Here is a 114,162-nt window from a genome sequence, read left to right as displayed (position 1 = left end):
CGGGCGCGGCGGCGGGAGCCTCGACCGTGGTCTTGCGCGCCCGGCGCTTGGTGGAGCTCGCGGCCACGCCGTAACCGACCAGGACCGGCTGCCGGCCCTGCGGCTCGGGCTCCTCGGCCTCGGGCGCCGGAGCGGCCGCGGGAGCCGCGGGCGCCGGAGTCTCGGCCGGACCCGCGCCGCCGACGTTCACCGAGATGATCACCTGGCCGACGTCGACCGTCGTCCCCTCGGGGAAGCGCAGCTCGTGGACCGTGCCGTCGAACGGGATCGGCAGCTCGACGGCCGCCTTCGCCGTCTCGACCTCGCACACGACCTGCCCGTCGGTGACGGTGTCACCGGGCTGGACGTACCACTTGAGGATCTCGGCCTCGGTGAGGCCCTCGCCCACGTCGGGCATCTTGAATTCGCGGATCGTCACGATGCTCTCCTCAGTACGCCAGCGAGCGGTCGACGGCGTCGAGCACGCGGTCCAGGCCCGGCAGGTACTCCTCCTCCAGGCGCGCCGGCGGATACGGCGCGTGGTAGCCGCCGACCCGCAGGACGGGGGCCTCCAGGTGGTAGAAGCAGCGCTCGGTGATCCGGGCGGCGATCTCCGCGCCGGAGCCGTAGAAGACCGGGGCCTCGTGGACCACGACCAGGTGGCGGGTCTTCTCGACCGAGGTCTGGATCGTGTCGAAGTCGATCGGGGACATCGAGCGCAGGTCCAGGACCTCCACCGACTTGCCCTCCTCCTGGGCGGCCGCGGCGGCCTCCAGACAGACCTTCACCATCGGGCCGTACGCGGCGAGCGTGAGGTCGCTGCCCTCGCGCGCCACCCGCGCCTTGTGCAGCTCGCCCGGGATGGCCTCGGTGTCGACCTCGCCCTTGTCCCAGTAGCGGCGCTTGGGCTCGAAGAAGATGACCGGGTCGTCGCTCTGGATGGCCTGCTGGAGCATCCAGTACGCGTCGGAGGAGGTCGAGGGCGAGACCACCTTGAGGCCCGCGACGTGCGCGAAGAGCGCCTCGGGGGACTCGGAGTGGTGCTCCACCGCGCCGATGCCGCCGCCGTAGGGGATACGGACGACGACCGGCAGCTTGATCTTGCCGAGCGCGCGGGCGTGCATCTTGGCGAGCTGGGTGACGATCTGGTCGTACGCGGGGAAGACGAAACCGTCGAACTGGATCTCCACGACGGGCCGGTAGCCGCGCAGGGCCAGACCGATCGCGGTGCCGACGATGCCGGACTCGGCGAGCGGGGTGTCGATGACCCGGTCCTCGCCGAAGTCCTTCTGCAGACCGTCGGTGACCCGGAAGACACCGCCGAGCTTGCCGACGTCCTCGCCCATGATCAGGACCTTGGGGTCGGACTCCAGGGCCTTGCGGAGCGACTCGTTGAGCGCCTTGGCCAGGGGAAGCTTCTGTACAGCCATGGTTACTTGACCTCGCCATCCGCGAACGACGCCTGGTACGCGGCGAACTGCGCGCGCTCCTCGTCGACGAGCGCGTGCCCGTCGGCGTAGACATTCTCGAAGATCGCCATGTGATCCGGGTCGGGCATGGAACGGACGGCCTCGCGGACGCGCTTGCCGAGCGTCTCGCTCTCCTCCTCCAGGGCGTCGAAGAAGGCCGCGTCGGCGTGCCCCTCGCGCTCCAGGTACGCCCTGAGCCGCAGGATCGGGTCCTTCGCCTCCCAGGCCTCGCGCTCCTCGTCGGCGCGGTACTTGGTCGGGTCGTCGGAGGTGGTGTGGGCGCCCATGCGGTAGGTGAACGCCTCGACCAGGGTCGGGCCCTCGCCGCGGCGGGCACGCTCGAGCGCCCACCGGGTCACGGCCAGGCACGCGAGGACGTCGTTGCCGTCGACGCGGACGCCGGGGAAGCCGAAGCCCTGCGCGCGCTGGTAGAGCGGCACGCGCATCTGCTTCTCGGTGGGCTCGGAGATCGCCCACTGGTTGTTCTGGCAGAAGAACACGACCGGGGCGTTGTAGACCGCGGAGAAGGTGAAGGACTCGGCGACATCGCCCTGGCTGGACGCGCCGTCGCCGAAGTACGCGATCACGGCCGAGTCCGCGCCGTCCTTGGCGACGCCCATGGCGTAGCCGGTGGCGTGCAGGGTCTGCGAGCCGATGACGATCGTGTACAGGTGGAAGTTGTTGCTGTTGGGGTCCCAGCCTCCGTGGTTCACACCGCGGAACATGCCCAGCAGGTTCGCCGGGTCGACCCCGCGGCACCAGGCGACGCCGTGCTCCCGGTATGTCGGGAAGACGTAGTCGTCGTCGCGCAGCGCGCGGGCGGAGCCGATCTGCGCGGCCTCCTGGCCGAGCAGCGACGCCCACAGGCCCAGCTCGCCCTGACGCTGCAGGGAGGTGGCCTCGGCGTCGAAGCGGCGGGTGAGAACCATGTCGCGATAGAGGCCGCGCAGCTCGTCGGCGCTCAGATCGATGTCGTAATCGGGGTGCTGGACGCGCTCCCCTTCAGGCGTCAGCAGCTGAACGAGCTCGGGCTCGGAAGTCTGGGACTTCTTGGCGCCCGCGCTGGCGCTGGCAGTGCGCTTGGTGCCGCTGCTGCGTCGCGTCGTCTTGCGCGCGGCAGTGCTCTCCACGGTCACGTGCGTGCTCCTCCGTCGGTCCGGCCCCCGGGGTTGCCGGGAAAGGCCTGGGGTCCCCCCTACCGCTAGGTAAGGGGAGGCTCGCCTTGTCCGTACTCGCGCACGGGGTGGGTGCGACTCGGCCGGGGTCAGGCGTGACAGGTGCCCCGGCGAGCGCCCTGTCATAGGCACGTTACCCAGTGCGCCGCATTCCTGCGAAACCCCAATTGACCTGCGATTTTGCTTGGATTTCCAAGTAAATCGAGTAACGGGGGAACGAAGCTGGTCAGCGCGGTGCAACGGCCACGGGGCCGCCGGAACACCGGCACGTTATCCCGCCACCCCCGGGCACGGGAAGAGCCAATATGTGAGACTGGCCCCGTGCGCGAAGATGGAAAAATCCGTGTATTTCTGTTGGATGACCACGAGGTCGTGCGGCGCGGCGTCCACGAGCTGCTCTCCGTCGAGGACGACATCGAGGTGGTCGGCGAGGCCGGAACAGCGGCGGATGCCCTGGTCAGGATCCCGGCGACCCATCCCGACGTGGCCGTGCTCGACGTCCGGCTGCCGGACGGCAGCGGCGTCGAGGTCTGCCGTGAGGTCCGTTCGCAGAACGAGGACATCAAGTGCCTGATGCTGACCTCGTACGCCGACGACGAGGCGCTCTTCGACGCGATCATGGCCGGGGCCTCGGGATATGTCCTCAAGGCCATCCGCGGCAATGAGCTCCTTTCGGCGGTACGGGACGTGGCCGCCGGCAAATCCCTGCTCGATCCGGTCGCGACCGCCCGCGTTCTGGAACGTCTACGCGACGGAAACAACCCGAAGGGTGACGACAAGCTCGCCAACCTGACGGAACAGGAGCGCAAGATCCTGGATCTGATCGGCGAGGGACTGACCAACCGGGTCATTGGAGAGCGGCTCCACCTCGCGGAGAAGACGATCAAGAACTATGTCTCCAGCCTGCTGTCGAAGCTGGGCATGGAGCGGCGTTCGCAGGCCGCGGCGTACGTGGCCCGCATGCAGGCCGAGCGGCACTGAGCCCGGCCCGGCGGCCCCGATTCAGGACCTACGTCCTCCCCGAACCGGGGCAGGCGCCCCTTTTCCGGCACAGTGCCCGTGGCGGAGAGTGGAAGCCATGTCCACCGAGGAGATCCGCGCCATCGAGCTGCTGAACCGTGTGTCGTACGGCCGGGTGGCGACGAGCATGCGCGCGATGCCGTTCGTCGCGCCCGCCCGGCACATCGTGGACGACGGCCGCGTCCTGCTCCGCATGCACCGGGGCCTCGGATACCACCGGGCCTGCGCGGGCAGCGTCGTCGCCTACGGCGCGGACAACCTCAACTCCGGCGCCGAGAATCTCTGGTCCGTGCAGTTCACCGGGGCCGCGGAGGTCGTCGAGCCGACCGAGGAACAGCTGGCGGCCTTCGGCCCCGCGCCTCAGGTCGTGGACGGGGAGCCCTTCGACCCGGTCTTCATGCGCATCGAGCCCCGGTTCGTGACCGTGCACCAGCTTGACTACACCCTGGACGCCGATGTCGACCACAGCCCGGCTCCCGACCCAGCCCCCGGCGCGGAGCACAGCGGGGAGCACAGCGGGGAGCACAGCGGGGAGCGCACCGGGGAGCGCACCGGGGAGCGACAACTCCCCCACGTAGCGTGATCTAACATCTGGCGAGTGCCGCGCTCATCTGAACCGCTCGCGCTCGCGCCCACCCCGCCCGTCGGCGCCCTGCTGCGCCGCTACCGGCAGGCCGGCGAGCCACTCTCCTGCGAACCCGTCACCCAGGGCCTCCTCAACCGCGGCTACCGCCTCGCCACCACCCGCGGCGCCTACTTCCTCAAGCAGCACCTCGACGCCCCGACCGCCGACCGGGACACCATCAGCCGCCAGCACCGCGCCACCCAGCGCCTGCACGCCCTCGGCCTGCCCGTCGCCCCGCCCCTCGCCGACTCCGCCGGCCGCACCGTCGCCGTGATCGGCGGCCGCTGCTACGCCCTGCACCCCTGGATCGACGGCCGCCACCGCGACGGCGCCCAGCTCTCCGCCGGCGGATCGCGGCGCCTGGGCGCGCTCCTCGGGCACGTCCACACCTGCCTGGAGCAGGTGATGGAGTCCCCGCCCCCCGGCGCGGAGCACGAGAGCGCGCGCCCCGAGGACACCTTTCGCCTCATCGACGAGTTGCTCCGCCTCGCCCGCGCCCGCCGCCCCCGCACCGGCTTCGACGAGCTGGCCGTGCACCGGCTGCTCGAACGCCGGGTGCTCCTCGCCGAGCACGCCCACCGCCGCCCCCCGCCCGCCGCGGCGGCCGGCTGGGTGCACGGCGACTTCCACCCGCTCAACCTGCTCTACCGGGGCGCGGAACCGGCCGCGATCGTCGACTGGGACCGCCTGGGCGTCCAGCCGCGGGCCGAGGAGGCGGTCAGGGCCGCCGCCATCTTCTTCGTACGGCCAGCGGGCGAGTTGGCGCTCGGGAAGGTACGGGCCTACGCGCGCGCCTACCGCCGGGCGGCGGGCGCGGACGGGGCGGAGCTGGCGTCGGCGGTGCACCGGGTGTGGTGGGAGCGGCTCAACGACTTCTGGATACTGCGCTGGCGCTACCAGCTCCACGACCGAAGGGCCGACCCGCAGTTCCCTGCGGCGTCGGCCCTGGCGGTGTGGTGGACCCGCGAATACGAGGCGGTACGCGACGCGTTCGCGGGATGAGGGGACGGGGTGTCAGTTCCCGGTGCCGGTACCGCCGTCGGTGGTACCCGCGGTCGTACCGGTGGACGTGCCCGTCGTCGTGCCCGCGTTGGTGTTGCCCGTCGTCGTGCCCGCGTTGGTGCTGCCCTCAGTGGTGCCCTCGGTGTCCGTACCGCCGTCCGTCGGATCCGTCGGCGGCTGCGACGGCTTCGTCGACGGCGTGGTCGGGCTCGACGGCTTGTCCGACGGGGTCTGCGACGGCGTCTGGGACGGCGTCTGCGAGGGGGTGTACGACGGCGTCGTCCAGGTGTCCTGGTCCCCGCCCGTCGAGGTGTCGGGCTCGTGCGTCTCCTGCGAGGGCGTCTCCTGGGAGGGCGCCGGCGACTCCTGGGACGCGGACGGCGAGTTCGTGACCGCCGGCGGATTCTTCGTCCCGCTGTTGTCGGCGGCCTTGTCGAGCGCGTACGCCACGCCCGCCACGATCGCGATCAGCGCGAGCGCCAGGAACAGCAGCACCTTGCCGCGGCCGCCCCTGCCGCCGCCGCCCTGCCCGTAGCCGTTGTGGCTGCCGTGACCGCCGTAGCCGCCGTCGTACCCGCCGACCCCGCCGGCCGCTCCGTCGTCGGGGTTCCTCGGCGGAAGGATCGGGCCCTGCGCGGTCTCGTGGTGCATCGGATGCCCCATGACCGACGTGGCGCCGACGCCGCCTGCCGGGGTGTGGCCGCCCTCGTGGACCTCCACGGGACCGGTGTTCCACGTGCCCGTGTGGGCGCCCTGCTGCTGCAGCATCTGCAGGCCGTACTGGATCAGCCCGCGCATCTCCTCGGCGCTCTGGAACCGGTCGTCCGGGTCCTTCGCCAGCGAGCGCATCACCAGACCGTCGAGCTCCGGCGGCGCCGCGTGCGCGACCTCGGACGGCGGGACCGGGGCGTCCTGGACATGCTGGTAGACCACCGAGAGCGGGGTCTCACCGGTGAACGGGGGCCGCAGCGCGAGCAGTTCGTACAGCAGGCAGCCCGTGGCGTACAGGTCGGAACGGTGGTCCACGGCCTTGCCGAGCGCCTGTTCGGGGGAGAGGTACTGCGGCGTGCCCATGACCATGCCGGTCTGGGTCATCGTCGACTGCGCGCCGTGCAGGGCGCGCGCGATGCCGAAGTCCATCACCTTCACCGCGCCGGTGTGCGTGATGATGACGTTCGCGGGCTTGATGTCGCGGTGCACGATGCCGTGCTGGTGCGAGTACGCGAGCGCCTCCAGGACGCCCGAGACGATGATCAGGGCCTGCTCCGGGCCCGGCGCCTCCGCGCTGATCAGCAGGTCGCGGATGGTGCGGCCCTCGACCAGCTCCATCACGATGTACGGGACGGAGTGGTCGCCCACGACGTCCTCGCCGGAGTCGTACACCGCCACGATGGCGTGGTGGTTGAGCCCGGCGACCGACTGCGCCTCGCGCGTGAAGCGGGCCTTGGAGACCGGGTCCTCGGCGAGGTCGGAGCGGAGCAGCTTGACGGCGACCGTGCGGCCCAGGCGGACGTCCTCGGCGGCGAACACCTCGGCCATGCCGCCGCGTCCCAGACGGTGCGTCAGCCGGTACCGTCCGTCACCGACCACTCCGCCGACGCCCCAGGACTCCGCAGCGGCGCCCGACAGGCCGCCGCCGCCCGCTTCGGATTCGGGTGCCATCAGTCCTCGCCGTCATGTGTCTATCGTGTGGTGCCGTACCGCCGTCACGCTACAGGCTTCGTCCGACATCACGGTCCGAGATGGACCGGCCATCCAACCCCGACCGCGTACGCCTGTGCAAATTCCAGGCAGTTCCTGTAACGCTTGCGAGACGCTTCTTACGCGGAGGGTCACGGAACGGGCACCTGGCTTGACGTGTCACTGCCCTGGGGCAGACTTGGCCAGGAAATTCCGGAATCAGCGCCGCCACGCGCGCGTAGGGGGAGCACGAATGAGCCAGGACGGCGCACAGGGCCGCTATGCGGGCGGTTCGGTCGCGAACGGCCGGTACCAGCTTCGCGACCTGCTCGGCGAAGGCGGCATGGCCTCCGTCTACCTCGCCTACGACAGCGCGCTCGACCGGCAGGTCGCCATCAAGACGCTGCACACGGAGCTCGGCCGGGAACAGTCGTTCCGCGAGCGGTTCCGGCGCGAGGCGCAGGCGGTCGCGAAGCTGTCGCACACCAACATCGTCTCGGTCTTCGACACCGGCGAGGACACCCTCGACGGCGCCGTCATGCCGTACATCGTCATGGAGTACGTGGAGGGCCAGCCGCTCGGCTCGGTTCTCGCCTCCGACGTACGGCAGTTCGGCGCGATGCCGGCCGACAAGGCGCTGAAGGTGACGGCCGATGTGCTGGCCGCGCTCGAGACCAGCCATGAAATGGGCCTGGTCCACCGGGACATCAAGCCGGGCAACGTGATGATGACCAAGCGCGGCGTGGTCAAGGTCATGGACTTCGGCATCGCGCGCGCCATGCAGTCCGGTGTCACGTCGATGACGCAGACCGGCATGGTCGTCGGCACCCCGCAGTACCTCTCCCCCGAGCAGGCCCTGGGCCGCGCGGTGGACGCCCGCTCCGACCTGTACTCGGTCGGCATCATGCTCTTCCAGCTCCTGACGGGCCGGCTGCCGTTCGACGCGGACTCGCCGCTGGCCATCGCGTACGCACATGTCCAGGAGGAGCCGGTCGCGCCGTCCTCCATCAACCGCTCGGTGACCCCGGGGATGGACGCGCTCGTCGCCCGCGCGCTCAAGAAGAACCCGAACGAGCGTTTTCCGAGCGCGGCCGCGATGCAGGACGAGTGCCTGCGGGTGCTGTCGGCGGGCCAGACGGGCGCGCCGGTGATCGTGTCGGGCGGTCCGGTCAGCAGCGGCTCGGGGGTGGGCTCGGCGGTCTTCCCGCCGGTCGGCCAGACCCCGCCGCCCGCGACGCACGGGGTGCAGCAGCCGTACCAGCCGCACACGCCGCAGCCGGGTCCGTACGGTCCCCCGACGCCGGCCCCTTCCTACGGCTACCCGCAGCAGGCCCCGACCCCGCCTCCGGCGCCGGTCTACCAGACGCCCACGCCCGGTCCGTACACGATGCAGCCGCAGCAGCCGCAGCAGTCGTCGGTGGCGACGACGAGCGGTGGGTCGAAGCGGAACATGCCGGTGGTCGTGGGGGCGATCGTCGTGGTGCTGGTCGCGATCGGCGGTGTGATCACGGCGATCTCGCTCGACAAGGACGAGGACCCGACCGGGGCCGCGGGCGGGTCGGGCCAGACCGAGACGGCGGTCCCGGGTCACAGGGGTCCGGACCTCTCCAAGACCATCGAGACGAAGAAGTGCACCGAGCCGCGGGAGTCGGACGACGACCCGTCGAAGTTCGAGGTCCCGAACTTCACGTACAAGAACATCACCTCGGTGAAGGAGTGCGTCCAGGCCGCGGGCTGGAAGATCACGACGCAGACCCCGGTGGACGAGAACACGTACGGCGAGGGCACCGTCCTGGAGCAGTACCCGCCGGTCGGTGAGGACGTCGACAAGGACGGCGCCGAGTTCACGCTCAAGATCTCGACGGGCAACCCGCCGCAGTAGCACCGGGCGGGACCGGGCCGGTGCGCCCCACTCCCGGCACCGGTGCCCCGGGTGCCGGTGCCCCGGGTGCCGGATATGCCCCGACATGTGACGCTGAGTCCAAGACATCGGCGGCTCGGTTGCTCGGTACGGGAGGGGGTCACCCGGTGACTCCAGGACACCGCTGCGCGCGGACGCGGACGCGGGCGATCGGCCCGGTGTTCGCGTGCTGTCTGGTGGTGGGTGCCGCACCCGTCGCGTACGGGGCCGAGAGAGGGCCGACGGCGAGCCCGACCGCCTCGGCGCCTCCGCCCTCCGCGTCGGCCGCGCCCTCGCCCTCCTCCTCGTCGACCTCCTCGGCGACCTCCTCGGCGACCTCCTCGGCGGGCAGGCCGCCCGCCCCGGCCGAGCCGTCCCCTTCGTCGTCTTCATCGTCTTCGTCGGCTTCGTCGACGAAGGGCGCCGGGAGGGGCTCCCACGGCGCTTCCGGCCACCCCGCGGCCACGGCCTCGGAGGCCGCCGTCCCCAGCCCGTCCGGCTCCCTCGCGGGGCGGCCGGCCGGCGAGGGGCGTGAACGGCCCGGGCGGCCCGCCTCGTCCACGACGCCGAGCAGTTCCGCCGCCTCGCCCGCCCCGTCACGTACCAAAACTGCAACAGCCGACACGCCCTCCGCCGAGGCGGACGCGGACGAGGAGGCGCTCGACGTCGCACCCGAGACGGAGCCCACGGCGACCGGGCCGTCGCCCGCGACCGTGCCCGCCGCCGCTCCCCGGATCAGCCAGCGGGCCGCCGGCACCAGCGCTGACCGGCAGATTCCCGCCCTCACCCTGGGCGCGGGGCTCGCACTGATGGGCCTCGGGATCGGTTTCCTCGGGGTCCGGATGCGGCGCCGCTGACGGCCGCGGCACCCCGCACACCGCCCCGTGTCCCCCTTGAGACGGACGCGGAGGTTCCGACTCAGGTCGCTTGTCGGCGCCGACATACTCGGTATACATACTGAGTATGTCGATCCGCCACGGGCTTCTCGCCCTCCTCGAACGCGGGCCCCGCTACGGCTCGCAGCTCCGTACGGAGTTCGAGTCCCGCACGGGCTCCACCTGGCCCCTCAACGTCGGGCAGGTCTACACGACCCTCAACCGTCTCGAACGGGACGGCATGGTCGCGCAGGGCGGCGAGGACGAGGCGGGCCACGCGCTCTACGCGATCACCGACAGCGGCCGCGCGGAGCTCAGGAACTGGTTCGAGAAGCCCGTGGACCGCACCAGCCCGGCCCGCGACGAGCTCGCCATCAAGCTCGCCATGGCCGTCGGCGCGCCCGGCGTCGACATCCGCGCCGTCATCCAGTCGCAGCGCCGCCACACCGTGAAGGCGATGCAGGACTACACCCGGCTCAAGGCCCAGGCGCTCGCCGCCCTCGAGCGCGGCGAGTCCAGGGAACGCGACGACGTGGCCTGGCTCCTCGTCCTGGAGCAGCTGATCTTCCAGACCGAGGCCGAGGCCCGCTGGCTGGACCACTGCGAAGCCCGGCTGATCCGGCTCTCGGGCACCGCCCCCGCCTCCCCGCCCGCCGCACCGCCTCCCACGAGCGTCGCCCCGGCGACCCAGGAGGACGCGCGCCCCGCGCCGCTGTCCTGACGCCGCGGCCCCACCTACCGCACCACCCGCACCGCACACCACACACACCACCCGCACGACCCGCACGACCAGCACCACTTCTCAACCGCTCCGTACGACACCGCACGTGACCGTCCGTCACGCGACGGTCCATCGGCGTACGCCCAAGGGGGACCCCTCCATGTCCACACAGCAGCCCGTGCTGCAACTGCAGAACCTGACCCGTGTCCACGGCTCCGGCGCCACCGAGGTGCACGCCCTGCGCGGCATCGACCTCGATGTCTTCCCCGGTGAACTCGTCGCCGTCATGGGCCCGTCCGGCTCGGGCAAGTCCACCCTGCTCACCATCGCGGGCGGCCTCGACACCCCCACCTCCGGCCGGGTGATCGTCGAGGGCACCGACATCACCACCGCCGGCCGCAAGGCCCTCGCGGCCCTGCGCCGCCGCAGCATCGGTTACGTCTTCCAGGACTACAACCTCATCCCCGCCCTCACCGCGGCCGAGAACGTGGCCCTGCCCCGCGAGCTGGACGGCACCTCCGCCCGCAAGGCGCGCGGCGAAGCCCTCGCCGCACTGGAGGAGATGGAGCTGGGCCACCTCGCCGACCGCTTCCCCGACGAGATGTCCGGCGGCCAGCAGCAGCGCGTGGCCATAGCCCGCGCCCTCGTCGGCGACCGTCGCCTCGTCCTCGCCGACGAGCCCACCGGCGCCCTGGACTCCGAGACCGGCGAGTCCGTCCTCGCCCTGCTGCGCTCCCGCTGCGACGCCGGCGCCGCAGGCGTCCTGGTCACCCACGAGCCGCGGTTCGCCGCCTGGGCCGACCGCGTCGTCTTCCTGCGGGACGGCGCCGTCGTCGACCAGACCGTACGCAGCGAGGCCGACTCGCTCCTGTCCGGCCAGGCGGCCGAGCGGTGAACAACTGGTTCCACTCCTGGCGCGCCGCGATCCGCATAGCCCGCCGCGACGCCTGGCGCTACAAGGGCCGCAGCTTCCTGGTCCTCGCGATGATCGCCCTGCCCATCCTGGGTGTGAGCGCCGCCGATCTGACCCTGCGCAGCGCCGAGCTCTCCGTCGCGGAGAAGCTCGACCGGACCCTGGGCGCGGCCGACGCCCGCTTCTTCGACGCCTTCGCCGGCGGAGTGCCGATCCTGCAGTCCCCCGACGGCGAGATGCACGCCCCGGCCAAGGACGGCGGCGACATGTCCGGGCCCGGCGGCCCGATCGATCTCACCAAGGCCATCCCGGCCGGCTCCACGGTCCTGTCGGACGCTTCGGGAAGCGCCAAACTGACGACCACGCACGGCCTGCTCCGTACCGACGTCCGTGAGCTCAAGGCCGCCGATCCGATCGCGCGGGGCATCCTCACCCTCCAGGAGGGCCGCTTCCCGCAGAAGCCGGACGAGATCGCCGCCACCACGCACTTCATGGAGTCCAGCGGTCTGACGATCGGCTCCACCCTGAGCGCGCGCGGCTTCGACCGCGCCTACCGGATCGTCGGCACGTACGAGCTGCCCGACGAGCTGAAGGCCGATCAGGTCAACGCGCTTCCCGGCGCCTTCCTGGAGCCGTACGGGAAGGCCGCAGAGAAGGCCGGTCTGCAGAAGCCCGACTTCTCGCCCAGCTACCTGGTGAAGACGCCCAGTGGTTTCACGTGGAACACGGTGCAGGAGATCAACACCAAGGGTGTGGTGGTCACGTCGCGTGCCGTCGCCCTGAACCCGCCCGCCGACTCCGAGGTTCCGCTGTACCAGAAGGAGGGCTGGGGCAACTACGGCACGTCGTCGGCCGCCCGCGCCGCCGAACTCGCCGCGGCCGGCACCGTCGTCGGTCTCGCGATGCTGGAGATCTGCCTCCTGGCCGGGCCCGCGTTCGCCGTGGGCGCCCGGCGCTCGCGCCGTCAGCTGGGCCTCGTCGGCGCCAACGGCGGCGAGCGGCGCCACATCCGGGCCATCGTGCTCAGCGGCGGCCTGGTCATCGGTGTCGCCGCGGCCGTGTCCGGCACGGTCCTCGCCCTCATCCTGACCTTCGCGCTCCAGCCGGTCCTGGAGAACGCCCTGGGGCAACGGTTCGGCAGCTTCGACATCCGCCCCCTGGAACTGCTCGGCATCGCGCTGCTCGCCGTCCTCACCGGCCTGCTGGCCGCGATCGTCCCGGCCATCACCTCGTCCCGCCAGACCGTCCTCGCCTCCCTCACCGGGCGCCGGGGTGTGCGCCGCAGCAGCCGGCTGCTTCCGCTGATCGGCCTGGGTGCCGTGCTCCTCGGCGGTGCGATCGCGCTGTACGGATCGCTCGTCACCGACCAGTTCGTCATCGTCGCGGGCGGCAGCGCCATCGCCGAGCTGGGCGTGGTCGCCCTGACCCCCGCCCTGGTGGGTCTCTTCGGCCGCACCGGCCGCTGGCTGCCGCTGTCGCCGCGCCTCGCGCTGCGGGACGCCGTGCGCAACCGGGGCCGTACGGCACCCGCCGTCGCCGCCGTGCTCGCCGCGGTGGCCGGTACCGTCGCCGTCTCCACGTACGCGGCGAGCCGCGAAGCCCAGGAGGAGGCGAACTACGAGGCCCGGCTCCCGTACGGCGCGGTCTCCGTGCTGGTGATGGAGGAAGGCGGCCGGGACCTCCCGGCGGACCGTGACGCCGTGCAGCGTCTGCTGCCCGTCGAGTCCCGCGCGGATGCCTCGCGCATCGTGGTCGGCAGGCCCACCTGCTCGCCGTACGGCGAGGACGCCCCGGGCTGCGGTGGCTACGAGGTCGTGATCCCGAAGGCCAACGAGTGCCCGCTGTGGGCCGACGCCATCGACGGCGAGGACCCGATGGCGAAGTTCTCCCGGGAGGAGCGGCAGAAACTCGCCAAGGACTGGCGGTGCCAGATGAACGAAAGCGTCGGCATGTACGTCCAGGGCGGAGTCCTCGTCGGTGACGCCTCGCTCCTGAAGATCCTCGGGATCAAGGACGCGGGCGCCGAGAAGGCCCTCGCCGAGGGCCGGATCGTCAGCTTCTCCAAGCCCCAGATCGACGACAAGGGCACGATCTCCCTCAAGCTGATCACGGACATGAACAAGGCGTACCGGGCCCAGGAGGAGGGCAAGCCCACCCCGGGCAAGATCATCAGCCTGCCCGCCTACCTGGCGCCCGCCGAGGAGAACTCGTACGGCCTGCAGGCCCTCATGACCCCGGCCGCCGCCAAGGCCGCCGGGCTGACCACGGCACCGTTCGGCACGTACTTCTCCACCGACCGGATGCCCAGCACCGAGGAGCGCCAGAAGCTCGACGGCGAGCTCGCCTCGATCGCCGGCGACGTCGATCTGCACGTGGAGGAGGGGTACGTCGGCGACAGCAGCGTCGTGCTCCTCGCCCTCGCCGTCTTCGCGGGCCTGGTCACCATCGGCGCGGCCGGAATCGCCACGGGTCTGGCGCAGGCGGACGCCGAGGCCGACCTCAAGACGCTCTCCGCGGTCGGAGCACCGCCCCGGGTCCGCCGTACGCTCAGCGGATTCCAGTGCGGGGTGGTCGCCACGATGGGTGTGCTCCTCGGGTCGGCGGCCGGTGTCCTGCCGGCGGTCGGGCTGCGGCTCACCGAGGAGCGCGAGCAGCTCCGGTGGTACGAGGAGGCGCTGGAGAACGGCTGGGGCGTCAACGAGGCCCCGCCGTACGTACCGATCGTCGTCCCCTGGGAGACGCTGGCGGCGCTCCTGGTGGTCGTACCGCTCGGAGCCGCACTCCTCGCGGCCCTGGTGACCCGCTCGCGCGGAGCCCTGGCCCGCCGCGCCGCGACCTGACCGGTTCGTTGCGTTCCTGTGCCCCTGTACGAGGGTGGATCACCTCCGTACAGGGGCACACCGTGTGGTGAAGCACGTGTGCGAGAGAATGGCGGCATGGAGATGCCGAGGAATGAACGGTCGCAGGAGAGCCCCCAGGTCCTCATCGTGGGACAGGACGGAATGGCGCTCGGCGGCACTCAGGGTGACGACGAATCCCGCGAGGTCCCGGTGACGGAAATGGTCGAGCAGCCTGCGAAGGTCATGCGCATCGGCAGCATGATCAAGCAGCTCCTGGAGGAAGTACGCGCGGCACCTCTCGACGAGGCCAGCCGCGTCAGGCTCAAGGACATCCACGCCAGCTCGGTGAAGGAGCTGGAGGACGGGCTCGCGCCGGAACTGGTCGAGGAACTGGAGCGTCTGTCCCTGCCGTTCACGGACGAGGCGATCCCCTCCGAGGCGGAACTGCGTATCGCCCAGGCTCAGTTGGTGGGCTGGCTCGAAGGCCTCTTCCACGGCATCCAGACGGCGCTGTTCGCCCAGCAGATGGCGGCCCGCGCCCAACTGGAGCAGATGCGCCGGGCGCTGCCGCCGGGCGCTCCGCACGACGATGACGACGACGACCACGGTCGCGGGCACGCGGTCCGCTCGGGCCCGTACCTGTAGGCCTCTGTCGTACGTGAGAGGGCCCGGCACACGAGGGTGTGCCGGGCTCTTTCGCGTACGGGGGTCTTTCGGGGCGCTGGGGTCTTTCGGGTGCCGGCGTACGGGCACTGCCGTACGGGCGCCGGCGTACAGGCTGCCGTACGGGCGCCGGCGTACGGGCTGTCGTACGGGCGCCGGCGTACGGGCTGTCGTACGGGCGCCGGCGTACGGGCTGGCGTACGGGCGCTGGTGGGGTCAGGCGCTCGGGGCGAGCAGCAGGACCTTGCCGACGTGCGTCCCCGAGTCCAGGGCCCGGTGGGCCTCGGCGGCGTCCCGCATCGGCACCGTACGGTCGACGACCGGGCGTACCGTGCCCGCGCCGATCAGCGGCCACACGTGCTCCCGCACCGCGGCGACGATGGCCGCCTTCTCGTGCAGCGGGCGGGCGCGCAGCGTGGTCGCCGTGATCGCCGCACGCTTGGCGAGGAGGGCGCCGATGTTCAACTCCCCCTTCACCCCGCCCTGCATGCCGATGACGGCCAGGCGCCCGTTGACCGCGAGCGCCTTCACATTGCGGTCGAGGTACTTCGCTCCGACGATGTCGAGGATCACGTCCGCGCCGGCCCCGTCCGTGGCTTTGCGCAGCTCCTCGACGAAGTCCTGCTCGCGGTAGTCGATCAGGATGTCCGCGCCCAGTTCGGCGCAGCGCGCGAGCTTCTCCGGGCCACCGGCGGTGACCGCGACCCGTGCGCCGACCGCCTTGGCCAGCTGGATCGCCATCGTGCCGATGCCGCTCGCGCCGCCGTGCACCAGCAGCGTCTCGCCGGGGCGCAGATGGGCGATCATGAAGACGTTCGACCAGACCGTGCTGGTGACCTCGGGCAGCGCCGCGGCCGTGACGAGGTCCACCCCGTCGGGCACGGGCAGCAGTTGGCCGACGGGCACGGCGACCTTCTCCGCGTAACCGCCGCCCACGAGCAGCGCACAGACCTCGTCGCCGACGGACCAGCCGGAGACCCCCGGGCCGAGCGCGGCGATCCGTCCCGAGCATTCGAGACCCGGGTAGGGAGAGGTGCCCGGCGGCGGGTCGTAGTAGCCCTGGCGCTGGAGCAGATCGGCACGGTTGACGGCGCTCGCCACCACCTCGACGAGGACCTCGCCCTCGGCGGGCACGGGATCGGGCACCTCGGCCCAGACGAGGGCTTCGGGGCCGCCGGGTTCCGGAATCGTGATCGCATGCATGGCGGCGAGGCTACTCGGGCGGGTGCGTCAGCGGAGAGACGGGCGCCGCACGCACGATCGTGATCAGACGGTCCGTCAACTGCAGGGGGCTGGCGGCGGGATCGTCGTATCCGAGCAGCCGGTGCCCGCGCAGCACGCTCACGACCAGGTCCTTGATCTCCCGTACGTTCTTGCCCACCTCGGCCTTGATGACCGGCCGCTCCACCAGGTCGAGACCCGAACCCTGCTGGATCAGGTCCTCCATCACCGTGCCGGCGCTCGGGCTGAGCACCGAGAGTCCGAGCAGCCGGCCGGCCGCACTGGCGCTGGTGATCACGGCATCGGCGCCGGACTGGCGCAGCAGCGGCGCGTTCTCCTCCTCGCGCACGGCGGCGACGATCTTCGCGCCCTTGTTGAGCTGGCGGGCGGTCAGCGTGACCAGGACGGCAGTGTCGTCACGCTGGGTGGCGATGACGATCTGGCGGGCCCTCTGCACCTCGGCGCGGAGCAGCACGTCACTGCGCGTCGCATCGCCGACGACGCCGACGAACCCGTCCGCGTTCGCCGTCTCGATCACCTTGGTGGAGGGGTCGACGATGACGATCCGGTCCTTGCGCAGCCCCGTCGCGCAGAGCGTCTGGATCGCGGAGCGGCCCTTGGTGCCGAAGCCGACGATGACGGTGTGGTCGCGCAAGGTGGACCTCCAGCGGTTCAGCCGCCACTCCTCCCGGGTCCGTTCGGTGAGGACCTCGAGAGTGGTACCGACCAGGATGATCAGAAACAGCACGCGCAGCGGTGTGACCAGCAGGATGTTGACCAGCCGGGTCGAGTCGCTGTGCGGGACGATGTCGCCGTACCCCGTGGTGGAGAGGGTCACCGTCGCGTAATACGCGCTGTCGAGGAAGTCGAGCGTGCCGTCGGCGCTGTCGTGATAGCCCCCGCGATCCAGGTAGACGATGGCGGTCGTGGCGGCCAGCACACCCAAGGCCATCAACAGCCGCTTGGCCACCTGCCGCAAGGGCTTCTCGACGATGCGGCGGGGTATCCGGACCTGGGAGGCGGACACCTTCTCGTCCGCCTGGCGGGCCATGACGTCACGGCTGGGAAGTTTCACGTGAAACACGCTCCGTGAGCGGACCCTTGAGCCGTTGCCTGCCCCGGGGACACCGGCCAGGGAAGGTCGAGGATCTCCAGCGCGTCGCCGGGTCGTGCGCCTCCGGGCGGGACCACGGCCATCCCGTCCGCCGCGGCGATGCCCCGGAGCATCGCCGGACCGTTGTAGTGCAGGGGGACGGCCTGATCGCCGTGGTGGACGATCGGGACGAGCCGGGTGTCGTGCGGATGGCCGTGCACCTCGTCCCGTACAGGCACCTGGTACGGCGGCGGGGCCGGGGCGCCGGCCAGGGAGCGGAGCAGCGGTTCGGCGAGGGTGAGCAGGCCGGAGACCGCGGCGAGCGGGTTGCCGGGCAGCCCGACAAGGAGCCGGTCCCGGTCGAGGCGCGCGAGCAGCATCGGATGGCCGGGGCGGACCTTCACCCCGTCGACCAGGAGCGTGGCTCCCGCCTTGGCGAGGACGGGGTGGACATGGTCGACGGGTCCCGCGGCCGTCCCTCCGGTGGTGATCACCAGATCCGCGGGGGAGTCGGCGACGGCCGCGGCGAGGGCGTCGGCGTCGTCGCCGATCCGTCGGGTGGCGAGCACCTCGGCTCCGAGGGCGTTCAGCCAGGGCCCGAGCATGGGGCCGAGGGCGTCGCGGATCAGCCCGTCGTGGGGGAGTCCGGCGGTCAGGAGCTCGTCGCCGAGGACGAGGATCTCCACGCGGGGGCGGGGCAGCGTCGGCAGCTCGTCGTACCCGGCGGCCGCGGCGAGGCCGAGGACGGCGGGGGTCACCGCGGTTCCGGCGGGCAGCAGGCGGTCGCCGGAGCGGCATTCCTGGCCCCGGAGGCGGATGTCCTGGCCGTGCACGACCTCGCGCCGAGCGTGGAGATGACCGGCGGCGTCGGTACGGGAGTGCTCGCTGCGGATGACCGCGGTGGTCCCGCGCGGGACGCGGGCGCCGGTGGCGATCCGTACGGCCGTGCCGTCGGCCAGCGCGGCGTCGGGTGCGTGGCCGGCGAGGACGGCCCCCTCCTCGTGGATCTCCCAGGGGCCGGGTCCCGCGACCGCCCAGCCGTCCATGGCCGAGGTGTCGAACGAGGGCAGGTCGGTGAGCGCGCGGAGCGGCTCGGCGAGCACATGGCCCAGCGCCTGCCCGAGGGGGGTGGGGCGGGGCTCGCGGGCGGCCCCGGCGCGGGCTGCGACCACCCGCGCGGCGGCCCAGGGGGTGGCCCGGTGGGCTTCGGCGGCGCGGGGCGCGGCGACGGGCGCGGCGACGAGGGCGAGCGCCTCGTCCACGCCGTCGCTGTCGGTGTCGGTGTCGCTGTCGGGTGTCATTCCGTGGCGTCCTGCTGATCGGCTTCGGCGGCCCAGCGGTTGGCGAGGGCGGCGGCCTTGCGGGCGGCCTCCGCGACGGCCTCGGGGCCGCCGTCGGCACCGGCCTTCGCCGCCGCGTACCCGACCAGGAACGTGGTCAGCGGGGCGGCGGGGCGGGCGACCCCGTGGGCGGCGTCACGGGCCAGGTCGAGCAGCACGCCGGTGTCGACGTCGATCTCGATGCCCAGCTCGGCCTTGACTGCGGTGATCCATTCGTCCAGCACGTTCCCATGCTCCCTGATACGGGCCCGGGCCGCGGCGATGTCCTCCCAGGTGTCGCAGTCGAAGGACGCCAGGGGGTCCGCGGCGACCCGGACGAGCCGCAGGCCCTGGGGGAGCAGACGCAACGGAAGGCCGGAAAGGGTGCCGTGCTCGGCGGCGATGTGCGCCAGCTCACGGCGGACGGCCTCGGCGCGGTAGGCGGCGACGAGCGGCTGGTCCCGCCCGCCTGCGTCGACCAGAAGCGCGGCCTCGGCGCCGGGCGCGGCGTCCAGGGCGTCGAGGAGCTGCCGCCCGGTCGCCTCGTCGAGGAAGGGCAGGTCGGCGGAGAGCACGAGCACGGTCCCGGCCCGGACCTCCCGCACCCCGGCATCGAGCGCGGCGAGCGGCCCCCCACCGGCCGGCTCCTCCCGGGCCCACACCACGTCCCGCACGGTCGCCCTGGATTCACCGACCACAACGGTCCGCCCGGCCCCCCGACACCCCCCCAACACCCGATCAAGCAACGCCCGCCCCCCGACGCGCACCCCAGGCTTGTCCACACCCCCGAGCCGCTTCGCGGCACCCCCGGCGAGCACGATGGCGTCATACGCGGTCGTCATCCCAGCAGTATGGTCCGCCCTCACCGCGACCGACCCCGAAGCCCCCTTCCGTCTCACGTACGGAGACAGAGGTGGGAACGGACCGCGGCCACGGGCGGTGGGGCCGCCCGACCCTGGCGGCGGGGCGCCGGCCAGGACAAACCGACGCCCGAAGACTGCGCGGTACGGAGACGCCGGGGAACAGATCGGGGCCGCAGCCGGGCCGTGTGGCAGACACCCGGAAGCCGGGCAGCCCCACCAGGGCGCCGGGGCACCCGCCGGAACAAACCGACGGCCGAAAACCGGACGGCACGGAAACGCCGGGGGGGGACGGACCGGAGCCGCGGCCGGCCGGGCCGTGTGGCAGACACCCGGAGACCGGGCCGCCCGACCCGGGCGCCGGGGCGCCGACCGGGACGAACCGACGCCCAGAGACCGGACGGTACGGAAACGCCGGGAGGAACGGACCAGGGCCGCGGCTGGCCGATCCGTGCGCCAGACGGCCGGAGACCGGGCGCTCGGGCGCCCGAGCGCCCGAGCCGGGAATCGGCGGGCCCCGCCCGGGCCTCTCGGCCATAGGCCGGAGGCCGGGGTGCTCGGGGGCTACGCCGGACGGGCTCCCCCGGCCCCGCCCGGGCGGGCGTGGCCCGCCGCCGTCGTCAGAGCGTGCGGAGCAGGACCGCGGGGTGTTCGACGCAGTCCGCGACGTAGCGGAGGAAGCCGCCCGCCGTGCCGCCGTCGCAGACCCGGTGGTCGAAGGTCAGCGACAGCTGGACGACCTGGCGGACGGCCAGTTCGCCCTCGTGGACCCACGGCTTGGGGATGATCCGGCCCACCCCGAGCATCGCCGCCTCCGGGTGGTTGATGATCGGCGTGGAGCCGTCGACCCCGAACACCCCGTAGTTGTTCAGCGTGAACGTCCCGCCGGTCAGGTCCGCCGGTGTCAGCGTGCCCTGCCGGGCGGACTCCGTCAGGCGCGCGAACTCCGCCGTCAGCGACTCCGCGGTCCGCGCACCCGCGTCCCGGACCACCGGGACGACCAGGCCGCGCTCGGTCTGGGCCGCGAACCCGAGGTGCACGGACGGCAGGCGGACGATCTCCCGGGCGGCCGTGTCCACCGTGGAGTTGAGCTCCGGGTAGCGGGCGAGCGCATGCGTGCAGATCCGGGCGAGCAGCGCGAGCAGCGAGATCTTCGTCCCGCCGGCCGCATTCATCGCGGCGCGTGCCGCCATGAGTTCGGTCGCGTCGGCGTCGACCCAGCAGGTCGCGTCCGGGATCTCCGTACGGCTGCGCGAGAGCTTGTCGGCCACGGCACCGCGGACCCCGCGCAGCGGAATCCTCTCGCCGGCGCCGGCGCCGGAGACGGCCACAGGCGCGGGCGCGACGGCTACGGCCGGGCGCTCGGCGGCGGCCACGGCCCGTTCCACGTCGACCCGCAGGATCAGCCCGTCCGGCCCCGACCCCCGCACCTCGCGCAGATCGAGCCCCTTGTCCCGGGCCAGCCTCCGCACGAGCGGCGAGATCACCGGCACCGGGCCCTCGAGGGCCACCGGCTTCACGGGCGCCGCCACCACCGGAGCCGGGGTGGCCTGGGCCTTCACCGGCGCCGCCGCCGAGGCCGGCGCGCGGCCCGCCCCCGCGGCGGGGTTGTCGTGGCGCACCCGCCGGCGGCGCGCCGCCGGTCCGGCCGTGCCGTACCCGACGAGCACGTTGCCGGAGTGCTCCGACGACTCGGCCGCCTCGGCGTTCGCGGCGGCGGCGGTTGCGGCGGTGACGGTGGCGGCGGGGACTGCCGCGGACGGATCCGCTCCCCCCACCGCGACCGTCAGCAGCGGCGCCCCGACGGGCAGTTCGGTCCCCTCCTCGCCGAAGCGGGCGGTCACCACACCCCCGTAAGGGCACGGCACCTCCACCATCGCCTTGGCGGTCTCGACCTCGACGACCGGCTGGTCGATGGCGACGACGTCGCCGACGTTCACCAGCCAGCGCACGATCTCCGCCTCGGTCAGCCCCTCGCCGAGGTCCGGCAGCTTGAACTCGAGCACCTGGGCCATCAGCTCCCCGCCTCCCACTGCAGCCGCGCCACCGCGTCGAGCACCCGGTCCACGCCCGGCAGATGGTGCCGCTCCAGCATCGGCGGCGGGTACGGGATGTCGAACCCGGCGACCCGAAGCACCGGCGCCTCCAGGTGATGGAAGCAGCGCTCGGTCACGCGCGCGGCGATCTCCCCGCCCGGCCCGCCGAACCCGGTCGACTCGTGCACGACGACCGCCCGCCCAGTGCGCCGCACCGACGCGCAGACCGTCTCGTCGTCGAACGGCACCAGCGAGCGCAGATCGACCACCTCCAGGTCCCAGCCCTCGGCCTGGGCGGCCTCGGCCGCCTCCATGCAGACCGGAACGGACGGCCCGTACGTGATCAGCGTGGCGCTGCGGCCACTGCGCCGCACCACGGCCTTGCCGATCGGCTCCACCGCCGCCGGCGCCTCCGGCGACCAGTCGGACTTCGACCAGTACAGCCGCTTGGGCTCCAGGAAGACGACCGGGTCGTCCGAGGCGATCGCCGCCCGCAGCAGCCCGTACGCGTCCTCGACCGTCGCCGGGGCGACGACATGGAGACCCGGCGTCGCCATGTAGTACGCCTCGGAGGAGTCGCTGTGGTGCTCGACACCGCCGATCCCGCCGCCGTACGGCACCCGGATCACCAGCGGCATCGGCATCGCGCCGCGCGTGCGGTTCCGCATCCGCGACACATGGCTGATCAGCTGCTCGAACGCCGGGTAGGCGAAGGCGTCGAACTGCATCTCGACGACCGGCCGCAGCCCGTACATCGCCATGCCGACGGCCGTGCCGAGGATGCCCGCCTCGGCCAGCGGCGTGTCCGTGCAGCGGTCCTCGCCGAACTCCTTGGCGAGGCCGTCCGTGACCCGGAAGACCCCGCCGAGCGTGCCGACGTCCTCGCCCATGACATGGACGGTCGGGTCCTCGGCCATCGCGTCGCGCATGGCGCGCTGCAGCGCCTGCGCCATCGTGGCGGGCTTGGCTGCGGTCCTGGTCGGCATCTTCGTCGTCATCACGCCTCGCTCTCGGCGTCGAGCTCGGCCCGCAGCTGCGCCGCCTGCTCACGCAGTTGCGTGGTCTGCTCGGCGTAGACGTGCGCGAACAGGTCCATGGGGTCGAGCGCCGGGTCGGCGTTCATCCGCTCCCGCAGCGCCGCCGCCATCGTCTCGGCGGCCTCGGCCGCCTCCCGCTTGGTGTCCTCGTCGAGCATCCCGCGCTCCGTCAGCTCCCGCTCCAGGATCAGGATCGGGTCGTGCGCCCGCCACGTCTCGACCTCGCTGTCGCCGCGGTAGCGGGTGGCGTCGTCGGCGTTGGTGTGGGCGTCGATGCGGTACGTGACGGCCTCGACCAGCGTCGGTCCGCCGCCCCGCCGCGCGCGTGCCACGGCCTCGGTCAGCACCTGGTGGACGGCGACGGCGTCGTTTCCGTCCACGAGCCGGCCGGGCATGCCGTAGCCGACGGCCTTGTGGGCCAGGGACGGGGCCGCGGTCTGCTTGGCGAGCGGTACGGAGATCGCGAAGCCGTTGTTCTGCACGAGGAAGACCACGGGGGCCTGCCAGACGGCCGCGAAGTTCAGCGCCTCGTGGAAGTCGCCCTCGCTCGTGCCGCCGTCGCCGACCATGGCGAGCGCGACCACGTCGTCGCCCTTGAGCCGGGCAGCGTGGGCCAGGCCCACCGCGTGCGGCAGCTGGGTGGCGAGCGGGGTGCACAGCGGCGCGATGCGGTGCTCACGCGGGTCGTACCCGGTGTGCCAGTCCCCGCGCAGCAGCGTCAGCGCCTGGACCGGGTCCAGGCCGCGGGCGACGGCCGCGAGGGTGTCCCGGTACGAGGGGAACAGCCAGTCCCGGTCCTCCAGAGCGAGCGCGGCCGCGACCTCGCAGGCCTCCTGCCCGGTGGTCGACGGGTAGACGGCGAGACGGCCCTGCTTGGTGAGGGCGGTGGCCTGCGCGTTGTACCGCCGGCCGCGCACCAGCTCCGCGTAGAGCCGCCGCAGCAGCCCGGGGTCGGCGGCGGCCACCGCGTCCGTGCCGAGGACACGGAACGGCTCGGCGTCGGGCAGCAGCGGGGCGGGGTCCGTACGCGGCTTCCACGCCGGGGGCGGGGTGGGCCGGTAGGCGGTAGCGGCACCGGGGGGCTCTTGGACTGTCGAACTGCGCTGTTGCAACGAGTCCACCTCCTCGTGGGAGCGGGCATAAGACCCGAAGGCGGGTGGCGCGGATGTGGCGCGCCTCACCTACCGATTGTTCGGTCGTGGAGGCATTTTGGCTACAGGCACCCTCAGCCTGTGGACAATCGGTTCTCCACAGCCTGGGATAGGAGCATGTCGTCCATGGGAGAGAGGCGGGGGGACATGACGGATGAACAAATGGCCGACGACTGGGAGCGGGCCCTTGCCCCGGGTGCGCCCCCCGGCGGGGCTCCCCAGGGGCCCGCGGCCCGCCCACTGGACGCCATCGACCGCGACATCCTGCGCATTCTGCAGACGGACGGACGCGCCTCGATACGCTCCGTGGCCGAGCGGGTGCATGTCTCGCGGGCCAATGCCTACGCGCGGATCAACCGGCTCATCGACGACGGGGTGATCCGCGGCTTCAGCGCCCGGGTCAACCACGAGCGCGCGGGCCAGGGCGCCTCCGCCTACATCACGCTCAAGATCGTCCAGAACTCCTGGCGTACCGTGCGCAAGCAGCTCCAGGCCCTGCCCGGAGCCGCCCACATCGCACTGGTCAGCGGAGACTTCGACGTCCTGCTCCTGGTCCACACCCCCGACAACCGGACGCTGCGCGAGCTGGTGCTCACCAAGCTCCAGGCGATCCCCGAGGTGCTCTCCACCCGCACGCTTCTGGTCTTCGAGGAGACGGACCTCGATCCGGACCACTGAGGCCCGTCAGCGGGCGGTGCGCAGCCCGTCGAAGGCGAGGTGGACGACGGTGTCGGCGACCTGCTCACGCTCGGCGTCGGCACCGGGGTGCGGCCGGTACCACTCCACCAACGAGTTGATCATGCCGAAGAGCAGCCGGGTGGCCAGCTTGATGTCCACATCGGCCCGCAGGTCCCCGTCGGCCACGGCCGCCTTCAGCAGCTCGGCCACCTTCTGGTCGAACTCCCGGCGGCGTTCCAGCGCCCATCGCTCGGTGTCCGTGTTCCCCCGGACCCGCAGCAGCAGCGTCACGTACGGCAGCTCCGCCGTCAGCACCTCGACGGTGCGCCGGGTCACGTACTCGACCCGCTCGATGGCCCGGCCGCGCCCCGCGCCCGGCTCGTCGAGGATCGCGAAGAGCTTGTCGAGGGCCCGGCTGACGGCCCGCCGCAGCAGCTCCTCCTTGCCCGCGACATGGTGGTAGATCGAGGACTTGGAGATCCCGGCCGCCTTGGAGAGGTGCTCCATGGACGTGCCGTCGTAGCCGCGCTCGTTGAAGACCCGGACGGCCACGGAGAGCAGCGTCTCGGGGGTGTACGTGTCGCGTTTCGCGGTGGTCATGCAGAGGCCTCCTCACCGGCGGCGGCCTGCTCGGCGGCGACGCGGCGACGCAGCGCCTGTGAGGGGGCGTAGCGGCCCGTCGGGTACTCCTCGTGGAGGTTGGAGAGCGTCTCCAGCACCCAGCCGGCGCCCAGCTCCTCGCCCCAGGCCAGCGGCCCGCGCGGGTAGTTCACGCCGAGCCGCATCGCGGTGTCGATGTCATCGGCGTCCGCCACCGCGCGCGAGGCGGCGTCGAACGCGAAGTCGGCGAGCATCGCGACCGTACGGGCGACGATCATGCCGGGGATGTCGCGGATGACGCTGACCTTCTTGCCGGCCGCCTGGAAGAGCCCGATCGCCTCCCGCAGGGAGCGCTCGTCCACTGTCGCGGCCGGGGCCAGCACGATCCGCTCGCAGGTGGCGAAGTCCAGCGCGAGATCGAAGTGGATCACGGGCATCTCGGCGTCGTCCGCGGCCGTCCCGTCCGCGAGGAAGAGCCGGGTCCCGCTCGGCAGCTCGATCCAGCCCGGGTAGCCGGGGACCGCGTCCTCCTCGTACGTGACCGGGACGCCGGACTCCTCGAAGAGCCGGGCCAGGGGCGCGGCCTGGTACAGCTCGCCCTGCACCACCACCGACGCCGGCGGCGCGGTGTGCGGCGCGGTGTGCGGCGCGGTGTGCGGCGCGGGGGCCGCCGCGCCCTCCCCGTACGGGAACCAGCCGTGTCCCGACTTGCGGCCCAGGCGCGCCGACTCCACCAGGCGCCGCTGGGCGAGGGACGGGGTGAACTTGGGGTCCTGGTGGAAGGAGTCCCAGACGGACCGGGTGACGGCCTCGTTCACGTCCTGGCCGATGAGGTCGGTCAGCTCGAAGGGGCCCATGCGGAAGCCGCCGCACTCGCGCAGGGCGGCGTCGATGGTGGCGGGGTCGGCCGCGCCCTCCTCGTACACCCGCAGCGCCTCCGCGTAGAAGGGCCGCGCGATGCGGTTGACGATGAAGCCGGGGGTGTCGGCGCAGCGCACCGGCGTCTTGCCCCAGCGCTTCGCGGTCTCGTACGCGCGCGTGGCGGCCGGGGCGTCGGTGGCGAAGCCGCTGACGACCTCGACGAGCGGCAGCAGCGGGGCCGGGTTGAAGAAGTGCAGGCCGACGAAGCGGCCGGGCAGCCGCAGACCGCCGGCTATCGCGGTGACGGAGAGGGAGGAGGTGTTGGTGGCGAGGAGGGTGTCGTCGCTGACGATCTTCTCCAGCTCGGCGAACAGCTGCTGCTTGACCGGGAGATGTTCGACGATCGCCTCGACGACGAGGGCCGCGTCGGCGAGCTCGGTCAGATCGGCCGCGGCGTGCAGCCGGGCCGCTGCCGCGTCGCGTTCCGTCCGGTCCATCCGCCCCTTCTCCACCAGGCGGTCCAGGCGGGCGGCGAGGGCGGCCACGGCCTCCTCGGCCCGGCCGGGGGCGCTGTCGTAGAGCCGTACGGGATGGCCCGCGACCAGGGCCACCTGCGCGATTCCCTGGCCCATGGTCCCCGTGCCGACGACGGCGACGGTGCGGCTCGGATCGATGGCGTGCACGTCGTCCACGATGTCGTCCGTGGTCACGTTGGCGGTCATACGACTGATCCTCCCCGATGGGTTGTCCACAGCTTCGACAGACCCCCTTGTCCCGACCGATCGTTCGGTTACTCTAACTCTGTCCGCCTGTCCCTGCCCAGCTCGACGAGGAGTTGGTCCTGCAATGGCCGCCGCTCAGCTGACCACCGACGCCCTGGCCGAGAAGCACCGGTCCACACTCGACCAGGCTCTCGACACCATCCGCACCCGTGCCTACTGGTCGCCCCACCCGGAGCACCCCAAGGCCTACGGCGAGAACGGCTCGCTGGACGCCGCCGCCGGCCTCGACGCGTACAAGGCACTGCTCGACACACGCTTCGAACTGGACCAGCCCGGCACGGACGGCTGGACCGGCGGCGAGGTCTCGCCGTACGGCCCCGCGCTGGGCATCGAGTACCCGCACGCCGACATCGACGTCCTGCTGCCCGCGATGCGCGCCGGCATGGGCGCCTGGCGCGACGCCGGCGCCGAGGTCCGCGCCCTGGTCTGTCTGGAGATCCTCGCCCGGATCTCCGCCCGCACCCACGAGTTCGCGCACGCGGTGATGCACACCAGCGGCCAGGCCTTCATGATGGCGTTCCAGGCCGGCGGCCCGCACGCCCAGGACCGCGGCATGGAAGCGGTGGCGTACGCGTACGCGGAGCAGACCCGCACCCCCGCGGCCGCCGACTGGTCCAAGCCGCAGGGCAAGCGGGACCCGCTGGAGCTGACCAAGGAGTTCACCCCGGTCGGCCGCGGCATCGCGCTCGTCATCGGCTGCAACACCTTCCCCACCTGGAACGGCTACTCCGGCCTGTTCGCCTCCCTCGCCACCGGCAACCCGGTCCTGGTCAAGCCGCACCCCCGGGCCGTCCTGCCGCTGGCGCTCACGGTCCGCGTCGCCCGCGAGGTCCTCGCCGAGGCCGGCTTCGACCCGAACCTGGTCGCGCTGGCCGCCGAGCGTCCCGGCGAGGGCATCGCCAAGACCCTGGCGGTCCGCCCCGAGATCCGCGTCATCGACTACACCGGCTCCACCGCCTTCGGCGACTGGCTGGAGACGCACGCCCGCCAGGCGCAGGTCTACACGGAGAAGGCGGGCGTCAACACCGTCGTCGTCGACTCCACCGACGACTACAAGGGCATGCTCTCCAACCTGGCGTTCTCGCTCTCGCTGTACAGCGGCCAGATGTGCACGACCCCGCAGAACCTGCTGATCCCCCGCGACGGCATCACCACCGACGCAGGACCCAAGTCGTACGACGAGGTGGTCGCCGATCTCGCCGCGTCGGTCGGCGGCCTGCTCGGCGACGACGCCCGGGCGAACGCGCTGCTCGGCGCCCTGGTCAACCCGGACGTGAAGGCACGCCTGGAGGCCGCGGCGGACCTGGGCGAGGTGGCACTGCCCTCCCGCGAGGTGGCGAACCCGGACTTCCCGGACGCCGTCGTCCGTACGCCGGTGATCGTCAAGCTGGACGGCTCACGCAAGCACTGGGAAGGGGCCGACACGGAGGCCGCGTACTTCTCCGAGTGCTTCGGCCCGGTCTCCTTCGCCGTCTCGGTCGACTCGACCGCCGACGCCCTGGAGCTGCTGCGGCGCACGGTCCGCGAGAAGGGCGCGATGACGGTCGGCGCGTACACCACCTCGGCGGAGACCGAGCGCGCCGTCGAGGAGGTCTGCCTGGAGGAGTCCGCCCAGCTCTCGCTGAACCTGACGGGCGGCGTGTACGTCAACCAGACGGCGGCGTTCTCCGACTTCCACGGCTCCGGCGGCAACCCGGCCGCGAACGCGGCGCTGTGCGACGGAGCGTTCGTCTCCAACCGCTTCCGGGTGGTGGAGGTCCGCCGCCAGGCGTGATCCCACGGGCGCGCGGGGGCCCTGCGGGGCCTTCGCGCGCCGGCCGGTCAGCCGCCCGGGGTGATCTCGGCGTACCGCTGCACCCACGCGTGCATCGCGATCGCCGCCGCCGCGCCCGCGTTGATCGACCGGGTCGAACCGAACTGGGCGATCGAGCAGACCATCTCCGCGTGCGTGCGGGCCTCCTCGGTCAGGCCCGGCCCCTCCTGGCCGAAGAGCAGCACACAGCGCCGCGGCAGCACGGTCCGCTCCAGCGGCACCGCGCCCGGCAGATTGTCGATCCCGATGATCGGCAGACCCTCGGCCGCCGCCCACGCGGTCAGCGACTCGGTGTCCGGGTGGTGGCGCACATGCTGGTAGCGGTCGGTGACCATCGCCCCGCGCCGGTTCCAGCGCCGCCGCCCCACGATGTGGATCTCCTTCGCCAGGAAGGCGTTGGCGGTCCGTACCACCGACCCGATGTTGAAGTCGTGGCCCCAGTTCTCCACCGCGACATGGAAGTCGTGGCGCCGGGTGTCCAGGTCGGCGACGATCGCCTCCCGCGTCCAGTACCGGTACCGGTCGACGACATTGCGCCGGTCCCCGCCGGCCAGCAGCTCGGGGTCGTACCGCTCGCCCTCCGGCCAGGGCAGCGGATGCGGCCCGACACCCACCTCGGGCGCGTACCCCTCGTCGTACTGGATCGGCTCGGACGGTGCCGGCTGGACGTCCGGCTCTTCGGTGGTGCTCACCCGACGAGGGTACGGGGGACGGGTTCCTCACCCGTACGGTCCTGCTCCGGGACCGCGCCGGACCGCCGGCGACGCAGCAGCCGGTCCCGCCCGCGCCCCACGCGCACGCCGAGCCACACCAGGAACGCCGTCGGCAGGAACACCGCGTCCGCGGAGATCATCGCGAGCGAGAACAGGGGGAGGCCGAGGATCACCGCGATCCCGGCGTGCTCCAGCATCATCGCGACCAGCAGGACGTTCTTGACCTTGCGGTTGAACAGGGCGAAGGGGAACGCGACCTGGACCAGCACCGTGCCGTAGGTCAGCAGCATCACCATCACGCCGCTGGAGCCGAGGAGATCGGACAGGGCGGGCCAGGGCGTGAAGTAGTCCAGCTTGAGCGGGTAGTACAGCGCGGTGCCGTCCTGCCAGCGCGAACCCTGGATCTTGTACCAGCCGGCCGTCGCGTAGATCAGACAGACCTCGGCCATGATCACGACGAGCGTCGCGTTGTGGGCGAGGTTGGCGAGAACGTCGAGGAGCGTGCGCGGCTCGCCTGGGGCGTAGCGGCACACCAGCCACCACAGCGCCTGCCCCAGCCACAGCACCCACATCAGCACCAGCAGCCACGCCGAGCCGGTCACGTCGGCGAAGGAGGTGGCGGCGAGCAGGAAACCGCCGAGCACGGTCCACAGCAGCGGTCCGACCACATCGCGGCGGTGCGGCAGCCCGGCACCGGCCTCACCGGCCTCACCGGCCTCACCGGCCTCAGCGGCCTCGCGCTCCTCACGGGCGGCCCGGCGGGCGTCCAGGGACCAGACCTGCGCGCAGCGGGTCAGGACGAGGTAGATCGCGGCGAGGTGGATGACGTTGTCGCCGCCGTCGCCCATGAAGACGGAGCGATTCTGCAGCGACAGCACGCCGACCATGAAGACGACCGACATGGCACGGGTGCGCCAGCCCACCAGCAGCAGGGCGGAGGAGAGCACGGCGAGGCCGTAGACGATCTCGAACCAGAGCCCGCTGTCCGACCACATCAGCGCGGTGAACGCGCTGTTCTCGGAGATCAGCTGCCGGCCCATCTCCCACGACCAGGGCCCGTCGGGGCCGTACAGCTCGTGGCGGTGGGGCAGCTCGCGCAGCAGGAACAGCAGCCAGGTGAGCGAGAAGCCGATCCGGATGATCGCGGTCTGGTACGGGCCGAGAGCCGAGGCCGTGACCCGCTGGACCGCGCGGGCGAGCCGCCGGTCGAACGGCTCTCTGGGGGCCGTCCGCTCGGGAACCGACCGCTCGGCGACGGGCTGCTCGGGGACCTCGGGGATCTCGCCGTCGGGGGCGTGGTTCGCGGTTGATCGGTTCACCGGCCGGCCTCCGTACGGTCGTCCCGCGCCGCGCCGGGCAGATCGGCGGCGGTCACCTTCCACCAGGGGAGCTCCCGGTGGACGGGCTGGGTGTCGGTCTTCTCGGTGCTCCACGGCGGGGCCTGGACGGCGCGGACGGCCGAGCGGAGCTGTATCCGCTCCACCGTGCCGCCGAGGCGCTGCTCGTCGAGCCGGAGCATGACGATCCGGCGGACGTAGTTCTCGGAGAGCCGGCCGCGCAGACCGTTGGGCCGGTGGTCGTCGGTGTGGGAGTTCAGATAGAAGTCCCACGCCCGGCGGAGTTCGTTCTGCTGGGCGTGGCTGGGCAGCACGCTGCCGCGGATCGCCCGGATGTCCTGGGCCGTCAGATCGATCCAGTGGGTCGTGCGCCGGGCGCCGTCGGCGCTCGCGACCTCGGCGCGGACCTGGACGGCGATGTTCTGCTGGAGCGGGTTGGGAGCGAAGAGCTTCCAGTTCTGTTCGAACTCGGGATAGACCCAGTCGTCGACGGCCTCGCCGTGCTGCTTGGTCAGCGTGTTCGACGGCGCGACGTGCAGAAACACCATGGCGAGATGGATGCAGGCGAAGACCGCGACGATCGCGAGCCCGACGGCCGCGACGACCTGGTACGGGAACGAGAGCGCGGCGATCCCGGCGCCGGAGTGGGCCCCCGATCCGGGGTCAGGGCGCCCCTCACGAGCGCCCACGTCGTCATACGCGTCCATCCCGCCCCGATCCCGATCGTCCACCTCGGTTATCCACAGGGTTGACACCATACGGGCCGTCGACCGACCATTGAAGTCATTCAACCGAACGATCGGTCGGTAGGGGGTCTGATGACCGCAGGGACGGCAGCGACAGCAGTGACCGCGAACATGCAGGACACGCAGGCCGCGCAGGACACGGCCACAGCGGCGGCCCAGGCTGCCTACGAGACGGTGTTCGACGCCGCCGTCGCCGCCGACGAGCGCATCGAACCGCGCGACTGGATGCCCGACGCGTACCGGGCCTCCCTCGTCCGCCAGATAGCGCAACACGCCCACTCCGAGATCATCGGCATGCAGCCCGAGGCCAACTGGATCACCCGCGCGCCCTCACTGCGCCGCAAGGCGATCCTCATGGCCAAGGTCCAGGACGAAGCCGGCCACGGGCTGTACCTCTACAGCGCGGCGGAGACCCTCGGCACCAGCCGCGACGAGCTCCTCGACAAGCTCCACGCCGGCCGCCAGAAGTACTCCTCGATCTTCAACTACCCCACCCTGACCTGGGCCGACGTCGGCGCCATCGGCTGGCTCGTCGACGGCGCCGCCATCACCAACCAGGTCCCCCTCTGCCGCTGCTCCTACGGCCCGTACGCCCGCGCGATGGTCCGCATCTGCAAGGAGGAGTCCTTCCACCAGCGACAGGGATACGAGGCCCTGCTCGCCCTCTCCCGCGGCACCGAGGCCCAGCACGCCATGGCCCAGGACGCCGTGAACCGCTGGTGGTGGCCCTCGCTGATGATGTTCGGCCCGCCGGACGACGAGTCGGCACACTCCGCCCAGTCCATGGCCTGGAAGATCAAGCGCCACTCCAACGACGAGCTGCGCCAGCGCTTCGTCGACATCGCCGTCCCCCAGGCCGAAGCCCTCGGACTCACCCTCCCGGACCCGGACCTGCGGTGGAACGAGGAGCGCGGACACTACGACTTCGGCCCCATCGACTGGGCCGAGTTCTGGGACGTCCTCAAGGGCAACGGCCCCTGCAACGAACAACGGCTCGACCGCCGGCGCCAGGCCCACGAGGACGGCGCCTGGGTCAGGGAAGCAGCCGCGGCATACGCCGACAAGCACACACAGCAGCACAAGCACGGGGAGGCACGGGCATGACCACCGACGGATGGCCCCTGTGGGAGGTGTTCGTGCGCTCGCGCCGCGGACTGTCCCACACCCACGCCGGCAGCCTGCACGCGCCGGACGCCGAAATGGCCCTGCGCAACGCCCGCGACCTGTACACCCGCCGCAACGAAGGCGTCTCGATCTGGGTGGTCCCCTCCACCGCGATCACCGCCTCCTCGCCCGACGAGAAGGACCCGTTCTTCGAACCGTCGGCGGACAAGCCCTACCGCCACCCGACCTTCTACGAGATCCCCGAGGGGGTGAAGCACCTGTGAGCGAGACCACCGACACCACGGCCACCACGGCCACCACCGGCACGGCGATCGCCCAGGCCGCCCTCGCCCTCGGAGACGACGCCCTCGTGCTCTCCCACCGGCTGGGGGAGTGGGCGGGCAACGCCCCCGTCCTGGAGGAGGAGGTCGCCCTCGCCAACATCGCGCTCGACCTGCTCGGCCAGGCACGCGTGCTGCTCTCCCTCGTCGGCGACGAGGACGAACTGGCCTACCTCCGCGAGGAGCGGGACTTCCGCAACATCCAGCTCGTCGAGCAGCCGAACGGCGACTTCGCCCACACCATCGCCCGCCAGCTCTACTTCTCCACCTACCAGCGACTCCTCTACGGCCAGCTGGCCACGGGCGACGGACCGCTGAGCGGGCTCGCCGCCAAGGCCGTCAAGGAAGTCGCCTACCACCAGGACCACGCCGAGCACTGGACCCTGCGCCTCGGCGACGGCACCACCGAGAGCCACACCCGCATGCAGCGGGCCTGCGACGCCCTCTGGCGCTACACCGGCGAGCTGTTCCAGCCCGTCGAAGGCCTCGACGTCGACCACGACGCCCTGCAGACCGCCTGGCTGGACTCGATCACCTCCGTCCTCGAACAGGCCACGCTCACCGTCCCCAGCGGCCCCCGCACCGGCGCCTGGCGCGCGGGAGCCGGCCGCCAGGGCCTGCACACCGAGCCCTTCGGACGGATGCTCGCCGAGATGCAGCACCTGCACCGCAGCCACCCGGGGGCGACATGGTGACCATGACGGCCCTCGAAGAGGAACTGAGCCGGATCGCCGGCGCCGTTCCCGACCCCGAGCTGCCCGTCCTCACCCTCGAAGAGCTCGGCGTCCTGCGCGGCGTCCAGGTCCTCGGCCCCGGCCGCGTCGAGGTCGAGCTGACCCCGACGTACACCGGCTGCCCCGCCATCGAGGCGATGTCCTCGGACATCGAGCACGCCCTGCACGAGCACGGCGTCCCCGAGGTCTCCGTCGTCACCGTCCTCGCCCCGGCCTGGTCGACCGACGACATCACCGACGAAGGACGCCGCAAGCTCGCCGAGTTCGGCATCGCCCCGCCCCGCCCGCAGGGCCCGGCCGGCGGCCCCGTCCCCCTCACCCTGGCGATCCGCTGCCCGCACTGCGGCTCCACCGAGACCGAGCTGCTCAGCCGGTTCTCCTCCACGGCCTGCAAGGCGCTGCGCCGCTGCACGGCCTGCCGCGAACCGTTCGACCACTTCAAGGAGTTGTAGATGCAGTCCTCACGCTCCGGACGGGCTGAGTTCCATCCGCTCCGGGTGAGCGAGGTCGAGCAGCTCACGGACGACTCGGTGGCCGTCACCTTCGCGGTCCCGCCCGAGCTGCGCGACGCCTACCGCCACACCCCGGGCCAGCACCTCGCCCTGCGCCGCACCGCGCGGGACGGCGAGGAGATCCGCCGTACGTACTCGATCTGCACCCCGGCGGCGCCGGCCGGCCAGGAGCCCGTCCTGCGCGTCGGCATCCGGCTGGTCGACGGCGGCGAGTTCTCCACGTACGCCCTCAAGGAACTGACCGTCGGCGACACCGTCGAGGTCATGGAGCCGATGGGCCGCTTCACCCTCACCCCCCGCCCCGGGCACTTCGCCGCCGTGGTCGGTGGCAGCGGCATCACCCCGGTCCTGTCGATGGCGGCCACGCTCCTCGCCCAGGAACCGGACGCCAAGTTCTGCCTCATACGCAGCGACCGCACCGCCTCCTCCACGATGTTCCTGGACGACGTCGCCGACCTCAAGGACCGCTTCCCCGACCGCTTCCAGCTCGTCACCGTGCTCTCCCGCGAGGAGCAGCAGGCGGGCCTCCCCTCCGGGCGGCTCGACCAGGAGCGGCTGACCGGCCTGCTCCCCTCCCTGCTGCCCGTCGGCGACATCGACGGCTGGTTCCTGTGCGGCCCGTTCGGCCTCGTACAGAGCGCCGAACGCGCCCTGCGCGGACTCGGCGTCGACCGCGGCCGGATCCACCAGGAGATCTTCCACGTCGACGACGGCTCCGCACCTGCCCCGGCCCCCACGGCCGGCGCACCCGTCCACGCCACGCTGACGGCGACCCTGCACGGCCGGTCCGGCAACTGGCCCGTCCAGGAGGGCGAGACCCTGCTCGAAACCGTGCTCCGCGCCCGCGCCGACGCCCCGTACGCCTGCAAGGGCGGCGTGTGCGGCACCTGCCGCGCCTTCCTCGTCGACGGCGAGGTACGGATGGACCGCAACTTCGCGCTGGAACCGGAGGAGACCGAGGCCGGATACGTCCTGGCCTGCCAGTCCCACCCGGCCACCGCGGAAGTGGAGCTCGACTTCGACCGCTGACCGCCCCCGCGGCCATTCCCTTCACCTAGAACCTGTTCTATCTTGACGATCCGTCAGATCGGCAACGGGAGGGCATGGCCGTGGACTTCACCTTCACCGAGGAACAGCAGGCGGCCGTCGAGGCGGCCAAGGCGGTCTTCTCCGGCGTCACACCCGACGGCGTACCGAGCCCCGCGCTCACCCCACGCGCCGTCGCCGACGACTTCGACCGCCCGCTCTGGTCCCGCCTCGCCGCCGCCGACCTCCTCGGCCTCGTCCTCGCCCCCGAACACGGCGGCGCCGGCCTCGACACCATCGCCCTCTGCCTCGTCCTGCGCGAATCCGCCCGCGTCCTCGCCCGCGTCCCCCTCCTGGAGACCAGCGCGGTCGCCATGACCATCCAGCGCTACGCCGACGCACGCACAGCCGCCGACCTCCTCCCCCGCGTCAGCCGCGGCGAACTCACCCTCACCGCCGCCTCCAACGGCCGCACCGGCCACGACCCCGCCGAACTCGCCGTCACCGCCCACCGCGACGGCACCGACTGGATCCTCGACGGCCTCCAGAGCGCCGTCCCCTGGGCCCACGGCGCCGACCGCATCGCCGTCCCCGCCCACACCGCCGAAGGACACACCGTCCTCGCCCTGATCCCCCGCGCCCACCACGGCCTCACCCTGGCCGAGCAGTTCTCCACCAGCGGCGAACTCCTCGCCGAACTCCGCCTCGACTCCGTACGCCTCGACAGCGCCCACGTCATCGACACCCACGGCGCCTGGGAATGGCTACGCGGCGTCCTCGCCACCGGAACCTGCGCCCTCGCCCTCGGCCTCGGTGAGCAGGTGCTCACCATGACGAGCCACTACACCGGCAAACGCGAACAGTTCGGCCACCCCGTGGCCACGTTCCAGGCCGTCGCCGTCCAGGCCGCCGACCGCTACATCGACCTGCGCGCCATGGAAGTCACCCTCTGGCAGGCAGCCTGGCGCATCAGCACCGAAGTCGGCGGCCCCCTGCCCGCCGCCGCGGACATCGCCGTCGCCAAGATCTGGGCCTCGGAAGGCGTACGCCGCGTGGTGCAGACCGCCCAGCATCTCCACGGCGGCTTCGGCGCCGACACCGACTACCCGCTGCACCGCTACCATGCCTGGGCCAAACAGCTCGAACTCGCCCTCGGCCCCGCCGCGGCCCACGAAGAGGCCCTGGGCGACCTGCTGGCCGCCCACCCGCTGGGCTGAGACCGACTACAGGACGAAGCCAGGGGTGCCGTCGTCCGTCACGACCGGCCGCCCGGCACCGTCCCAGGCGAGCATGCCGCCGTCGACGTTCACCGCGTCGATCCCCTGCTGCACCAGATACTGCGTGACCTGCGCCGAACGGCCACCGACCCGGCACATCACATACGCGCGGCCACCCTCGGCGACAGCCTCGGTCACCTCACCGAAACGCGCCACGAAGTCGCTCATCGGAACGTGCACCGCGTCCTTGACGTGACCGGCCGCCCACTCGTTGTCCTCCCGGACATCCAGCACCAGGGCATCGGCCGGCACGGAGGCCGCTTCCACCGAGGGCAGCGGGGCGAAGTTCATGGGACAGGCCTTCTCTCGTCGGACTCGAAGCTCTTCCAAAAAACCTACTGCACCAGCGTGGCCAGCTCCGCCTCACGCTCGGAGACCTGCGCGAGCAGCTGCTCGGCGATCTCCTCGAGCAGCTGGTCGGGGTCGTCGGGCGCCATCCGCAGCATCGCGCCGATCGCGCTCTCCTCCAGCTCCCGCGCCACCAGGGTCAGCAGCTCCTTGCGCTGCGACAGCCACTCGAGGCGCGCGTACAGCTCCTCGCTCTCGCTGAGCCGCTCCTGCTCCGGCACGGGGCCGGCCGCCCACTCCGCGGACAGCTCGCGCAGCTTCGCCGCGTCACCACGGGCGTAGGCCGCGTTCACCCGCGTGATGAACTCCTCGCGCCGCTTGCGCTCGTCCTCCTCACGCGCCAGATCCGGGTGGGCCTGGCGGACCAGCTCGCGGTACAGCTTCCGGGCCTCCTCGCCGGGCCGGACCCGCTTGGGCGGCTGCACCGGCTGCTCGGTGAGCATCGCGGCGGCCTCGGGGGACAGGCCGTCGGAGTCGATCCAGTCGTGGAAGAGCTCTTCGACGCCGGGCATCGGCATCACGATCGCCCGCGCCTCCTGCGCCCGCCGCAGATCCTCCGGATCCCCGGTCCGGGCCGCCCGGGCCTCGGCGATCAGCGCGTCGAGCTCGTCGAGCCGCGTGTACATCGGGCCGAGCTTCTGGTGGTGCAGCCGGGAGAAGTTGTCGACCTCGACGCGGAAGGTCTCCACGGCGATCTCGAACTCGATCAGCGCCTGCTCGGCGACCCGCACGGCCTTCTCCAGCCGCGCCTCGGGCCGCTCCGCACCCGCGCCCGGGTCCACGTCCTGGTCCACGCCCACGTCCTCGCTCCGGTCCGTCACCCCACCAGCCTACGGTCCCCCGGGCGGGGCCCCCTCCCCCTCCCTCCCCCGCCCCGCCCCCATCCCCCCGTGGCCGTCGGCCGCCCGTGGTTCAGGCAGGCGTCGGCCGTCACACTCCGAGCTCGGCCGCTGTCCGGCCGTTGTTCACCGCCGTCACCAGGTCGGCGTGGTCCGCCGTGGTGCGGTCCGCGTACGCGACGGCGAAGGCCGCGATGGCCTCGTCGAGCTCCTCGTTCTTTCCGCAGTAGCCGGCTATCAGGCGCGGGTCGGCGCTGTGGGCGTGCGCGCGGGCCAGCAGGGCGCCGGTCATGCGGCCGTAGTCGTCGACCTGGTCCGGGACGAGGGCGGCCGGGTCGACGCTGCCCTTGCGGTTGCGGAACTGGCGCACCTGGAACGGGCGCCCCTGCACCGTGGTCCAGCCGAGCAGGATGTCGCTGACGACCTGCATCCGCTTCTGGCCGAGCACCACGCGCCGTCCCTCGTGTCCCGGGTCCTGGACGGTGAAGCCGACGGCCGGGAGGTGGGGGAGCAGGGCCGAGGGCCGTGCCTCCTTGACCTGGAGGACCAGGGCCTCGCCCCGGTGGTCGAGCAGCAGCACGACGTAGGAGCGGGTGCCGACGCTGCCGGTTCCGACGACGCGGAAGGCGACGTCGTGGACGGCGTAGCGGGCGAGCAGCGGCAGCCGGTCCTCCGAGACGGTGGCCAGGTAGGGGCCGAGCGAGGCGGCGACCGCCGCCGCTTCTTCGTCCGGGACCCGGCGCAGCACCGGCGGCGCGTCGACGAACCGCCGTCCTGTGCCGTCGGCGTCGGTCACGGATTCGGTGGATCTGGCGGCGAACCGTGCGCTGGTGTTGTTCCGGGCCTTGGCCGAGACCCGTTCGAGGGTGCCGAGCAGGTCGCGGGAGTCGGTGTGGGAGACGAGTTCCTCGTCGGCGATGGCGTTCCAGGCGTCGAGGGCGGGGAGCCGGGCGAGCAGCCGCATCGTGCGCCGGTAGGCGCCGACGGTGTCGAACGCGGCGGCGCGGCAGGTGTCCTCGTCGGCGCCCGCTTCCCGTCCGGCGAGCACCAGGGAGGTGGCCAGCCGCTTGAGGTCCCATTCCCAGGGGCCGACGACGGTCTCGTCGAAGTCGTTGAGGTCGATGACGAGGCGGCCGCGGGCGTCGCCGTAGAGGCCGAAGTTCGCGGCGTGCGCGTCGCCGCATATCTGGGCGGCGACGCCGGTGACGGGGGAGCCGACGAGGTCGTGGGCCATGAGTCCGGCGGAGCCGCGCAGGAACGCGAAGGGGCTGGCGGCCATTCTCCCGACCCGTATGGGGGCGAGTTCCGGTACGCGGTCGCGGCTGGACTCCTCGACGGCCCGGACCGCGTCGGGCCGGTCCGCGCTGAGGGTCAGGGTGGCGTGGGTGGAGCGCGGGACGCGCTGCCGCAGGGCCTTGCCGTGGTCCTTGGGGGAGTGCGTCGCTCCCGCGGCGGCCCGCGGGGCGAATCCGGGCACGTGCGGAACGCGTCCGCTGTCCGTGCCTCGCTGTCCCGGTACCGCTGCCCGGATCTCGCCCATGGGACGTCCTCCCCCGACTTCGTACGACGTTCGCACGACGTTCGTACGACGCTGTCCAACATCAACTGGGCATGAAGGTACAGCCGGGTTCAGTGGGCCGTCTCCCCCTGTGGACAACCGCCTGTGGACAACCGCCCCTGGTGGGTCGCCGCGTGCCTGGTCCGCTGCGACGCCGCCGGCGCCGCCGACGCCGCCGGCGCCGCCGACACCGCCGGCACCGCCGGCACCGCCGGCACCGCCGGGCTCCACGACCGAGCGTCACAGCCCCGCGTCGCGTGCGAGCAGCGCCGCCTGTACCCGGTTCTCGCATCCCAGCTTCGCCAGGATCCGGCTGACGTACGTCTTCACGGTGGCCTCGCTCATGTGCAGGCGCCGCCCCGCGTCCGCGTTGGACAGCCCCTCCCCGAGCAGCGCGAGGACCCCGCGCTCCTTCTCGCTCAGCGCCGCCACGCGCCCCCTGGCCTGCTCCGCGCGCGTCGCCTCCCGCCCCGATGCCAGCTGCTCCACCACGTGCCGGGTGGCGGCGGGCGAGAGGTACGCGTCTCCCGCCGCCGCGGCCCGTACCGCCCGGATCAGTTCGGCCGGAGCCGTGTCCTTGAGCAGGAACCCTGCACCCCCGTGCTCCAGGGCCCGCAGCACGTTCTCCCGCTCACCGAAGGTCGTCAGCACGATCACCCGCGTCGAGGGCGCCGCCCGGCGCAGCTCGGGCAGCGCGGAGAGCCCGTCGAGCACCGGCATCTGGATGTCGAGCAGCACGACGTCGGCGGCGTGTGCCCGCGCCTGCTCGACCGCCTCCCGGCCGTTCGCCGCCTCCGCCACCACCTCGATGTCCTGGTCGGAGGTGAGGATCATCCGGATCCCGGCCCTGATCAGCGGCTCGTCATCGGCGATCACGACCCTGATGCGCTGCCCTGCCACAGCTACTCCCCCACGGCTACCGATTCGGGCGGGTCAGCGCTAGCGCGTGACCTCGTACGACTTCTTCTCGATCAGCTTGCCGTCCTTGAAGCAGAACCGGAAAACCGGCTCGGACTCCAGGCTGCTCCCGAGCTCCGAGGACATCAGCACCAGGCACTTCGACCCCTCGGGCTCCTTGGGTCCCTTGCCGTGCAGCCCGGTGGTGGCGATCGTGTCGCCGGAGGGCAGCCGGTCGCGGACCTCCTGCTCGGCCGTGCCGACCTTCACGGCGTCGTACTCACCGGGGTCGATCATCCCCTTCTGCATCGAGCCCATCAGGAAGTAGATACCGAAGCCCCCCGCCACAAGCAGCAGCACGAGGGCCGCGAAGGCGATCCCACATCCCAGCGCGATCCCGCCGCCCTTGCTCCTGCCCCCGCGCATCGCCATCGCCAGCTCCCGTTCGGTGAAGGTCCAGTCGGCCGGTCCGACCGTGACCGGACCAAGGTCGCCCACCACGGGCTTCGTCGACTGCTGCCGGAAGTCGTCGGCCGCATCGACCAAAGGCGCGGCTTCCACCACCCCGTAGGGGAGCACCCCGGCGACCCGGAACCCTCCGCCGTCCGCCGGACCCGCGTGGACCATGCCGCCGACGAGCCGGGCCCGCTCGTACAGTCCGGTCAGGCCCTGCCCGCCGCTGACCACGTCCCGTGGCGGGTGCGCGGCCTCCTCGTTGACGATCTCCACGACGAAGGCGTCAGGCTCGTACCGCACCTCGACGCCGATCAGCGCGCCCGGCGCGTGCTTGTAGGCGTTGGTGAGCGCCTCCTGGACGATCCTGTACGCGGCGTGGTCGGCGGCCGGCGGCAGCGGCTGGTACTCCCCGCGCCGCCGCAGCTCCACCCGGTTCCCCGCCGCCCGCGCCGCCTCGACGAGCCCTTCGATACCGGCGGTCCCCCGCGCCGCCCGTCCCGATGCGTCGCCGGCCCGTACCGGCAGGCCCGTCGCCCCCACCGTCCCCATCCCCGTCCCCGCCCCGGCCCCCGTCACCGCGGGCGGGGCGTCGGCCGGTGCCTCGACGCCGTCGCGCAGGATGCCGACGACCTCGCGCAGCTCGTGCATCGCGGTCACCGAGGCGTTGCGCAGCACCGCCACCGCCTCGCGCTGCCGGCCGGTCAGCTCCCGGTCGACCTCCAGGGCTCCGGTGTGCACCGATATCAGCGCCAGCTGGTGTCCGAGGCTGTCGTGCATGTCCTGCGCGATCCGCTGCCGCTCCCGCAGGCGGGCCTGTCCCGCCACCATCACGCGTTCTCGCAGCAGCTGTGCGTTGCGCTCCTGCAGCGCGTGCAGCAGGGTCCTGCGCTGGGTCCAGTACCGGTTGGCGAGGCCGGGTGCCAGCGTCGTCCCCAGGTAGTAGAGCGTGGACATGAACACGATGGTCAGAGCCCGCTGCAGGTCCCAGGTCTCCACCAGGCTCGCGGCTGTGTTCAGGACGTACGCGACGGTGTAGGCGATCAGTGCCCGCCCGGCGCCGGCGATGTACCGGCCCGATGACCAGCCCACGAGGATCAGCAGCACGAAGAAGCCGGGGATCAGGGGCGCGAGTCCCCCGGTGACGATGAGGATGCTCGCCGGCAGCCGGCGGCGCAGCAGCGACAGCACGGCGGCGGCCAGGGCCACCGCGGCGAGCCACCATCCTTCGCCGCCCAGGAGTTCCTCGGTGCCGGCGGCCAGAAGCGCCATGACGACGGCGAGCACTGCCTCGCCGGCGGTCCTGCGCCGCGACCACATCCCGGGCGCCGCGAACCATGTCCATCCGGCGCCGATCCCGGCCCTGATCTTCGAAGACGCGTCCACGCTCGCACCCTAGGCAGCGCCGCGCCCCGCCCGCGGCTCTCTTTCGTCTCGCCCCACCGCGACGAACGTCTCGTCTAAGACTGTGACTGTGACTGTGACTGTGACTGTGAGCCAGATAACGCGGAAGCCCCGTAGGTCGATGACCTACGGGGCTTCCGTCTGGTGCGCGAGGGGGGAGTTGAACCCCCACGCCCTTGCGGGCACTGGAACCTGAATCCAGCGCGTCTGCCTATTCCGCCACCCGCGCATTGGGTGTGCTCCGGGCTTCCTCACCTTTCGGTGCGATCGCCTGGCGACATCTGAAGATTAGCACGTCGCAGACCGTGGATTCACATCCGTTTGTTTGGCCCCCTGTCCCAGCGAACAGGGACAGACGGAGAGCACACGAGGCCCAGACGGAGAGCGGACGGAGAGGAGACGGAGAGGGGAGCGGCCGGGTAACGGGAGGAACGGGACGGACCGCCCCCGCCGTCGCGCCCCACTCCTCCTGCTCGCTCCCCGGGTGCGGGACACTGTCCAGGGGCCGCCTCTACGATCCATGGGGAAGGTCTGTGAGAGGTGACACTCGTCCACAGGGCAGAGAAGGGGAACCAGCCGATTTCCCGACGCGTGGATACGATCAGTAAGCAGTACCAGGACGGCAACGACGGAGGAGGTGCCCCATGGGAGTCCTGAAGCGTTTCGAACAGCGGCTCGAAGGCCTGGTCAACGGCACCTTCGCCAAGGTCTTCAAGTCCGAGGTCCAGCCCGTCGAGATCGCGGGCGCTCTCCAGCGCGAGTGCGACAACAACGCGACGATCTGGAACCGCGAGCGGACCGTCGTCCCCAACGACTTCATCGTGGAGCTGAGCGCGCCGGACTACGACCGCCTCAGCCCGTACTCGGGCCAGCTCGGCGACGAGCTCGCCGGCCTGGTCAGGGACTACGCCAAGCAGCAGCGCTACACCTTCATGGGCCCGATCAAGGTCCACCTGGAGAAGGCCGCCGACCTGGACACGGGTCTGTACCGCGTACGCAGCCGCACGCTCGCGTCGAGTTCGTCACAGCAGCAGGCTCCCGCCGCCGGCCCCCAGCAGGGCCGCGCACCGGGCGGCTACGGCTACCCGCCGGCCGCTGTCCCGCCGATGCCCGCGGCCCCGCCGCCGGGCGCGGCCGGCATGCAGCGGCCCGGCCAGGCACCCACCGCAGGCCGTCCCACGGCCGGCGGGCCCGGCCCCATGCCCGCCGCCGGCGCCCAGGTGCGCCGGTGGATCGAGATCAACGGCACCCGCCATCAGATCTCCCGCCCGACCCTGGTCCTTGGCCGCAGCACCGACGCGGACGTGAGGATCGACGATCCCGGCGTCTCCCGCCGGCACTGCGAGATCCGGACCGGAACGCCCTCGACGATCCAGGATCTCGGATCCACCAACGGCATCGTGGTGGACGGGCAGCACACCACCCGCGCTACGCTCCGCGACGGCTCGCGGATCGTCGTGGGCAGCACCACCATCGTTTACCGGCAAGCCGAAGGGTGAAGCGGGGGCAATGTCAGAGCTGACCCTGACGGTCATGCGGCTGGGTTTCCTGGCCGTTCTGTGGCTGTTCGTGATCGTGGCCGTCCAGGTCATCCGCAGCGACCTGTTCGGCACGCGTGTCACGCAGCGCGGTTCGCGCCGCCAGGACGCCCGTCCGCAGCAGAACGCACGCCAGGCGGCCACGCCGCCGCAGCAGCGCGGACAGCAGAACGCGGGCGGAGGCCGCCAGCGCCGCGGCGCCCCGACGAAGCTGGTCGTCTCCGAAGGCACGCTCACCGGCACGACGGTCGCCCTGCAGGGGCAGACCATCACGCTGGGCCGTGCCCACGACTCGACGATCGTGCTGGACGACGACTACGCCTCCAGCAGGCATGCCAGGATCTACCCGGACCGGGACGGCCAGTGGATCGTCGAGGATCTCGGGTCCACCAACGGCACGTATCTCGACCGGACCCGACTCACCACCGCCACACCGATTCCGCTGGGCGCGCCGATCCGCATCGGCAAGACCGTCATCGAGCTGCGGAAGTAGTGCTACGTCATGTATGAGTGCGAGCGGAGCGAGCGGGCCGAGGCGGTCCCCACGACGGGCCGCGCGGCGGATCGTCGGGTCCGGACCGCGGACCGGCACCGGCTCCCGACCGGAGGGTGGGCAGTGTGGCTCGAGACCGGCTGTACCCCGAGGCGGCGTCGACAGGGCAGGTGCGCATGAGTCTGTCACTGCGCTTCGCCGCCGGGTCGCACAAGGGCATGATCCGGGAGGGCAACGAGGACTCCGGCTACGCCGGACCCCGGCTGCTCGCCATCGCCGACGGCATGGGCGGCCAGGCCGCCGGTGAGGTCGCCTCCTCCGAGGTGATCTCCACCCTCGTCACCCTCGACGACGACGTCCCCAGCTCCGACATCCTCACGTCGCTCGGCGCCGCGGTGCAGCGCGCCAACGACCAGCTGCGGATGATGGTCGAGGAGGACCCGCAGCTGGAGGGCATGGGCACCACGCTCACCGCCCTGCTGTGGACGGGTCAGCGCCTGGGCCTGGTGCACGTCGGCGACTCGCGGGCGTACCTGCTGCGCGACGGTGTGCTGACGCAGATCACGCAGGACCACACCTGGGTGCAGCGGCTCGTCGACGAGGGCCGGATCACCGAGGAAGAGGCCACCACCCACCCGCAGAGGTCCCTCCTCATGCGCGCGCTGGGCAGCGGCGACCATGTCGAGCCCGATCTCTCCATCCGTGAGGTCCGGGCCGGCGACCGGTATCTGATCTGCTCCGACGGTCTGTCCGGCGTCGTCTCGCACCAGACGATGGAGGACACCCTCGCCAGCTACCAGGGTCCGCAGGAGACCGTGCAGGAGCTGATCCAGCTCGCGCTGCGCGGCGGCGGCCCCGACAACATCACGGTGATCGTCGCCGACGTCCTCGACGTCGACGGCGGCGACACGCTCGCCGGGCAGCTCAGCGACACCCCGGTCATCGTCGGCGCGGTCGCCGAGAACCAGGCGCAGCCGAACGACGGCGGGGCGATGCAGACCCCGGCCGGCCGCGCCTCCGGGCTCGGCCGCCCCGCGCCGCACCAGCAGCCCCCTGCGGGCGGCTTCGGCCCGCCCGGCAGCGGCGACGACCACGGCTACGGCGGCATGCCGCCGCAGGGTTCGTTCGGCGCCTACACGGACGAGGACTTCGACAAGTACGCCAAGCCGCGCACCGGCCGGAAGTGGCTGAAGCGGAGCTTCTTCCTGCTCCTCGCGCTCGGTGTGCTCGGCGGCGGCGCGTACGGCGGCTACCGCTGGACGCAGACGCAGTACTACGTCGGCTCCAAGGACGAGCACGTCGCGCTGTACCGGGGTATCAGCCAGGACCTGGCCTGGGTCTCGCTCTCGGACGTGGAGAAGGATCACCCCGAGATCGAACTCAAGTACCTGCCGCCCTACCAGCGCAAGCAGGTCGAGGACACGATCGCCGGCGGCAGCCTCGGCAAGGCACAGACGAAGATCGCGGAGCTGGCGGCGCAGGCTTCGGCCTGCAAGAAGGCCGAGCAGCGCCGTGAGGCCGCCGAGAAGGCCGCGGACCAGGCGAGCCAGCCGCCCGCGGACGGCTCGACCCCGCCCGATTCCAAGCCCACCACAGCCGCTCCCTCCCCGGGCCCCACCCTCACGGAGGACGAGCAGAAGCTGGCCTCGAACTGCGGCAAGCAGTAAGCACCCGTAGGGGGCCTTTCACCACCATGAGCGTTGTCACCAACACGACCACGATCGGCGCCATCGAGGCGCCGAGCCGCCGCAACACCGAGCTGGCGCTGCTCGCGTTCGCCGTCGCCATCCCGGTGTTCGCGTACCTCAACGTCGGCCTGGCGATCGACGGCGAGGTGCCCGCGGGCATGCTCGGGTACGGGCTCGGGCTCGGCCTGCTCGCGAGCGTCGCCCACCTCGTGGTGCGCAAGTTCGCGCCGTACGCGGACCCACTGCTGCTGCCGCTGGCGACCCTGCTGAACGGGATGGGCCTGGTACTGATCTGGCGCCTGGACCAGTCGCCGCGCATCATCAACCGGTACAAGACGTTCAGCCCCGACGCCCCCAGCCAGATGCTGTACTCGGCGATCGCCGTCGCCATGTTCGTGGGCGTCCTGCTGCTCCTGAAGGACCACCGGGTCCTCCAGCGCTACACGTACATCTCGATGGTGGCGGCCCTCGTCCTGCTGCTGCTGCCGTTGGTACCGGGCCTCGGTGCCGACGTCCTCGGTGCCAAGATCTGGATCAGCGTCGCCGGATTCTCCATCCAGCCCGGCGAGTTCGCCAAGATCATCCTGGCGGTCTTCTTCTCCGGCTATCTGATGGTGAAACGGGACGCACTGGCCCTGGCCAGCCGCCGCTTCATGGGCCTCTACCTGCCGCGTGGCCGTGACCTCGGCCCGATCCTCACCATCTGGGCCGTCAGCCTCCTCATCCTGGTCTTCGAGAACGACCTCGGTACCTCGCTCCTCTTCTTCGGCATGTTCGTGATCATGCTGTACGTGGCGACGGAGCGGACCAGCTGGGTCGTCATGGGTCTGCTGATGTCGACCGCCGGTGCCGTGGTGGTCGGCTCCACCGCCACCCACGTCAAGTCCCGCGTGGCCGCCTGGCTCGACCCGTTCGAGTGCCTGAAGACGGCGCCCGAGGGCTCCAACATGGCCGCCGCCTGTGACCAGATGACCCAGGTGCTGATGTCCTTCGGTTCCGGCGGCATCCTCGGCACCGGCCTCGGCCAGGGCAACTCGGACCTCATCGGCTTCGCGGCCAACTCCGACTTCATCTTCGCCACCGTCGGCGAGGAGCTCGGCCTGGCCGGCGTCATGGTCTTCCTGCTCCTGTACGGGCTGATCATCGAGCGTGGTGTCCGCACGGCCCTGGCGGCCCGCGACCCGTTCGGCAAGCTGCTCGCGATGGGCCTGTCCGGCGCCTTCGCGCTCCAGGTCTTCGTCGTCGCCGGCGGTGTGATGGGCCTCATCCCGCTGACCGGTATGACCATGCCGTTCCTCGCGTACGGCGGTTCCTCCGTGATCGCCAACTGGGCCCTGATCGGCATCCTGATCCGGATCAGCGACACCGCGCGCCGCCCGGCGCCCGCCCCCGCCCCGTCCCCCGACGCCGAAATGACCCAGGTGGTCCGTCCGTGAACAAGCCCCTGCGCCGGGTCGCGATCTTCTGCGGCCTGCTGGTCCTCGCCCTGCTGATCCGGGACAACTGGCTCCAGTACGTCCGCGCCGACGAGCTGAACGCCCACCCGAAGAACCGGCGCGTCACGATCGAGCGGTACGCCAACGTCCGAGGCAACATCATCGTGGACGGCAAGCCCATCACCGGCTCCGTGGACTCCAAGGACCCGTACTACCGGTTCAAGCGGACCTACGTCGACGGCCCGATGTGGGCGCCGGTGACCGGCTACGCCTCGCAGGCCTACGACGCCAACCAGATCGAGAAGATCGAGGACGGCATCCTCACCGGCAACGACGACCGGCTCTTCTTCGACCGCACCCTGTCGATGTTCACGGGCGAGGAGAAGAAGGGCGGCGACGTCGTCACGACGCTGAGCGGCGCCGCGCAGAAGGCCGCCTTCGAGGGCCTGGGCAGCAATACGGGCGCGGTCGTGGCCATCGAGCCGAAGACCGGCAAGATCCTCGCGCTGGCGTCCACCCCCTCGTACGACCCCTCCTCCTTCGCGGGCTACTCGGCGAAGGACGAGAAGGCGTGGATCGCGCTGGAGAACGACAAGAACAAGCCGAAGCTCAACCGCGCGCTGCGCGAGATCTACCCGCCCGGCTCCGTCTTCAAGGTCGTCACGGCGGCCGCAGCGCTGGAGCACGGCAAGATCACGGACATCGACGCGCCGACCGACACCCCTGAGCCGTACAACATCCCGCTCTCCAGGGTGCCGATGAAGAACCACGCGAGCGGCTGCAAGAACGCCAGCCTGAACGAGGCGCTGCGGGTCTCCTGCAACTCGGTCTTCGCCAAGCTCGGTGACGAGGTCGGCCGCGACGCGATGATCGAGACGGCCGAGAAGTTCGGCTTCAACGCCGAGCAGTTCACCCCGGTCCGCTCGGCGGCCTCCGTCTACGACAAGAAGATGGACCGCGGCGGCAACGCGCTCTCCTCGATCGGCCAGTTCAACACCGCGACCACGCCCCTCCAGATGGCCATGGTCACGGCGGCCATCGCCAACGACGGCAAGCTCATGCAGCCGTACATGGTCGAGGAGCTGCGCGCCCCGAACCTCGACGTGATCAAGCGGAACGAGCCCGAGGAGATGAGCCGTCCGCTGTCGCAGCAGAACGCCCAGCTGATCCAGACGATGATGGAGAACGTGGTCGAGAACGGCACGGGCGGCAACGCCGACCTCGACATGGACGGCGTGAAGATCGGCGGCAAGACCGGCACGGCCCAGCACGGCGAGAAGAACGCCAAGCGCCCCTACGCCTGGTTCATCTCCTACGCCAAGACCGCCGAGGGCTCCCCGGTCGCGGTCGCCGTGATCGTCGAGGACTCCGCGGGCACGGACCGTGAGGACATCAGCGGTGGCGGTCTCGCCGCCCCGATCGCCAAGGCTGTGATGAAGGCGGTATTGAAGAGCCGGAGCTGACCTTGCGCCCGGGCACCGGCGGGCAGCGGCCAGGTACCGGTCCTGTATCAGGTGCCGGTCGCGGGCGGAACGCCTTCCTGTGGCCGGTAGCCTTTGCGCGAACAGCACACCGCCGGACCACACACGGGTGCGGTCGGGACAGACGGAGAGGGCTGGATTAGCTATGGAAGAGCCGCGTCGCCTCGGCGGCCGGTACGAGCTGGGCTCGGTGCTCGGCCGTGGTGGCATGGCAGAGGTCTACCTCGCCCACGACACCCGGCTCGGCCGCACCGTCGCCGTGAAGACGCTGCGGGCCGACCTCGCCCGCGACCCGTCCTTCCAGGCCCGGTTCCGCCGTGAGGCCCAGTCGGCCGCCTCGCTCAACCACCCGGCGATCGTCGCGGTCTACGACACCGGCGAGGACTACGTCGACGGGGTCTCCATCCCGTACATCGTGATGGAGTACGTCGACGGCTCGACCCTGCGTGAGCTGCTGCACTCCGGGCGCAAGCTGCTGCCCGAGCGCACGCTCGAGATGACGGTCGGCATCCTCCAGGCGCTGGAGTACTCGCACCGCGCCGGCATCGTGCACCGTGACATCAAGCCGGCGAACGTCATGCTGACGCGGACCGGTCAGGTCAAGGTCATGGACTTCGGCATCGCGCGCGCCATGGGCGACGCGGGCATGACCATGACGCAGACCGCGGCCGTCATCGGCACGGCCCAGTACCTCTCCCCCGAGCAGGCCAAGGGCGAGCAGGTCGACGCCCGCTCCGACCTGTACTCCACCGGCTGCCTGCTGTACGAGCTGCTGACCGTCCGGCCGCCGTTCGTCGGCGACTCCCCGGTCGCGGTCGCCTATCAGCACGTACGGGAGGAGCCGCAGCCCCCGTCGAACTTCGACCCCGAGATCACGCCCTCGATGGACGCCATCGTCCTGAAGGCGCTGGTCAAGGACCCCGACTACCGCTACCAGTCCGCGGACGAGATGCGCGCCGACATCGAGGCCTGCCTCGACGGCCAGCCGGTCGCGGCGGCCGCGGCGATGGGTGCGGCGGGGTACGGCGGCGGTTACGGCAACGGCTACGGCGGCTACGCGCCGGACGACCAGCCGACGACGGCCCTGCGCCAGACCGACCCGGCCGGCCAGACCTCCATGCTCCCGCCGATGAACCCGGACGACGGCGGCTACGGCTACGACGACCGCCCGGACCGTCGCCGCCGCGAGAAGAAGTCGAACACCTCGACGATCCTGCTGGTGCTCGCGGGCATCCTGGTGCTGGTCGGAGCGATCCTGATCGGCCAATCGATCTTCGACGGCAAGGAGGGCACGGACCAGGTGCCCGTGCCGCAGCTGGTCGGCAAGACCTTGAAGGAGGCCGAGGGCCTCGCGGCCAACGCCCAGGTCAAGGTCACGCAGTCGGGCGCGGAGCGCTGCGAGCAGCCCAAGGGCACGATCTGCAGCCAGGTCCCGGTCGCGGACGGCGTCGCGAAGATGGACGTCAACGAGACGATCTCGGTCGTCGTCTCCGAGGGCGCGCCGCAGGTCGAGGTCCCGGACGTGACGGAGAAGTCCCAGGAGAGCGCGGAGCAGCTCCTCAAGGACAAGGGCTTCAAGGTCGAGGTCAAGCAGGAGGAGTCGGACGAGGACCCGGGCCAGGTCCTGCGGCAGAACCCTGCGGGCAACACCAACGCGGAGAAGAACTCCACGGTCACGATCACGGTGGCGAAGAAGGAGAAGTCGCAGCTGCCCGACGTCACGGGCCGCCTCTTCGACCAGGCCGTCCAGGACCTCAAGACGCTCGGCTTCGAGAACGTCGCCAGGCAGGAGGTCGACTCCGAGCAGCCCGCGAACACGGTCGTCGGCATGAACCCGCAGGGCAACACGGACCAGCCCAAGGACGTCCAGATCACGCTGAAGGTCTCCAAGGGCCCGCAGCAGAACACGCAGCCGGTGCCCTTCATCATCGGCCAGACCCTCGACGAGGCCCGCACGACGCTGGCCGCGAGCGGCTACCAGCTCGGCAGCATCGACGGTTCCGACGCGGGTGACGCCCGGATCCGGCAGCAGGATCCCCTGCCCGGCGCACAGGGCCAGCCGAACCAGCCGGTCAACGTGAAGACCGAGAAGAGGGACGGCGGCGGCTTCTTCGACTAGCCGCACCGGCACGTCCCACAGGAAGAGCCCCGGCATCCATGAGGATGCCGGGGCTCTTCCTGTGAGGGGCAGTCGCGGCTAGCGCAGCTCCGCCGGTGGTGTCCGGTTCGCGTCCACCTTCTCCGTGCGGGACAGCTCGCCCCACACGATGTAGCGGTAGTCCGAGGTGTACATCGGCGTGCACGTCGTCAGCGTGATGTAGCGGCCCGGCTGCTTCTTCCCCGATTCCTTCGGGACCGGCTGGAGGACGTCCACGTTGTACTTCGTCGTCTCCGGCAGGGTCTTGTAGACCTTGTAGACGAACCACGTGTCCTTGGACTCGAAGACGATCGGGTCGCCGCTCTTCAGCTTGTGGATGTTGTGGAACTTCGCCCCGTGCCCGTCCCGGTGCGCGGCCAGTGTGAAGTTGCCCTGCTTGTCCTGCGGGAGGGCCGACTTGATCGGGGCCGTGTAGTAGCCGGCGACGCCGTTGTTCAGCGTCTCGCTGTCGGTGCCCTTCTTGACGAGTATCTCGTCGTCACCCATCGCCGGTACGTGCAGGAAGCCGATGCCGTCCTTCGTGTCCAGCGCGCCCGGGCCCTGGGCCGCCCAGTTGTCGCGGACCTGGTTGCCGTCGCGGCCGGCGGCGCGGTCGGCCAGGACGTTGGTCCACCACAGGGAGTAGGCGACGAAGAGACCGAGCACCAGGCCCGCGGTGATGAGGAGTTCGCCGAAGACACTGATGACTCCGGCGATCCGGTTGCGCGCACGTGCCACTACGTCGTCCCGTCTGGAAGTGTGGAGGTGTCGGGGTGGTCGGGTCTCAGCCTACGAGCGCGTCCGGCTTTCCCTTGCTGCGCGGGCGTTCCTCGACCAGCTTTCCCCACACGATCATGCGGTACGTGCTGGTGAATTCGGGGGTGCACGTGGTCAGCGTGATGTACCGGCCCGGACCCTGGAAGCCCGATCCCTTCGGCACCGGGTCGATCACCGCGATGTTCGACGGCGAGGTCTGGGGCAGGATGCTCGCCATCTCGTACGTGTAGTACGCGTCCTGGGTCTCGACCACGATCGGGTCGCCGCTCTTCAGCTGGTTGATGTACCGGAACGGCTCGCCGTGCGTGTTGCGGTGGCCGGCCACCGCGAAGTTGCCCTGCTTGTCGGAGGGCATCGCGGTCTTCAGCTTGCCCTCGCCGTAGTGGCCGACCATGCCCCGGTCCAGGACCTTCGGCTTGCTGATGCCCTCGGCGACCGGGACGACCACGTCCAGCTTGGGGATGTACATGATGGCGAAGCCCTGACCCGGCTCGAAGGCGCCCGGTGCGCGGCCCTGGGACCAGGCCTCCTCGATCTGTTCCTTGGCCTTGTCGGTCTGCTGGCCGGCCCGGACGTTCGTCCACCACAGCTGGTACGTGACGAACAGCAGCATGACCACGCCGAAGGTGATGAACAGCTCGCCGACCACCCGGCTGGCGACGACCCCGACGCTCTCCTTCGCGGCGCGCGCCGCGCGGCGGGCCTCGACGCGGGACAGCGGGGCCGCGGGCGTCTCCGCGGCCGGCGCGGACGCGGCAGCCGCCGCGCCTCGGCGGCCCTTCCCCTTGGCGGCGCGCCGGCGCTCGGCCCTGCCGGGGCCGGGAGGCGGCGTCACGGCCTGTTCCACGGTCCGCAGGGGCATCGTCTCGTCCCGCGGCTCGGGGAGCTCGTAGACGGGCTCGTAGACGGGCTCGTAGGCGGTCTCGTACGGCTCGTACGGCTCGTACGGCGCCTCGGGGACCGTCGCCTCAGGGAACGCCGGCTCGGGGTCCGCTATCGGCTCGTACGCCGGGCTCTCGTACGCCGTTGTCGGCTCTGGCTCCGGTTCCGGCAGGTTCGTCGCCCGGAACCACGGCGACCCCGCCGTCACGCGACGGCCTTGCCCACCACCGGCGCGAGCCCCGCCGACCGGCCGATCGCCCCCTTGTCGCCGCACTGCTCCAACCAGTTGGCGAGCATCAGGTGACCGTGCTCGGTGAGCACCGACTCGGGGTGGAACTGCACTCCCTCGACGGCCAGATCACGGTGGCGCAGCCCCATGATGATGCCGTCGTCCGTCCGGGCCGTGACCTCCAGCTCGTCCGGCAGGGTCGCGGGCTCGGCGGCCAGCGAGTGGTAGCGGGTCGCGGTGAACGGCGACGGCAGGCCCGCGAAGACGCCCTTGCCCTCGTGCGTGACCAGCGAGGTCTTGCCGTGCAGCAGCTCGGGGGCGCGGTCCACGACGCCGCCGTACGCCACCGCCATCGACTGCATGCCCAGGCAGACGCCGAAGACCGGCACACCGGTCGCGGCGCAGTGGCGGACCATGTCGATGCAGACACCCGCCTGTTCGGGCGCTCCCGGCCCGGGCGAGAGCAGGACGCCGTCGAAGCCGTCCTGTGCGTGGCCGAGCTCGACCTCGTCGTTGCGCAGCACCTCGCACTCGGCACCGAGCTGGTAGAGGTACTGAACGAGGTTGAAGACGAAGCTGTCGTAGTTGTCGACGACGAGAATCCGCGCGCTCACTGGCCGTCCACCGTCACATCGTTGAACGGAAGCAGTGGCTCCGCCCAGGGGAACACGTACTGGAAGAGCGCGTAGACCACGCCGAGGACGAGTACGAGCGAGATGATCGCCCGGACCCACGCGTTGCCCGGCAGATGCCGCCAGATCCAGCCGTACATGACGTCCGCTGCCCCTTCCGTTCGTTACGGGCACCAGAGTACGGGGCATCGGCGCCATGAGGGGTCAGCCGGTCAAAGCCGGTGGCTTGCCCTGCGTCACAGGGCGGGTGGCGTCCAGGTGGGCCCAGGCGATCAGCCGGTGGCTGCTGCCCCACTCCGGCTCGCAGGTGGTGAGGGTGAGATAGCGGCCCGGCCCGTCGAAGCCGGACTTGGGGGGTACGGGGTCGATCACGCCGATGTCGGTGGGGACGGTCCGGTACGGCTTCCGCGCGATCGTGTACGTGTACCAGGTCGTGCCGTCGGTGAGGACGACCGCGTCACCCGGGCGCAGCCGGGGGAAGTCCTTGAACGGATCTCCGTACGTGCGCCGGTGGCCGGCGACGGCGAAGTTGCCGGTCCCGCCGAGGCGGGCGGTGGCGGGGTAGTGGCCGAGGCCCTTCTTCAGGGTGGCGGTGGCGGTGCCCTCCAGGACGGGCCATTCCCAGTCCTTGCCGAGGCGGGGGATGTACATGACGGCGATGCCCCGGCCGGGCGTGTACGCCTTCGGGGGCGGCGGTGCCGCGGCGGCGTCGGGGACGGGCTGCTCGACCCACTCCCGTTCCAGGGTGTCGATCTGGCCGGCCGTGGCCCCCTCGGCCCGGACGCCGGTCCAGAACATCACGTACACGACGAAGAGGACGATCAGGGTGCCGATGGTGATGCAGAGCTCGCTGAACGTTCTGACGAGCAGTCGCATCGGCTCTCCCAGGCGTCAGCTCACCGGCTTCGCGTAGTGGAGATCCACTGTGCCGGAGTAGCCGGGAAGAGTCACCGCCTTGTGCTCGTCGACTTTCCAGCCGAGCCCGTAGGCCTTCACGTACAGCTGGTAGTTCTGGACGGCGGGCGAGTCGGCGAGCGCCTTGTTCAGCTTTCCCCGGTCGCCCACGGCGGTGATCTTGTACGGGGGCGAGTAGACGCGGCCCTGGAGGATCAGCGTGTTGCCGACGCAGCGCACGGCGCTGGTCGAGATGAGCCGCTGGTCCATGACCTTGATGCCCTGGGCGCCGCCCTTCCACAGGGCGTTCACGACGGCCTGGAGGTCCTGCTGGTGGATGACGAGGTCGTTGGCCTGGGGTTCGGGGTAGCCGGGGGCGGCCTGGGCGTTCGGCGGGGCGTCGTTGAGGGTGACGGTCAGCCCGGGCCCGGAGGTCTCGGTGGTCCCGGCGGCCGCCTCCAGGGCGCGCAGGCGCGCGTCCTCCGCCTCGGTGGAGCCGTCGTCGCGGGCGGCGAGGCCGTCGACCTGGGCGCGCAGGGCGGCCGTGGACTCGTCGAGGCCGGCGTTCTTGTGGCTGCGCTCCTCGATCAGGTCGGAGAGCCGCAGCAGCGAGGCGTCCGTGCGGATGTTGGTGCCCTTGGCGGTGTTGAAGCTGGTGACGAAGATCAGCCCGGCGAGGGCGAAAACGGCAGCCGTCAGCACCCGGACGGGCCGCCACCTCGGGGGTCGGCCCGGCCCGCTGGAAGAGTCGGCGGAATTGATCAACGTACCCTGATCCCCTTCGGTGCCGCGGAACCACTACGCTAACGGACGCCCGGGGGACGCAGTGGTCCTCCTACGTCACCCAGCCGTCCCACCCCGGCGCCAGCCACAGTTCCCTGCGCGGTCACGCAGCGCATCGACAGGAGAGTCCCTCGTGCCGAAGTCACGTATCCGCAAGAAGGCCGACTTCACGCCCCCGCCCGCCAAGCAGGCCACCAACATCAAGCTGACCAACCGCAGCTGGGTGGCACCGGTGATGCTGGCGCTGTTCCTGATCGGGCTGGTGTGGATCGTCGTCTTCTACGTCACCGACGGCACGCTGCCGGTGAAGTCCATCAACAACTGGAACATCGTCGTGGGCTTCGGCTTCATCGCGGCGGGGTTCGGCGTCTCGACGCAGTGGAAGTAGCGTCGGGCCACCCTGCTCGTCAAGCTCTGCCCCTCACTTATCCACAGCGTTGTGCACAGCACTGGATAACTTACGAAGATCTGTGGATAACTCAGCGGTAGGTTGACGCCGGTGTGACTGGGGCGCTCTCGTCGCGAGAGCGCCCCTTGCCATACCTCCGGAGGAAAAGCCCAGCTCAGAGGCGCTGGGCACTGGTGTTCTCCACGGGGTGCACAGGATCCGCCACGCGCTGTGGATAACTCTGGGGAAAGCTTTGCGAGAAGCTCGTCCACAGCCCCCGTCGCTCAGGTGAGCGCGGCGGTGCGGGCGAGGACCATGCCCAGGTCGATCAGGAGCACCAGTCCACAGGCTGTGTACTGCACGAGGTTCCGTCGGGCGCGCGGCGCGTGCAGCAGGGCGTAGGCCACCAGGGCGCCGCCGACGAGGCCGCCGACGTGCGCCTCCCAGGAGATGCCGGGGCGGGTGAACGTCAGCAGCAGCGACAGGCCCACGAAGAGGACGACGGGTCCCATCTCGGACCGGCGGCGGCGGGCGAGCACCGCCCAGGCGCCGATCAGGCCGTAGACGATGCCCGAGGCGCCGAGCGAGGGCTGGTTCGGTGCGGCGATCAGATAGACGAGCGCGGATCCGGAGAGACCGGAGAGCAGACAGAGCAGGGTGTAGCGGATCCGGCCGAGCTCCGGTTCGAGGATGCCGCCGATGAACCACAGGCCCAGCATGTTGAACGCGAAGTGCGGGATCTCCTGGTGGAGGAAGGCGGAGGTCAGCAGCCGGTACCACTCGCCGTCGGCGACGCCCACCACCTCGCCGAGCCCCGGGCTGAACGCGAGGCCGATCAGCGACAGCTCGTCCACGAGACGGTCGCCGGCCACCTGGACGGCGATGAAGACGGCCAGGTTGATCGCGATGAGGATCTTGGTGACGAAGCGGCCGTCCGCCGCCACCCGCCCGCCGGCGAGCGTACGGGGCTGGTTCGCGTCGGGCGCGTGGCCCGTGCCGGAGCCGTTGCGCACACAGTCCGGGCACTGGAAGCCGACGGACGCGGAGACCATGCACTGCGGGCAGATCGGCTTGTCGCAGCGCGTGCAGCGGATGCCAGTCTCGACGTCCGGATGGCGGTAACAGCGCGGCAGGCCGGACTGCGGCTCCATGGAGGTCCCTCCCGAGGAGATGGGGGCGGCGAGGCAGCACCCCGCCCTCCTGATACGGACGGGCGGGGCGGAAAGGTTCCCTGGCGGGACCGGCCGACGGCCAAGCGGGTCAGCGGGGCGGCCGGTCCGCCGGTCCGCCGGTCCGCCGGTCCGCGGGTCCGCGGGTCAGCGGGTCAGCGGGTCTCGATCACCACGGACTCGAGGACCACGTCGTCGAGGGGGCGCTTGGTGTTCGCGTTGACCGGCGTCGCGGCGATCGCGTCGACGACCTTCTTGCTCTCCGCGCCGACGACCTCGCCGAAGATCGTGTGCTTGCGGTTCAGCCAGGTCGTGGCCCCGACCGTGATGAAGAACTGCGAGCCGTTCGTGCCCGGACCGGCGTTGGCCATGGCGAGCAGGTAGGGGCGGTCGAAGAAGAGCTCCGGGTGGAACTCGTCGGCGAACTCGTAGCCCGGACCGCCGGTGCCGTTCCCCAGCGGGTCCCCGCCCTGGATCATGAAGCCCTCGATGACCCGGTGGAAGACGGTGCCGTCGTACAGCCGGTCCGCGGCGACCTTGCCGGTGGCCGGATGCGTCCACTCACGCTCGCCCTGGGCGAGTTCGGTGAAGTTTCTGACCGTCTTCGGGGCGTGGTTCGGCAGGAGCCGGATCTCGATGTCGCCCCGGTTGGTCCTGAGAGTGGCGTAGAGCTGCTCGGCCACGGTCCGCCTTCCGTAAGTCTCCACTGACGCGCATCGCATCCTCGCACGGAAGAGACAGGGCCATGCCCCGTATGCCCGCCCCGCATGCCGGACCACGATCGGACAGGCATGATTTCGAAAAGGGTGGAAAGGCGAAAAACCGACACCGCCACCGAGTAGGAGGATCCCGTGACCCGGATGGACAGCGTGCGCGCCGCGACCGATTCGGCCAAGGACAGCGTGCTGCACGCCGCGGAAGTGGTGGCGCCCTATGCCGGCACGGCCAAGGACCAGGCCGTGCAGTACGCCGGTACGGCCAAGGACCAGGCCGCGCACTATGCGCACGAGGCACGCGTCCGGCTCGCGCCGAAAGTCTCGAAGGCCGCCAAGCGGGCCCGTAAGCAAGCTCGTGTGCAGTACGACTGCTATGTCGCACCGCATGTACCGCCGCGGGTCGACGAGGCCGCGCATCGCGCCGCGGTCGTCACCCGTAAGGCCGCCCGTCAGGCGGCCGACTACACCGTTCCTCGCGTGGAGAACGCGGTCGCCGCGACCGGTCCCGTTCTCGACGAGGCCGGAGCGCGTTCGGTGGCCGCCTGGGCCGCGCTGCGCGGGCAGGTGACACCGAAGGAGATCAGGAAGATCGTGAGGAAACACGAGCGTCGGGCCAGGGCCGGACGCCTCGCCAAGGGACTCGCGGGCCTTGGTCTTCTGGTCGGCGCCGCCTTCTTCGCGTGGAAGTGGTGGGACAAGCAGGCCAACCCGGACTGGCTGGTCGAACCGCCCGCTCCTACCGAGGTCGACGAGGAGTCGGAACCGTCGTCCCTGACGTCGCCGCCGACGGGGGCTCTCGATCCTGAGGTGGAGGCCAAGGAGGCCAAGGAAGCCAAGGAGGCTGAGGCCGAGGCTGGGGAGGCTGGGGCCGATGCGGAGGGCGACGAGCGTCGCTGACCGCGGGTTTCCTGGGGCGCGGGGAGCGCATCGACTCCCTGCGCCCTACGCGGCCGCGGCGAGCGCACGGCCCGACAACTCCGTCTGGTCCGCGAGAGCGGTCTCGACCGGGGAGCCGGCGGGCAGGTGGCGTACGGAGGGCGAGGAGTTGTGCGCCTCGGCACGGATGCGCTGCTTGATGGTGGGCGGCAGAGAACGGTCGCGGGCCGCGGGCCACTGATGCGCCGGTCGCTGCGCCGGTACGGCGGCGAGGGTGCGCGCGCCGGTGGTGGCGGCGGACGAGGCCGGCTCCTCCGGCTGCTGGACGGAGGGAGCCTGCGCGGCGGCGGCGGTGCTCGCCAGGCCGACGGAGGCGAGCAGGGCGAAGAGTACGGAGATGAAGGCGGTCCAGAACTGCTTGACCTTGGCGGTGGCCATGGCCCCTCGCTTTCGTTGTCGCTTTCGCTTGAGTGACGTTCTCGGATGGTTCATTTCGAATTGCGCGCTTTTCGTACCTTCCTCATGATGTGGACGGGCGCCGGGATTCCATGGAGCGACGCCGCCACCGCGCAGTTCTTCCGATGAACACCACTCGTACGGCTCACTGGCCGGCTCAGTGGGCGCCGACGAGCTCTGCCGTGGCAGGGGTGGGCGCCTGGGCGCGGGACCGCTCGGCCCAGCGGACCGCGGGCTTCGTCAGCAGCCCCGTGACCAGGAAGATCGCACCGAGGAGCAGCCAGCCGGGCACGCCCCAGGTCACCAGGAGCGCCGTGACCAGGAGCGGGCCGAGGGTCCTGGCGACAGGGACACCGGTGCCGTAGAAGCCCTGGTACTGCCCGATCCGGCCGGCCGGCGCGAGGGAGAAGCCGATCTGCCAGGAGCCGGCGGAGTGGCGCATCTCCGCGATCACCTGGAGCACCGCCCCGAGGGCGAGGACCGCGACGGTCGCCCACGGCCCGAAGCCGGCGGCCGTCACCGCGAACACGGCGCAGGAGGCGAGCATGACGGCCCCGGCCCGGCCCACCGCGCGCGTGGCCTCGGGCAGCCCGGTCACCGCCTTGGCCGTACGCACCTGGAAGAGCATCACGACACCCGTGTTGAGGACGAAGAGCGCCGAGACGACCCAGCCAGGGGCGGAGGTCCGCTGCACGATCCACAGCGGCAGGGCGAGGCTGAGCAGCGGCAGCCGAAGGAGCATCAGCGCGTTGAGGAAGGTGAGCAGCGCGTACGGGCGGTCGCGGAGCACGGCCAGGCGGGGTTCGCCCCCGGCCGCCGCCGGGGCGCCGGCCACGACCGGCAGGCCGCGCAGCACCAGGGCGCAGAGCAGGAAGCCCATGGCGTCGAGCGCGAAGACGGACAGGTAGGCCGTGCGGGTGCCGGCGTGCAGGGCGAGTCCGCCGATTCCGGCGCCGACGGCGAGGCCGGCGTTGAGGGTGGACTGCAGCCTGGCCAGTACCTCCGTACGGGCCGAGGGCTCGACCAGTCCGGCGAGCAGGGCCTGGCGGGCGGCGGCGAGACCGCTCTGGGCGGTGGCGTACACCGCGGCCGCGATCAGGAACGGCACGAAGGAGCGGATGAAGAGGAACGAGCCGACGGCGGCCGCGGTGGCGAGGGCGAGCAGGACGGCGGTCCCGCGCGGGCCGCGCCGGTCGGCGAGGTGTCCGAGCCAGACGCCGGCGACCGAGCCGACGGCCCAGGCGAGCGTGAGCCCGATCCCGATCTGTGCGGCGGACAGGCCGACGATCTGGCTGAAGTAGAGGGCCGAGGTGACGTAGAAGGCGCCGTCGCCGATCGAGTTGCTCAGCTGGGCGAGGAGGAGAGCTCGGGGGGCCCGGGAGGCCTGCGGGGCCGGGGAGGAGGTGTGCGCCATGTCTCTGACGGTAGGGGGCTGTGGCCCAGGCTGACAGGTCCATTAAGTGCCGGGAAATGTGGGCCACTTGGCGGCGGGCGGGTGGTGGTGGGGAGGGACGGGGAGGGGACGGGGAGGGGACGGGGAGGGCTCCAGTGGGAGTCCAGGGGACCTCCAGACGCCGCGGCGACGCTGTCCAGGCCGGGGGTCCGCCCGGCGCTGCGCATGTGCGAGACGACGGCGGTGAGAGGCATGGCTTTGGGGCCCGAGGCATTCCGCGACTTCTTCGGATCCGTACCGGCGGCCGTCGCGGTGGTGACCACGGCCGGCCCCGACGGCAGACCGCTCGGGTTCACCTGCACCGCGTTCAGCGCGGTGTCCCTGGACCCGGCCCTGCTGCTGGTCTGTGTGGACGAGGGGTCCCGCACGCTGCCCGCGGTGCTCGGCTCGGAGGTCTTCACGCTGCATCTGCTGGCCGCCGAAGGCGGCGAGGAGCTCGCGCGTACCTTCGCGGGACGCTCGGACCGCAAGTTCGACGGGGTGGCGTGGCGGCGCGCCGAGTCCGTGCCCGCGTGCCCGGTCCTGCTCGACGGGGTGCTGGGGCACGCGGAGTGCACGCTGGAGCGGAGCGTGGCCGCCGGTGACCACCGGCTGCTGATCGGACGCATGGAGCGGGTGCTGATACGCGAGGAGGCCCGCCCGCTGCTGTACCGGCGGGGGGCCTTCGCCGCGTGGGACTCCGCGTGGGACGCCGCGCCGGCGCAGATCGCCGCGGGCGCGTGAACGGGCGGCGGCGGCTTCTTCGCCCGGGCGAGGCGGGTGGAGGGCGGTCTGACGGGCGCTCAGGCGTGGCAGGCGGGCAGGCCTCCGTGGTACTCGACCATGCGGGCGAAGAGGTCGCTCATGTCCACACGGGAACCGCGGGGCTCGCCCTGTTCCTCGGCGTACGCCCGGAAGAGGTTGGGGACGAGCCGCTCGGCGTCGAGCCAGCGCGCGTACCCGCCCAGGTCGGTACGGCGGGCCAGCTCGACCGGGTCGAGCCCCTCGGCGAGACCCTGCTGGGCGAGGTCCTGCAGCAGGCGCAGATAGCCCTCGGTCTCGTCGAACACCCCGGGGCCCGCGACCGGGCCGTGGCCGGTGACGACCACCTCCGGGGCGAGGGCGCGCATCGTGTCCAGGGCTTCGAGGGAGCCGGCGACCGAGCCCATGGGGCAGAACGGCGTCACCCCGTTCATCACCAGGTCGCCGGTGAACAGCACCCGCGCGGCCGGCAGCCAGAGCACCGTGTCGTTGCTCGTGTGCGCCGGGCCCAGGTGCAGCAGCTCGGCGGTCTTCTCGCCGATGTGGAGGGTGAGCCGGTCGCGGAAGGTCAGTGCGGGCGGGACGAGTTCGAGGTCGCCCCACTCGACGTCCGGCCACAGGCCCGTCAGGTGCAGGCCCGCTTCGGTCATCTCCGTACGGGCCCGTTCGTGACCGACGACCAGGGACTCCGGGAAGACGAAGTTGCCGAAGGTGTGGTCGCCGTGGAAGTGGGTGTTGACCAGGACCTGGGGGGCGGCCGGGGCGACCGAGAGCACCGCCTCGCGCAGTGCCCGGGCGCGCGCCTCGGTGGCCGCGGTGTCCACGAGCGCGGCGCGGTCGCCCGACACGACGAGACCGGCGTTGTTCAGGCACCAGCCCCCGTCCGGCTGGACGTAGGAGAACACGCCGTCGGCGACCTCCGTCAGCTCGGGCGGGACGGTGCTGCGGGTGCCGGTTCGAGCGCCTGTTCGGTCGCCGGTTCGAGCATCGGCGGTGACTCCGGCGGTGACTCCGGTCATGTGGGGCTCCTCCTCGACATCATGGATCTGACCCATCGTCGGCTCAGCGGCTGGAGCCCTGCTCGAACGCGACCACGCTGACCACCGTCCCCTCGGGCAGCGTGTGCGTGGCGGTGCTCAGGGCGCCGGTGCTCAGGGCGCCGGTGCTCAGGGCGCCGGGCAGGGAGGGCCGTCCGGCCGGGTCCGCGGGGTCGAGGCCGAAGGTGCGGGGCGGGTGGCGCAGCCCGGTGCCCAGGGCCTTTGCGTACGCCTCCTTGAGCGTCCACAGGCGCAGCAGCTCCGCGTCGCGCGCGGTGCCGCGCAGCCCGCGCGCGTCGAGCCCGGCGCGTTCGTGGGGCGTGCACATCCGGTGCTCCAGTACGGACATGGGGCGGCCGGGGCGTTCCGCGTCCACGCCGACACGGCCGCCGCGGACGACCGCGACGGCCAGCAGGGAGCCGGTGTGGCTGAGGCTGAAGTCCAGGTCGGGCAGGCCGGGGGCGTACGGGCGGCCCAGCCCGGTGCGGGCGAGCGGGATCCGGTCCGGGTCGCGGCCCGCGAGCGCGCCGAGGGTGGTGCGCAGTAGCAGCCGGGAGGCCAGGAAGCGGCGGCGCAGCCGGTCGTCGCGCAGGGCGCGCAGGCGGGCGGCGTCACCGGGGTGCGGCGGGCCCCCGCGGGACTCGGCGGCCCGCGCCCAGTCCTCGACGGTGCCGTACACCAGCAACGGCCGCCCGGGGGCCGTACTCGGCGGTGTCCGCACGGCGGCGGGCGGTCAGGCCAGCTGGTCGTGGGTGACCAGGCGCGAGCGGGTCAGGACACCCTCGTCGGTGACCTCCAGGACGTCGTGGACGACGCAGCTGGGCGCGATCTCGGGCTTCCCGCCGGGCCGGACGGTGACGACCAGGGCGTACACGGTGGAACGCAGCGAGCCGTCGGCCTGCGGCTCCAGGGCGATGTGGTTGAACCAGTGGCGGCGCTGGACCGGGTCGCCGTCGAAGCGCTTGTGGAACTCCACCAGTTCGGCGACGATCCCGGCCCGGCCGACCGCCGGCTCGGCGGCGGGGGAGTGCTGGAAGGTGCCGTCCTCGGTGAAGGTGGCCGCGTAGTCGGTGAAGCGGCCCCCGTCGAGGGCCTGCATCTGGTGGGCGTAGAAGTGCTGGACCTGGGCGTAGACGTCGGTACGGACAGCGGTGGCGGTCACCGGTTCCTCCAGAGCGCGAGACGGTCGATGGCGCCACCCTCGCCGGGCGGGCTCGAAGGGGCCTCCACTGCGGCTTGAGCCGGGCCGCGGAACCTCGGTCCACCACGCCACCGAGCCGACGCAGGAGTTGGGCATGCTGTTCGAGGACGACTTCCACGAGGACTGGGCCGCGCCGGGGCGGGCGGCCCGCTGGCGGCTGCGGCCGCTGCCGTGGCTCGCGCAGGGCGACGCCCGGGTGACCACGCCCGGCAACGGCGACGGGCTGTGGGTGGAGTCCGGGTACGGCACGGGGCAGGGGGAACAGCCCGCGTTCAGCAGGGAGCCTGCGGGTCAGGAGGGGGCGGCGCACCTGCGGTGGGCCGCGTTCGCGGAGCCCGAGGCGCGTGGGCCGGGGCTGTTCCGGGCGGAGGCGGAGCTGTCGGCGCGGGTCCTCGCCGCGGACCGGCACCCGGACGGGGACGGGCCGGCGTGCGCCATGGCCGCGCTGATCTGCGTGGACATGGCCTCGGGCCTTGCGTTCGACTTCGCGCTGACGAACGGGTTCGTGTGGGCGCTGTACGAGCGGCTGCCGCGCCCCGGTGCGGCGCACGGCTCCTTCGCGTACGCCGTGCCGGTGGCGCCCCGCACCCCGGAGGCGTGGCATCGCTGCGCGGTCGAGGTGGACGCGTCGGCGGGGCGGGCCCGCTGGCTGCTCGCGGGCGAGGAGGTGTTCGCCGTGGACCGCACGGGCCTGGAGCTCGACGCCCGCCGGTACGGCCGTCACCTGGAGCGTTCCACGCCGGGGCCGCGCTCCGAGGTGGTCCCTGACCGGCTGGCGCTCGGCCTGGGGCTGCTCGCGACGAGGGCGTACGGCCAGGGGGTGCGGCTGCGGGCCCGCCGCGTGGCACTGGCCGAGGGCGCCGGTTATTGCTCGCCCTGACCCCGGGCGCCGCGGGTCAGCCTTCAGCAGCCTGGGCCGCGTCGGCTGCCTGGGCCGCGTCGGCCGCCCCGACTGCCCCGGCCGCGTGGCGCAGGGTGGCGAGGCTGTTGCGGCCGAGGGCTTCGCGGAGGTAGGTGCGGGCGTCGGCGAGGGTGGCGTCGGGGCCGAGGACCTCGGTGATGCCCGTCGGGTCGACGGCGACCGTGTGGCGTGCGGTCGCCACCGGACCCTCGGGGGTCTGCGCGAACGTCCACTCGCCGCTGTGCCCGGACAGCAGCCGGGGGGTGCGCTGCTGCTTGTACGCGATCCACTCCGGCGCCCGGCAGATCCGCGCCGAGCGCGTGGTGTGGGCCGAGCCGTCGGCCGTCACGGTGTCCATCTCCAGCCACTGCACGCCCGGTTCGGGCTCGGTCAGGGTCACGCGGGCGACGTGCGGCAGCAGCTCCGCCCAGCGTTCGGCGCGCTCGACGAAGGTGTAGGCGTCGCGGGCGGCGCCGGTGAGCGGGATCGTGTCCGTGAACGAGAAGACCAGGTCGTCCACCGGATGCCCGGTCTCGGCGAGCGCCGCGAGGGCGCCAAGTTCGCGGGCGCTGTTGCGGTCGAGGGCCTCCTCGATCCGGGCCACGGCCGCCGGGTCGTCGCCGGCGACGGTGAACCGGTGGCGCAGCACGATCTCGGTGCGGCCGTCGGCCAGCCGCCGGAAGAGCCAGCCGCCGGACATCGACGTCACGGGCGGGCGGCTGTGCTCCTGGCGGAAGGACACGTACAGCCGTCGCGGGTCGAGGACGCGGCGCGAGCGCCAGTGCGCGATCTCGCCGTTCACCTCGGCCCAGATCTCGAACCGTTCGGTCCGCCCCTCCCGGGCCAGGTGCCGCACATGCACGGTCGGCTCGAACACGGCGGGCCACCGCGTCACGTCGGCGACGAGGGCGTACAGCGCCTCGGCCGGCGCCGCCACCGTCACGGTGTGCTCGCTGCGGTGGAGGGTCGGGGTGGAGGTGGGCGGAGCGGAGGTGGGCAGGGTGGAAGTGGGTGTGGCGGCGGTGCGGGCCATGGTGCGTACTCCTTGGGCGGGGAACTCGTACGGGGGACGCGTACGGAGGGATGCCACGGGTCATGCCTCGGGGGCACGCACGAGCGAACGGTGCGTGCCCCCGGGTCGGCCGGTCGGTGGTGAGGCCGTGTCAGGCGGCCTGTGCCTCGGAGCCGTTGACGAGGTCGAGCAGGAGGCGCGGGGTGAGCGCCTCGTTGACGTCGTCGTCGTCGAGGGTGATGCCGAACTCGCGCTCGATCCGTGCGGCGCTCTCCATGAGGGCGAGGGAGTCGTAGCCGAGGTCCTCGAAGGTGGTGTCGAGGATGTCGCCGGAGAGGTCGGCGCTGTCGTCCTCGCCCGCGCACGCGACGAGGATGGTGCGCAGGGCGTCGAGGGTCAGCCGTGCCATGTCGGGTCTCCTTGGGTTCAGGGTCGGTGGGTGGTGAGGACGACGGCCGAGTTGAAGCCGTGGCGGCCGCGGGCCAGGACCAGGGCGGTGCTCAGGGCTGCCTCGCGGGGCTGCCCGGTCACCAGGTCGAGCCGGTAGGCGTCGGGCACGCGCGCGGTGCGGCCCGTCGCCGGGATCACCTGGTCGCGCAGGGCGAGCAGGGCGGCCGCGAGATCGGCGGGGCCGCCGCCGGCGCACAGGCGCCCGGTGAGGGCCTTGGGCGCGGTCACGGGCACGCCGTACGGGCCGAAGAGCCGGCCGAGCGCCTCGGCCTCGGCCCGGTCGAGCTCGGGGACGCCCGCGCCGTCGGCGAACACCACGTCGATGTCACCGGGCGTCAGGCCCGCCTGGGCGAGAGCGAGTTCGGCGGCCCGGCCGAGGGCGGGCGGCCGGCCGGAGCCGGGCGCCGGGTCGAAGGTCGCGGCGTAGCCGGCGATCTCGCCGTAGATCCGCTCGGCCCCGCGCTCGCGCGCCGAGTCGGCGTCCTCGACGATGAGGACCGCGCCGCCCTCGCCGGGAACATGGCCGGAGGCGTCGGCGTCGAAGGGCAGATAGGCGCGCTCCGGGTCGGCGACCGTGCTGACCAGGCCGCCGGCGAGCTGCGAGGCGTACCCCCAGGGGTCGAGCGCGGAGTCGACGCCGCCGCTGAGCACCAGCCGGGTGCCGCGGCGGATCGTGCGCCGGGCGTGGCCGATCGCGTCGAGGCCGCCGGCCTGCTCCCCGACCAGCGCGGCGCTGGGGCCACGCATGCTGTTGCGGATGGAGATCTGGCCGGTGTTGACGGCGTAGAACCAGGCGAACGACTCGTACACGCTGACGTACTCGGGCCCCTGGTTCCACAGCTTGTGGAACTCCCGGTGGGTGAAGTCGAAGCCGCCCTGCGCGGTGGAGGTGACGACGCCCAGGTCGTAGTCCTCGAACCCCGCCTCGGGGCCCACGCCCGCGTCGGCCAGCGCCCAGTCGGCGGCGGCGAGCGCGTAGCGGGTGGAGACGTCGGTCTGGGGCAGCAGCCTGCCGGGCAGGTGGTCGGAGGCCTCGAAGTCGTCGATCTGTCCGGCCAGCCGGGACGGGTAGCGCGAGGCGTCGAAGCGGGACAGCTCGCCGATGGCGTTCTCGCCGGTCAGCAGCGCCTTCCAGAAGCGCTCGGTGCCGATGCCGCCGGGCGCGGCGACGCCGAGACCGGTGACGACGACCGGTCGATCGCGGTCAGGGGTGTGCGACGGGGTGCTCATGCGGCCACCTCCGGGCGGTGCAGGACCATGGCGCTCTGGAACCCGCCGAAGCCGCTGCCCACGGTGAGCACGGTGTCGACGCGCTGCTCGCGCGCGGTGAGCGGCACGTAGTCCAGGTCGCACTCGGGGTCGGGCGTGTGCAGATTCGCCGTCGGCGGGACCACGTTGTGCTCGATGGCCAGGATCGACGCGGCGATCTCGATGGAGCCGATCGCGCCGAGCGAGTGGCCCACCATCGACTTGATGGAGCTGACGGGCACCGCGTACGCGTGGTCGCCGAGGCTGCGCTTGAACGCGGCCGTCTCGTGGCGGTCGTTCTGCTTGGTGCCGGAGCCGTGCGCGTTGACGTAGTCGACGGCCGTGCGGTCGAGGCGGGCCTCGTCGAGGGCCGCCCGGATGGACTCCGCCATCTCGCGGCCGTCCTTCTTCAGACCTGTCATGTGGTACGCGTTGCAGCGCGTGGCGTAGCCCCCGACCTCGGCGTAGACGTGCGCGCCGCGCCGCTTGGCGGCCTCGTACTCCTCCAGGACGAACATGGCGGCGCCCTCGGCGAGGACGAAGCCGTTGCGGGTGCCGTCGAAGGGCCGGGAGGCGTGGGCGGGGTCGTCGTTGCGGGGCGTCGTCGCCTTGATGGCGTCGAAGCAGGCGACGACGATCGGGGAGACGGGGGTGTCGGCCGCGCCCGCGACGACCACGTCGGCGCTGCCCTCGCGGATCAGCTGGACGGCGTAGCCGACCGAGTCCAGACCCGAGGTGCAGCCGTCGGACACCATGGTGACCGGGCCCTCGGCGCCGGCCGCCCAGGCGACCTCGGCGGGCATGACCCCCGGGCTGAGGTAGTCGAACATGTACGGGGACAGGTGCGCCGGGTCCACCAGCCACTCGCGGCCGGCGTCCGACATCACGAGGTACTCGTTCTCCAGGCTGGTCGCGGAGGCGACCGCGCTGCCCAGGGCGACGCCGATCCGGGACGGGTCGAGCGCGCCCGTGTCCAGGCCGCTGTCGGCGAGCGCGTCCCGGGTGCAGGCGACGGCGAACTGGGTGGCGCGGTCCATGCGCCGGACCTCGCGCGGGGAGAAGCCCTCCGCCCGCGCGTCGAAGTCGACCTCGCCCGCGATCCGGGAGCGGAAGGGCGCGGCGTCGAAGAAGCTGATGGGCCGGGTGGCCGTACGGCCCGCGGTGAGCAGGTCCCAGAACTCTTTCGTCCCCGAGCCGCCAGGGGCGCGCACCCCGACCCCGGTGATCACTACGCGTCGGGTCACCGTCGTCCTCCTGTGCTGCTGGGCATCGCGTGGGGCTCCTTTCGCCCGCCGTACCTCTCTGACACAGCCGCACACTCCCCCGCCCGGCTCGAGGGCGGCTCGCGGGCCGATGGGGCGCCCTCGGACGCGCTCGGACGCACTCCGGCGCGCTCGCGAGCCGCCTTCCAGCCCCGCTCGAGGGGCGGTGGCCACGCTCTCGGGTGGCACGGCGGGACGCCCCCTCCACCCCGTCCCGCACCGCACCCACCCGCACCCACCCGCACCCGCCCAAGGGAGACGAGCAGCAATGACGACGCAGACAGCGACGGACACGGCGACGGACACGGCAGCCAAGCCGGTGGCGCTGGTGACCGGAGCCACCAGCGGCATCGGTCTGGCGATCGCCCGGCGGCTGGCCTCGCTCGGCGCGCGCACCTTCCTGTGCGCCAGGGACGAGGCGCGGCTCGCGGAGACGGTGAAGGAGCTCCAGGCCGAGGGCTTCGACGTGGACGGCACGGTGTGCGACGTGGCGGACCCGGAGCAGATCCGCGCCTACGTGGCGGCGGCGGTGCAGCGGTACGGGACGGTCGACATCCTGGTGAACAACGCCGGCCGCAGCGGGGGCGGCGCCACCGCCGAGATCCCCGACGAGCTCTGGCTCGACGTCATCACCACCAACCTGACGAGCGTCTTCCTGATGACGAAGGAGGTGCTCAACGCCGGTGGAATGCTGGCCAAGAAGCGCGGCCGGATCATCAACATCGCCTCCACGGGCGGCAAGCAGGGCGTCGTGCACGCGGTGCCGTACTCGGCGTCAAAGCACGGTGTCGTCGGTCTGACCAAGGCCCTCGGACTCGAGCTGGCCCGTACCGGCATCACCGTGAACGCCGTGTGCCCGGGCTTCGTGGAGACCCCGATGGCCGAGCGGGTGCGCGAGCACTACGCCGGCATCTGGCAGGTGTCCGAGCAGGAGACCTTCGACCGCATCACCGCCCGTGTGCCGATGGGCCGGTACGTGGAGACCCGCGAGGTCGCCGCGATGGTCGAGTACCTGGTGGCGGACGACGCGGCCGCGGTCACCGCGCAGGCGCTCAACGTCTGCGGCGGGCTGGGCAACTACTGATGGCCGCCGACGCACCCAAGACGCCGACCGCACCGACCGCGCCGGTCGCGGTGACCTCGCCTGTCGCGGCGGCCGCGGCGACCGCCCCCGTCGCCCTGGTCACCGGCTCCTCCTCCGGCATCGGGCGGACCGTCGCGCAGCGGCTGGCCGCCGAGGGGTACCGGATCGTCGTCAACTCCGCCCGCTCCGTGGAGGACGGCGAGAAGACGGCCGCCTCGCTGCCGGACGCGCTCTACGTCCGGGCGGACGTCTCCGACGAGGCGGACGCGCGCCGCCTGGTGGACACCGCCGTCGCGCACTACGGCCGGCTCGACGTCCTGGTCAACAACGCCGGGCGGACCCGCGCCATCGCGCACGCCGACCTGGCCGCCGCCACGCCCGAGGTGTGGCGGGAGATCCTCGGCCTGAACGTCATCGGGACCTGGCAGACCACCGTCGCCGCGATGCCCCATCTGACCCGCGCGGGCGGCGGCAGCGTGGTCAACGTGTCCTCGATCGCGGGCAGCCGGCCGGCCGGCAGCTCGATCCCGTACGCGGTGAGCAAGGCGGCCATCGAGCACATGACCCGGCTCCTCGCGAACACGGTCGGCCCGGCCGTACGGGTCAACGCGGTCGCACCCGGGCTGATCGAGACGCCCTGGACGCAGAACAGCGACTTCTTCGCTCCGATCGCCGAACACGTGCGACAGACCACGCCGCTGCGCCGCACGGGCCGGCCGGAGGACGTCGCGGAAGCCGTCCTGGGGCTGGTCCGCGCCACGTACACCACCGGGCAGGTCCTGCTGGTGGACGGCGGCGCCCACCTGCTCTGAACCATCCACCCCCGTCCTCCGAGGAGTTCCACCGTGCGGCTCGCCGTGAACCTCGTCCATCAGGGTGCCGGCGAACTCGCCCGCGCCGCCGAACGGCTGGGCTACGCCGCCGCGCTGGCCCCGGAGGGCTACCGCTCCGACGCGGCCAGTGTGCTGGGCCTCGTGGCGGGGGTGACCGACCGCATCGCGCTGATCTCCGGCGTGATGCAGATCCCCGGCCGCCCGCCGGCCATGGCCGCGCTGACCGCCGCCACGCTCGACTCGCTGAGCGGCGGCCGGTTCCGGCTCGGCCTCGGAGTGTCCAACCCCGATGTGTCGGTGGGCTGGTACGGGGTCGCCTTCAGCCGTCCGCTGGAACGCACCCGGGAGTACGTCGACATCGTGCGCCGCGCCCTGGACGGCGAACCGGTCACCCACCAGGGCGCGCACTTCGAGGTCGGCGGGCCCGCCCCGCTGCACCTGCTGACCGAACGGCCACCGGGCCGGCTGCCGGTGCTGCTCGCGGCGGTCGGGCCGCGGAATCTGCGGCTCGCGGGGGAGATCGCGGACGGCTGGCTCGGCGTCTTCACCTCGCCGGAGGCCGTCGCCGAGGCCGTCGCGGAGATCCGCACGGGCCGGGGCACGGACGACCTGAGCGGGTTCGACGTGCTGCCCAGCCTGCCGACGGCCGTCGCCGACACCGCGCAGGAGGCGGCGGACGCGCTGCGCGGCCAGTACGTGTACCTCATGGGCATCGGGGACCCCGAGCGCAACTTCTACTGCGCGATGGCCCGTTCGATGGGGTACGAGGCCGAGGTGGCCGCCTTCCTCGACCGGCTCGCGGCGGGCGACCGCGCGGGCGCGGGCGCGGCGCTCCCGCTCGGTTTCATCGACCGTACGGCGCTCATCGGCCCGGTCGACCGGATCGCGGACCGGATGCGGGCCTACGCGGAGGCGGGCGTGACCACCCTCGGGGTCATGGTCTCGGCCGCCGCGACCGGCCTGGAGGGCCGCCTGTCCATCCTCGAAGCGGCCGCCCACGCCTGGGAACGCTCCGGCACGGCCACCGGCTGACTCCCCGCGGTTTCACGTGAAACAGGACCGATGCGGGCCCGCCCTGTTTCACGTGAAACATCACCTCCCTTTCCCCGCCCCCGCCCCTGCCCCGCCCCGCCCCGCCTCGCTCACCGCACGGAGAACGCCATGACGCTCCTCTTCCACGACGACTTCGCCACAGGGCTGCGGGTGCGCGACCCGGAAGCGCGGCCCGACGGCCCCTGGTCACTGCGGCCCGCAGGCGCTCTGACGGCCGGGGACGGCATCGCGCGCGCCACGGCCGCCGGCCTGGTGGTGGAGCCCACCGGCACCGACCCCGGCACCGGGCGCCCGGCGTTCGTGGTGCCGCCCGGGGGCGAGAGCCCCGACCATCTGCGCTGGGCGGCCTTCGGGCCCGCGTGCCCGGCCCGCGGTGCCACGGTGACCGTGTCCGCGACGCTCTCGGCCGAGCCGCTGGGGGAAGGGGCGGACGACATACGTGACGGCGCGGGCGCGCTCGTCGTCCTCGACCGTGACGCCGGTCTGATCCTGGACTTCGCGCTGACCGGCGGCCGGGTGTGGGCGCTGTACGGCCGCGTGCCCGGCCCTGACGGCAGCCGGGGCGGCTTCTCGTACAGCGTGCCGCTCGCCCCGCGCGGCCCCCTGGACAGGCACCGCTGCGCGCTCGTGGTGGACACGGCGGCGGCCGTGGCCCGCTGGTTCCTCGACGGCACCGAGGTGTTCTCCGTGGAGCGCCTCGGCCAGGGTCTGCCGGAGCGGGTACGGCCGGACTCCGTGACCCCGGGGCCGCTCGGCCTCGTGCGGCCCGCCGCGGTCGTGCCCGGCCTGGCGCTGATCTCCGACCGCCCGCACGGGCAGGGCGTGCGCCTCACCGTGGGCGCGCTGTCGGTCGTCGAGGGGGCGGCGGCGCTGTGACCCGTATCAAGGACGCGGCAGGCTTCCACGCCTGGTTCGCCGAGCGCGGCACCGCCCACCGGTACCGCATCACCCCGGCCCCGCTGCACGACCTGGACGGCTGGTACACCGACCCGGCCACGGGCGATGTCCGGCACCGCAGCGGCGGGTTCTTCTCGATCGAGGGTCTGCGGTTCGAGCCGTCGGACCCGGGCGTGCCCGCGTGGACGCAGCCGATCATCCGGCAGCCCGAGACCGGCATCCTGGGTGTGCTGATCAAGCGGTTCGACGGGGTTCCGCACCTGCTGATGCAGGCCAAGATGGAGCCGGGCAACATCACCACGCTCCAGCTCTCGCCGACCGTGCAGGCCACGTTCAGCAACTACACGCGGGTGCACCGGGGCTCCGCCGTGCGCTACATCGACCACTTCCTGACTCCCGGCGCCGGTGACCGGGTGCACTACGACGCGCTGCAGAGCGAGCAGGGCTCGTGGTTCCTGGGCAAGCGCAACCGCAACATCGTCGTCGAGACGACCGCCGACGTGCCGGTCCACGAGGACTTCTGCTGGGTGCCGCGCCCGGTGATGGCCGAGCTGCTGCGGGTCGAGAACCTCGTCAACATGGACTCGCGGACCGTGCTCGCCGGCCTGCCCGACGACAACGGCGAGACCGACGAGACCTACGAGACCGGCGACACCGATGACACCGGCGACACCGGCGACCTCGGCGAGCGCCCGGCGCCGGGGCGGGCGGCGGAGAAGCCGCTGCACGACACCGCGGCGCTGCTGCACTGGTTCACCGGGGCCAAGGTGCGCCACCGCCCCGAGCGCCGGACGATCCCGCTGAGCCGGGTCGGCGGCTGGCGCCGCGACGGCGACCGGGGCGAGATCGTCCACGAGGAGGGCCGGTACTTCCGGATCATCGGCGTCGACGTCGAGGCCGACAGCCGCGAGGTGCCCTCCTGGTCCCAGCCGATGCTGGCTCCGGTGGGCCGCGGGGTCATCGCCTTCGTGAGCAAGGAGATCCACGGGGAGCGCCATCTGCTGGTGCAGGCCCGCGCGGAGGCGGGCACCTTCGACGCCGTCGAGCTCGGGCCCAGTGTCCAGTGCAACCCGGGCAATCTCGCCGAGGGCGCGCGGCGGCCGCCGTATCTGGACGCCGTGCTGGGCGCGCGGCCCGAGCAGGTGCTGTTCGACACCGTGCACTCCGAGGAGGGCGGCCGGTTCTACCACGCGGAGAACCGCTATCTGGTGGTCGACGGGACCGACATCCCCCTCGACGTCCCCGAGGACTACACGTGGATGACGGTCCGCCAGCTCACCCGCGCCGGCCGGATCGGCAACCTCGTCGACGTCGAGGCGCGCACCCTCCTGGCGTGCGTCCGCACCCTGCCCGGCCACGGGGCTTCCCGGTGAGCGCGCTGAGGATCGGCGTCGCGGGCTGCGCCGACATCGCCCTGCGCCGCATGCTGCCCGCCTTCGCGGCCTCCCCTCACACGCACGTGACGGCGATCGCCAGCCGTACCGCCGACAAGGCCCGGGCCGCCGCCGACACCTTCGGCTGCGCGGCCGTCGAGGGGTACGACGCACTCCTCGAACGCGCCGACGTGGACGCCGTGTACGTACCGCTGCCGGTCGCCCTGCACGCCCGGTGGACCGAACGCGCGCTGCGCGCGGGCAAGCACGTCCTGGCCGAGAAGCCGCTCACCGCGCGGGCCGCCGACACCGCCCGGCTGCTCCGCCTCGCCCGTGAGCGCGGCCTCGTCCTCGCCGAGAACTATCTGTTCGTCCACCACGGCGCGTACACGGCGGTACGGGAGCTGGTGGCCGAGGGCGCGATCGGCGACGTACGGGCGCTGCACGCCTCGTTCACGATCCCGCCGCGGCCCGCCGACGACATCCGCTACCGCGCCGACCTGGACGGCGGGGCCCTTCTCGACATCGGCGTGTACCCGGTCCGGCTGGCCTCCCTGCTGCTCGGCCCGGAGCTGCGGGTGCACGGCGCCGTCCTGCGCCACGACACCGCGCGCGGTGTCGACCTCGGCGGCAGCGCGCTGCTCGGCGACCCGGCGACCGGGGCGAGTGCCCAGCTGGTCTTCGGCATGGAGCACACGTACACGGCGGGCTGGCGGCTGCTCGGCAGCGAGGGCTGCCTCGCCCTGGACCGGGCGTACTCCCCGCCGGCCGGTCACCGCCCGGTGCTGCGGATCGAGCGTGCCGACGGCGTCGAGGAGCGGGTCCTGCCCACGCACGACCAGGCGGCCGCCGCTGTCGCCGCCTTCGCCGAGACCGTGCGCCGGGGTGTCGGCGACGACGCGGGAGACGCGGCCGTACTGCGCCAGGCCGGGCTGGTCGACGACATCCGCAGGGCCGCCCATGTCGTGAAGATCTGAACGGAGCACCGAGGTATGGACATCCGAGAGATCCGCGAGGTCCCGGGCGCGTACGTGATCACCCCGCACCAGTGGCCCGACCCGCGCGGCGCGTTCTTCGAGTCGCTCCGCACCGACCTGGTGAGCGAGGCGGTCGGGCGCCCCTTCGAGGTGCGGCAGATCAACTACTCGACCTCGCGCCGCAACACCCTGCGCGGCGTCCACGGCGTGCTCATCCCGCCCGGCCAGGCGAAGTACGTCACCTGCGTGCGCGGCGCGCTGCGCGACATGGTGGTGGACCTCAGGGTCGGCTCGCCGACGTTCGGGCAGAGCGCGAGCACCCTGCTCACCCCGGAGAACGGGGTGGCCGTGCACGTCACCGAAGGGCTCGGCCACGGCTTCCTCGCCCTCACCGACGACACCTGCATCTCCTACGCCCTGTCCACCGCGCACGTGCCGGGGACCCAGTTCGAGATCGACCCGCTCGACCCCGAACTGGCGCTGCCCTGGGGCTACGAGGAGCCTCCGCTGCTGTCCGAGAAGGACGCCCGGGCGCCGTCGCTGCGCACGGCGCTGGAGCGCGGCATCCTCCCGCGCTGGCCCGCCACCGCGCCCCAGGACACCCCCACCCCCACCCCCCACGGGAAGAACGGGACACCATGAAGCTGCTGTTCCTCGCGCCGGTCGTCGGCACCCACGGCGAGGTCACCACCGGTCTGGGCCTGGCCCGGCTCCTGGCCCCCGCCGGCATCACCGCCCACTTCGTCGTGGACACCCACAACGCGCCGCAGCTCACGGCCGCCGGCGTGCCCGGCACCGTCATCGACGCGTCGATGGGCGCCGGTGTCCGCACGGTGATCGAGGACGCCGTACGGGCCGAGCGGCCCGACGTGATCGTGCTCAGCGACTACCTCTCGTACTGGCTGATGATGCACCGCGTCTACCGCACCGACCCCTGGTTCGTGGAACGGCTCGGCGTCCCGGTGATCCCGCTCGACCTGTACGAGTGGGAGAACACCGACTTCCGCATCGACCACTTCGGGCTCGGCCTGGAGGTGGACCGGCGGATCCTCGGCATGCCCGTCGCGCTGCGGCCCGCGCCCTGGGCCCGCCCCGACCCGGGGCCCGGCAGCCGAGGCCTGGTCTACCCGTTCATGCGGCCGCTGCCCCGCCCCACCACCGCGGCGCGCCGCGCCGTACGGGCCTCCCTGGGAGTGCGCGACGAGGACCGGCTGCTCTCGCTGTCCGTCTCGGGCTGGCAGCGCCACGCCCAGTCGGTCGAGGACCCGGTGACGCGCGGCCTCGCCCGGCGAGTGCCCGAGCACGTCACGGCCGCGCTGCGCCGACTGCCCGCCACCACCCGCTTCCTGGTCGTCGGACCCGACCTCGACGGTCTCGAGGGGCTGCCCGCCGACCGCACCCACCGGGTGCCGTCCTGCCCGCCCGACCGCTACCGGGACCTCCTCGACGCCTCGGACGCCGTCCTCTCCCTGCATGTGCCCGCCTCGGCACTCGTACGCTCGGTCTTCTCGGACCTGCCCGCGGTGTACGTCGGCCACAGCGGCCCGCACGCGGAGGGACCGGACGCCCTCGCCCCGTACAGCATGTGGCCCCTGCGCTGGAACTCCGTCGTCCGGCCGCTGCTCACGGACAACCCGCTGACCGAGACCTTCCGGCAGGCCGAACTCCTCGACACCGAGGGCACGGTGACGGCCCTCGACGCCGTCCTGAACGATCCCGGGGAGCGAGCCCGGCTCGCGGAGGGGCGCGCCCGCTACCTGGCGGCGCTCGACGCGCTGCCCGCCGTCCCGGAGATCTTCGCGGAGGCGGTCCGCCGGCTGGGCTGACGCCGGAGCTCGCGGCCTCGGGGCGAGGGGTCGGCTCAGCGGCGCGCCGCGGCGGCGAACTCGCGGATGCTGCCCGACACATGGTCGATCATCGCGTCCGTCAGGCTCGGATGGACGCCCACCCACAGGGTGTGCTCGGTGATGACGTCGGAGTTGGTCAGCTCGCCCACCACCCGGAACTCGCGGCCGTGGTAGGCGGGGTGGCGGGTCAGATTGCCGCCGAACAGCCGCCGGGTGCCGATGGCGCGGGAGGCCAGGAACTCCTCAAGGCCGCGCCGGGTGAAGGGCGCGTCGGGCCGCACGGTGAGCACGAAACCGAACCAGCTGGGGTCGCTGTGCTCCGTCGCCCGGGGCAGCAGCAGCCCCGGGACCTCCGCCAGGCCCTCGTACATCCGCTGCCAGTTGGCCCGCCGGGCCTTGCCGAAGGCGTCCAGCCTGGCCAGCTGGCTGACGCCGAGCGCCGCCTGGATGTCGGTGGCCTTCAGGTTGTAGCCGAGGTGCGTGAAGATGTACTTGTGGTCGTAGCCGTGCGGCAGCGTCCCCAGCTGGTAGTCGAAGCGTTTGAAGCAGGTGTTGTCCTTGCCCGGCTCGCACCAGCAGTCCCGGCCCCAGTCCCGCAGCTGCTCCACGATCCGCGCCAGCGCCAGGTTCCGGGTGAGGACGCAGCCGCCCTCGCCCGTGGTGATGTGGTGCGCCGGGTAGAAGCTGGTCGTCGTCAGGTCTCCGAAGGTGCCGGTCAGCCGGCCCCGGTGGTACGAGCCGACCGCGTCGCAGTTGTCCTCGATGAGGTACAGGCCGTGCTCCTCGGCGATCGCGGCGATGTCGGCCACCGGGTACGGGTTGCCCAGCGCGTGCGCGATCATGATCGCCTTCGTCCTCGGGCCGACCGCGGCGAGGACCCGCTCCGCGGTCGTGTTGTACGTACCGAGCTCGACGTCGACGAAGACGGGGACCAGGCCGTTCTGGATGATCGGGTTGACCGTCGTCGGGAACCCGGCCGCCACGGTGATCACCTCGTCGCCGGGGCGCAGCCTGCGCTCACCCAGCGTGTGGGAGGTCAGCGCGGTCAGGGCGAGGAGGTTCGCCGACGAGCCGGAGTTGGTCATGTGTGCCTTGCGCAGCCCGAAGTAGCGGGCGAACTCCCGCTCGAAGCGCCGGCTGCTCGGGCCGGCCGCGATCCGCAGGTCGAGCGCCGCCTCGACGAGCGCCACCCGGTCGTTCGCGTCGAGCGTCGCGCCCGCGGGCTGCACCGGCGTCACTCCCGGCACGAACTCCCGGTCCTCCGTGGCCTGGTGGTACGCGCGCACCCTCGCCAGGATCTGCGTCTTCTCCGCGTCCATCGGAATCGTTGGCCTTTCGCTGGGCCGGCTGGGCCGACTGGGCTGACCGGCTGAGTGACTGACCGGCTGAGTGACTGAGTGACTGACAGAAGCGGGGGCGCGGACGTGCCGCCGCGGACCCCGTCACCCTGGGGCCGCCCACTAGCCGCCCACTAGCCGGTCGCTCGCCCGCCGCTCGCCGACCGCTCGCCCGCCGCTCGAGGCCCGCTGGAAGCCCCGGCCACCGCCTCCCACAGCCCTCGCAGCGACTCCTCGGGCCCGCGCACCGCGCGCCAGCCCAGCAGCTCCCCCGCCACCTCGTGGGACGGGCCCCGGCCCAGCCCGGACAGGCCGCCGGGCGGCGTCCGCCCCGGCTCCGGGAGGCGCTCCTCGACGCGCGCGGGAACGCCGCTGAGCCGGATGAGCGTGTCGAGCAGCTCCCGTACGCCGACGGGGCGGCCCGTTCCCAGATCCAGGGCCCGGCCGCGTACCCGCGGGGCGGCGGGCGGCCCGGCGGCGGCGAGCACCGCGTCGGCCGCGTCCCGTACGTCGAGGAACTCGCGGCGTTCGCGCCGCGCGAGCGCCGTCACGGTCACGGTCACGGTCACGGGTTCGCCGGTGCGGGCGGCCCGGGCGAGCCGCGCGGCGACCCCGCCCAGGAAGCTGCCCTCGGGCATGCCGGGGCCGAGCAGGTTCGGCAGCCGCAGCACCGTGCCGCCCGCCTCCGTCACGCACGCGGTGGCCGCCGCCTTCGTACGGCCGTAGACGGTCGCCGCCGCGTGCTCGTGGACGCTGCCGAGCTGCACGAGCCGGGGCGCCGGCGCACCCGGAGCCGGTACGGCCCGCACGGCCGCCACGAACCGCGCCACCGCGTCCTCGTTGGCGTCCGCCATCTCCGCGTCACTCGCGCCCCACACCGCGCCCGCGGCGTTGACCACGACCTGCGGCGCGAGCGCGGCCAGCTCGTCCGCGAGCCGTCCGGGCGCGGCCCGCACGAGGTCGACGGCGCGCGCCGTGACCCCCGCGGCCCCCTGGGCGCGCCGGGACCAGCCGTGCACCTCCCAGCCGCGGGCCAGGAACGCGGCGGACACATGCCGTCCGACGAAGCCGCTGCCGCCGAGGACGAGCACGCGCGGCGCGGGGGTGGAACGGGCCATGTCGAGGTCTCCTTCAGGGCTGCGGCCGGGCCCGGCAGCCTTCCAGGGCGGCCTGTAGTCCCGCTCGAGCGGCCCGCGTGAGGCTGACGCGGAGAGCACCCGACGCAGGCACTGTCACAAGGAGCAGACCAGGATGCCGACTGAGCAGTTGACGGCACGGCGGACGACGTCCCGCATCGACATCGACTCCGCCGCCGTGGTGGTCGCGGCCGCCGATGTCGCGAAGATCGCCGCGGAGCACGCGGGGGCCGCCGAGCGCGATCGCAGGCTCGCCCCGGAGGTGGTGCGGTCCATGCTGGACGCCGGTTTCGCGCGCCACTTCGTACCGCGCCGGCACGGCGGTGAGGCCGGGACCTTCGAGGAGATCGTGCGGGCGGTGTCCGTGGTCGGCGAGGGGTGCACCTCTGCCGCCTGGGCCGCGTCGCTGACCGCCTCCCTCGGCCGGATGGCCGCCTACCTCCCCGAGGAGGGGCAGCGGCGGATCTGGGCGGGCGGCCCGGACACCCTGATCGTGGGCGCGCTCATGCCGCTGGGCCGGGCCCGCCGCGAGGAGGGCGGCTGGCGGATCAACGGCACCTGGCCCTACGTCAGCGTCGTGGACCACGCGGACTGGGCGCTGGTCTGCGCGATGACGACCGAGGACCGGCCGACCGCCCGCTTCTTCGCCGTGCCGCGCGGAGACTGGCGCACCGAGGACACGTGGTCGTCGGTCGGCATGCGCGGCACCGGCAGCAACACGCTGTCGGTGGACGGGGTGTTCGTGCCCGACGAGCTCACGTTCACCCGTGACGCCGTGGCCACCGGCCTCGCCGAGGGTACGGAGGGTGCCGAGGCCCCCTGCCACCGCGTGCCCCTCAAGGCCGTCAACGGGCTGTGTTTCGCCGCTCCCGTCCTGGGCGCCGCGCGGGCCGCCCTGGCCGCCTGGCGGGAGGGCACGGCGCCCCGCCACACCTCGGCCTCCGGCGGCCTGGAGAGCGCGGCGGCCGTCGTCCTCGGCCGCGCGGCGGGCGAGGCGGACACAGCGGCGCTGCTCCTGGAGGCGGCGGCCCGTACCGCCGACACCGGCCAGGTCACCGCCATGGACGTGGCCCGCAACAGCCGGGACTGCGCGCTCGCGGCCGAACTCGCCACGGCCGCCGTGGACCGCCTGTTCGCCTCCGCGGGCACCCGCGCCCATCAGGACGCGGCGCCGCTCCAGCGCCACTGGCGGGACGCCCACACCGCGGCCGGCCACATCGTCCTGGGTTTCACCCCGGCCGCCGAGGCCTACGCCCGCGAACTCCACGCCCCGCGCCCGCCGCACGGCGAGAACTGACCACACCGAGCGAGGCGTACGAGGCGAGGGCATCCCCCGCCTCGTACGCCTCACTCCGTCGTACCGTCCCGGCAGCTCGTGCTCACGCCGCCGCACGGCTCCGGCGCGGGCGCGGGCACGGGCGCGGGCGCGGATGCGGGGCGCTGTCTGCCGCGGGCCGCCGCGCCCGTGGGCTCCCGCAGGAGCCTGCGCGGCCCGGGCCCCTCCTCGCCGAGCTCGTCGTACGGGTTGGTCAGCGGGCAGTCCCGTACCGACAGACAGCCGCAGCCGATGCAGTCCTCCAGCCCGTCGCGCAACGCGAGCAGCTGCTCGATGCGCGCGTTGAGATCCGCGCGCCAGCGCTGCGAGAGCCGCGCCCAGTCGTCCCGGTTGGGCGTGCGCTCCTCGGGCAGTTCGGCCAGCGCGTCGCGGACCGTGCTCAGCGGGATGCCCATGCGCTGCGCCACCCGGATCACCGAGATGCGGCGCAGCGTGTCCCGGGTGTAGCGGCGCTGGTTGCCGGGCGTACGGCGGCTCTTGATGAGCCCCTTGGACTCGTAGAAGTGCAGGGCCGTGACCGCGACGCCGCTGCGCGCCGACAGTTGTCCGACGGTGAGTTCGGTGACGTGGTACGCGGGCCGGGCGACGGTCATGTCAGCCGGCCTCCACCAGGGCCCGGTGCAGCTGCTCCACGGACGGAACGCCGGTGGTGACCCGTACGCCGTCGACGAAGACGCTCGGGACGCCCGTCACCCCGCGCCGGGCCGCGGCACGCTCGTCCTCGCGGACGTCCTCGGCGTAGGCGTCGCCCGCCAGGACCGCCGCGACGCGGCCGGCGTCGAGCCCGGTACCGGTCGCGGTGCGCAGCAGGACCTCGTGGTCGGCGACGTTCTGCTGCTCCGTCAGATACGTGCGGAACAGCTCGCTCTTCATCCGGTGCGCGAGTCCGTCCTCGGCGGCCAGGTGCACCAGGCGCTGCGCGTCGAAGGAGTTCACGGGGCGTACGCCGGTGAGCCGGATGTCCAGGCCCTCGGCCTCGCCCAGGACGCGGATCTTCTCGAACAGCTCGACGGTCTCGCCGGGTTGGAGTCCGAGCTTCTCCCGCATCATCTCGCCGAGCGTGGCACCGGGCGTTCGGGGCTGGTCGGGACGGAGTTCGAAGCTTCGCCACACCACCTCGACGTCACGACCGCCGTCACGACCGCCGTCACGACCGCCGTCACGACCGCCGTCACGACCGCCGTCACGACCGCCGTCACGACCGCCGTCACAACCCTCCAGGCGTTCGATCGCCTTGTCGAGGCGCGCCTTGCCGATGTAGCACCACGGGCACATGATGTCGGACCAGATCTCGATCTTCACGGACGCTCTCTCCCCACTTCCGGATCTACCTCCACAGGCTGCAACCTCGAGTGCGCTGGAGGTCAAGCGCACGGAAAACGCGCCGGCCGGCCCCGCTCGGGGGCCGGCCGGCGCGCGGCGGCCGCGCGGGGCGGCTACTTGACGAGCGTCTTGGTCAGCGCGATCGGCTGGTCGGGCCAGCAGGCGAGCTGGGCCTCGCCCGTCCAGTTCGGGGAGATGAAGGTCCAGCTGAAGCCCGGGTCGTCGTGCGACGTACCGCCGAAGCGGGTCTCCAGGGTGGCCCGGGTGTTGGGGGCCTTCAGCTTGATGGTGACCTTCGGGAGGTCGAACGGGGTGTTGGCGACGTACGGGCCGGCGGCGCGCAGCACGGCCTTCGTCCCGTCTATCTGCAGCTCCGGGGTGCCCGCGGCGCCGCCGTCGGCGACCTCGTAGGAGACGACCGTCGCGCCGGCCGGCAGCTTGAACTGCAGGGCGACGTTCTTGACCTCCTTGTTGTAGGCGGGGTTCGGGGTGATCGGGGCCGGGTCGAGCGTGACGTCGAAGGTCGCCCCGGGCCGGACGGTCGCGGGGGCCACGGCGTCCACGTAGGTGGAGTACGCGAGACCGGTCACGGTGCCGACCCGGCAGTCGAAGTAGGTCTTCACCGGAGCGGCCTGGGCGCCGGACGTGGTGGCCGCGACACCGGCCAGGGCCAGCGGGACGGCGATCGCGGCGGTGCGGGCACGGCTGCGCAGTGCGGACATGGTGATGGGTTTCCGTTCTCGTCGACAGCTGTCCGCCGGCGGGTGCCGGCGGAGGAATGGGGTGACGCGGACGCACGGGTGACGGCCGGACGACGGTGATGACAAACGGTCGTCAGGAGGCCGGGGTGCGCCAGAAGTCGGGGTGGTCGCGGTACCAGTCCACGACCGCCCCCAGTCCGCTCTCGATCGACCAGCGGGGCGCGTAGCCCAGCTCCTCGCGGATCTTGGAGTCGTCGATCGCGTAGCGGAAGTCGTGTCCGAGCCGGTCCTCGACATGGCGCACCATGTCCCAGTCCGCGCCCAGGAGGTCCAGCAGGCGGGCGGTCATCTCGCGGTTGCTCATGCCGCTGCCGCCGCCGATGTTGTAGATCTCGCCCGCCCTGCCCTTGGTGAGCACCAGCTGCAGGGCCCGGCAGTGGTCGTCCACGTGCAGCCACTCGCGCACGTTGCGGCCGTCGCCGTACAGCGGGACCTTCCGGCCGGTCAGCAGCCGGGTGACGAAGTTCGGGATGAGCTTCTCGGGGTGCTGGCGGGGCCCGTAGTTGTTGGAGCAGCGGGTGATGCGGACGTCGAGCCCGTGCGTACGGTGGTAGGCGCGGGCGATCAGGTCGCTGGAGGCCTTGGACGCGGCGTAGGGCGAGTTGGGCAGGAGCGGGCTCTCCTCGGTCCAGGTGCCGCTGTCCACCGAGCCGTACACCTCGTCGGTGGAGACGTGCAGGACCCGGTCCACCCCGGCGTGCAGGGCGGCGTCGAGGAGCTGCTGGGTGCCCATGACGTTCGTACGGACGAACTCGCCGGGGCCGGTGAGGGAGCGGTCCACGTGGGACTCGGCCGCGAAGTGCACGATCGCGTCGTGGCCCGGGACGACGCGGTCCAGGAGGGCGCGGTCGCAGATGTCGCCGTGGACGAAGTCGAGCCGGTCGTGGCTCTCGGGCAGGTTGTCGCGGCGGCCCGCGTAGGTGAGCCGGTCGACGACCGTGACGTGGACGTCCTCGGACTCGGGGTAGGTGCCCGCGAGGATCTCGCGAACGTAGTGCGAGCCGATGAACCCGGCGGCGCCGGTGACCAGGATCTTCATGCCGCCGATGCTCACGCCGTCGGCGCTCATGCCGCCACCTCCGCCTGCGTGTGGTCGCCGATGATGAGCCGGCGTCCGGCGGCCTCGCCGGTGCGCACGGCGGCCGAGCGGCCGATGAGCGAGCCGGACAGGCCGTGCACGCCGTGGATGGACACCCCGTCGAGCACGATCGAGTCCCGGATACCGGCGTCCTCCAGGACGCAGTCGCGGCCGAGGGCGGTGTACGGGCCGAGCTCGCTGTCGCGCACGACGCTGCCGGCGCCCACCACGAGCGGCCCGACGAGGTGCGAGCGCTCCACGACGGCCCCGGCCTCGACCACCACGGGCCCCTCGAGCGTGCTGGCCGCGTCGACCTCGCCCCGTACGGCGGAGTGGATCTCGCGGAGCAGCACCCGGTTGCAGTCCAGGAGGTCGTCGGGGCTGCCGGTGTCCTTCCAGTAGCCGGTGTACTCGTCGGCGACGACACGGTCCCCGCGTGCCACCAGGTACTGGATCGCGTCGGTGATCTCCAGCTCGCCGCGGGCGCTGGGCTCGATGGCCCGGACCGCTTCGTGCACGGCGGCGGTGAAGAAGTACACGCCGATCACGGCGAGGTCGCTGCGCGGCTGCCGCGGCTTCTCGACGAGCGCACGGACCCGGCCGGCCGCGTCGACCTCGGCGACACCGTAGGCGCGCGGGTCGGCCACCTTGGTGAGCAGCAGCCGGGCGGCGGGGCGTTCGGCCCGGAACGCGCGGGCGGACTCGGCGATGCCCTCGGCGAGGACGTTGTCGCCCAGGTACATCACGAAGTCCTCCTCGCCGAGGAACTCCTCGGCGATGGCGACGGCGTGCGCGAGGCCGAGCGGCGCCTCCTGCTGGAGATAGGTGACGTTCAGTCCGTAGGCCGAACCGTCCCCGACGACCGCGCGGATGTCCTCGGCGCGGTCACCGACGACGACGGCGACGTCCTCGACACCGATGGCGCGGACGTTCTCCAGGCAGTGCACCAGGATCGGCTTGTTGGCGACGGGCACCAGCTGTTTGGGCATGGAATAGGTGAAGGGACGCAATCTGGTCCCCATCCCTCCGGACAGAATCAGCGCCTTCATGGCAACCCTTCACTCCCACCTTCGGCCCTGGCCTTGGTTACGGGATCGATTCTGGGAAGCCGACCTAGAGGGCCGGTCCAATCCAGCTGGATCCGGCTTGATGTCCCCGTACAGGGCTTGATGTCCCCGTACGGGAACGTGGAGAAGGGGGCCGGCACGGGCCGGCCCCCTTCGAGGACGCGTACACGGGGGAAGGAGCACGCGTCCGTACGGGGGCGTGCTCGCCCGCCGGTGGGGCGGGCGGCACACCAGTGGTGGGCGGGTCGGTAGTGGTGGGCGGGTCGGTAGTGGTGGGCGGGTCAGTTCTTGCCCGCGGGCTGCTTCCCCGGGTCCTTGGCGCCGCCCGGCGCCCCTGCGGCCGGCTCGCGGCGCTTCTCCTTCGGTACGGCCGCGAGGACCAGGGCGATCAGGAGCATGACCCCGCTGATCACGAAGACGGTCTGCATCGCCTCGGCCATGCCCTCCAGGAACGGCTTGGCGAGCCGCGGGTCGGCGTGGTCGAGGAAGGAGCTGTCGTCCATCGGCACGGCGCCGTCCCGGGCGCCGAGCAGCACCTTGTTGGCGGCCTGCCCGGTCACGGCCGGGTCGTTCGCGGCCGCCGTGAAGGCCGGGTCGGAGGCGGCGCCGCGGTAGGCGGCGGCCACCTTCTCGCCGACCGCGCCGAAGAACATCGACAGGAAGACGGCGATGCCCGCGGTGCCGCCGATCTGGCGGAAGAAGGTGAAGGAGCCCATGCCGGCGCCCATGTACTGCGGCGCGACACCCGTCTGGATGGCGATGAGCATGACCTGCCAGCACAGGCCGATGCCGAAGCCCATCACCCCGGCGGCGACGCCCGTCAGCCACAGCGCGGTGTCCACGGTGAGCGTGCCGAACCAGAAGGTCGCGGCGACCATCAGCACCACTCCGGTCAGCAGCACCACCTTGTAGCGGCCCGACTTGGTGACGTACGGGCCCGCGATCCGGCCCGCGGCGACGATGCCGAGCGTCTGCGGCAGCATCATCAGGCCGGCCTGGGTGGGGGACAGGCCCTTGACCATCTGGAGGTACAGCGGCAGGACGGACAGCGCGCCGAACACGGCGGCGCCGACGAGGACGTTGACCCCGTTGTAGACGGAGAAGAGCGGGTTGCGGAACATCGGCGTGGGCAGCAGGGCCGCGTCGGCCGCCCGCTTCTGCGCCAGCAGGAAGAGCACCAGGCCGACCGCTCCGAGGCCGAACAGGAGCAACGTCCCGGTGTCGGTCCAGCCCCACTTCGGGCCCTGTTCGACCGCGAAGAGCAGCGGCAGGAGGCAGGCGATCAGCGCGAGCAGGCCCGCGATGTCGAACTTGTGCCGGGTGCGGTTCGGCTGGGTGCGCACCAGTGCGGCGATGAGGAGCGCGGCGGCCACGCCGATCGGGACGTTGACGAAGAAGGCCCAGCGCCAGCCGGACGCGCCGAGGAAGGAGTCGAGCCCGGCGAAGAAGCCGCCCGCGACGGGACCGATGACGGCCGAGACGCCGAAGACCGCGCCGAACCAGGCCTGGTAGCGGCTGCGTTCGGCCAGCGGCACCAGGTCGGTGAGGATCGCGAAGGCGAGGCTCATCAGACCGCCCGCGCCGATGCCCTGGATGCCGCGGAACACCGCGAGCGTCGTCATCGACTGGGCGAGGCCGCAGAGCACGGAGCCGAGGACGAAGACGCCGACGGCGGTGCAGTAGACGGGCCGGCGGCCGTAGATGTCGGAGAGCTTGCCGTAGAGCGCCGTCGTGATCACCGAGGTGATCATGTACGAGGTGTTGGCCCAGGCCTGCTCCGAGAGGCCGCCCAGGTCATCGGCGATGGTACGCAGCGCCGCGGAGATGATCGTCTGATCGAGCGCGGCCATGAACAGGCCGAGCAGCAGGCCCGTCATGATCAGCCGGATCCTGCGCTTGTCCACCGCGTCGGCACCGGAATCGGGCGCGGGGGAGCCCGGCTTCGCTGTGTCTGTCATCGGGAGTTTCTTCCTTCGGATTCGGAAGGGACGTCGGGGGGGAGGTCGGGCCGCTGCGTCCGGACCAGGATGAAACCTCTAGTGCGCTGGAGGTCAAGCGTCATCGTGCGGCGCCCCGCTAGGGCCCGGCTCAAGAGCCCCTCGCGCTCCCGCTCGTACGGCTTCCCGCACCGCTCGTACCGCTTCCAGCGACCCCTCGCACCGCCTCCAGCCCGCCTCGTACCGCTTCCAACCGCCCTCGTACCGCTTCCAGCAGCGCTCCAGGAACACTCGACCCCCGCTTCCTAGCGTCCGCGGCCATGAGATTCCTTTTTGTGTCCGGAGGAAGCGCGGGGGCGGTCTTCCCCATCACCCCGCTGGCGCTGGCGGCGCGCAACGCCGGCCACGAGGTGATCGTCGGGGCCACGGAGAACGTGATGCCGCTGGTCGCCGCGACGGGCCTGCCCGGCGCCCCGATCACCTCGCGCACCATGTTCGACTTCATGCAGCGCGACCGGCACGGCAATCCGCTGGAGATCCCCAAGGACCCGCACGAGCGGAACCTGTTCAACGGCCGCGGCATGGCCCGTCTCGCCCTCGGCAGCATGGAGGGCCTGCTCCCGCTGGTCGAGCGCTGGCAGCCGGACGTCCTGGTCGCCGGAGCGCTCTCGTACGCCGCCCCGCTGGTGGCCCACCGCTTCGGCCTGCCCTGGGTACGGCACGCGCTCAACATGGGCGAGCCGTCCATCATCGACCTGTCCGCCGCCGCCGAACTGGCGCCGGAGCTGGAGGAGATGGGCCTCGCCGCGATCCCCGAGCCGGACATGTACGTGGAGATCTGCCCGCCCGGCGCCCGCCGCCCGGACGCGGGGCCCGCGCAGTTCATGCGGTACGTGCCCTTCAACACCCAGCGGGCGCTGGAGCCCTGGATGTACTCCAAGGGCGACCGCCCGCGCGTCCTCGTCTCGGCCGGCAGCCGGGTCACCGCCGACTACGAGGCGGACGCCCTGTCCGCCCTGGTGGAGAAGGTCGCCGGGCTCGACGTCGAGCTGCTCATCGCGGCGCCGCAGGAGATCGCGGACGCCCTGGGCGATCTGCCGGACAACGTACGCGCGGGCTGGCTGCCGCTCGACGTCGTGCTGCGCACCTGCGACCTGCTGGTGCACCGGGCCGGCGGCAACACGATGCTGCACGCGATCGTGTGCGGCGTCCCCCAGCTGGTGATCCCGGCGATGCCGAAGCAGGTGGGGATGTCCGCCCGGCTCGCGGAGTACGGCGCCGCGATCATGCTCACCGCGGGGCAGGACGACTCCCCGGAGAACGTGGCCAAGGCCTGCCGGGAGCTGCTCGAGGACCCGGCGTACAAGGCCAGGACCGAGGAGCTGAGCAGGGAGATCGCGGGCCTGCCCGCGCCGCACGACGTGACGCTCGCCATCGCCGACATGGTCCGTGCCCGCGCCCGGGTGTGAATCCGTCACATCCGATTCGTGACGGGATCACTGGTCGGCGATCACCGGGTGTTCGCACAATCCAGCCAGGCGCTGCGTCACGGCACCTTCAGCCGTACGTCCTCTTGGAAGACTCCTGGAAGGAACCCCCATGAACCACGTCCTCGCCGAGAACCCCGCCTGGGCCGCGGTCCTCAGCCCGGCCCCCGGGCAGGCCTCGGCCGCGCTGACCATCGAGGACCTGGACACGGTCCCCGCCGACGCCACGGCGCTGTTCACCCTCTGCGTCCTGGCTCCCGAGCCGGCCGAGGCCGTCGCGGCCTGACGTCCCGGTGCACGAGCAGGGGGGACCGGTGTCCGGGGACGGCGGACCGCGGATCGGCTGGCGCAGCCATCTGCGCAGCCTCGTCGTGACGGGCGAGGCGGTCTACCTGGTCTCCGGGAGGGGGGTCCGCGCCGTGCGCGGCGCCCCCGCCGAGGCGCTGGCCCCCCTGCTCGACGGCACCCGCACCCCCGACCAGGTGCTGCGGGAGGCCGCCGCCACCGGCACCCCTGGGGCCGGCCCGCAGGAGCTGCGCCGCGCCCTCGCCGAACTCTGGTCCGCGAACCTGCTCCGCGCCCACGCCACCCCGGCCTCGAGCCGGGCGCCCGACCTCTCCGCCGAGGCCTTCTGGGATCTGGCCGCTACAGCCTCACCCGCCGATTCACCGGCCGATTCACCCGCCGATTCACCCGCCGAAAAGGCCGTACGGATCCTCGTTCTCGACGGCCCGGTCTCCCCCGAGGAGGCGCGGGCCGCCTGCGCCTCCTCCGGACTCGGCGTCGCGCCGCCCGGCGCGCGGGCGGAGGACGCCGACGTCACCCTGGTCCTCTGCGCCGACTACCTGGACCCCCGGCTCGCCGAGGTCGACGCCCGGCAGCGCGCCGCCGGCCGGCCCTGGATCCTCGCCAAGCCCGGCGGCCCCGAGGCGTGGACCGGCCCGGTCCTGCGCCCCGGCGACGGCCCCTGCTGGCACTGCCTCGCCGAGCGCCTGCGCCTCCAGCGCGGCTCCGAGGCGCCCCTGCATCGCGCTCTGGGCAGTACGGACCCGGTCGCACGGCCCGACGCCTCGCTCGCCGCGAGCCGCGCGGCCGGCCTGCACACCGCCGTCCTGGAGACCGCCAAGTGGCTGGCCGGCGTGCCCGGCCCGACCCGCGACGCCCTCCACACCCTGGACGCCCTCACTCTCGACTCCGCCCGCCACCCGGTGACCCGCCGGCCCCAGTGCCCGGCCTGCGGCGACCCCGGGCTCGTGGCCGCGCAGGTGCGCGCCCCGTTCGTCCCGCGGTCCCGCCCCAAGGCGGCGGACGGCGGCAACGGCCACCGCGCCCTGTCCCCCCGTCAGATGCTGGAGCGGTACGGGCATCTGGTGGGCCCGGTCACCGGCGTCGTACGCGAGGTGCGGCGCGACCCGCGCAGCCCCGCCTTCACCCACAGCTTTCTCTCCGGTCACAACCTGGCGATGCGGGCGTCGACCCTGGCCGGACACAGCGCCGGGCTGCGCGCGCTCAGCGGCGGCAAGGGCCTGACGCCCGAGGAGGCCACGATCAGCGCCCTGTGCGAGGCCGTCGAGCGCTACAGCGGCTCCCGGCACGGCGACGAGCCCGTGGTCCGCGACAGCTTCCGCGCGCTCGGCCCCGCCGCCGTCCACCCGGACACGGTGCGGCTGTACGACCCACGTCAGCTGCGCGAGCGGGACACCTGGAACGCGGCCGGTTCCCCGTTCCAGTACGTCGGCCGTCCCTTCCACGAGGACGCGCTCCTCGACTGGACTCCCGTGTGGTCTCTGACCTCCCGCACCCAGCGGCTGCTGCCCACCTCCCTCCTCTACTTCGACGCCGACCCCGCGGCCCCGCTGCGCGCGGACTCCAACGGCAACGCCGCCGGTTCCAGCCGCGAGGACGCCTTCGTGCAGGGCTTCCTGGAACTCGTGGAACGCGACGCGGTCGCCCTGTGGTGGTACAACCGCACCCTCGCCCCCGCCTGCGATCTCGACGCCTTCGCCGCGGCCGGCGACACATGGATCGAGCCGCTGCGCGCGGGCTACCGCTCCCTCGGCCGCGAGGTCTGGGCGCTGGACCTGACCTCCGACTTCGGCATCCCGGTGGTGGCCGCCCTGTCCCGGCGCACCGACCGCCCGTCCGAGGACGTGCTGTTCGGCTTCGGCGCCCATCTCGACCCGCGCATCGCGGTGCGCCGCGCGCTCACCGAGATGAGCCAGCTGCTGCCCGCGGTCCTCGACGCGCGCCCGGACGGCTCGGGCTACACCGTGGACGATCCCCAGGCGCTCGCCTGGTGGCGTACGGCCACCGTCGCCGGCCAACCCCATCTGCTGCCCGACCCGCACCACGCGCCGAGCGGCCCCGGCAGCTGGACGTACACCCCGCGGGCTGACCTCGCCGACGACGTGGCGGCGCTCACCGCGCTCGCCGGGGAACGGGGTCTCGACGTCCTGGTCCTGGACCAGACCCGACCGGACATCGGGCTCCCTGTGATGAAGGTCATCGTTCCCGGTATGCGCCCGTTCTGGCCACGTTTCGCGCCGGGCCGTCTCTTCGACGTGCCGGTCGCGCTGGGCCGGCTCGCCGCCCCCACCCCGTACGAACTCCTCAATCCCCAACCGCTGTTCGTCTGATCCCCGGGCGGCGGGGAATCCGCCCCGCTTCGGGGGCTGTTCACCGAGGTCGGAGCCGACCTCGGCACCGGACAGCGTGGTCCGATGCCCTTGATCGGCACTGCGATACCTTCCGGTATGTTTTTACCCCCACAGAGAAGTCGTCACGCCTGATGAACTCAACGGAACAGCAGTCAGACGATCTGAACGGCACCGCCCCGAACCTCATCCACGAGGGCTCCGCCGTGCCGGCTCCCCGACTGGCCCGCACGGTCCTGCTGGCCACCATGGCCGGATATTCCCTGGTCACCGCCGTGAACATCCTCGACGCCGGCATGTCACCCGCCGAGAGCGGCGTCGGACTCCTCGCCCTGCTCGCGGTGTTCGGCCTCCAGCTCGTGCACTCCAGGCCCCACGCCCGGCAGAGCCCGTACCGATGCCGCGTCACCACCCTCGTCCTGCAGGCCGCGTTCTGTTTCCTACCGCTCGCGCTGTTTCATCTCGCCTGGGGAGCGATGTGCGGCTTCCTGGCCGGTTCCGTCCTCCTGCTCCTCCCGAGCCGGGTGGCGTGGCCGCTGTACGGGGCGATCGGGCTGTCCCTGTTCGGGTACTCGGCCTTCGTCGTCGACCGGAGCGTGCTCGACAGCGTCTACACGCTGGAGGCCACCCTCGTCACCGGGCTCGTGGTGTTCGGGCTGAGCAGCCTCACCGGTCTGGTGACCCGCCTGCACGCACAGCGTTCCGACCTGGCCCGGCTGGCGGTGGCCGGCGAGCGGCTCCGCTTCTCCCGGGACCTGCACGACCTACTCGGCTACAACCTGTCCGCGATCACCCTGAAGACCGAACTGGTCCGCCGCCTGGTGCCGGACATGCCGGAGCGCGCCCTGGCCGAGACCGACTCCATCCTCGCCCTGTCCCGCCAGTCGCTCGCCGACGTACGCAAGGTCGCCACCGGCTACCGCGACATGTCGCTGCGCGAGGAGGCGGCCGCCACCCGCTCGATGCTGGAGGCGGCCGGCATCGAGGTGGTGACGGCCATCGACATAGGCCCGCTGCCGCCGCAGATCGACACGGTGCTCGCCACCGTGCTGCGCGAGGGCGTCACCAACGCGCTGCGGCACAGCCGCGTCCACCAGTGCACGATCCGGTGCTGGGAGAAGGACGGCGTGGTCACCCTCAGCCTCGGCAACGACGGCGTGGAGCCCGGAGACGGGGGCGGCCCCCAGGGGCCGGAGCGCACGCCCCGTCAGGCGGACGAACCCGGCGGCACCGGCCTGGACAACCTCACCCACCGCCTCAGCCGCGTCAGCGGCAGCCTCACCACGGAGCTGAGCGACGACGGCTGGTTCCGGATGACCGCCCGCGCACCCCTGCACTTGACAGAGTCGGCCATAACCGGAAGGAAACAGCACAGAAGTAAACAAGTGTAGTGTGCATACGGTCGAACCTGGGGGGATTCACCACAGTGATACGCATATTGCTGGCTGAGGACATGGGGATGGTCCGCGGCGCTCTGGTGGCGCTGCTGGGCCTGGAGGACGACCTCGAGGTCGTCGCGCAGGTCGAGCGCGGCGACAGAATCCTGCCCACCGCCCTGGAGCACCGGCCCGACGTGGCGATCATCGACATCGGGCTCCCCGGCATCGACGGCGTGACGGCAGCGGCGCTCCTCGCCGAGGAACTCCCCTCCTGCCGCACCCTCATCCTGACCAGCCTCAGCCGCCCCGGCGTCCTGCGCCGGGCGCTGGACGCCAAGGTGGCCGGCTTCCTGCCGAAGGACGCCTCCCCCCAAGACCTCGCCGAGGCCGTACGCCGGATCGCGGCCGGCCATCGCGCCATCGACCCCCAGCTCGCCCTCGCGGCCTGGGACAGCGCCGAAAGCCCGCTCACCGACCGCGAGCTGGAGGTGCTGCGCCTCACCGCCGAGGGCGACGAGGCCCCCGAGATCGCCGCCCGGCTGCACCTGTCCACGGGGACCGTCCGCAACTATCTGACCTCGGTGGTCACCAAGCTCAACGCCCGCAACCGAGTGGACGCCGTGCGCATCGCGCACGAGTCCGGCTGGCTGGTCTGAGCGGCGCCTCAGCCTCCGGCACGCATCAGACGGAGCCCGGCGTACCGCGTCTCCAGCTCCAGGTCCAGGTCGAGCTCCGGCTCACCGGAGAGCACCGCCTGGTGCAGCCGCTGCAACCGGTGCGAGGGCTCCACCCCCAGCTCCTCGATGAGCGTCCTGCGCAGCTCCTGGAACACCTCCAGCGCCCGCCACACCCCGCCCGAGCGGTACAGCGCGGTCATCAGCTGGGCGGCCAGGTTCTCGTTCATCGGATGCCGGGCGACCAGCATCCGCAGCTCGGCCAGGAGCGAGGCGTGCCGCCCCAGCAGCAGATCGGCCTCGATCCGCTGCTCGAGCACGCGGGTGCGCTGCTCCTCCATCCCGAGCACCTCGACCCCGAGCACCCGCCCGACCGGCACATCCACCAGCGCCGGCCCCCGCCACAGCCCGAGCGCCCGCTCCAGCGTCACGGACGCGGCCCGCGCGTCCCCCGCCTCCAGCGCGACCGACCCACGGCTCGCCAGCGACTGGAACTCCCGCAGATCGCTGTCCTCGGGACGCACGGCGAGCCGGTACCCCCCGAAGCACGTGGTGAGCACCTCCTTGGCGTCCCCACCCCGCAGTGCCGCGGTCACCTTCCGGCGCAGATGAAGGATGTACGTCTGCAGTGTGGTGGCCGCGCTCTTGGGGATCGCGTCCCCCCAGATCTCCTCCATCAGCGTCGGCACGGTCACCACGCGCTCGGCTCTGATGGCCAGCAGCGCGAGCAGTTGGCGGGGCTTACCCGCACTGGGCACGATCGACTGCCCGTTCAGACGGACGGCGAGCGGCCCGAGAATCCCCACATCCATGACACTCCCCCAGAGCGATTCGGCGTTGCAAGGGACTGACCCGCGGTGTCGGTATCGACGATCGCACGCCTTGTCCGTGTCACCCAGTGCCATGGTCATGGAGTGGAATGTGACCAGCTCACGCGAGCAGGCCCCAGCACCGGTTCGGTCAGTGAGCGCCGGTCTCCGGCTCGGGCCGGGGCAGCTCGTCCAGGTCGAGGGTGAAGGTCCGTCCGTCGGCCAGCTCGATGGGAAGCTTGCCCGTGCCGTACTTGTGGGTGCGGGCCGTGATGTAGCCGGTCCCGGTGGGCTCGGTGTGGACGACGACCTCGGAGAATACGGCCGACGGATTCGCATCGGCCGCAGATCCAACCGGCCGGCCACTCTCCCGACAGGGCGGGGCGCGACCTCTGGACGCTGTCTCATCTGCACGTACGACGTGAGCGGCCGGTCCTGCCTCCGTCGGAGCGGCCCCTTGGCGCGCCCTGCTCCAGACAGGCCGAACGCGATCATCGCTGTGCGTGCGGAGCGGTGCGGCCGGCGGTAGTACGGGTAGGGCGAAGGTGACAGCGCGTGGCCATGGGTGTCGGCCCCGGGTGATCGGCAGGGCCGGCCGGCGGGGCGGGCGGTCTCCCGCGCCGCGGGCGTATCCGCCGACGGCCTCGGAGGGGTCCGGGCCCACAGCACAGCCGACCGCATTGAGATGGTCCGGCGGAGTGACTATCTTCGGGGGGTGAGTGAACGCGCGATGCAAGAGCCGACCCTGTTGGTGCTGACAGCCCTCGCGGACGCACCCCGGCACGGGTACGCCATCGCGCAGGAGGTCAAGGCGATGACCGGCGGTCGCGTCGTGCTGCGTACGGGTGCGCTGTACGGGGCTCTGGACCGCCTGCTGGCCGAGGGCCTGATCGACGTCGCACGTGAGGAGGTCGTCGACGGCCGGGCCCGGAGGATCTTCACCTTGTCCCCGTCGGGTCGGGAGCGGCTGGCGGTGGAGGCCGAGCGCCTGGCCGCGACGGCGCGGGAGGCCACTCGTCGCCTGTCCGACACACGGCCGTCGGCGGCCGCCACGTGATCGAGCATGTGCTGAGGCTGTATCCCGCCGGCTACCGCCGAGCCCATGGCCCGGAGATCGCCGCGACCTTTTCCGAGATGACCGCGGGCGAGCCGCTGGGCTCACGGCTGCGAGAGGGCGCGGCGCTGGCCGCGCACGCGTTGAGGATCCGGATGGGGGTGGGGTCGGACGCTCCCGTCGCGCGGGTTCTCGCTCTGGCGTATCCCTTCGCTCTGGCCGCCTCGGCTGCCGCTTGCGGCCTTCACCTGCTGCGCTGGTACATCGCCCTGGTCTCCTCGCCCGCCCCGGTGGGGGTGCAGCTCCGAGCCGAGCTGTCGGGGGCGTGGGGGGTGCTGCTCGTCTCTTCGCTGATCGTGTGCGTGGGCGCGGTGTCGGCGTTGGCGGGCCGATGGCGTGGGGGAGTGCCGTGCACGGTGGCCGGGCTGTTCTCCTTCGCGGTGGCCGCGGTGGTCAGCGGGCCGGCGTTCGGCGACCCGGTCGTTACCCCGGCCGCGATGGGACTGGCGGCGGCCGTGGTGCTCGCGTGCCCGCCGGACCGGCGCCTGGAGAGCGTCTCGGCGGGGCGGGCGGGCACGGCCGGCGCCGTGATCGCGCTGGCGGTCGTGCCGCGGGCGGCCGTCGACGCGCACGCGGTGCCCTGGGTCAGCACCGACTACGGTTGCTGGCCGCTGCTCGTCCTCGCCGCGGCCGGTGTCGCGCTGACCTGGCGCAGTGGATCACGAGGCGGCCTTGAACTGGGGGCGATGCTCCTGGCTTCCCCGCCGCTGCTCGCCCACGCCTCCACCGTCGTACGGGGCGACGCCACCGCTGTCGCGTTTCTGGCAGCCCTTCTGTCGGCCACTGCGGCGATCGCCCCTCTCGTCGGTCGTCTGGGGCGGACCGGGCGCACCCTCCGCTGAGCCCGCCCACCGAGGCCGAACACCCGAACACCAAGCACAGCGGCGCCTGAAGCCACAACAGTCCGTTTGACGTATCATTCCGCTCAACGGACTATTGGTCCCGTGTGAAGAGGACGCCACTCATGCCGTTCACCCTGTCCCACCCCGCTGCCGTGCTGCCTCTGATGCGACGGCCCTTCAGCCGGACCGCACTGGTCGCCGGAGCCGTCGCACCGGACATGCCCTACTTCGTCGGCACCGCCGGCCTGCCCGTCAGCGCTCAGTCGTGGTACGAACCGTTCCTCAACGCCACGACCACGCACACCGCCCTCGGCGCCATCACCGTCACCCTGCCGTACGCCCTCGCGCTGTGGGGCCTGTTCCACGTCGGTCGGCTCCCCCTGGCGTCCCTGCTGAGGACTTCCCTCCCCCCATCGACGCCCCGCGCGGTCCCCACGCTGACACGCCGAGCCTGGTGGCTCGTACTGTCCGCCCTCATCGGCATCGCCACCCATCTGGTCTGGGACGCCTTCACCCACCACAACGGCTTCGTGGTCACCCATGTGCCCTGGCTCTCCTCCACTCTGGTGGGCGGCTTCACCTGGGCACGGACGTTGCAGCACATGAGCACCGTCGGCGGCCTGGTCGCCCTCTCCCTGTACGCGTGGCGCCGGCGAGCCCACCTCCGCGCGGACGACGGCCACACCGGGCACGGCAGCGCGACGCGGCGCCGTGTCCTGCTCGCCATGGCTCTGTTCACGCTCGCCGGAGCCGTCGCCCACGCCGGGTGGTGGCTCGCCGGCCCGGACGCGGCGACAACCGGGCTGCCGCTGAGCGTCGCCGTCGAAGGCGTGGTCTCCGACGCGGCGAAAGGCGCGGGCGCCGGCCTGATCTGCGCCCTGGCCCTGTACGTCATCGCGTGGTGGATCCGGCGCGCCGTGACGACGACCCGCCTCCGCGGGAGTGGAGCCGGCCGGCCTGGCCCGCCGGGACGAGTCGCCAGAGCTGGCCCTGGTCGGCGAGGTCCCGGCGCCACACGCCGAGCGCCGCGCCCTGCGCGTCGGCGGTGAGGCACGCGGCGCCCTCGTCGGGACGGGCGTTACGGAGGAGGACCCGGCCGTTTCCGGCGTCCGCCGGCTGCCGGCGCTGGTTGTTCCCGCCGTGCGGCCAGCCGGCCACGGCCGAAGCGGAGGATGTCCGGCAGCACGGTACGCAGGGGGAGTAAACCCTCCCCCACCCCCGAAAACACGGGCCCGATCCACCGCCCGTCAGCACCACCGCGCTGACACGTCAGCACGAAAAACACCCCCCTGACAGCGTTTCCGCAGGTCAGAGGGGCGTAAGGGAGTGGAGCCTAGGGGAGTCGAACCCCTGACATCTGCCATGCAAAGACAGCGCTCTACCAACTGAGCTAAGGCCCCGGAACGAGAACAGAGTACCGGGTCACCCCCTCTTTTCCGCAAAAGGATTGGGACTCCCGGTCGGAGACCACGCTCCGTAAGATGCTGACGAGGTTCGCAGTGGCGAACCGCAGGGATGGGGAGAAGTAATGGACGCAGTGCAGCAGGAAGCCACGGCAAGAGCCCGGGAGCTTCAGCGCAGTTGGTACGGAGAGCCGCTGGGGGCGCTCTTCCGTCGCCTGATCGACGATCTTGGGCTGAATCAGGCGAGGCTCGCGGCTGTGCTCGGACTCTCGGCACCCATGCTCTCCCAGCTGATGAGCGGCCAGCGGGCCAAGATCGGCAACCCGGCCGTCGTCCAGCGCGTCCAGGCCCTGCAGGAGCTCGCCTCTCAGGTCGCCGACGGCAGCGTCAGCGCGGCCGAGGCCACGGACCGGATGGACGAGATCAAGAAGTCCCAGGGCGGCTCCGTACTGACCGGCACCAGCCAGACCACCACCAGCTCGGGCGCGCCGACCGTGCGCCGCGTCGTCCGCGAGATCCAGTCGCTGCTGCGCTCGGTCGCGGCCGCCGGCGACATCATCGATGCGGCCGACTCCCTCGCACCGGCCCACCCGGAGCTGGCAGAGTTCCTCCGGGTGTACGGCGCCGGGCGCACCGCGGACGCGGTCGCGCACTACGAGTCGCACCAGAACTGACACAGAGCAGCCGGTCCGCAGCGGCGGGCCCGGAACGACGGGGAGCGGGCGCAGCGCAATGGGTGAGGTCTTCGCTGGTCGGTACGAGCTGATCGACCCGATCGGACGCGGTGGTGTCGGCGCGGTCTGGCGTGCCTGGGATCACCGGCGCCGCCGCTATGTGGCGGCGAAGGTGCTGCAGCAGAGCGACGCCCACACGCTGCTCCGCTTCGTCCGGGAGCAGGCGCTCAGGATCGACCACCCCCATGTCCTCGCCCCGGCCAGCTGGGCCGCCGACGACGACAAGGTCCTGTTCACCATGGATCTGGTGGCGGGTGGTTCCCTGGCACATGTCATCGGCGACTACGGACCGCTGCCGCCGCGCTTCGTGTGCACGCTGCTGGACCAGCTGCTCTCCGGTCTGGCGGCGGTGCACGCCGAGGGGGTCGTGCACCGCGACATCAAGCCGGCGAACATCCTGCTCGACGTGACCGGGACCGGGCGGCCGCATCTGCGGCTGTCCGACTTCGGCATCTCGATGCGCAAGGGCGAGCCCCGGCTGACCGAGACCAACTATGTGGTGGGTACGCCCGGTTACTTCGCGCCCGAGCAGATGATGGGCGCGGAGCCGGACTTCCCGGCCGACCTCTTCGCGGTCGGCCTGGTCGCGCTCTATCTGCTCCAGGGCCAGAAGCCCGACTCCCGTGCCCTGATCGAATACTTCATGGCGCACGGGACGCCGGGAGCGCCGCAGGGCATTCCGGAGCCGCTGTGGCAGGTCCTCGCCGGCCTGCTGCAGCCCGACCCGCAGGCCCGCTTCAAGACGGCCACGGGCGTGCGCAAGGCGCTGACCTCCGCGGTCGAGATGCTGCCCGAGGCCGACCCGAACGAGGATCCGGTCGAGGTCTTCGACCAGATCGGCCCGCTGCCCGCCGGCTTCGGCCCGAACGGCCCCGAGGCCCCGGCCCCGGCCCCGACGCCCACCGCGACTCCGGCACCGACTCCCGTACCGACCACCCCCGCACACGGAGAGCCACAGCCACAGCCCCACCCCCAGCCCCAGCCCCAGCCCCAACCGCAGCAGCATCAGCAACTGCTGCCGAACCCCTCCGAGACCGGCAGTTTCCATCTCCCCCCACCCCCACAGCCGGTTCCCATGTCCTCCGCGCACACGGCCTCCCCCCATCCCGCCGCCGCGCCGGACTTCGCCCAGGCCCCGACGGCCGCGGTGTCGTACCCACAACCCTCTACTCGTCAATACACCGCTCACGCCGGACAGGTTCCCGCCCAGGCGACACCGACCGCCCCCGCGAAGCGCCCGGGACCGCCCCCGAAGGTGGCGGTCCCGGTCCTGGTCGTCGCGCTGATCTGCTTCGCGGTCGGCATCTGGGCGCTCACCCAGAGCTGACCCGCCGGCCTACCAGGCCGTCGGCGGCCCGTACTGCGGCGGGCCGTCCTGCGGTCCCCGCGCCGCCCGGCGCCGCCCCACGAGCGTCCACAGCCCGAGGCCGACGATCAGGACGGTTCCGGCGCCGATCCCGGCCGCCGCGACGAGCACCATGCCGCCGCTCTTCTGCGCCTCGGACCCGCTCGCGCCGCTGGCCGCCGCGTCCCGGTCGTTCTCGGTGACCTTGAAGGGGCCGGCGTCCCCGTCGTACGCGGGCCCGGCCTTCGCCGTGCCCGTGACGTTCACCCGCAGGGTCAGCGGCACCGGCTTGTCCCCGTACTCCTTGGCGACCTCCGGGCTGAGCGTGGCCGACAGGTAGTACCAGCCCGCGAACCGCATGGCGTTCGTGTAGCTGTTGGAGGAGTAACGGTTCTCGAAGGCGACCGGCCGGTGCGGATCGAGCGCCAGCGTCGCCGGCTTGCCGTCGTAGCTGACGGTGTCCTGGTCGACATGGCCGCGGGCCGGGTTGTCGAGCGACAGCACCAGCGCGTTGCTCACGTACTCGGTGGCGCCGGAGGGGCTGCTGCCGAGCTCCGCGGTGGCGAAGATCTGCTGCCCCCAGTCGACGGGCACCCGGTAGAAGAGCGTCTGCCCGGGCTTGATGTCGGCGCGCCACTCGCCCTGCTTCAGCGAGGTGGCGTCGTGGAACCCCGCACCGCCCAGCCGCTTCTGCGGGCCGCCTGCGGGCGGCGGGGGCGAGGAGGAGGGCCAGTTCTCGGGCAGCGCGGTGGGACCGGTCTGCTTCACCCCCGGCTCGGAGAGGTACCGGATCTCCAGCTCCCAGTCGTCGGGCGTGGAGACCGCCTTCGACGTCCGCTCGACCAGCACGTAGTAGGCGCCCGCCCGCTGGCAGGTCGAGCGGTCCGCCTCGATCGTGCGGTGCGCGTAGGCGGTGATGGGCCGGGTGAACCCGGCGGACTCGAACGCCGCGTCCTGGTAGCCGCACTGCGAGCCCGAGCCGTCCTGCAGGCTGACCTTGATGCCGTCGCCGTACTCGGCCTTGCCGCCGGGCTTCGGTACGGCGACCACCGACACGTACGCGTTCCGCTTCGCGTCGAGATCGACCCGGTAGTAGAGCTTGCCGTCCTTCGTGATGCTGTCCCGGTAGCTCTGACCGACCTTCAACTGCTGGGCGTCCAGGCTGGATGCGGCGCCCTTGACCCGCGAGGCCGCACCGTCGAAGGCGTACGGGCTCTCCCCGGCCGCCCACGCCTGCCCCGGCAGCGACGCCGCCGCGCACACGGCCGCCACCAGCGCCCCGGCCATCCGTCCTCCGCCGAACACGCTCCGCCCGCGCTGCGTCCTCACGCGCCCCTCCTCGTCGTCTCCGTGGCCGCCCTGCGCCGAACGAGGACGATCACCACTGCCGCAACCAGCACGGCCGCAGCACCCGCCACCGCGGCGGCCATGACCGCGGACCATCCTGCCCCGCCCGTCCCGTCGTTGTCTGCGCGCGCGGTCGATTCGCCCGGCTTGTCGGCCTGGCCGGCGTCCACGACGGCGGCACGGTGCTCCGGCCCCGCCCGCTCCTCGCCGAGCACGGCCACCCGCAGCACCACCGCGATCCGCGGGTTCTCGGCGATCTCGGCGGCCTCGGCGCCGAGCGTCACGGCGATGTAGAAACCGCCCGGAGCGTGCACCGGGATCACCTGGGAACGGTGCTCGTACCGGTTGGTCCAGGCGACCGGCACCGTGCCCATCTTCAGCGCGGTGGGGCGCCCGTTGTAGCTCTTCGCGGAGTTGAACAGGCCCGTTCCGCCGCCGACCGGATGCCTGGCCGGGGTGTAGACCTGGGTGGCTCCGTACGAGTACACCGACGAAGCGCCGTCGATCGTGGGCTCGTTGGCGAACTCGACGTCGTAGCGCAGCTGCTGGCCCCAGCCCACCGGCACGCGGTACCAGAGCGTCTGGGAGGGCAGCAGCCGGTCGCGCCACACGCCGGAGCCGAGCTCCCGCGCGTCGTTGAACCCCGTCCCGCCGCGTACGTCCTTCGGATCGCCGACGGGCAGCACGGCCTCGGGGCCGCCCTCCCCGTACTCCGGCTGGGACTGCGCCGGCGTGACTCCGGCGCGCAGCGGGGTCTCGACGCCGAGGACCAGCTCCAGCGGCCAGCGGGCCGCGTCCGACGCGGGCTTGCTCCTGCGCTCGACGACGAACCAGTAGCGGTTCGCCTTGTCGCAGGTCGAGTACCGCTTCTCGGTCGGGATACGGGCGACGGCCGAGGTCAGCGGTACGGCGCCCTCGTCCTGGTGGAAGATCTCGCTGTTGGTGGCGCAGGTGCCCTCGCCGCTGACGGAGGCGTAGACGAGGCTCGTGGCCAGCGCGTCGACGGTGTCCACGGCCGCCCCGGGCTGCGGCACGGCCGTCGCCGAGAAGTTCACCGTGGAGACGTCGTCCAGCTCGGCCGCGTAGTACCGCTTCTCACCGGGCCCGATGGTGTCCAGGTACTGCCCCGGTACGAGTCCGGGCGCCCGGTCGCTCGTCGCGGTGCCCGCGATCCGCTTGCCCCGCAGCCGGTAGCCGTCCGCGGAGAGCCGCGAGGCCCGCTGGAGCTGCCGGGCGAGCGCGTCGGCGTCCGGCGCGTCGTAGTACCGGCCGTTGCCCGCCTCGGCGATGCACTCCAGCTGCTTGCGCGCCGCGCCCTTCACCTGGAAGCCGACGGTGTCGATCCGCAGTCCGATGCCGTCCTTGGCGAGCTGGGCCGCGACCTCGCAGGGCTTGGGGCTGCCGCAGGTGTCCTCGCCGTCGGAGATCAGCAGGATCGTGCGCGTCCCGATGGTCCCGGGAGCGGGCTCGGGAAGGTCCTGGGCGGCGTTCCGCAGGGAGAGCCCGATGGGGGTGTCCCCCGTGGGCCGCAGGGCCGCGACGGCCGCCTTGATCCCGGCCCGGTCCAGCGGTGCGACCGGCCGGACGAGCCGGGTGTCCGTGCATCCCCTGGGCTGGTCGGCCCCGTAGACCCGAAGGCCGGTGGGGTGCCCGTCGGGCAGCCCGTCGACGACGGTGCCGACGGCGGTGCGGGCCGCTTCCATCCTCGTACGCCCCGAGCCGTCGTCGTCGCCCATGGAACCGGACGAGTCCAGCACCATCACCAGACTTCCGGCGCCGCCCTCTTGGCCCTCTCCGCCCGCTGCGCGCTCGGCCGCGAGCGCCCCCTGCACCGGCGTGAGCAACAGGGCGAGCAACGCCCCCGCCACCCATCCGACCGCTGTCCGTCGTGCTCTCACTCCGCTGCCCCCTTGACCGCGATCACTCAACTTTGCTCTCGCAAGCTAATCATTTGCTGGGGTGAACTCAAGAGGAGTGGTGTCACGGTCCTGAAACAGCGCGAAGCCCCGGCCGATCGAACACGGCCGGGGCTTCGCCCTACACAATCTGCGTCTCAGACACCCGAACCTGCGGGCACGGAGTCGGTCGCCTCCGTCCACAGATCCTGCTCGGCGCGATCCGCCTGGATCTGGCGGTACACGAGGAGCCCGCCGATGGCGGCCAGTGCGACCAGGAGAAGCTTCTTCACCGCGCGACCTCGTCTTTCGTTGACGTAGGAGACTTCTGACGCCCACTCTACACACCGACCGATACCGATCGGTGACCTACCTCAGGGCCAAAGTGATCGGCCCGGACGGAGAATCCGTCCGGGCCGATCGTCACTGTGGGGCTAACAGGATTTGAACCTGTGGCCTCATCCTTATCAGGGATGCGCTCTAACCAACTGAGCTATAGCCCCGCCGCGCTCTGCGGTGTGTGTCCCGCGCGCTGACCTCTGAAGATTAGCGCACGTGGGGGCCAGTCCCAAAATCGGTTCCCGGGAGGCCCCCACCCGACGCTACTCGTCCTCGGCGAGCGTGAGCTCGACACCGCCCACGAAACCGGCCGACAGGTTGTAGATGAACGCCCCCAGCGTCGCCAGCGCGGTCATCAGGACCACGTCGATCACGGCGATCACCGAGGTGAACATCAGCACCCGCGGCAGCGAAAGGAACGACTGCAGATCGAAGCCGTTGGACTCGTTCGAGCCCGTCGCCTCGCTGATCGTGCCGCCGACGGTCGAGAAGACGCCCATGGCGTCCATGACCATCCACAGCACCGACGCGGCCACGACCGTGCAGATGCCCAGCGCGATGGAGAGCAGGAAGCTCACCTTCATCACCGACCACGGATCGGCCTTGGCGACCCGCAGCCGCGCTTTGCGCGTACGGGGCGTCGTCCGTGCCCCGGTACGCGGCCGGCGCACCGCGCCCGTGTTGCCACCGCCACCGCCACCGCCCGCGCCCGGCGCCTGAGCGCCGTACGCCTGCGGCGGGTGGTACGGCCCGCCCGACTGGCGCGCGTCCGCGCGCTCGCCGGGCAGCGGCCCGTTGTACGTCTCGTACGAGGGCCCCGGCCCTCGGGTGTCCGTCACCGCAACCCCCTGGGAGTCCGTGGCGGAACCACGGGCGCCGTCCGCTCCAGCACCGCCAGAAGCTCCGGCAGCCGCCGATCCGGCACCCGTGGTTCCACTCACGCTCTACTCCTCGTGCTCCCCGGCCGAGGGCTGGCTGCCCTCAGCTGCCTCGGCCGCGGTCGCGGCCTCGACGCCTTCCGTGCTCTCGACACCGTCGGCGTCCACGGCACCTTCGACCTCTTCGGCCTCGCTGCCCGCCTCGGCGTTCCGCGCGATGCCGACGACGGCATCCCGCTTGCCCAGGTTGATCAGCTGGACGCCCATGGTGTCACGGCCGGTCTCCCTGACTTCGTTGACTCGCGTACGAATCACACCGCCGGACAGCGTGATGGCGAGGATCTCGTCCGTCTCCTCGACCACCAGCGCGCCCACGAGCGAGCCGCGGTCCTCCACGATCTTGGCGGCCTTGATTCCGAGGCCACCGCGACCCTGGACGCGGTACTCGTCGACGTTGGTCCGCTTCGCGTACCCACCGTCGGTGGCGGTGAAGACGAACGTACCCGGCCGGACGACATTCATCGAGAGCAGCTCGTCGCCCTCGCGGAAACTCATCCCCTTGACGCCCGACGTGGCACGCCCCATGGGGCGCAGCGCGTCGTCCGTCGCGGTGAACCGGATCGACTGCGCCTTCTTGCTGATGAGCAGCAGATCGTCCTCCGCCGAGACCAGCTCGGCGCCGATCAGCTCGTCGGCGGTGCCTTCGGCGCCGTTGTCCGTCTCCCGGAGGTTGATCGCGATGACACCGCCCGAACGCGGGGAGTCGTAGTCCTTCAGCGCGGTCTTCTTCACCAGACCGGCCTTCGTGGCGAGCACCAGGTACGGCGCGGCCTCGTAGTCGCGGATCGCCAGGATCTCGGCGATCTGCTCGTCCGGCTGGAAGGCCAGCAGGTTGGCCACGTGCTGGCCGCGCGCGTCCCGGCCGGCGTCCGGCAGCTCGTACGCCTTGGCCCGGTAGACCCGGCCCTTGTTGGTGAAGAACAGCAGCCAGTGGTGGGTCGTGGACACGAAGAAGTGGTCGACGATGTCGTCCTGCTTCAGCTTCGTGCCGCGCACACCCTTGCCGCCGCGCTTCTGCGAGCGGTAGTCCTCGGTCTTCGTACGCTTCACATAGCCGCCACGCGTGATCGTGACGACGATGTCCTCCTCGGCGATCAGGTCCTCGATGGACATGTCACCGTCGAAGGGCACCAGCTTGGAGCGGCGGTCGTCGCCGAACTTCTCGACGAGCGTCGCGAGCTCCTCGCTGACGATGCCGCGCTGACGCTCCTCGGAGGCGAGGATCGCGTTGTACTCGTTGATCTTCGCCTGGAGCTCGTCGTGCTCGGCGACGATCTTCTGGCGCTCCAGGGCGGCGAGCCGGCGCAGCTGCATCTCGAGGATGGCGTTGGCCTGGATCTCGTCGATCTGCAGCAGGCCCATCAGGCCCTCGCGCGCGACCTCGACCGTGTCGCTGCGCCGGATGAGCGCGATGACCTCGTCGATCGCGTCCAGCGCCTTGAGCAGACCGCGCAGGATGTGGGCGCGCTCCTCGGCCTTGCGCAGCCGGAAGCGGGTCCGGCGCACGATGACCTCGATCTGGTGCGTCACCCAGTGGCGGATGAACGCGTCCAGCGAGAGCGTGCGCGGCACACCGTCGACGAGCGCCAGCATGTTCGCGCCGAAGTTCGTCTGCAGGTCGGTGTGCTTGTACAGGTTGTTGAGCACGACCTTGGCGACGGCATCGCGCTTGAGCACGATGACCAGCCGCTGGCCGGTACGGGACGAGGTCTCGTCGCGGACGTCGGCGATGCCGCCGATCTTGCCGTCCTTCACCAGGTCGGCGATCTTCTGCGCGAGGTTGTCCGGGTTGACCTGGTAGGGCAGCTCCGTGACCACCAGGCACTGGCGGTTCTGGATCTCCTCCACCTCGACGACCGCGCGCATCGTGATCGAGCCACGGCCGGTGCGGTACGCCTCCTCGATGCCCTTGCGGCCCACGACCAGCGCGCCGGTCGGGAAGTCAGGGCCCTTGATCCGCTCGATCAGCGCGTCGAGGAGCTCCTCGTGCGTGGCCTCCGGGTGCTCCAGCGCCCACTGGGCACCGGCCGCGACCTCGCGCAGGTTGTGCGGCGGGATGTTGGTCGCCATACCGACCGCGATACCGGCCGAGCCGTTGACCAGCAGGTTCGGGAAGCGCGCCGGCAGAACCGTCGGCTCCTGGTTACGCCCGTCGTAGTTGTCCTGGAAGTCGACGGTCTCCTCGTCGATGTCCCGGAGCATCTCCATCGACAGCGGCATCATCTTGCACTCGGTGTACCGCATGGCGGCGGCCGGGTCGTTGCCCGGGGAACCGAAGTTGCCGTTGGAGTCGACCAGCGGCATCCGCATCGACCACGGCTGGGCGAGGCGGACGAGCGCGTCGTAGATCGACGAGTCACCGTGCGGGTGGTACGTACCCATGACGTCACCGACGACACGGGCGCACTTGTAGAAGCCCTTCTCGGGCCGGTAGCCGCCGTCGTACATCGCGTACAGCACACGACGGTGGACCGGCTTGAGGCCGTCCCGTACGTCGGGCAGCGCGCGGGACACGATGACGGACATCGCGTAGTCGAGATACGAGCGCTGCATCTCGGTCTCGAGCCCGACGGGCTCGACACGCAGGGCGACAGGCTCTTCTTCTTCGGTGGTGGCAGGGGTGTTTTCGTCGGCCATTGCTGGTCGCGAGTCCTTTCGTACGGTCAGCTGAGGCCGACTCAGATGTCGAGGAAGCGAACGTCCTTGGCGTTGCGCTGGATGAACGAGCGCCGCGCCTCGACGTCCTCACCCATCAGCACCGAGAACAGGTCGTCGGCCTGCGCCGCGTCGTCCAGGGTCACCTGGCCGAGCACACGGTGGTCCTGGTCCATGGTGGTGATACGCAGCTCCTCGGCGTTCATCTCACCCAGACCCTTGAAGCGCTGGATCGAGTCCTCGCGGATCCGCTTGCCGTTCTGCTTGCCCAGCTCGACGAGCGCGTCGCGCTCACGGTCCGAGTACGCGTACTCGAAGTCGTCCCGGCCCCACTTGATCTTGTAGAGCGGGGGACGGGAGAGGTAGACGTGGCCGGCCTCGACCAGCGGACGCATGAAGCGGAAGAGGAAGGTCAGCAGCAGGGTGTTGATGTGCTGGCCGTCGACGTCGGCGTCCGCCATCAGGATGATCTTGTGATAGCGGAGCTTCTCGATGTCGAAGTCCTCGTGGACTCCGGTGCCGAACGCCGAGATCAGCGCCTGGACCTCGGTGTTCTGCAGGATCTTGTCGATCCGCGCCTTCTCGACGTTCAGGATCTTGCCGCGGATCGGCAGGATGGCCTGGTACATCGGGTTACGGCCGGACTTGGCCGAGCCGCCGGCGGAGTCACCCTCGACGATGAAGATCTCGCACTTGGTGGGGTCGTTCGACTGGCAGTCGCTCAGCTTGCCGGGCAGGGACGCCGACTCCAGCAGGCCCTTGCGCCGGGTCAGGTCACGGGCCTTGCGGGCCGCCACGCGCGCGGTGGCCGCCTGGATCGACTTGCGGACGATGTCCGCGGCCTCGAGCGGGTTACGGTCGAACCAGTCGGTCAGGTGCTCGTGGACGACCTTCTGCACGAAGGTCTTCGCCTCCGTGTTGCCCAGCTTGGTCTTCGTCTGGCCCTCGAACTGGGGCTCGCCCAGCTTGACCGAGATGATCGCCGTCAGACCCTCGCGGATGTCCTCGCCCGAGAGGTTCTCGTCCTTCTCGCGCAGCAGCTTCTTCTCGCGGGCGTAGCGGTTGACCAGGCCCGTCAGCGCGGCGCGGAAGCCCTCCTCGTGCGTACCGCCCTCATGCGTGTGGATCGTGTTCGCGAAGGAGTACACACCCTCGCTGTACTGCGAGTTCCACTGCATGGCGATCTCGACCGAGAGCATCCGCTCCTTGTCCTCGGCCTCGACGTCGATCACGGTCGGGTGGATGAGGTCACCCTTGCGCGAGTTGAGGTACTTCACGAAGTCGACGATGCCGCCCTCGTAGTGGTACTTCACCGTGCGCGCGACCGGCTCGGCGGCGGCCTCGGCGTCCGGGTCGTCGGCGCCGACCGTGGCCTTCGCGGACTCGCGCTCGTCGGTGAGCGAGATGGTGAGGCCCTTGTTGAGGAAGGCCATCTCCTGGAAACGGCGCGAGAGCGTCTCGAAGGAGTACTCGGTCGTCTCGAAGATGTCCGGGTCGGACCAGAACGTGACCGAGGTGCCGGTCTCGTCGGTCTCCTCGTGCTTGGCGAGGGGCGCGGTCGGGGCGCCCAGCTTGTAGTCCTGCGTCCAGCGGTGGCCGTCGGTCTTGATCTCCACCGAGACCTTGGTGGAGAGGGCGTTGACGACGGAGACGCCGACGCCGTGCAGACCGCCGGAGACCGCGTAGCCGCCGCCGCCGAACTTGCCGCCCGCGTGGAGGACCGTCAGCACGACCTCGACCGCCGGCTTGCCCTCGGACGCGACAATGCCGACAGGGATGCCGCGTCCGTTGTCGACGACGCGCACGCCGCCGTCGGCCAGGATCGTCACGTCGATGGTGTCCGCGTGGCCGGCCAAGGCCTCGTCGACGGAGTTGTCGACGACCTCCTGCACCATGTGGTGCAGTCCCCGTTCACCGGTCGAGCCGATGTACATGCCGGGTCGCTTGCGGACCGCGTCCAGACCCTCGAGGACGGTGATCGCGCTGGCGTCGTACGACGCAGCGTTGGCGGACGGAGTGTTCTCAGTGGGGTTGCCGGAATCGGCCACGAAGCGCCCTTTCTGGCACAGCACAGGCCGTTCTCCGGGCATACGGGAGCGGCTGCGTCGTTCGACTTGTTCCGCGGGGTGGCGGGATTACTTACCAGTCTACCGGTAGCGCCGACACTCATGGGGGTTTGCCGGTACCTGAGTCCGCATGTGCCGCCCTGAGCGGGAGCGAGACGACTCCCCATATGCGCCCAGGGTCTCCAGAAGCCTCTGACGGCCACCCAGCGCTTCGAGCTGTGACCCGTTGTGGGCATCGCGCACGCGACCGTCGTGGGCATACGTTCCGCAGGGGGGTCCCCCCGCCGAAGGCAGGGGGAGGAGGTGGGCACAACCCACGAACGCGCTGCCCGCGCCAGGGCCCCGCACCACGGCACCCCGGGCGCCCCGCGCCCACGGCCCCGTCAGCCGTACGTGTCCCCAGGACCGACCGACCCCGGCGCCCTGAGCGGCCCGTATCCCTTGCGCGGAGCGCCCGGCCCCAGGACCTTGATCACCCGTACCGTCCCGTGCCCCAGGTCCTCGTTCAGCCGCGCCACCAGCCTCGGCGCCAGCAGCCGCAGCTGGGTCGCCCACGCCGTCGAGTCGCACTGCACGGTGAGCACCCGCTCCTCCGGGTCCTCGTCGTACTTCAGCGGCACACAGTGATTCGCCAGGTCCTCGCCCACGATCTGCGGCCAGCGCCCCATGACCCCGCCGACCGCCGCCGGGGTCTCCCAGCCCCGCTCGGTGATGAGCCGGTTGATCGCGGCGCCCAGCCCGATCGGGTCACGCCCGTCGGCGCCGGCCCCGGACCGCAGTCCGCCGCCCCGGCGGGCCTGCTTCTTCTGCTGGGCCGCCGCCCCCCGCGCCTTCGCCTGCTCCTTGGCGGCGCGCAGCGCCACGCGCGCGAGGTCCACACCCGACGGCTCGGGCGTCTTGGGGGCCTCGGCGCTCTCGGGGATCCCGGAGGCGCCGGAGGAAGAACCGTCACTCATACCCGCTCCACCATCCCCCCGGCCACGGCGTACCGCGCCCCGGCGAGGACGCCCGGAACGTCGTCGTCCACCGCCGCCGTCACCAGCACCTGCTCGCCCGGAGCCACCAGCTCGGCGAGCCGCTCCCGGCGCCGCGCGTCCAGCTCCGCGAAGACGTCGTCGAGGACGAGCACCGGCTCGTTCCCCTCCGCCCGCAGCAGGTCGTACGAGGCCAGCCGCAGCGACAGCGCGTACGACCAGGACTCGCCGTGACTCGCGTACCCCTTCGCCGGCAGGTCGCCGAGCTTGAGCAGCAGCTCGTCCCGGTGCGGCCCGACGAGGGTGACGCCCCGCTCGATCTCCTGCTTGCGCACCTCCGCGAGCGCCGCGATCAGCTGCTCGTACAGCTCCTCACGGGTGTGGCCGGGGCCGGGCGCGGACGGCCGGTACTCCAGCAGAATCGGTCCGCCGCCCGGTGCCAGCTGCTCGTACGCCTTGTCGGCCAGCGGCTGCAGCACACCGATCAGATCCAGCCGCTGTGCGAGCAGCTCGGCTCCCGCCCTCGCCAGATGCTGGTCCCACACGTCCAGGGTCGACAGGTCCATGCCACGACCGCCGTGCCGGCGCGCCATCGCGGCGGACTTCAGGAGGGTGTTGCGCTGCTTGAGCACCCGCTCGTAATCGGAACGCACGCCCGCCATGCGCGGCGCGCGCGCCGTGATCAGCTCGTCAAGGAAGCGCCGCCGTTCCCCGGGATCGCCCTTGACCAGCGCCAGATCCTCCGGCGCGAACAGCACAGTCCGTACGATCCCCAGCACATCACGGGGCCTGACCTGCGAGGACCTGTTGATACGCGCGCGATTGGCCCGGCCCGGATTGAGCTCGAGCTCGATCAGCTGGGAGCGCTCGCCCTGGGTGACCGCGGCGCGGATGATCGCTCGGTCCGCCCCCATCCGTACGAGCGGCGCGTCCGAGGCGACGCGGTGGCTGCCGAGGGTCGCGAGATAGCCGACGGCCTCGACCAGATTGGTCTTGCCCTGGCCGTTGGCGCCCACGAACGCGGTGACGCCCGGGTCGAGCGGGACCTCGACCCGGGCGTAGGAGCGGAAGTCGGCCAGCGACAGATGCGTGACATGCATGGTGTGCGCCGACCTTCCCCCGGCCGCTGTGCACCGAGGGGTGCACAGCCTGTGGATTACTTCTTGGACTCGACCGCGTGGCCACCGAACTGGTTGCGCAGCGCGGCGATCATCTTCATCTGCGGCGAGTCGTCCTGACGGGACGCGAACCGCGCGAACAGCGACGCGGTGATCGCGGGCAGCGGCACCGCGTTGTCGATCGCGGCCTCCACCGTCCAGCGGCCCTCGCCGGAGTCCTGCGCGAACCCGCGCAGCTTCTCCAGGTGCTCGTCCTCGTCCAGCGCGTTGACCGCCAGGTCGAGGAGCCAGGAACGGATGACCGTGCCCTCCTGCCAGGAGCGGAAGACCTCGCGCACGTCGGTGACGGAGTCGACCTTCTCCAGGAGCTCCCAGCCCTCGGCGTACGCCTGCATCATCGCGTACTCGATGCCGTTGTGGACCATCTTGGCGAAGTGGCCGGCGCCGACCTTGCCCGCGTGGACCGAGCCGAACTCGCCCTCGGGCTTGAGCGCGTCGAAGATCGGCTGGACCTTCGCCACGTTCTCGGCGTCGCCGCCGTACATCAGCGCGTAGCCGTTCTCCAGGCCCCACACGCCGCCGGAGACGCCGCAGTCGACGAAGCCGATGCCCTTGGCGGCGAGCTCCTCGGCGTGCTTCTCGTCGTCGGTCCAGCGGGAGTTCCCGCCGTCCACGACGATGTCGCCGGGGGAGAGCAGATTCGCCAGCTCGTCGATGGTGGACTGGGTCGCGGCACCGGCCGGGACCATGACCCACACGACGCGCGGACCCTTGAGCTTGCCCACAAGCTCCTCAAGGCTGTGGACATCGGCGAGGTCCGGGTTGCGGTCGTATCCGATGACGGTGTGGCCTGCGCGGCGGATGCGCTCACGCATGTTGCCGCCCATCTTGCCGAGACCGACGAGACCGAGCTCCATCAGAGATTCCTTAAGCGTCGTGTGCGGTTCGTACCCGGGTCCGAGCCTACGCCCGGACCCGGGTGCACACCTGTGGGGTCAGCCGCTCAGTCGACGCCCGCCCGTGAGCGGTCAAGCCGGGCTCGGTCAGCCGCTCAGCCGCACCGGCATGATCAGGTACTTGTACGCCTCGTCCGCCTCGGCATCCACAGCCGGCTTGCCGCTCAGAAGCGCCGGCTTCGTGGAGGTCGTGAAGGAGAGCTGGGCGACCGGGGAGTCGATCGCGCTCAGGCCGTCCAGCAGGAAGGTCGGGTTGAAGGCGATCGAGATGTCGTCGCCCTCCAGCTGCGCGTCCACACGCTCCACAGCCTGTGCATCGTCGCTGGAACCGGCCTCCAGGATCAGCACGCCCTGCTCGAAGCTGAGCCGGACCGGGGTGTTGCGCTCGGCCACCAGGGCCACACGCTTGACGGCCTCGACGAACGGCGCGGTCTCGATCACGGCGACCGAGTTGAACTCGGTGGGGAAGAGCGTCCGGTACTTCGGCAGGTCGCCCTCGAGCAGCCGGGTGGTGGTCCGGCGGCCGGCGCCCTCGAAACCGATCAGGCCCTCGCCCTTCCCGGAGCCCGAGAGCGCCAGGGTGACGGTGTCACCGCTGGTCAGCGCCTTGGCCGTGTCCAGGAGGGTCTTCGCGGGCACCAGGGCGACCGCGGAGGCGTCCGGGGACTCCGGCTTCCACAGGAACTCGCGGACCGCGAAGCGGTAGCGGTCGGTGGAGGCCAGGGTGACCGTGTCGCCCTCGATCTCGATGCGCACACCGGTGAGGACGGGCAGCGTGTCGTCACGGCCGGCGGCGATGGCCACCTGGGCGGCGGCGGAGGCGAAGACCTCACCGGGCACGGTGCCGGTCGCGGTGGGCATCTCCGGCAGGGCCGGGTACTCCTCCACAGGCAGGGTGTGGAGGGTGAAGCGGGAGGAGCCGCAGACCACGGTCGCCCGTACACCGTCTGTGGAGATCTCCACCGGGCGGTTGGGGAGGGCGCGGCAGATGTCGGCGAGCAGACGGCCGGAGACCAGGACGGTGCCGTCCTCCTCGACCTCCGCCTCGACGGAGACGCGGGCCGAGACCTCGTAGTCGAAGCTCGAGAAGCTCAGCGCGCCGTCCTCGGCCTTCAGCAGAAGGCCCGCGAGTACGGGCGCCGGCGGACGGGCCGGAAGGCTGCGGGCCACCCAGGCCACCGCCTCCGCGAGTACATCGCGCTCCACCCGGATCTTCACCGGAACCGCCTCCTGCTGTTGCTGGCTCTTCGTCGACTGCGGGAACCAGTCTGACGTACGCCACCGACACTCGGTGCGGCTCGGGGTCAAGTCGCGACAACAGCTCGCCGAGGCTCCGGCGCCGAGTTGTGCACAGGGCCCACTTCGAAGCGGATTCCGGGCTAACTCTAGGTGGGAGTAGTAGTAGGGCCTGTGGAAACCGTGGATAACGTCGTCTGCGCAGGTCAATGCCGGTTTTTTGTCCACTGCGCCTGTGGGTGGAGCCGGTGGACAACCGGGGTGTTCTGTGGACACCCGAAAGTTCTGCACACCCGGTACACAGGCCACGGGGAGTTCTCCCCAGCGCCGTCCCCAGCTTTACCCACGTTCCCCACAGCCCAATCGTCTCCCTTGGTGTGACCGCTTTCACTCGACGCGGTGAGCCCGGGCGTTTCGTTGCCGAACAGTGGACAGCGGTGTGGAGAAGCTGTGGGCAACTCCCGTCCCCCTGTGAGTTGCCCGTGGACAACCGAGAGACCGTCCTGTGGACGGAAGATCCGTCCACAAGCTGTGGATCAAGGTTCCCAACAAATCCACAAGGCCCTGACCTGGGGTGATGATCCCTCGGTTGCTCGCCCTGTGGACACGTTCCGGATAACTCGGCAGTCCCCACCCTGTGGACGGAAGATCATCCCCCAATCTGTGGAGAACCGACGACCGCGTCCCCTGATTCGAACAGCGCCACCGTGCACAGGCAGCGGGGAAACGCGGAAGGGCGCCCCGGGAGGTGTCCCGGAGCGCCCTCGTGAGCGTGCGGAGCGGCTCTCTCAGCCGTTCTTGATGCGGTTGGTGAGCTCGGTGACCTGGTTGTAGATGGAGCGCCGCTCGGCCATCAGCGCGCGGATCTTCCGGTCCGCGTGCATCACCGTCGTGTGGTCGCGTCCGCCGAACTGCGCGCCGATCTTCGGCAGCGACAGGTCCGTGAGCTCCCGGCACAGGTACATGGCGATCTGGCGGGCCGTCACCAGGACCCGGCTCCGGGAGGACCCGCAGAGGTCCTCCACCGTCAGCCCGAAGTAGTCCGCCGTCGCGGCCATGATCGCCGGCGCCGTGATCTCCGGCGCCGAGTCCTCGCCGCCCGGGATCAGGTCCTTGAGGACGATCTCGGTCAGCCCGAGGTCCACCGGCTGCCGGTTGAGGCTCGCGAAGGCGGTGACGCGGATCAGCGCGCCCTCCAGCTCACGGATGTTCCGCGAGATGCGGGACGCGATGAACTCCAGTACCTCCGGCGGGGCGTTGAGCTGCTCCTGGACCGCCTTCTTACGGAGGATCGCGATCCGCGTCTCCAGCTCCGGCGGCTGCACATCGGTGGTCAGGCCCCACTCGAAGCGGTTGCGCAGCCGGTCCTCCAGGGTCATCAGCTGCTTGGGCGGCCGGTCCGAGGAGAGCACGATCTGCTTGTTCGCGTTGTGGAGGGTGTTGAAGGTGTGGAAGAACTCCTCCTGCGTCGACTCCTTGCTCGCGAGGAACTGGATGTCGTCGACCAGCAGGATGTCCACATCGCGGTAGCGCTTGCGGAAGGTGTCGCCCTTGCCGTCGCGGATCGAGTTGATGAACTCGTTGGTGAACTCCTCCGAGCTCACGTACCGCACCCGGGTGCCCGGGTAGAGGCTGCGCGCGTAGTGCCCGATGGCGTGCAGCAGGTGCGTCTTGCCGAGGCCCGACTCCCCGTAGATGAAGAGCGGGTTGTACGCCTTCGCCGGCGCCTCGGCCACCGCGACGGCGGCGGCGTGCGCGAAGCGGTTCGAGGAACCGATGACGAAGGTGTCGAAGAGGTACTTGGGGTTCAGCCGTGCGTGCTGCTCGCCGGGGGCACCGGACGACGAGCCCTGGCCGGAGGAGGAGCCGGGACGGCCGACACCCGGTCCGCCGCCGACGGGACCCGGTACCGGGCCGCCGGGGCGTGGCCCCGGGCCGGCACCCGGCCGCGGCGCGTCGGGCAACTCGCCCCGCTCCGGCCGCTGGGGCTGGTCGTAGGCGGACGGCTGCTCGTCGTAGCGCGGCTGCTGGGGCTGCTGCCGCGGACCCGTGTACGGGTCGCGCTCCTGGAAGGCACCGAGCCGGGGCTGCTGCCAGGAGAGGTCCTCCTGGGTGCGCGGCCAGGCTCCCGGATCGGGGCGCTGCTGCTGGTAGTCCGGGTAGGCGGGGCGCGCGGTGGGCAGTCCGTCGTCCGGCATGGGCCGGTGGCCGTAGCCGTCGTACTTGTCGTAGCTCTCGGCCGGGGGCCGCTCGTCGTAGCGCGGCTGCTGCTGGACGGGAGGGGCGGGCGGGGTCGGCTCGCCCACGGAGTCGTCGACGGTGATCGCGATCCGGATCGGGCGGCCGCACTCGCGGCTCAGGGTCTCGCTGATGAGCGGTGCCAGGCGTCCTTCGAGGACGCGCTTGCCCCACTCGTTGGGCACGGCGAGAAGTGCGGTGTCGGCCACCAGTGCGAGAGGCTGGCAGCGCTCGATCCACTGCTTGTCCTTGGGCTCGATGCCCTGCTGGCCGTCTCCGAGGAGGTGCTCCAGCACGCGTGGCCACACTGCGGCAAGATCGGCAGGTACGTCAGCCACAGGGCACGCTTCCTCGTTGGTCCCACGAATGTGTGGTTCTCGGGACGGTGGGTCGAAGTCCGTCGGACAGGTGTCCAGGACAGGTAAGGACAGAACGGAA

The 114,162-nt window shown here is 71.9% G+C and carries 103 protein-coding genes, 3 tRNA genes and 1 pseudogene (1 of these 107 only partly in view); 45 read left to right on the top strand and 62 right to left on the bottom strand.

Translation table 11 applies throughout. From position 1 onward, the window contains the following. The 3 genes in view from FDM97_RS00545 to pdhA (FDM97_RS00535) are tightly spaced (at most 31 nt apart) and all read right to left on the bottom strand, a layout consistent with a single transcriptional unit that may run on beyond the window. A protein-coding gene (locus tag FDM97_RS00545; RefSeq protein ID WP_137994578.1) for a dihydrolipoamide acetyltransferase family protein crosses the window boundary here: on the bottom strand, window positions 1-397 show its beginning. Its footprint begins 983 nt before the window's first position; the window shows 397 of its 1,380 coding nt (coding positions 1-397); it begins with the start codon at window positions 395-397; the stop codon falls past the left edge of the window. A gap of 31 nt (window positions 398-428) precedes the next feature. Next, a complete protein-coding gene (locus FDM97_RS00540; protein ID WP_137988308.1) occupies window positions 429-1,409 on the bottom strand; it encodes an alpha-ketoacid dehydrogenase subunit beta in 981 nt (326 codons plus the stop codon). Between the two features lie 2 nt (window positions 1,410-1,411). Beyond that, entirely contained in the window at window positions 1,412-2,584 is a 1,173-nt protein-coding gene (gene pdhA, locus FDM97_RS00535; protein ID WP_137988307.1) for a pyruvate dehydrogenase (acetyl-transferring) E1 component subunit alpha, read from the bottom strand. 360 nt (window positions 2,585-2,944) lie between these two features. On the opposite strand from pdhA (FDM97_RS00535), the gene FDM97_RS00530 reads away from it, so the two are divergent. The 3 genes and pseudogenes from FDM97_RS00530 (at window position 2,945) to FDM97_RS00520 (ending at window position 5,270) form a co-directional block, all read left to right on the top strand. Continuing rightward, the gene (locus FDM97_RS00530; RefSeq protein WP_137988306.1) at window positions 2,945-3,604 is read left to right on the top strand and encodes a response regulator; all 660 of its coding nucleotides are present in this window, start codon (window positions 2,945-2,947) and stop codon (window positions 3,602-3,604) included. Window positions 3,605-3,701: 97 nt separating this feature from the next. Next, window positions 3,702-4,085, top strand: a pseudogene (locus FDM97_RS00525) (pyridoxamine 5'-phosphate oxidase family protein); the annotation flags it as partial. A 156-nt stretch (window positions 4,086-4,241) separates the two neighbouring features. After that, window positions 4,242-5,270, top strand: coding sequence for a phosphotransferase (locus tag FDM97_RS00520; RefSeq protein ID WP_137988304.1), 1,029 nt, complete (start codon window positions 4,242-4,244; stop codon window positions 5,268-5,270). A 12-nt stretch (window positions 5,271-5,282) separates the two neighbouring features. Here the strand turns inward: FDM97_RS00520 and FDM97_RS00515 are convergent, their stop codons facing one another. Then, window positions 5,283-6,932, bottom strand: a complete 1,650-nt coding sequence (locus FDM97_RS00515) for a protein kinase domain-containing protein (protein ID WP_137988303.1) — start codon at window positions 6,930-6,932, stop codon at window positions 5,283-5,285. A gap of 271 nt (window positions 6,933-7,203) precedes the next feature. On the opposite strand from FDM97_RS00515, the gene FDM97_RS00510 reads away from it, so the two are divergent. Next, window positions 7,204-8,832: a protein kinase domain-containing protein gene (locus tag FDM97_RS00510; RefSeq protein ID WP_137988302.1), complete on the top strand. Its 1,629-nt coding sequence runs from the start codon at window positions 7,204-7,206 to the stop codon at window positions 8,830-8,832. A gap of 139 nt (window positions 8,833-8,971) precedes the next feature. Here FDM97_RS00510 and FDM97_RS00505 read toward each other — a convergent pair whose 3' ends face one another. Then, window positions 8,972-9,607 (bottom strand): hypothetical protein, encoded by a 636-nt coding sequence (locus FDM97_RS00505; RefSeq protein WP_137988301.1) that lies wholly within the window; start codon window positions 9,605-9,607, stop codon window positions 8,972-8,974. 206 nt (window positions 9,608-9,813) lie between these two features. On the opposite strand from FDM97_RS00505, the gene FDM97_RS00500 reads away from it, so the two are divergent. From FDM97_RS00500 to FDM97_RS00485, 4 genes are all read left to right on the top strand, one after another. Beyond that, window positions 9,814-10,446 (top strand): PadR family transcriptional regulator, encoded by a 633-nt coding sequence (locus tag FDM97_RS00500; protein ID WP_137988300.1) that lies wholly within the window; start codon window positions 9,814-9,816, stop codon window positions 10,444-10,446. A gap of 160 nt (window positions 10,447-10,606) precedes the next feature. Continuing rightward, complete coding sequence (locus FDM97_RS00495) at window positions 10,607-11,341, top strand: ABC transporter ATP-binding protein (protein ID WP_137988299.1); 735 nt, start codon at window positions 10,607-10,609, stop codon at window positions 11,339-11,341. After that, on the top strand, window positions 11,338-14,199 hold the full coding sequence (locus tag FDM97_RS00490) for an FtsX-like permease family protein (protein WP_137988298.1): 2,862 nt from the start codon (window positions 11,338-11,340) through the stop codon (window positions 14,197-14,199). Before FDM97_RS00495 ends, FDM97_RS00490 begins: the two co-directional genes overlap by 4 nt. Before the next feature lie 96 nt (window positions 14,200-14,295). Further along, window positions 14,296-14,844, top strand: coding sequence for a bacterial proteasome activator family protein (locus FDM97_RS00485; RefSeq protein ID WP_137988297.1), 549 nt, complete (start codon window positions 14,296-14,298; stop codon window positions 14,842-14,844). A gap of 234 nt (window positions 14,845-15,078) precedes the next feature. On the opposite strand, the gene FDM97_RS00480 is transcribed toward FDM97_RS00485, so the two are convergent. The 7 genes from FDM97_RS00480 to pdhA (FDM97_RS00450) form a co-directional block, all read right to left on the bottom strand. After that, window positions 15,079-16,065 carry an NAD(P)H-quinone oxidoreductase gene (locus tag FDM97_RS00480; protein WP_137988296.1) on the bottom strand — a complete coding sequence of 329 codons (987 nt, stop codon included), beginning with the start codon at window positions 16,063-16,065 and terminating at the stop codon, window positions 15,079-15,081. Between the two features lie 10 nt (window positions 16,066-16,075). Further along, a complete protein-coding gene (locus FDM97_RS00475) occupies window positions 16,076-17,134 on the bottom strand; it encodes a potassium channel family protein (protein WP_137994577.1) in 1,059 nt (352 codons plus the stop codon). Window positions 17,135-17,154: 20 nt separating this feature from the next. Continuing rightward, the gene (locus FDM97_RS00470) at window positions 17,155-18,477 is read right to left on the bottom strand and encodes a molybdopterin molybdotransferase MoeA (protein ID WP_137988295.1); all 1,323 of its coding nucleotides are present in this window, start codon (window positions 18,475-18,477) and stop codon (window positions 17,155-17,157) included. Then, complete coding sequence (locus FDM97_RS00465) at window positions 18,474-19,337, bottom strand: DUF6457 domain-containing protein (protein ID WP_137988294.1); 864 nt, start codon at window positions 19,335-19,337, stop codon at window positions 18,474-18,476. Before FDM97_RS00465 ends, FDM97_RS00470 begins: the two co-directional genes overlap by 4 nt. Window positions 19,338-19,975: 638 nt before the next feature. Then, a complete protein-coding gene (locus FDM97_RS00460; RefSeq protein WP_137988293.1) occupies window positions 19,976-21,370 on the bottom strand; it encodes a dihydrolipoamide acetyltransferase family protein in 1,395 nt (464 codons plus the stop codon). Next, window positions 21,370-22,377, bottom strand: a complete 1,008-nt coding sequence (locus tag FDM97_RS00455) for an alpha-ketoacid dehydrogenase subunit beta (protein ID WP_175439357.1) — start codon at window positions 22,375-22,377, stop codon at window positions 21,370-21,372. The genes FDM97_RS00460 and FDM97_RS00455 overlap by 1 nt, the downstream gene beginning before the upstream one ends. An 11-nt stretch (window positions 22,378-22,388) precedes the next feature. Continuing rightward, entirely contained in the window at window positions 22,389-23,549 is a 1,161-nt protein-coding gene (pdhA, locus tag FDM97_RS00450; RefSeq protein WP_137988291.1) for a pyruvate dehydrogenase (acetyl-transferring) E1 component subunit alpha, read from the bottom strand. A 177-nt stretch (window positions 23,550-23,726) separates the two neighbouring features. Here pdhA (FDM97_RS00450) and FDM97_RS00445 point away from each other — a divergent pair, with 177 nt between their 5' ends. Then, complete coding sequence (locus FDM97_RS00445) at window positions 23,727-24,257, top strand: Lrp/AsnC family transcriptional regulator (protein ID WP_137988290.1); 531 nt, start codon at window positions 23,727-23,729, stop codon at window positions 24,255-24,257. 6 nt (window positions 24,258-24,263) lie between these two features. Here the strand turns inward: FDM97_RS00445 and FDM97_RS00440 are convergent, their stop codons facing one another. Together FDM97_RS00440 and FDM97_RS00435 are read right to left on the bottom strand one after the other, a co-directional pair. Next, on the bottom strand, window positions 24,264-24,857 hold the full coding sequence (locus FDM97_RS00440) for a TetR/AcrR family transcriptional regulator (protein WP_137988289.1): 594 nt from the start codon (window positions 24,855-24,857) through the stop codon (window positions 24,264-24,266). Then, a complete protein-coding gene (locus FDM97_RS00435; RefSeq protein WP_137988288.1) occupies window positions 24,854-26,440 on the bottom strand; it encodes a 3-hydroxyacyl-CoA dehydrogenase in 1,587 nt (528 codons plus the stop codon). Before FDM97_RS00435 ends, FDM97_RS00440 begins: the two co-directional genes overlap by 4 nt. 124 nt (window positions 26,441-26,564) lie before the next feature. On the opposite strand from FDM97_RS00435, the gene paaN reads away from it, so the two are divergent. After that, entirely contained in the window at window positions 26,565-28,274 is a 1,710-nt protein-coding gene (paaN, locus tag FDM97_RS00430; protein WP_137988287.1) for a phenylacetic acid degradation protein PaaN, read from the top strand. A 47-nt stretch (window positions 28,275-28,321) separates the two neighbouring features. Here paaN and FDM97_RS00425 read toward each other — a convergent pair whose 3' ends face one another. Genes FDM97_RS00425 through FDM97_RS00415 form a run of 3 tightly spaced genes read right to left on the bottom strand, consistent with a single transcriptional unit; the run spans window position 28,322 to window position 31,070 of the window. After that, a complete protein-coding gene (locus tag FDM97_RS00425) occupies window positions 28,322-29,005 on the bottom strand; it encodes a TrmH family RNA methyltransferase (protein WP_137988286.1) in 684 nt (227 codons plus the stop codon). Beyond that, window positions 29,002-30,345, bottom strand: a complete 1,344-nt coding sequence (locus tag FDM97_RS00420) for an HTTM domain-containing protein (protein WP_254705440.1) — start codon at window positions 30,343-30,345, stop codon at window positions 29,002-29,004. The genes FDM97_RS00425 and FDM97_RS00420 overlap by 4 nt, the downstream gene beginning before the upstream one ends. After that, a complete protein-coding gene (locus FDM97_RS00415; RefSeq protein ID WP_137988284.1) occupies window positions 30,342-31,070 on the bottom strand; it encodes a DUF5819 family protein in 729 nt (242 codons plus the stop codon). Before FDM97_RS00415 ends, FDM97_RS00420 begins: the two co-directional genes overlap by 4 nt. A gap of 150 nt (window positions 31,071-31,220) precedes the next feature. Here FDM97_RS00415 and paaA point away from each other — a divergent pair, with 150 nt between their 5' ends. The 6 genes from paaA (at window position 31,221) to FDM97_RS00385 (ending at window position 36,043) form a co-directional block, all read left to right on the top strand. After that, complete coding sequence (paaA, locus tag FDM97_RS00410; protein ID WP_137994576.1) at window positions 31,221-32,213, top strand: 1,2-phenylacetyl-CoA epoxidase subunit PaaA; 993 nt, start codon at window positions 31,221-31,223, stop codon at window positions 32,211-32,213. Beyond that, window positions 32,210-32,497 (top strand): 1,2-phenylacetyl-CoA epoxidase subunit PaaB, encoded by a 288-nt coding sequence (gene paaB, locus FDM97_RS00405; protein WP_019887914.1) that lies wholly within the window; start codon window positions 32,210-32,212, stop codon window positions 32,495-32,497. Before paaA ends, paaB begins: the two co-directional genes overlap by 4 nt. Then, window positions 32,494-33,249, top strand: coding sequence for a 1,2-phenylacetyl-CoA epoxidase subunit PaaC (paaC, locus tag FDM97_RS00400; protein ID WP_137988283.1), 756 nt, complete (start codon window positions 32,494-32,496; stop codon window positions 33,247-33,249). The genes paaB and paaC overlap by 4 nt, the downstream gene beginning before the upstream one ends. Continuing rightward, on the top strand, window positions 33,243-33,740 hold the full coding sequence (gene paaD / locus FDM97_RS00395; RefSeq protein WP_137988282.1) for a 1,2-phenylacetyl-CoA epoxidase subunit PaaD: 498 nt from the start codon (window positions 33,243-33,245) through the stop codon (window positions 33,738-33,740). Before paaC ends, paaD begins: the two co-directional genes overlap by 7 nt. Next, on the top strand, window positions 33,741-34,829 hold the full coding sequence (locus tag FDM97_RS00390; RefSeq protein WP_137988281.1) for a 2Fe-2S iron-sulfur cluster-binding protein: 1,089 nt from the start codon (window positions 33,741-33,743) through the stop codon (window positions 34,827-34,829). Between the two features lie 80 nt (window positions 34,830-34,909). Beyond that, window positions 34,910-36,043, top strand: coding sequence for an acyl-CoA dehydrogenase family protein (locus tag FDM97_RS00385; protein ID WP_137994575.1), 1,134 nt, complete (start codon window positions 34,910-34,912; stop codon window positions 36,041-36,043). A 6-nt stretch (window positions 36,044-36,049) separates the two neighbouring features. Here the strand turns inward: FDM97_RS00385 and FDM97_RS00380 are convergent, their stop codons facing one another. The 6 genes from FDM97_RS00380 to FDM97_RS00350 form a co-directional block, all read right to left on the bottom strand. After that, window positions 36,050-36,394 carry a rhodanese-like domain-containing protein gene (locus FDM97_RS00380; RefSeq protein ID WP_137988280.1) on the bottom strand — a complete coding sequence of 115 codons (345 nt, stop codon included), beginning with the start codon at window positions 36,392-36,394 and terminating at the stop codon, window positions 36,050-36,052. 44 nt (window positions 36,395-36,438) lie between these two features. After that, window positions 36,439-37,272 (bottom strand): hypothetical protein, encoded by an 834-nt coding sequence (locus tag FDM97_RS00375; protein ID WP_254705439.1) that lies wholly within the window; start codon window positions 37,270-37,272, stop codon window positions 36,439-36,441. A gap of 109 nt (window positions 37,273-37,381) precedes the next feature. After that, a complete protein-coding gene (locus tag FDM97_RS00370; RefSeq protein ID WP_137988279.1) occupies window positions 37,382-38,830 on the bottom strand; it encodes a DUF2252 domain-containing protein in 1,449 nt (482 codons plus the stop codon). 258 nt (window positions 38,831-39,088) lie between these two features. Continuing rightward, complete coding sequence (locus FDM97_RS00360; protein WP_137988277.1) at window positions 39,089-39,748, bottom strand: response regulator transcription factor; 660 nt, start codon at window positions 39,746-39,748, stop codon at window positions 39,089-39,091. A 39-nt stretch (window positions 39,749-39,787) separates the two neighbouring features. After that, on the bottom strand, window positions 39,788-41,518 hold the full coding sequence (locus FDM97_RS00355; RefSeq protein WP_137994573.1) for a sensor histidine kinase: 1,731 nt from the start codon (window positions 41,516-41,518) through the stop codon (window positions 39,788-39,790). A 226-nt stretch (window positions 41,519-41,744) separates the two neighbouring features. Next, window positions 41,745-41,831: transfer RNA gene (locus FDM97_RS00350), tRNA-Leu, on the bottom strand. A gap of 415 nt (window positions 41,832-42,246) precedes the next feature. On the opposite strand from FDM97_RS00350, the gene FDM97_RS00345 reads away from it, so the two are divergent. The 6 genes from FDM97_RS00345 to pknB all read left to right on the top strand — a co-directional run bounded on the left by FDM97_RS00345 (window position 42,247) and on the right by pknB (window position 50,357). After that, complete coding sequence (locus FDM97_RS00345) at window positions 42,247-43,101, top strand: FhaA domain-containing protein (RefSeq protein WP_137988276.1); 855 nt, start codon at window positions 42,247-42,249, stop codon at window positions 43,099-43,101. Between the two features lie 10 nt (window positions 43,102-43,111). Continuing rightward, window positions 43,112-43,633 (top strand): FHA domain-containing protein FhaB/FipA, encoded by a 522-nt coding sequence (locus FDM97_RS00340; protein WP_137988275.1) that lies wholly within the window; start codon window positions 43,112-43,114, stop codon window positions 43,631-43,633. 176 nt (window positions 43,634-43,809) lie between these two features. Beyond that, entirely contained in the window at window positions 43,810-45,300 is a 1,491-nt protein-coding gene (locus tag FDM97_RS00335) for a Stp1/IreP family PP2C-type Ser/Thr phosphatase (protein ID WP_137988274.1), read from the top strand. Between the two features lie 26 nt (window positions 45,301-45,326). Continuing rightward, entirely contained in the window at window positions 45,327-46,757 is a 1,431-nt protein-coding gene (locus tag FDM97_RS00330) for an FtsW/RodA/SpoVE family cell cycle protein (protein ID WP_137988273.1), read from the top strand. Further along, window positions 46,754-48,220 (top strand): peptidoglycan D,D-transpeptidase FtsI family protein, encoded by a 1,467-nt coding sequence (locus FDM97_RS00325; RefSeq protein ID WP_137988272.1) that lies wholly within the window; start codon window positions 46,754-46,756, stop codon window positions 48,218-48,220. The genes FDM97_RS00330 and FDM97_RS00325 overlap by 4 nt, the downstream gene beginning before the upstream one ends. Before the next feature lie 163 nt (window positions 48,221-48,383). Further along, window positions 48,384-50,357 carry a Stk1 family PASTA domain-containing Ser/Thr kinase gene (gene pknB, locus FDM97_RS00320; RefSeq protein WP_137988271.1) on the top strand — a complete coding sequence of 658 codons (1,974 nt, stop codon included), beginning with the start codon at window positions 48,384-48,386 and terminating at the stop codon, window positions 50,355-50,357. A gap of 78 nt (window positions 50,358-50,435) precedes the next feature. Here the strand turns inward: pknB and FDM97_RS00315 are convergent, their stop codons facing one another. The 6 genes from FDM97_RS00315 to FDM97_RS00295 all read right to left on the bottom strand — a co-directional run bounded on the left by FDM97_RS00315 (window position 50,436) and on the right by FDM97_RS00295 (window position 54,554). Then, window positions 50,436-51,113, bottom strand: a complete 678-nt coding sequence (locus FDM97_RS00315) for a class E sortase (RefSeq protein WP_137988270.1) — start codon at window positions 51,111-51,113, stop codon at window positions 50,436-50,438. Window positions 51,114-51,159: 46 nt separating this feature from the next. Next, a complete protein-coding gene (locus FDM97_RS00310) occupies window positions 51,160-52,242 on the bottom strand; it encodes a class E sortase (protein WP_137988269.1) in 1,083 nt (360 codons plus the stop codon). Further along, entirely contained in the window at window positions 52,239-52,877 is a 639-nt protein-coding gene (locus FDM97_RS00305; RefSeq protein ID WP_137988268.1) for an aminodeoxychorismate/anthranilate synthase component II, read from the bottom strand. Before FDM97_RS00305 ends, FDM97_RS00310 begins: the two co-directional genes overlap by 4 nt. Continuing rightward, window positions 52,874-53,035 (bottom strand): hypothetical protein, encoded by a 162-nt coding sequence (locus FDM97_RS35620; protein WP_175438989.1) that lies wholly within the window; start codon window positions 53,033-53,035, stop codon window positions 52,874-52,876. Before FDM97_RS35620 ends, FDM97_RS00305 begins: the two co-directional genes overlap by 4 nt. A 64-nt stretch (window positions 53,036-53,099) precedes the next feature. Then, a complete protein-coding gene (locus FDM97_RS00300) occupies window positions 53,100-53,771 on the bottom strand; it encodes a class E sortase (protein ID WP_137988267.1) in 672 nt (223 codons plus the stop codon). Between the two features lie 15 nt (window positions 53,772-53,786). Then, entirely contained in the window at window positions 53,787-54,554 is a 768-nt protein-coding gene (locus FDM97_RS00295; protein WP_137988266.1) for a DUF881 domain-containing protein, read from the bottom strand. 151 nt (window positions 54,555-54,705) lie between these two features. On the opposite strand from FDM97_RS00295, the gene crgA reads away from it, so the two are divergent. Beyond that, window positions 54,706-54,960 carry a cell division protein CrgA gene (crgA, locus tag FDM97_RS00290; RefSeq protein WP_137988265.1) on the top strand — a complete coding sequence of 85 codons (255 nt, stop codon included), beginning with the start codon at window positions 54,706-54,708 and terminating at the stop codon, window positions 54,958-54,960. A gap of 284 nt (window positions 54,961-55,244) precedes the next feature. Here the strand turns inward: crgA and FDM97_RS00285 are convergent, their stop codons facing one another. Both FDM97_RS00285 and FDM97_RS00280 read right to left on the bottom strand, forming a co-directional pair. Further along, entirely contained in the window at window positions 55,245-56,111 is an 867-nt protein-coding gene (locus FDM97_RS00285; RefSeq protein ID WP_137988264.1) for a rhomboid family intramembrane serine protease, read from the bottom strand. Between the two features lie 173 nt (window positions 56,112-56,284). Continuing rightward, complete coding sequence (locus FDM97_RS00280) at window positions 56,285-56,812, bottom strand: peptidylprolyl isomerase (RefSeq protein WP_137988263.1); 528 nt, start codon at window positions 56,810-56,812, stop codon at window positions 56,285-56,287. 168 nt (window positions 56,813-56,980) lie between these two features. Between FDM97_RS00280 and FDM97_RS00275 the strand changes: the two genes are divergently transcribed. Then, window positions 56,981-57,742, top strand: coding sequence for a DUF5324 family protein (locus FDM97_RS00275; protein WP_137988262.1), 762 nt, complete (start codon window positions 56,981-56,983; stop codon window positions 57,740-57,742). Window positions 57,743-57,787: 45 nt separating this feature from the next. Here FDM97_RS00275 and FDM97_RS00270 read toward each other — a convergent pair whose 3' ends face one another. Together FDM97_RS00270 and FDM97_RS00265 are read right to left on the bottom strand one after the other, a co-directional pair. Then, window positions 57,788-58,159, bottom strand: coding sequence for a DUF6344 domain-containing protein (locus FDM97_RS00270; protein ID WP_137988261.1), 372 nt, complete (start codon window positions 58,157-58,159; stop codon window positions 57,788-57,790). Between the two features lie 175 nt (window positions 58,160-58,334). Beyond that, window positions 58,335-59,591 (bottom strand): MFS transporter, encoded by a 1,257-nt coding sequence (locus tag FDM97_RS00265; protein WP_137988260.1) that lies wholly within the window; start codon window positions 59,589-59,591, stop codon window positions 58,335-58,337. Window positions 59,592-59,822: 231 nt separating this feature from the next. Here FDM97_RS00265 and FDM97_RS00260 point away from each other — a divergent pair, with 231 nt between their 5' ends. Continuing rightward, entirely contained in the window at window positions 59,823-60,353 is a 531-nt protein-coding gene (locus FDM97_RS00260) for a flavin reductase family protein (protein WP_137988259.1), read from the top strand. Between the two features lie 59 nt (window positions 60,354-60,412). On the opposite strand, the gene FDM97_RS00255 is transcribed toward FDM97_RS00260, so the two are convergent. The 3 genes from FDM97_RS00255 to FDM97_RS00245 are packed head-to-tail and all read right to left on the bottom strand — an operon-like array spanning window position 60,413 to window position 62,570. After that, window positions 60,413-61,390 (bottom strand): MBL fold metallo-hydrolase, encoded by a 978-nt coding sequence (locus FDM97_RS00255; protein ID WP_137988258.1) that lies wholly within the window; start codon window positions 61,388-61,390, stop codon window positions 60,413-60,415. 43 nt (window positions 61,391-61,433) lie between these two features. Then, window positions 61,434-62,087, bottom strand: a complete 654-nt coding sequence (locus FDM97_RS00250; RefSeq protein ID WP_137988257.1) for a 4'-phosphopantetheinyl transferase family protein — start codon at window positions 62,085-62,087, stop codon at window positions 61,434-61,436. A 54-nt stretch (window positions 62,088-62,141) separates the two neighbouring features. Continuing rightward, complete coding sequence (locus FDM97_RS00245) at window positions 62,142-62,570, bottom strand: nuclear transport factor 2 family protein (RefSeq protein ID WP_137988256.1); 429 nt, start codon at window positions 62,568-62,570, stop codon at window positions 62,142-62,144. 133 nt (window positions 62,571-62,703) lie between these two features. On the opposite strand from FDM97_RS00245, the gene FDM97_RS00240 reads away from it, so the two are divergent. After that, window positions 62,704-63,489: a DUF6081 family protein gene (locus tag FDM97_RS00240; protein ID WP_137988255.1), complete on the top strand. Its 786-nt coding sequence runs from the start codon at window positions 62,704-62,706 to the stop codon at window positions 63,487-63,489. Window positions 63,490-63,505: 16 nt separating this feature from the next. Here the strand turns inward: FDM97_RS00240 and FDM97_RS00235 are convergent, their stop codons facing one another. The 4 genes from FDM97_RS00235 to FDM97_RS00220 all read right to left on the bottom strand — a co-directional run bounded on the left by FDM97_RS00235 (window position 63,506) and on the right by FDM97_RS00220 (window position 67,464). Continuing rightward, window positions 63,506-64,543, bottom strand: a complete 1,038-nt coding sequence (locus tag FDM97_RS00235) for an aromatase/cyclase (RefSeq protein WP_137988254.1) — start codon at window positions 64,541-64,543, stop codon at window positions 63,506-63,508. A 130-nt stretch (window positions 64,544-64,673) separates the two neighbouring features. Continuing rightward, complete coding sequence (locus FDM97_RS00230; RefSeq protein ID WP_137988253.1) at window positions 64,674-64,931, bottom strand: acyl carrier protein; 258 nt, start codon at window positions 64,929-64,931, stop codon at window positions 64,674-64,676. 17 nt (window positions 64,932-64,948) lie between these two features. After that, window positions 64,949-66,202, bottom strand: coding sequence for a ketosynthase chain-length factor (locus FDM97_RS00225; RefSeq protein ID WP_137988252.1), 1,254 nt, complete (start codon window positions 66,200-66,202; stop codon window positions 64,949-64,951). Then, on the bottom strand, window positions 66,199-67,464 hold the full coding sequence (locus FDM97_RS00220; protein ID WP_137988251.1) for a beta-ketoacyl-[acyl-carrier-protein] synthase family protein: 1,266 nt from the start codon (window positions 67,462-67,464) through the stop codon (window positions 66,199-66,201). Before FDM97_RS00220 ends, FDM97_RS00225 begins: the two co-directional genes overlap by 4 nt. Window positions 67,465-67,750: 286 nt before the next feature. Here FDM97_RS00220 and FDM97_RS00215 point away from each other — a divergent pair, with 286 nt between their 5' ends. The 8 genes from FDM97_RS00215 to FDM97_RS00180 all read left to right on the top strand — a co-directional run bounded on the left by FDM97_RS00215 (window position 67,751) and on the right by FDM97_RS00180 (window position 75,525). Beyond that, a complete protein-coding gene (locus FDM97_RS00215) occupies window positions 67,751-68,566 on the top strand; it encodes an SDR family NAD(P)-dependent oxidoreductase (protein WP_137988250.1) in 816 nt (271 codons plus the stop codon). Further along, window positions 68,566-69,378: an SDR family NAD(P)-dependent oxidoreductase gene (locus FDM97_RS00210; protein WP_137988249.1), complete on the top strand. Its 813-nt coding sequence runs from the start codon at window positions 68,566-68,568 to the stop codon at window positions 69,376-69,378. Before FDM97_RS00215 ends, FDM97_RS00210 begins: the two co-directional genes overlap by 1 nt. Before the next feature lie 33 nt (window positions 69,379-69,411). Beyond that, window positions 69,412-70,431: an LLM class flavin-dependent oxidoreductase gene (locus FDM97_RS00205; RefSeq protein WP_137988248.1), complete on the top strand. Its 1,020-nt coding sequence runs from the start codon at window positions 69,412-69,414 to the stop codon at window positions 70,429-70,431. A gap of 129 nt (window positions 70,432-70,560) precedes the next feature. Then, window positions 70,561-71,328, top strand: a complete 768-nt coding sequence (locus FDM97_RS00200) for a DUF6081 family protein (RefSeq protein ID WP_137988247.1) — start codon at window positions 70,561-70,563, stop codon at window positions 71,326-71,328. Beyond that, window positions 71,325-72,722, top strand: coding sequence for an NDP-hexose 2,3-dehydratase family protein (locus FDM97_RS00195; protein ID WP_137988246.1), 1,398 nt, complete (start codon window positions 71,325-71,327; stop codon window positions 72,720-72,722). The genes FDM97_RS00200 and FDM97_RS00195 overlap by 4 nt, the downstream gene beginning before the upstream one ends. Continuing rightward, the gene (locus tag FDM97_RS00190) at window positions 72,719-73,699 is read left to right on the top strand and encodes a Gfo/Idh/MocA family protein (RefSeq protein WP_137988245.1); all 981 of its coding nucleotides are present in this window, start codon (window positions 72,719-72,721) and stop codon (window positions 73,697-73,699) included. Before FDM97_RS00195 ends, FDM97_RS00190 begins: the two co-directional genes overlap by 4 nt. 15 nt (window positions 73,700-73,714) lie before the next feature. Further along, on the top strand, window positions 73,715-74,341 hold the full coding sequence (locus FDM97_RS00185) for a dTDP-4-dehydrorhamnose 3,5-epimerase family protein (protein ID WP_137988244.1): 627 nt from the start codon (window positions 73,715-73,717) through the stop codon (window positions 74,339-74,341). Then, window positions 74,338-75,525: a DUF6365 family protein gene (locus FDM97_RS00180; protein ID WP_137988243.1), complete on the top strand. Its 1,188-nt coding sequence runs from the start codon at window positions 74,338-74,340 to the stop codon at window positions 75,523-75,525. The genes FDM97_RS00185 and FDM97_RS00180 overlap by 4 nt, the downstream gene beginning before the upstream one ends. A 35-nt stretch (window positions 75,526-75,560) precedes the next feature. On the opposite strand, the gene rfbH is transcribed toward FDM97_RS00180, so the two are convergent. Continuing rightward, window positions 75,561-76,865 carry a lipopolysaccharide biosynthesis protein RfbH gene (gene rfbH, locus FDM97_RS00175; protein ID WP_137988242.1) on the bottom strand — a complete coding sequence of 435 codons (1,305 nt, stop codon included), beginning with the start codon at window positions 76,863-76,865 and terminating at the stop codon, window positions 75,561-75,563. A 152-nt stretch (window positions 76,866-77,017) separates the two neighbouring features. Next, window positions 77,018-78,001, bottom strand: coding sequence for an NAD-dependent epimerase/dehydratase family protein (locus FDM97_RS00170; protein WP_137988241.1), 984 nt, complete (start codon window positions 77,999-78,001; stop codon window positions 77,018-77,020). Between the two features lie 133 nt (window positions 78,002-78,134). Here FDM97_RS00170 and FDM97_RS00165 point away from each other — a divergent pair, with 133 nt between their 5' ends. Continuing rightward, complete coding sequence (locus FDM97_RS00165; RefSeq protein ID WP_137988240.1) at window positions 78,135-79,316, top strand: acyl-CoA dehydrogenase family protein; 1,182 nt, start codon at window positions 78,135-78,137, stop codon at window positions 79,314-79,316. 50 nt (window positions 79,317-79,366) lie between these two features. Here the strand turns inward: FDM97_RS00165 and soxR are convergent, their stop codons facing one another. From soxR to FDM97_RS00130, 6 genes are all read right to left on the bottom strand, one after another. Further along, on the bottom strand, window positions 79,367-79,948 hold the full coding sequence (gene soxR, locus FDM97_RS00160; RefSeq protein ID WP_137988239.1) for a redox-sensitive transcriptional activator SoxR: 582 nt from the start codon (window positions 79,946-79,948) through the stop codon (window positions 79,367-79,369). Window position 79,949: 1 nt separating this feature from the next. Next, window positions 79,950-80,657: a DsbA family oxidoreductase gene (locus tag FDM97_RS00155; RefSeq protein ID WP_137988238.1), complete on the bottom strand. Its 708-nt coding sequence runs from the start codon at window positions 80,655-80,657 to the stop codon at window positions 79,950-79,952. A 134-nt stretch (window positions 80,658-80,791) separates the two neighbouring features. Continuing rightward, on the bottom strand, window positions 80,792-81,400 hold the full coding sequence (locus tag FDM97_RS00150; protein ID WP_137988237.1) for a hypothetical protein: 609 nt from the start codon (window positions 81,398-81,400) through the stop codon (window positions 80,792-80,794). A gap of 112 nt (window positions 81,401-81,512) precedes the next feature. Then, window positions 81,513-82,478, bottom strand: a complete 966-nt coding sequence (rfbB, locus tag FDM97_RS00145) for a dTDP-glucose 4,6-dehydratase (protein WP_137994572.1) — start codon at window positions 82,476-82,478, stop codon at window positions 81,513-81,515. Window positions 82,479-82,504: 26 nt separating this feature from the next. Further along, entirely contained in the window at window positions 82,505-83,566 is a 1,062-nt protein-coding gene (locus FDM97_RS00140) for a glucose-1-phosphate thymidylyltransferase (protein ID WP_137988236.1), read from the bottom strand. 299 nt (window positions 83,567-83,865) lie between these two features. Beyond that, on the bottom strand, window positions 83,866-85,542 hold the full coding sequence (locus tag FDM97_RS00130; RefSeq protein WP_137988235.1) for an MDR family MFS transporter: 1,677 nt from the start codon (window positions 85,540-85,542) through the stop codon (window positions 83,866-83,868). Between the two features lie 314 nt (window positions 85,543-85,856). Here FDM97_RS00130 and FDM97_RS00125 point away from each other — a divergent pair, with 314 nt between their 5' ends. The 5 genes from FDM97_RS00125 to FDM97_RS00110 all read left to right on the top strand — a co-directional run bounded on the left by FDM97_RS00125 (window position 85,857) and on the right by FDM97_RS00110 (window position 91,697). Next, window positions 85,857-86,990 (top strand): glycosyltransferase, encoded by a 1,134-nt coding sequence (locus FDM97_RS00125; protein WP_254705438.1) that lies wholly within the window; start codon window positions 85,857-85,859, stop codon window positions 86,988-86,990. Window positions 86,991-87,120: 130 nt separating this feature from the next. Further along, window positions 87,121-87,294: a hypothetical protein gene (locus FDM97_RS35615; RefSeq protein ID WP_175438986.1), complete on the top strand. Its 174-nt coding sequence runs from the start codon at window positions 87,121-87,123 to the stop codon at window positions 87,292-87,294. Between the two features lie 28 nt (window positions 87,295-87,322). Further along, window positions 87,323-89,644 (top strand): TOMM precursor leader peptide-binding protein, encoded by a 2,322-nt coding sequence (locus tag FDM97_RS00120; RefSeq protein ID WP_254705437.1) that lies wholly within the window; start codon window positions 87,323-87,325, stop codon window positions 89,642-89,644. Window positions 89,645-89,796: 152 nt separating this feature from the next. After that, a complete protein-coding gene (locus tag FDM97_RS00115) occupies window positions 89,797-91,053 on the top strand; it encodes a sensor histidine kinase (protein WP_137988232.1) in 1,257 nt (418 codons plus the stop codon). A gap of 35 nt (window positions 91,054-91,088) precedes the next feature. Beyond that, window positions 91,089-91,697, top strand: coding sequence for a response regulator transcription factor (locus tag FDM97_RS00110; protein WP_137988231.1), 609 nt, complete (start codon window positions 91,089-91,091; stop codon window positions 91,695-91,697). 8 nt (window positions 91,698-91,705) lie between these two features. Here FDM97_RS00110 and FDM97_RS00105 read toward each other — a convergent pair whose 3' ends face one another. Next, on the bottom strand, window positions 91,706-92,527 hold the full coding sequence (locus FDM97_RS00105; protein WP_137988230.1) for an AfsR/SARP family transcriptional regulator: 822 nt from the start codon (window positions 92,525-92,527) through the stop codon (window positions 91,706-91,708). A gap of 712 nt (window positions 92,528-93,239) precedes the next feature. On the opposite strand from FDM97_RS00105, the gene FDM97_RS00095 reads away from it, so the two are divergent. From FDM97_RS00095 to FDM97_RS00085, 3 genes are all read left to right on the top strand, one after another. Continuing rightward, window positions 93,240-93,581, top strand: a complete 342-nt coding sequence (locus tag FDM97_RS00095) for a PadR family transcriptional regulator (RefSeq protein WP_137988229.1) — start codon at window positions 93,240-93,242, stop codon at window positions 93,579-93,581. 77 nt (window positions 93,582-93,658) lie between these two features. After that, a complete protein-coding gene (locus tag FDM97_RS00090) occupies window positions 93,659-94,480 on the top strand; it encodes a hypothetical protein (protein ID WP_137988228.1) in 822 nt (273 codons plus the stop codon). Window positions 94,481-94,602: 122 nt separating this feature from the next. Then, window positions 94,603-95,529, top strand: coding sequence for a DUF4184 family protein (locus tag FDM97_RS00085; protein WP_137988227.1), 927 nt, complete (start codon window positions 94,603-94,605; stop codon window positions 95,527-95,529). Window positions 95,530-95,807: 278 nt separating this feature from the next. On the opposite strand, the gene FDM97_RS00080 is transcribed toward FDM97_RS00085, so the two are convergent. Further along, window positions 95,808-95,880, bottom strand: a tRNA-Ala gene (locus FDM97_RS00080). 128 nt (window positions 95,881-96,008) lie between these two features. On the opposite strand from FDM97_RS00080, the gene FDM97_RS00075 reads away from it, so the two are divergent. Together FDM97_RS00075 and FDM97_RS00070 are read left to right on the top strand one after the other, a co-directional pair. Beyond that, window positions 96,009-96,557 (top strand): helix-turn-helix domain-containing protein, encoded by a 549-nt coding sequence (locus FDM97_RS00075; RefSeq protein WP_137988226.1) that lies wholly within the window; start codon window positions 96,009-96,011, stop codon window positions 96,555-96,557. A gap of 58 nt (window positions 96,558-96,615) precedes the next feature. After that, window positions 96,616-97,944 carry a serine/threonine-protein kinase gene (locus FDM97_RS00070; protein ID WP_137988225.1) on the top strand — a complete coding sequence of 443 codons (1,329 nt, stop codon included), beginning with the start codon at window positions 96,616-96,618 and terminating at the stop codon, window positions 97,942-97,944. A 9-nt stretch (window positions 97,945-97,953) separates the two neighbouring features. Here the strand turns inward: FDM97_RS00070 and FDM97_RS00065 are convergent, their stop codons facing one another. The 12 genes from FDM97_RS00065 to dnaA all read right to left on the bottom strand — a co-directional run bounded on the left by FDM97_RS00065 (window position 97,954) and on the right by dnaA (window position 114,062). Beyond that, complete coding sequence (locus FDM97_RS00065; protein WP_432816185.1) at window positions 97,954-99,291, bottom strand: hypothetical protein; 1,338 nt, start codon at window positions 99,289-99,291, stop codon at window positions 97,954-97,956. Further along, window positions 99,288-101,207 carry a vWA domain-containing protein gene (locus FDM97_RS00060; protein WP_432816184.1) on the bottom strand — a complete coding sequence of 640 codons (1,920 nt, stop codon included), beginning with the start codon at window positions 101,205-101,207 and terminating at the stop codon, window positions 99,288-99,290. Before FDM97_RS00060 ends, FDM97_RS00065 begins: the two co-directional genes overlap by 4 nt. Window positions 101,208-101,362: 155 nt before the next feature. Next, a complete protein-coding gene (locus FDM97_RS00055; protein WP_003958712.1) occupies window positions 101,363-101,497 on the bottom strand; it encodes a DLW-39 family protein in 135 nt (44 codons plus the stop codon). A gap of 136 nt (window positions 101,498-101,633) precedes the next feature. Then, window positions 101,634-101,707, bottom strand: a tRNA-Ile gene (locus FDM97_RS00050). Between the two features lie 99 nt (window positions 101,708-101,806). Further along, window positions 101,807-102,382, bottom strand: coding sequence for a DUF3566 domain-containing protein (locus tag FDM97_RS00045; protein WP_137988224.1), 576 nt, complete (start codon window positions 102,380-102,382; stop codon window positions 101,807-101,809). Window positions 102,383-102,487: 105 nt separating this feature from the next. After that, a complete protein-coding gene (gyrA, locus tag FDM97_RS00040) occupies window positions 102,488-105,118 on the bottom strand; it encodes a DNA gyrase subunit A (RefSeq protein ID WP_137988223.1) in 2,631 nt (876 codons plus the stop codon). A 41-nt stretch (window positions 105,119-105,159) separates the two neighbouring features. Beyond that, window positions 105,160-107,208, bottom strand: coding sequence for a DNA topoisomerase (ATP-hydrolyzing) subunit B (gyrB, locus tag FDM97_RS00035; protein ID WP_137988222.1), 2,049 nt, complete (start codon window positions 107,206-107,208; stop codon window positions 105,160-105,162). Window positions 107,209-107,585: 377 nt separating this feature from the next. Then, window positions 107,586-108,158: a DciA family protein gene (locus FDM97_RS00030; RefSeq protein WP_137988221.1), complete on the bottom strand. Its 573-nt coding sequence runs from the start codon at window positions 108,156-108,158 to the stop codon at window positions 107,586-107,588. Further along, window positions 108,155-109,276: a DNA replication/repair protein RecF gene (gene recF / locus FDM97_RS00025; RefSeq protein ID WP_137988220.1), complete on the bottom strand. Its 1,122-nt coding sequence runs from the start codon at window positions 109,274-109,276 to the stop codon at window positions 108,155-108,157. Before recF ends, FDM97_RS00030 begins: the two co-directional genes overlap by 4 nt. Window positions 109,277-109,332: 56 nt before the next feature. Further along, on the bottom strand, window positions 109,333-110,211 hold the full coding sequence (gene gnd / locus FDM97_RS00020) for a phosphogluconate dehydrogenase (NAD(+)-dependent, decarboxylating) (protein ID WP_137988219.1): 879 nt from the start codon (window positions 110,209-110,211) through the stop codon (window positions 109,333-109,335). A gap of 126 nt (window positions 110,212-110,337) precedes the next feature. Next, window positions 110,338-111,468, bottom strand: a complete 1,131-nt coding sequence (gene dnaN / locus FDM97_RS00015; protein WP_030205035.1) for a DNA polymerase III subunit beta — start codon at window positions 111,466-111,468, stop codon at window positions 110,338-110,340. A gap of 806 nt (window positions 111,469-112,274) precedes the next feature. Continuing rightward, entirely contained in the window at window positions 112,275-114,062 is a 1,788-nt protein-coding gene (dnaA, locus tag FDM97_RS00005; RefSeq protein WP_137988218.1) for a chromosomal replication initiator protein DnaA, read from the bottom strand. Window positions 114,063-114,162 lie beyond the last annotated feature (100 nt).

The organism is Streptomyces vilmorinianum (assembly GCF_005517195.1).
In the GTDB taxonomy this organism is placed as follows: Bacteria; Actinomycetota; Actinomycetes; order Streptomycetales; family Streptomycetaceae; genus Streptomyces; species Streptomyces vilmorinianum.
This window is presented reverse-complemented; position numbering and strand designations above follow the sequence as displayed.

Bases quoted from the DNA above. Each gene is read 5' to 3' on its own strand.
- FDM97_RS00265 (WP_137988260.1), bottom strand. From the start codon at position 59,591: ATGGCGCACACCTCCTCCCCGGCCCCGCAGGCCTCCCGGGCCCCCCGA.
- FDM97_RS00460 (WP_137988293.1), bottom strand. From the start codon at position 21,370: ATGGCCCAGGTGCTCGAGTTCAAGCTGCCGGACCTCGGCGAGGGGCTG.
- soxR (WP_137988239.1), bottom strand. From the start codon at position 79,948: ATGACCGTCGCCCGGCCCGCGTACCACGTCACCGAACTCACCGTCGGA.
- FDM97_RS00510 (WP_137988302.1), top strand. From the start codon at position 7,204: ATGAGCCAGGACGGCGCACAGGGCCGCTATGCGGGCGGTTCGGTCGCG.
- FDM97_RS00470 (WP_137988295.1), bottom strand. From the start codon at position 18,477: ATGACACCCGACAGCGACACCGACACCGACAGCGACGGCGTGGACGAG.
- FDM97_RS00170 (WP_137988241.1), bottom strand. From the start codon at position 78,001: ATGGCCCGTTCCACCCCCGCGCCGCGCGTGCTCGTCCTCGGCGGCAGC.
- FDM97_RS00415 (WP_137988284.1), bottom strand. From the start codon at position 31,070: ATGGACGCGTATGACGACGTGGGCGCTCGTGAGGGGCGCCCTGACCCC.
- FDM97_RS00240 (WP_137988255.1), top strand. From the start codon at position 62,704: ATGCTGTTCGAGGACGACTTCCACGAGGACTGGGCCGCGCCGGGGCGG.
- FDM97_RS00180 (WP_137988243.1), top strand. From the start codon at position 74,338: ATGAAGCTGCTGTTCCTCGCGCCGGTCGTCGGCACCCACGGCGAGGTC.
- FDM97_RS00085 (WP_137988227.1), top strand. From the start codon at position 94,603: ATGCCGTTCACCCTGTCCCACCCCGCTGCCGTGCTGCCTCTGATGCGA.
- FDM97_RS00115 (WP_137988232.1), top strand. From the start codon at position 89,797: ATGAACTCAACGGAACAGCAGTCAGACGATCTGAACGGCACCGCCCCG.
- FDM97_RS00030 (WP_137988221.1), bottom strand. From the start codon at position 108,158: ATGAGTGACGGTTCTTCCTCCGGCGCCTCCGGGATCCCCGAGAGCGCC.
- FDM97_RS00075 (WP_137988226.1), top strand. From the start codon at position 96,009: ATGGACGCAGTGCAGCAGGAAGCCACGGCAAGAGCCCGGGAGCTTCAG.
- FDM97_RS00445 (WP_137988290.1), top strand. From the start codon at position 23,727: ATGACGGATGAACAAATGGCCGACGACTGGGAGCGGGCCCTTGCCCCG.
- FDM97_RS00340 (WP_137988275.1), top strand. From the start codon at position 43,112: ATGTCAGAGCTGACCCTGACGGTCATGCGGCTGGGTTTCCTGGCCGTT.
- FDM97_RS00390 (WP_137988281.1), top strand. From the start codon at position 33,741: ATGCAGTCCTCACGCTCCGGACGGGCTGAGTTCCATCCGCTCCGGGTG.
- FDM97_RS00200 (WP_137988247.1), top strand. From the start codon at position 70,561: ATGACGCTCCTCTTCCACGACGACTTCGCCACAGGGCTGCGGGTGCGC.
- gnd (WP_137988219.1), bottom strand. From the start codon at position 110,211: ATGGAGCTCGGTCTCGTCGGTCTCGGCAAGATGGGCGGCAACATGCGT.
- FDM97_RS00465 (WP_137988294.1), bottom strand. From the start codon at position 19,337: ATGACGACCGCGTATGACGCCATCGTGCTCGCCGGGGGTGCCGCGAAG.
- gyrA (WP_137988223.1), bottom strand. From the start codon at position 105,118: ATGGCCGACGAAAACACCCCTGCCACCACCGAAGAAGAAGAGCCTGTC.
- FDM97_RS00485 (WP_137988297.1), top strand. From the start codon at position 14,296: ATGGAGATGCCGAGGAATGAACGGTCGCAGGAGAGCCCCCAGGTCCTC.
- FDM97_RS00210 (WP_137988249.1), top strand. From the start codon at position 68,566: ATGGCCGCCGACGCACCCAAGACGCCGACCGCACCGACCGCGCCGGTC.
- FDM97_RS00435 (WP_137988288.1), bottom strand. From the start codon at position 26,440: ATGACCGCCAACGTGACCACGGACGACATCGTGGACGACGTGCACGCC.
- paaB (WP_019887914.1), top strand. From the start codon at position 32,210: ATGACCACCGACGGATGGCCCCTGTGGGAGGTGTTCGTGCGCTCGCGC.
- FDM97_RS00165 (WP_137988240.1), top strand. From the start codon at position 78,135: ATGCCGACTGAGCAGTTGACGGCACGGCGGACGACGTCCCGCATCGAC.
- FDM97_RS00150 (WP_137988237.1), bottom strand. From the start codon at position 81,400: ATGTCCGCACTGCGCAGCCGTGCCCGCACCGCCGCGATCGCCGTCCCG.
- rfbH (WP_137988242.1), bottom strand. From the start codon at position 76,865: ATGGACGCGGAGAAGACGCAGATCCTGGCGAGGGTGCGCGCGTACCAC.
- FDM97_RS00090 (WP_137988228.1), top strand. From the start codon at position 93,659: ATGACCGCGGGCGAGCCGCTGGGCTCACGGCTGCGAGAGGGCGCGGCG.
- FDM97_RS00225 (WP_137988252.1), bottom strand. From the start codon at position 66,202: ATGAGCACCCCGTCGCACACCCCTGACCGCGATCGACCGGTCGTCGTC.
- FDM97_RS00355 (WP_137994573.1), bottom strand. From the start codon at position 41,518: ATGTGGTCGCGGCGCAGGACCGCCGGCGAGGCAGTGCTCGCCGTCGTC.
- FDM97_RS00480 (WP_137988296.1), bottom strand. From the start codon at position 16,065: ATGCATGCGATCACGATTCCGGAACCCGGCGGCCCCGAAGCCCTCGTC.
- FDM97_RS00105 (WP_137988230.1), bottom strand. From the start codon at position 92,527: ATGGATGTGGGGATTCTCGGGCCGCTCGCCGTCCGTCTGAACGGGCAG.
- FDM97_RS00130 (WP_137988235.1), bottom strand. From the start codon at position 85,542: ATGACAGACACAGCGAAGCCGGGCTCCCCCGCGCCCGATTCCGGTGCC.
- FDM97_RS00300 (WP_137988267.1), bottom strand. From the start codon at position 53,771: ATGCGACTGCTCGTCAGAACGTTCAGCGAGCTCTGCATCACCATCGGC.
- FDM97_RS00235 (WP_137988254.1), bottom strand. From the start codon at position 64,543: ATGGCCCGCACCGCCGCCACACCCACTTCCACCCTGCCCACCTCCGCT.
- FDM97_RS00475 (WP_137994577.1), bottom strand. From the start codon at position 17,134: ATGGCCCGCCAGGCGGACGAGAAGGTGTCCGCCTCCCAGGTCCGGATA.
- FDM97_RS00540 (WP_137988308.1), bottom strand. From the start codon at position 1,409: ATGGCTGTACAGAAGCTTCCCCTGGCCAAGGCGCTCAACGAGTCGCTC.
- FDM97_RS00070 (WP_137988225.1), top strand. From the start codon at position 96,616: ATGGGTGAGGTCTTCGCTGGTCGGTACGAGCTGATCGACCCGATCGGA.
- FDM97_RS00515 (WP_137988303.1), bottom strand. From the start codon at position 6,932: ATGGCACCCGAATCCGAAGCGGGCGGCGGCGGCCTGTCGGGCGCCGCT.
- FDM97_RS00140 (WP_137988236.1), bottom strand. From the start codon at position 83,566: ATGAAGGCGCTGATTCTGTCCGGAGGGATGGGGACCAGATTGCGTCCC.
- paaN (WP_137988287.1), top strand. From the start codon at position 26,565: ATGGCCGCCGCTCAGCTGACCACCGACGCCCTGGCCGAGAAGCACCGG.
- recF (WP_137988220.1), bottom strand. From the start codon at position 109,276: ATGCATGTCACGCATCTGTCGCTGGCCGACTTCCGCTCCTACGCCCGG.
- FDM97_RS00230 (WP_137988253.1), bottom strand. From the start codon at position 64,931: ATGGCACGGCTGACCCTCGACGCCCTGCGCACCATCCTCGTCGCGTGC.
- FDM97_RS00495 (WP_137988299.1), top strand. From the start codon at position 10,607: ATGTCCACACAGCAGCCCGTGCTGCAACTGCAGAACCTGACCCGTGTC.
- FDM97_RS00270 (WP_137988261.1), bottom strand. From the start codon at position 58,159: ATGGCCACCGCCAAGGTCAAGCAGTTCTGGACCGCCTTCATCTCCGTA.
- FDM97_RS35615 (WP_175438986.1), top strand. From the start codon at position 87,121: ATGAACCACGTCCTCGCCGAGAACCCCGCCTGGGCCGCGGTCCTCAGC.
- FDM97_RS35620 (WP_175438989.1), bottom strand. From the start codon at position 53,035: ATGTACGGCTGGATCTGGCGGCATCTGCCGGGCAACGCGTGGGTCCGG.
- FDM97_RS00345 (WP_137988276.1), top strand. From the start codon at position 42,247: ATGGGAGTCCTGAAGCGTTTCGAACAGCGGCTCGAAGGCCTGGTCAAC.
- FDM97_RS00215 (WP_137988250.1), top strand. From the start codon at position 67,751: ATGACGACGCAGACAGCGACGGACACGGCGACGGACACGGCAGCCAAG.
- FDM97_RS00260 (WP_137988259.1), top strand. From the start codon at position 59,823: ATGGCTTTGGGGCCCGAGGCATTCCGCGACTTCTTCGGATCCGTACCG.
- FDM97_RS00455 (WP_175439357.1), bottom strand. From the start codon at position 22,377: ATGCCGACCAGGACCGCAGCCAAGCCCGCCACGATGGCGCAGGCGCTG.
- FDM97_RS00330 (WP_137988273.1), top strand. From the start codon at position 45,327: ATGAGCGTTGTCACCAACACGACCACGATCGGCGCCATCGAGGCGCCG.
- FDM97_RS00370 (WP_137988279.1), bottom strand. From the start codon at position 38,830: ATGGGCGAGATCCGGGCAGCGGTACCGGGACAGCGAGGCACGGACAGC.
- FDM97_RS00335 (WP_137988274.1), top strand. From the start codon at position 43,810: ATGAGTCTGTCACTGCGCTTCGCCGCCGGGTCGCACAAGGGCATGATC.
- FDM97_RS00255 (WP_137988258.1), bottom strand. From the start codon at position 61,390: ATGACCGGAGTCACCGCCGGAGTCACCGCCGATGCTCGAACCGGCGAC.
- FDM97_RS00440 (WP_137988289.1), bottom strand. From the start codon at position 24,857: ATGACCACCGCGAAACGCGACACGTACACCCCCGAGACGCTGCTCTCC.
- pknB (WP_137988271.1), top strand. From the start codon at position 48,384: ATGGAAGAGCCGCGTCGCCTCGGCGGCCGGTACGAGCTGGGCTCGGTG.
- FDM97_RS00185 (WP_137988244.1), top strand. From the start codon at position 73,715: ATGGACATCCGAGAGATCCGCGAGGTCCCGGGCGCGTACGTGATCACC.
- paaD (WP_137988282.1), top strand. From the start codon at position 33,243: ATGGTGACCATGACGGCCCTCGAAGAGGAACTGAGCCGGATCGCCGGC.
- FDM97_RS00285 (WP_137988264.1), bottom strand. From the start codon at position 56,111: ATGGAGCCGCAGTCCGGCCTGCCGCGCTGTTACCGCCATCCGGACGTC.
- rfbB (WP_137994572.1), bottom strand. From the start codon at position 82,478: ATGAAGATCCTGGTCACCGGCGCCGCCGGGTTCATCGGCTCGCACTAC.
- FDM97_RS00380 (WP_137988280.1), bottom strand. From the start codon at position 36,394: ATGAACTTCGCCCCGCTGCCCTCGGTGGAAGCGGCCTCCGTGCCGGCC.
- FDM97_RS00500 (WP_137988300.1), top strand. From the start codon at position 9,814: ATGTCGATCCGCCACGGGCTTCTCGCCCTCCTCGAACGCGGGCCCCGC.
- paaA (WP_137994576.1), top strand. From the start codon at position 31,221: ATGCAGGACACGCAGGCCGCGCAGGACACGGCCACAGCGGCGGCCCAG.